Origin of the sequence: Robiginitalea myxolifaciens, assembly GCF_900115205.1 — a bacterium.
In the GTDB taxonomy this organism is placed as follows: Bacteria; Bacteroidota; Bacteroidia; order Flavobacteriales; family Flavobacteriaceae; genus Robiginitalea; species Robiginitalea myxolifaciens.
Genome location: NZ_FOYQ01000002.1, coordinates 55,999 through 171,341, shown reverse-complemented (window position 1 = coordinate 171,341; position 115,343 = coordinate 55,999). Strand labels below are relative to the sequence as shown.

Sequence of the window (115,343 nt, the reverse complement as noted above, 5' to 3'; positions counted from 1 at the left end):
GCTGGACAATATTGATGTAGCTTATGCCAAACAGAAGGGAATACCGGTTATCAATACCCCGGAAGCATCTTCGGAATCCGTAGCTGATTTGGTCTTTGCCCATTTGCTGGGAGGATACCGGTTTTTACACCAGGCCAACCGGGACATGCCCCTCGAAGGGGAATCGCGGTTCAAAACCCTCAAAAAGGCCTACTCCAAAGGCAAAGAACTCAAAGGAAGGACCCTGGGAATTATCGGTTTTGGCCTCATTGGTCAGGCTGTGGCACGCAGGGCATTGGCTTTAGGTATGCAGGTGGTTTACTGTGACCCCAAGCAGGAGCAGGTACGGCTGGAACTTCAGTTTGCAGGCGGACATTCCATCGCGTTTGAACTACAGCACCATTCCCTGGAAGAAGTCCTTGCCGTGGCCGATGTCATTAGCCTGCACACTCCGGCCCAGTCGGGTTATCTCTTGGGGTCAAAGGAATTTAAACTCATGAAGCCAGGAGCCGTGCTGATCAATACGGCGCGCGGTGGTTTGGTAGATGAAGCGGCCTTGCTCGATGCCCTGGATGAAGAAATCCTCGACTTTGCTGCCCTGGATGTTTTTGAACAGGAGCCCGCTCCGGCCGTTCAACTCCTTATGCATCCAAAACTTTCGCTTTCCCCCCACATCGGTGCTGCAACCGAAGAGGCACAGGCCAGAATTGGCCTGGAGCTTGCCGAAAAAACAATTGCACTGTTAAAGTCCTAGACTAAGGGAGTAACCCAACCGCTTAGTACTCGGAAATGTGCCAATTTTTGGTATCTTCCCACCTCACTATAAAACACTAACTATAATGTCTGGATTACTCGATTTATTAAACAGCCCTATGGGGCGCCAAATGATTCAGGGCGTGGCTCAGGAAACTGGTCAGGCCGAAGATAAAACTGCTGATGTCCTGAGTATGGCATTGCCCGTGCTTATGGGAGCCATGAAAAAAAATGTCTCCACTTCCGGAGGCGCAGAAGGCCTGATGAGTGCCTTGAGCAACAAACACAACGGAAGCATTCTGGATGATCTTGGCGGACTCTTTGGAGGTGGTGTCGACGATGCCGTTAAACAAGATGGTGCTGGAATTCTGGGACACGTTTTGGGAGGGCGACAACCCGCAGTAGAAAACGCACTCAGTCAGAAGTCGGGGATGGATCCGGGTTCCATTGCGCAGATCCTCAAAATTGCTGCCCCAATCCTCATGGGATTCCTGGGGCGCCAAAAAGCACAAAGTGGCATTTCTGATGGAAGTGGAATGAACGCATTACTCGGCAGTATGCTTGGCGGGCAACCCCAGGGTAACCAAAGCCTTATTCATTCGCTGATAGATTCCGACGGAGATGGAAGCGTTCTCGACGATGTTGCGGATATGGTCCTTGGAAGCAAGAAAAAACAAGGCGGCCTGGGTGGACTCCTGGGTGGTTTATTCGGAAAATAGTTCGTTCCCTAGCCGATAAGCCCCGTTTACTAATCGGGGCTGTTCACAGCTCACTTTTACGAGGTTTTCCTCCTATTTTTGTAACTTAAAATCAAAAAGTTATGAATGTGGGAAGGTTTGTTGTTGGAATTTTTGGAGTAGTACTATTGCTGGGTTGTGTTGCCAAACAACCGCTTGCAATCGGTGAGGAGGAGCGCTCTGTTTTTGCCGAAAATGAACTGGACAGTGTCCTTATCGCCAATAAGGAATCGGAGTACGAAATCGTAATTATTGAACCTGGTTTTTACAACTGGCTAATCACCATTGCCAGACCGGAAGGATACTATTCTCAGACCTTCCTTGAAAACCGAAATCAGGTATTCGTGACAAATTGGAATAATCGGGTATTACTGCCGGCCCAATACGATTCCCGACTTTATGTGCTGCCTATAGATTACGACCCAAAGGAAGACTACGGCTATGAGGTAAACTACAAGCTGTACAATTATTTCATATACTTTCAGCGGCGCTACAATCAGCGTCTGGGGCCATGGGTTCCCCGGCTCTAATGACTATCTTTGCGCCCTAATTCTTTAGCATGCAAAGATTAAAGGAGCGCTGGGGCATTCATTCTAACTGGCAGATAATAGTCATTCTTATTGTTTTTGCAATTACAGGCTCCTCTTCGGTTTGGGTAGCCCGCCCGGTTTTAGACTGGATTGGACTGGACAGCCTCCGGGAATTGGAGCAATGGTGGGGAAGCTGGTTGTACTGGACGCTGCGCATCTTATTGATTTTCCCCATTTATCAGGTGCTTTTGGTTGCATTTGGGTGGCTTTTTGGCCAATTCCGATTCTTTTGGAACTTTGAAAAAAAAATGCTTCAACGTATGGGGTTAGGCTTCCTATTTCGGGCAAATTAAGATTTCATTAACGTTCTTTGCGCCTTGCATTACCGTTCTTTGTGGCAATCTCAATGGCCTTGTTACGTACCATAGTAGTTAGTTGCCTTGCTTTTGCCCTGTTAGCCCCTTCTGGCTTTAAGGCATATCACGCCCTTGCAGATCACCTGGAGAGCAGCTGTGACGCCCAATGCCAAAGCGATTTATCCACACACCTGCACGAGCGGGAGTTTCACTGTAGCTTTGATCACTTTGTCCTCTCCCCTTTTCAGATAAGTTTTCTGGAATTTACGGCAACCGAACCACTGATTGCCTTTTTCAAGCTTGAGCCCCTTCAAGATAACTCCTATGTGTTCCACCTTCCGGGTGGAAAAATGCTTCGGGCTCCACCTGTATCTTCCTAATGCTATTTAGCCCTTGAAATGGCTGTATTGGGTGTGATCCTGACTTAGGGATCAAAACACACCGCTGCTTTATTTTTTCAATTCCTCGAAAATTATGCGAACCCTCTGGGTGCACCTTTTAGTTCTTCTTAGCGCCAATGTTGTCTCAGCGCAACAGTGCGACCTCGTGCTTTCCGGTAAAGTTTTGGATTTCCACGATCAGTCTCCCTTATCCGGAGCAGTGATCGAGGTTACCGCACGAGATCTCTATGCACAGACCGATCCCCTGGGCAGTTTTACGCTCAAAGGATTGTGTCCCGGTGTCTATGAATTACAAGTTTCCCACCCGGAATGCAGTACAATTTTCCGCGTCGTTGAGATTTCTGAAGATTCTGAAATCAAAATCTCGCTGGAACACCACATTGAGGAATTGGAGGAAGTACTTGTGACCGGGGAATCCGATCCTAATGAAGTGGCATCCCAGGCCGAAGCCGTACTGAATACCGAAACCCTGCGCGAGTTTAGCGGGGCCAGTCTCGGGGACGCATTAAAGCGAATCAGTGGGGTTAATAGCATCAACACCGGATCAAACATCGTAAAACCGGTAATTCAAGGGTTGTATGGATCCCGGGTGATCGTGATGAACAATGAGGTTCGCATGCAGGATATGGAATGGGGAGAAGAACATGCCCCAACCGTTGATATCAATGCTGCGGATCGCGTACGTGTTCTGAAAGGTTCATCTGCCCTGCGATACGGAAGCGATGCTGTGGGAGGAATAATTCTTATGGAAGGATCCCTATTCCCCGCCCGGGACAGTATTTGGGGAGCCACCCAGATTACAGGAAATACCAATGGGCGCGGTGGAACCATCGGTTCTGAAGTTAACCGCACCTGGGATTCCGGGATGTACGCCAGTGTGCAAGGCAGCTATCGCCGCAGTGGCGATCTCGAGGCTCCGGATTACCTGCTTACCAACACAGGTACCCAGCAGCTGGGTCTGAGTCTGGAGGTGGGTAAACGCAGTTTCACCTCCGGATGGAATGTGTATTATTCCTATTTCGATACGGATATCGCTGTTTTGAGATCCTCCCATATCGGCAACGTAGATGACCTGATTCGAAGTATAAATTCAGGGGAGCCTGAGTTTATCGAACCCTTTTCCTATGATCTGGCTGAACCTCGTCAAGAGGTAAACCACCATCTGGGTAAGGCGGAATATTTCCGGCGGATCGAAGGTGTGGGCAAATGGGAAATCCAATACGATTTTCAACGCAATCGCCGGTTCGAATTCGATATCAATCGTTCCTCCTCGGATATAGGGAGACCTGCGATTGACCTAACGCTTACAACCCATACCCTGCAGTCTTTCCTTACCATTGACAAGTTCAGTGGGCGGAAACTGGAGTTTGGGATAAGCGGACGGTATCAGGATAACTTCGCCAATCCGGATACCGGGGTTCGCCGCCTCATCCCGGATTACGATCGTTACGAAGCCGGTGCCTTTGGTGCGCTGGAGTGGGAGCTTTCCCCCTTCTGGGTATTTGATGGGGGTATGCGTTTGGATTTCAGCCGCATCGATGCCCGCAAATTCTATCGTACCAGCCGATGGAATGAACGGGGGTATCAGGAGGATTTCGGGGATATCGTTGTAGAAGATCTGGGCACGCAATTGTTGACCAATCCTGTTTTGGATTATACTACGTTTTCAGTTGCCTCCGGCCTTAGTTGGATCCCGGATACCCAATGGACGGTGGGAGTAAACCTCTCGGCCTCCCAACGGGCTCCGAATCCTGCCGAATTGTTCAGCGACGGTTTGCACCATTCCGCTGCCCGTATTGAATTGGGAGACCTGAGGATCGATAAAGAGACCTCGTATAAGGGAGCTATTACGGCAAATTACAATAGCCAAAAGCTTAGTGCCGAAGTAACCCCTTATTACAACTATATCTCGGATTTTATCCTGTTGGAGCCCGAGGGGGTTGAATTTACCATCAGAGGGGCCTTCCCGGTTTGGAATTACCGGCAAACCAATGCGGCCTTACTTGGCCTGGATGTGAATATAAATTACGAGTGGACGGACATGCTGAGTTCGCAGCACCAGTTTTCCTTAGTCAAAGGCCGGGACCTGGATCAGGACGGCCCGCTGATTAATATTCCGGCGGCCAATACGCGCAACGCCGTGCAGTTAGAATTGGAAGAACTGAATAACCTTCGGTTTGGCCTGGAGAGTCGTTATGTTTTCCGGCAGAATGAGACCCCGGAAAATATCATTGTTTTCTCACCAGAACAAAATCAAGATGTGGAACTGGAAATAAATACGGCACCACCCGCCTACCACCTGATGAATTTTAACGCAGGTTTGGATTTTGAACTTTCAGGCAAAACAACCCTGGCCGTTAACCTACGGGTACAGAACCTGTGGAACACGAGCTATAGGGACTATTTGAATCGATTGCGCTATTTCGCCGACAGCCCGGGACGCAACTGGGTGCTCGATTTACGAATAAATTATTAACGATTATTAAAATGATAAAACCTAATATTTCAACACTTTATAAATCAATTGCTATGTATAACACGAATAACACAAAAACGATGAATTCAGGTAAGATTACCCTTAAACTGTTAGCCTTAATCGCAGTATTCGGATTTTGGTCCTGTAGTGATGACGACGATCCGGCACCCATTGATGAGGAAGAAACGATTACCACGTTAACAGCGGTACTCGCGGAAACTGGCGGGTCCACAATTACCCTCCAATCCCGTGATCTGGACGGAGATGGACCAGACGCTCCTGTAATCACAGTTTCAGGACCGCTTGCAGCGAATACCTCTTATGCAGGTGCGATCACGCTACTCAATGAAACCGAATCTCCAGCAGAGAACATTACCGAGGAAATTGAGGAGGAAGACGATGAGCACCAATTCTTTTTCGCAACCACGGGTAACATAAATAGTGTTACGTACGCAGACCAGGACGATGATGGGAATCCGGTTGGATTATCCTTTGTACTGACTACCGGTGATGCCGGAGCAGCGACCATCACCATCACCCTGCGCCACGAGCCTAAAAAGCCAAACGATGGAACCCTGAGTGATGCTGGAGGAGAAACAGATATTGCCCAGTCCTTTACGCTGGATATTCAGTAAAGAACCATTAGCTTAAAAGAGCCGCCCGATGCGAATCGGGCGGTTTTTTTATGTCTCGGCGGGTAGCCCCCGGTCCTTGCGGATAAAGGTCTGATAGATCCACATTAAGGTGAATGTAGGCACAATGTCCGTCCCGGGTAGCACTTCTTCCACGAAGGTAATAAACGCCCCGGCCTTTCCACTCCTGCCGGGATACATGCGGGTCATGAGCCATGCAGCAAGCGGGGCCCATATCAAATCCAGGGCCGGACCCAATCCGGGAATCAGGTAGCTCAGCATGCCTATCCCATCGAAGAGCAGGCCCAGCAACAATTTGCGATACTTACCTTGAGCTAAAGCCATCAGGAGAGGTCTGAACTAATGAGTTTGAGGAACTCGTTACGGGTTTCGATTTTTTCAAATTGTCCCCGGAAACCTGAGGTTGTCGTCACGGAATTCTGCTTTTGAACCCCGCGCATCATCATACACATGTGGGCTGCTTCTATGACCACAGCCACTCCCTTGGGTTTTAAGGTGGTATTGATGCATTCCAAAATATCATGGGTCAGGCGTTCCTGCACCTGAAGCCGCCTGGAAAAGACATCGACCACCCGGGGAATTTTACTCAAGCCCACGATTTGTCCGTTTGGAATGTAGGCCACATGAGCCTTACCAAAAAAAGGAAGCATGTGATGCTCGCAGAGGGAATACAACTCAATGTCTTTGATGATTACCATTTCGTTGTAATCTTCCTTGAACATTGCCCCCTTAAGAATCTTAACGGCGTCCTGCTGGTATCCCTGTGTCAAGAAAAGCATTGCTTTTGCAGCACGCTCCGGGGTTTTTTCCAGGCCTTCGCGCTCCACATCCTCCCCGATTTCATCCAGAATACGCAAATAACGCTCCTTGATTTCCTGAGTGAGTTCAATATCGTATTCTTCGAGTTGTCGGAATGGGGACATATAGTGGTTTAAGGGATTTGTAATTGCTTAAAGATGCTAAAAATTTCCGTACTTTCCCATCCGCAATTAAGCCTGCATGATTCGCGCTAAAAACATCCACAAAAAATACGGGGAACTCGAAGTACTTAAAGGGGTAGACTTGAATATTTCCAAAGGGGAAATCGTATCCATTGTCGGGGCTTCCGGTGCCGGAAAAACTACCTTATTGCAAATATTGGGAACATTGGATCGCCCAAGTCCGGGATACGATACGGAAATTGTTATCGATGAGCAGTCCATCATAAATATGGGCGAAAAAAAGCTGGCAAAATTCCGAAACGAGCACATCGGCTTTATCTTTCAGTTCCACCAGTTGCTGCCCGAGTTTACTGCCCTGGAAAATGTTTGCATTCCAGCATTTATCAAGGACGTGGACAAAAAGGAAGCAGAAACCCGTGCGGCCGAGTTAATGGCTTTCCTAGGATTGGATCACCGAACTACCCACAAACCCGGAGCCCTTTCGGGCGGAGAGCAACAGCGGGTTGCCGTTGCACGTGCCCTGATGAATCGGCCAGGGGTAGTCCTCGCCGATGAACCCAGTGGCAACCTGGATTCGGCTAGCGCCGACAAACTACATCGCCTCTTCTTTGACCTTCGCGATCAGTATGGTCAAACCTTCGTTATCGTAACGCATAACGAGGAATTAGCCGATATGGCCGATCGCAAACTCACCATGGTAGATGGGCTGATCGTTTCTGGCAATTAATCCGGTTCATGGTCATGTCTTTCGAAGAACTTCGCGAATTCCTCAACGAGAAAGTAACGCAGTACCAGCGACCTGAATTCCTTGAGGAGGATCCCATTCAGATTCCCCATCGGTTTCAGCTCAAGGAAGATATTGAGATAGCTGGGTTACTCACCGCAACAATAGCCTGGGGCAATCGGAAGAGTATTCTCCGCAGTGCGACTGCGATGATGGAGCTCATGGATAATTCCCCTTATCGATTTTGCCTGGAAGCGAGTGAGAAAGAAATCGAAGGGCTCAAGGGATTTGTGCACCGCACTTTTAACGGGGAAGACCTTAGCTGCTTTGTTCTTGCATTACGGGAGATTTACAACCGGCACAACGGTCTCGAAACGCTTTTCACTGCTGGCTTTAATACAAATAATATTGTTTCCGAACCTAAACTACCGCTGGGGCCTGCCGCTTTGGCGATATCCCATGCCCGAAGCATATTTTTTGACTCGGATCATCCCCAAAGATCCGAGAAACACTTCGCAGATCCTATAAGGGGCTCCGCGGCCAAGCGTTTGAACATGTATTTACGCTGGATGGTACGCCCGGCAGATGCAGGGGTGGATTTTGGATTGTGGAAGCAAATTTCTCCCAGCCAGCTTTCCTGCCCGCTCGATGTCCATAGCGGTAATGTTGCCCGTAGCTTGGGCCTATTAAAACGAAAGCAAAACGATGCCCGCGCGGTTTTTGAACTCGACGCAAAACTCAAGCAACTGGATCCCTCAGATCCGGTGCGCTATGATTTTGCCCTCTTTGGACTGGGAGTATACGAGGGGTTTGCCAACAAAGTCAAATAGTTGCAGTTATTGCGCTGTCACAATCCCGTATTCCTGGGGAAGATTCAGGGTTATTTCCCTTCCCCCTTCCTTAATGGACTGGTAAATGGCCTCTACGATAATCATATCGCGTTTGCCCATTTCCCCTGGCGCGCGATTGGGTGTATCATATAAAATGTGGCTGGCAAAATCGTCCATTTGCAATTTTTGCTGGGATTCATGTGGAAATGAAATGGAACCCGAAGACGTTCTGCCCGATAAGGGTCCGTAATTATTGGCCGGTTGCAACTCAAACCAGCCCGAATCGCAAGAGCCATACAATCTATTAGCGGAGGCGTTATGGGAGGTCATCATCTGCCCCACCACCCCGTTTGGAAAAGTAAATTGAGCCGTAATGGTTTCATCGGTATCCCTGAAGTACTCGGGTCGTGTGGAAAACTCCTGAGCCGAGACAGTAAGGGGATTCATCCCACAGGAATAAATACAGCTTTGGATGGAATACACCCCCATATTCATCAAAGCACCCCCACCGGATAGCGATCGGTCCAGTCGCCACTGATTGGGATTCCCCCGTGAGATATAGGCAGCATCTGCGGAAACAAATCGGACTGCACCGAACGTCTTCTCGCGTACGTATTTTTTAATCTCCTGGGTATAGGGTTCAGATTGCAGGCGATATCCCATGCCCAGCTTTACACCAGCCTCCTGACACGCAGCTATTATGGCATCGCATTCGGCTACGTTCATCCCCATAGGTTTTTCACAGATTACGTGCTTGCCTGCCTGAGCCGCCCTAATGGCGAATTCGGCATGCATACTGTTGGGGAGCACCACGTAGACAATAGCTATTGCATCGTCCTGTGCGATCTGATCATAGGTTTCATAGGAATAACAGTGCTCGGGATCCAGGTTGTATTTGGCCTGCCAGGTTCTAGCTTTGGCCGGGGTTCCGGTGACAATTCCCGCCAGATAACAGTGTTCGGTATCCTGCAGTGCCGGCGCCAGTTGGTAGGTACTGTACGATCCCAAGCCCACTAGGGCTACCCCTAATTTTTGATCCGCCGTACCTGCAATCCTGCCGGAACAAGAAAGCGGAAGATGTCCCAGAAGGGCCATCGAAGCAGCGCCGCGGCTAACTTTTTTACTAAAACTTCTGCGTGTAATTCCTCCCATATCTTAAAGATAAGCAAGAATCTAAAGCCAAAGGCTCCATTAAAAAGTGTTATTTTAGGAGAACCCTTAAATGGAACGTAAATCGATTAACACTTCTATGAAAACCAGTAACCAACCCCTCTCCTTTTCCCTGAAATCTCTTTTGAAATCAGCACTCATCTTATTCCTGACCCTTTCCACCGCAGGAATTCAGGCACAGAATCGGAAACTCCCAATCGACACTACTGTTGTCAGCCAGCACAGCGTGACCATAAACGGTCAGGCAATCAACTACACGGCAGAAACCGGGACGCAACCGGTTTGGGACGAAATGGGGGAGCCAATCGCCTCCTTGCACTATACCTATTACACCCGAAATGGTGTTCGGGATCGAGGCTCTCGACCCTTGCTCATTTCGTTTAATGGAGGGCCCGGGTCAGGCTCTGTTTGGATGCACCTGGCTTATACCGGACCCCGTGTGCTGCGAATCGATGATGAAGGCTATCCGGTGCAACCCTATGGCGTAGACGCGAATCCCTTCTCGGTATTGGATGTGACCGATATTGTCTACGTAAATCCTGCCAATACCGGCTATTCCAGAACTATCCCAGAGATGGGTAAAGAAGTGGATCGCGAGAAATTCTTTGGAATCAACGCCGATGTGGAATACCTCTCCGAGTGGCTCAACACCTTTGTGACGCGTCACAATCGCTGGCGCTCCCCCAAATATATCATTGGCGAAAGCTATGGGGGAACACGAGTGATGGGACTTTCCCTGGCCTTACAGAATCGGCAGTGGATGTACCTGAACGGGGTGATTATGGTTTCTCCTGCGGACTATAAGGTTTTCCGGGACGCCGATCCAGTGAGCAGCGCCCTCAACCTTCCATACTTCACAGCGGCTGCCTGGTACCAAAAAGCGCTTTCCCCGGAATTACAACAGAAGGACTTACTGGAAATCCTGCCGGAGTCAGAAGCCTTTACCATAGATGAGCTCCTTCCTGCAATAGCTAAGGGCGGCTTTATTTCCGATTCCAAGCGAAACGCTATTGCCGAACGCATGTCTTACTATTCCGGGCTTTCGGCTAAAGAAATCCTCGACCACAACCTGGATGTTCCCACAGGGTATTTTTGGAAAGCCCTCTTGCGGGACAAGAGTGGATATACCATTGGCCGTCTGGACAGTCGTTATCTGGGCATTGATAAAACCCTTGCCGGAACCAGTCCGGATTACTCCGCAGAACTAACCTCCTGGCTGCACAGTTTTACCCCGGCTATCAATTATTATTTACAGGAGGAACTGGGCTTTAAAACAGACATTAAATACAACATGTTTGGCCCGGTACGTCCCTGGAATGACGATGACGATAATGTCCGGGATAATTTGCGCCAGGCCATGGCCGAAAATCCATATTTAAACGTTTTGATCCAAAGTGGATACTACGACGGAGCCACTACTTATTTCGCTGCCAAATACACCATGTGGCAGGTCGATCCCAGTGGCAAAATGAAGGACCGATTTGAATTCAAAGGCTACAGAAGTGGCCATATGATGTATTTAAGGCGGGAAGATCTCAAAAAAGCCAATGACGATCTGCGCGCCTTTATTCTCAGGACCCAGGCCAAAGGCCAAAGTGCTAAATACTAAACTTATGAAACGAATTATCGCAATCCTCGCACTGGCGTTCCCGTTGATCGCCGCTGCTCAGAACATCCCTGATTCCGAATGGCAGATTAAAACCGCCCTGATGGCGGTGCCCGAAGATTACAGGGATGGCGCTAAAGTCTATGGGTATAATGCCCAGGGGGAATTTGTTACCCTTCGGGAAGGAAGCAATGCCTACATTGCTCTGGCCGACGATCCGAACAACCCGAAATTTTCCACCGCTGCCTACCACAAAGATCTGGAGCCCTTTATGGCACGGGGACGCGAGCTAAAAGCCCAGGGTAAGGGATTTGAAGAAATCTTTAGTACCCGGGAGGAAGAGGTTAAATCAGGAGCCCTGAAAATGCCTGATAAATCTACCTTATGCGTTTTTACCGGGGAAGTTAATGCCGAAACGGGGGAAATCGAAAATCCCTACGTACGCTACGTCTTTTATATGCCCTTTGCTACGGGGGAATCAACAGGGTTACCGACTACCCCTACGCCACCAGGCCATGCCTGGCTCATGGACCCGGGAACACATCGCGCCCATATCATGATTACTCCCCCTAAAAAGAATTGAGAATGGCTGCAACCTATCTGGCTCAGTTTGGATTGAAAAGAATTGCCTGGGCACTGCTTCCTTTTTTGTTTTCAGCACCTAATTCGTTACGTGCGCAGGATTGGCCCGACCTAAGCGCCTTCGCAGCAGCTAACGCAGAAATAGGGGCCCCTAAACCCGGTGAGGATCGCGTGGTTTTCATGGGTAATTCCATCACAATCGGGTGGTTACAGGGAATGCCGGAGTTTTTTTTTGGCAAACCGTATATCAATCGTGGAATAAGCGGGCAAACCACTCCGCAAATGCTCCTTCGCTTTCGACAGGATGTGCTTGCCCTGCAACCCAAGGTGGTCGTAATCCTTGCAGGTACCAATGATATCGCGGGTAATACAGGTCCTATGACCTTGCAACAAATCCTGGACAACTTAAAATCCATGGCCGAAATTGCCCGGGCTAATGGCGTTGAACCTGTACTTTCTTCAGTACTTCCCGCCTATGATTATCCCTGGCGACCAGGCTTGGCGCCCAATGTTAAGATTCCCAAGCTCAATGCCATGATCCGGGAGTATGCGATGGAACATGATATTGTATACCTCGATTATTTCTCGGCGATGGCCGACGATAGAAATGGCCTGGACAAAACCCTGGCATCCGACGAGGTACATCCAACCCCCAAAGGATATCAAATGATGGCTCCTCTGGCCGAAGCTGCTATAGCTAAAGCGCTCAAAAAAGGCTCGCCTTGACCGATACCCCACTGGTTAGTATACTGATCCCCTATAAGAATACTGCTGAATTCCTGCCCGAGTGCCTGGAATCTATTTTACAACAGGGCTATTCCAATTTCGAAATCCTCGCCGTAAATGATAATTCTGCCGATAGCAGTCGTGGAATTATCCAGGAGTTCGCTGCACGCGACCCACGCGTCAAGGATTTGGTATCCCATGGCGAAGGGATTATTCCTGCCCTGAGAACGGCCTTTTCGGTAAGCAAGGGCAAGCTGGTTACCCGAATGGATTCGGATGATATCATGATGCCCGATCGTCTGGGTGCCATGGTTCGGGACTTGCAGCAGTCGGGAAAAGGACATTTGGCTGTAGGTCAGGTGAAGTACTTTTCAGATCGCGGGATTTCCGACGGTTATGCCCGCTATGAAAAATGGTTGAATGGCTTAACGGCAACGGGGACAAATTTCTCGGAGATATACAAGGAATGCGTTATCCCCTCCCCCTGCTGGATGCTTTGGCGTGAGGATTTACTGGCTTGTGAGGCCTTTGAGCCCAACAGGTATCCGGAAGACTACGACCTCTGTTTCCGATTTTATCGGGAAGGACTTATCTGTATTCCTAACGCTGAATGCCTGCACCTTTGGCGGGATTACGATTCGCGTACTTCTCGAAATTCAGAACATTATGCGCAGAACTATTTTCTGGAAATCAAAACGCACTATTTCCTGGAATTGGATCGGGATCCCAATCGGGAATTATTTCTTTGGGGTGCAGGATTTAAAGGAAAGAAGATTGCACGGATTTTACAGCAGCACAGGCAGCCCTTTCAGTGGATTTGTGATAATCCCTTGAAAATAGGTAAGAAGATTTACGGGGTGGAGTTATCTCATTATGAAAGGATTCTTAAGCCTGATACACCTGAAACCCAAGTAAAAACATCGAACGGGTCGAAGACTCCGCAAAGTATCATCAGCGTGGCCAATGAGGAGGCGCAGCGGGAGATTCGCGATTTCCTTCATACCCAGGGCTGGGCTCCGATGAAGAATTATTTCTTTTTCTGTTGATTCATTTCCCGGCATTAGGTATGGCAAAGTGCTATCTTTGCTAAAGCTATGAACTTCGCGAATCCAAATGTTCTCTGGGGCCTGTCCCTGCTCCTGATTCCCATCCTGGTCCATTTATTGCGCCTGCGTCGATTCCGTAAAACGGAATTCACTAATGTGCGTATGCTACAGCAATTGGTGCTGGAGTCTAATAAATCCAGTACGCTAAAAAAATGGTTGCTGCTCTTCACCCGACTGGGACTTCTTGCAGCGCTTGTTCTGGCTTTTGCCCAGCCCTTTCAATCAAATCCGGACGCCACAACCCCCAGGGAAATTCTGATATACCTCGACAACTCCTTTAGTATGCAGGCTCCCGGTCAGTCGGGATCCCTACTGGAAACCACGGTTCAGGAACTCGTTCAAACCCTGCCGGGCACCACCCGGGTAGGATTGATTACGAATTCGAATCGTTATGCTGTGCAACAATTTGAAGAATTGAAAGAGACCCTATTGAGCCTGGATTTCTCTTCGGAAACCCTGGATGCGAACGGCCTGAGTATTCGGGCTGCCAGCGCGTTTAGTGAGACACCTGGATACGCAAAGGAATTCTGGATGCTATCCGATTTTGAGGATTTCAACTTCGCCGATCTCGATACCACAGACCTGGGGAAGATCAGCGCCGTTGGGCTTACTGAAAGCTTTCCTCCCAATCGATCCTTAGATACCGCGTTTATTGCAGCCCAACGGTCCGATTACCTCGAATTGCAAGTTGAGATTTCTGATCTTGGAGACGTTTCCAACAGCGCACTTTCTTTGTATAACCGGGACACGCTTATAGCGAAAAGCGCCCCGGTAATGGACGATCAGGGCAAGGGTATTGCAGTTTTTAGCCTACCAGCCAATGAAGCTATTGAAGGCTCCATACGCCTTACGGACAATGGATTAACCTACGACAACAACCTGTACTTTACCCTGAGCAGTCCTCCGCTTATCCGGGTTTACGGCATTGGAGAAGGTCCCTGGGAGTATTTGACCCGGCTGTATCCCGAAAGCGAATTTCAATTCAGTTATGATGCGCTGGCTGCAGTAGATTACTCGAGGCTTCCAGAACAGCATCTCGTTATCCTCAATGAAGTAAAGACGTTCCCGGAAGCGCTTATACGGGAACTCAGTGAATTCCATACCGGCGGGGGGAATGTCGTAATCATCCCTGCTGTACAGCCAGATGTGGACTCATACAATACCCTGCTCAGAACACTGGGGGGACCGCGTATTACGGGAAGCAACCCGGGCAGCATTCAAATTACTGAAATACGTCAGGGCCACCCCCTGTATCGCAATGTCTTTGAGGGAGCTGTGGAATCCTTCGATTTTCCATCTACACTGGCATCCCTTCAATTAGAGCGTCAGGGGAACATCGCAATAGGCTATCAAAATAGTGCATCGTTCTTGTCGACCTTTGGGGAATTGGCGCTTTTTACCTCGGCCTTAAACCCGGAAAACAGCAACTTTGTGCAATCCCCCCTGATTGTCCCCACCTTTTATAACCTGGCCAAACAAAGCCTTCCTTTCCCGGATTTGTACTTTACCCTGGGGGAACCTGGTGAGTTGGCACTGGATTTTTCATTACCCGAAGACCGTATATTCCGCCTGGAAAGCGATTCCTATGGATTTATCCCCAGGCAAGAGAACCTGGCGCGCAAAACACGCCTCAGTTTTCGGGATGAACCTTTGCAGGATGGGCACTACCGATTAATCGCAGAAGACCAAAATCGAGGGGTGCTGAGTTTCAATTATGCCCGTAAGGAAGGGCGGAAACAACCTGGAGATCTCGAATTTCCTGAGTATATCCAGCGGTATACTGCCTTGGATTCCCTGCTTTCTGAATATCAAAATTCGACCCGAATCAAGGCGCTTTGGAAATGGTTTGTTATTTTTGCTCTGTTATTTGCCCTGACTGAATTGATCCTGCAAAAAACCATCCGATGACCTTATTGATCAAAGGTGCTACCCTGCTGACACCCGGGCAAGCCGATTTGCACGGAAAAAAGCGAGATATTCTTATCGAAGGGGGCAAATTGATCCGCATCGGTTCCCGACTCAATCCCTCCGGAAAGGTAAAGACCATCTCCCTCCCCAACCTCCACGTTTCCCCTGGCTGGTTCGACAGCAGTGTTAGTTTTGGAGAACCCGGATACGAAGAGCGAGAAACCATCGAAAACGGGCTGCGCGTAGCAGCTTTGAGCGGGTTTACCGGCATTGTCCTGAATTCCAATTCCAAGCCCGTTCCGGATACCAGCGGCGACATCGTATTTCTGAAAGATCAGGGACGCAATGCACTCACGGAACTCTTCCCTCTGGGAAGTTTGAGTATGGGGTCTAAAGGAGAAGATCTGGCAGAGCTGCTGGATATGCAAGGGGCCGGAGCTATTGGCTTTAGCGACTACAAGGCACCTATTGAAAATCCCAACCTCCTGAAGCTGGCTTTGCTATACACCCAATCCTTTAAAGGTTTGGTTTATTCCCACCCCCTGGATAACCAGGTAGCCAAAGGCGGGCAGGTACACGAAGGTACTGTAGCAGTACGGCTTGGACTGAAGGGAGTCGCTCCCTTGGCTGAGCACTTGAGGATCGCCCGGGACCTGGACATTCTCGAGTACACCGGAGGAAGCTTGCATATTCCGACAATCTCGAGTGCCGAATCGGTATCCAGGATTGCGGAGGCCAAAAAGAAAGGGCTCGATGTGACTTGCAGCGTAGCCATCTCGCATTTACTATTTACAGAAAAGAATTTGGAGGACTTCGACACCAATTTCAAGACGCAGCCTCCCCTCAGAAGCGAAGCGGACAGAAAAACGCTGATCAAAGGCCTGAAGACAGGGATCATTGATTTCGCTTGTTCGGATCACAGCCCACTTGACATCGAAGAAAAACGATTGGAGTTCGACAGGGCCGCCTTTGGTAGCCTTGGGTTGGAATCAGCTTTTGGTGCCCTGAATAAGCTTCTCGGAGCTGAGGAAAGTACTGCCATCCTTTGTCGCGGCCGAAAGCGGTATGGCTTGCAAGAGGTACAGCTCAATGAGGGTGAAACTGCTAATCTTACTTTATTCAATCCTGAGCCTGAATTTGTCCTGGAATCTGAATCCCTGGAATCTACTTCCAAAAACAGCATGTTTCAGGGGGCAACGCTTAAAGGAAAGGTTTATGGTGTAATCCGCGGAGCAAAATCCAACTTATAGATGTCTACCCCTTCTGAAGCCAAAACGATTGCAATTGTTGCCTACCTGACCATGGTTGGTGCCCTCATTGCCATGAGTATGAATGCTGAACCCAAACATGATTTTGGGCGCTTTCACACCCGACAGGCCTTTGGTCTGCACCTGGGGTTCCTTGGTTTTGCTTTGTTTTTGAGCGTTTGGTTCAATGAATATGCCTGGATTGGCCTGTATGTTGCCTACATCAGCCTTTGGCTGTATGGATTTTCAGGCGCCCTGCAAGGGAAAAAACGGGAAGTTCCACTCGTTGGAGCCGCTTTCCAAAAGTGGTTTGCCTTTATTGGATAGTGATGCAAGCCCGTAATTTAAGCCTTACTCACATTATTCGACCCAATTCAGAAAATCAGGCAAAACCACCTGCTTTGATTATGCTGCATGGCTATGGCAGCAATGAGGAGGACCTCTTCTCATTTGCATCCGAACTCCCCGGGGATCTCTTCATTATCTCGCTTCAGGCACCTTTTACCCTTGAGCCCTTTGGTTACGCCTGGTACGCGATAAACTTTGAGGCAGAAAAGGGGAAATGGAGCGATTTGGAGCAGGCCTCCAAGTCACGGGAACTGATCCGGGAATTTCTTGAAGAGGCTATTGCCGCTTACGACCTGGATGCCACAAGAATCAGTTTGTTGGGGTTTAGTCAGGGGAGTATACTCAGTTACGCGCTGGCACTCTCCTACCCTGAAAAGATTAAGTCCGTAGTTGCCTTAAGCGGTTATATCAATGCGCAGATTCTGGTTGAAGGATATCGGGAAAAAGACCATAGTTCTCTGGAAATTTACGCTTCGCATGGGCAAATGGATATGGTCATTCCCCCGGCGTGGGCACAACAAACGCCTCCCTTTCTGGACGAGTTGGGAATCCCTCACCGCTATGAGGAATATCCGGTTGGCCACGGGGTGTCCCCAGCCAACTTCGAATCCTTCAAGAAGTGGCTACAGGAGCGGTACTAACCAGTATGAAGGTTTATCTGGCGTAAAGCAGATGATCCATGGTGGTGAACTTCACAGTTAAGTCTTCCCCAATTTCATACGCAACAAGCAGTTCCCCCCAATATTTCCCGTCTGAAAAATCGCAGAGGATCCACCGATGATTCAGGACCTTTATTTTGTTGATCTTAAAATCGCCATTCATCCCTTCATAGGGGACCAGCACATTATTTCCTCGTTGCTCATTGGTCTCTAACAGTTTATCCTCAATGTAGCGTTGTGGGTTTTCTAAATCCAGATGCTCCAGATATGCCAGGGCTTCGTCGTTGTTTTCCAGGTTAAAATACTGCATGTCGAGCACTTCGAGCCGTGCCTCCTTGAGCGAATCTTTGTAGGTTTCCACCTGTTCGCTCAAACGGGTGTTCGAAGCATTGGCTTTCTCGAGGGATTTGTTTCCACTTACCGCCAGATAAAGCGCGATCAAGGCAGAAAAGACAAAGAGATATAGAAAGAGATTCTTTTGCATTATGTTTTAAATCAAATAGTTATAGTCAGATTATCATAGGCCAAAGACACGTGATCAGGCAGTTTCTCCTCCACTTCCGCATGGAACCCGAGCAGGTGGCTGATGTGCGTTAAATAGGCTTTCTTCGGTTGGATTTTCTCTATAAATTCAAGCGCCTCCTGCAGGTTAAAATGCGAATGATGTGCTTCTTCGCGCAGGGCATTAATCACAAGAACATCCAGGCCCTTCAATCGGAGCATTTCATCCGGATCCATGGATTTGACATCGGTCAGATAGGCAAAATTTTCCAGGCGGTAGCCAAATACCTGTAAGCGGTTATGCCGGGCCTCAACCGGGATAATGGTCTGCTGGCCAATATGGAACGGCACTCCTTTTTCCACATAGTTAACGGCAACAGAAGGAGCACCCGGATATCGGTCCGCGTCTGAAAATATATAACCAAAGCGCTGCTGGAGCGCCTCAGCAACCCGTTTGTGGGCATAAATAGGAATATCTCCCTGACGGAAGAAAAATGGGCGAATATCGTCTATCCCCGCGGTATGATCGGCGTGTTCATGCGTAAAGAGAATGGCTTCGAGTTTACCGATCGGATTGCGAAGCATTTGTTGGCGGAAATCCGGGCCACAGTCTATAACAATATTCTGATTGTGATCGGTTTGAATGAGGACGGATACACGCAATCGGGAATCTCTGGGATCCTTACTGAGACAAACCGGGTGATTGCTACCGATAACCGGGATACCCTGAGATGTGCCCGTGCCGAGAAATGTGATTTTCAACCGCTAATCCGTTTTACCCAAATTTATAACTTATTTATTACTTGAAATGCCTCATCTTTTTATCTTTGTTTAACGCAAAAGTCCTGATATGCCCGACGTTGAAAAGAATGAGTTCGCCTTTGAGAATGTCCCTTCTATCAAAGCCAAAACCCTTCGAATCAATCTGAATCCTGACATCTACGGGACCTTCGCAGAAATTGGCGCAGGGCAGGAAACCGCCCGCCAATTTTTCCGGGCCGGGGGAGCTTCCGGAACCATTGCCAAGGCCATGAGCGCCTACGACAAGGCCTTCAGTGATGCAATCTACGGGCTGGAGGAAGACGGACGCTATGTTACTCAGAGTCGTCTGAAAAAAATGCTCGCCCACGAGATGCGGCTTATGGAGGAGCGAATTAGCCGGGAACAACACCCGGATCGCTTGTTCTTTTCCTACGCCAACACGGTGGCTACCATTGATTTTTCTAAGCGATACAAGGGGCACGGTTGGGTTGGAATTCGTTTCCAATTAGATCCCAAACAGAAGGAATTCGACGAGATTGTTTTCCATGTGCGCTTCAAACAGAACGAAGCCCGCCTGCAGCAGGAAACCCTTGGGATTGTTGGCGTGAACCTTATTTACGGTGCTTTTTATAAGCACCACAAGCCCCGAAAACTCCTCAAATACCTCTACGACCATATCGATAAGGATACCCTAGAAATTGACATGATTAATTTTTCGGGACCTCATTTTGAACATATCGATAATCGCCTGATTAGCCTGCAGCTGATCAAAAACGACATGACCGATGCGGTGATGTTCGATAAGGATGGGAATAACCTCTTGCCCGCTGCAGTGCTCTATAAAAAGAATATCCTTGCCTTACGCGGAAGTTTCCGTCCGGTGACCAAGGTTAATATGGATATGTTTCAGAAATCCTATGATATATTTATCCGGGAATCTACCGTTGACGAGGAAAATACGATCGTAGTTTTTGAGATTACCCTGGCTAACCTGCGTTCTTCGGGTGAAATCGACGAGCAGGACTTCATGGACCGGGCCGAACTGTTGAGTTCTCTGGGACATACTGTGATGATTTCGAAGTTTTCCGAGTACTATAAACTGGTGGAATATTTTAATAATTACACCAAGAATCGCATCGGTCTGACCATGGGGGTAAACAACCTGGTAGACATATTCGACGAGAAGTACTACCGTCATTTAAGTGGAGGTATCCTGGAAGCCTTTGGTAAACTGTTCTTCAAGGATCTCAAGGTCTATCTCTATCCGATGAAGAATCCGGAAACGGGTCAGATTATGACCAGCAACAACATCAAGGTGCACCCGCGCATGAAGGAATTATATAAGTTCTTCAAATACAATGGGAAGGTCATGGATATAATAGACTACGATACGGATATCCTACACATTTTCTCGCGAGATGTCCTCAAACGCCTGACCAGCGGCGAGGAGGGTTGGGCCGAGATGCTTCCCGAAGGTATTGCCGAGATTATCCAGAAAAAGAAACTTTTCCAGAAGTCCGATAAAGAAAAGGCAGTCCTTAAGTCCGGGAAATAAGGATTGGCCTCAATTCCGGGAAATAAAGACTGCCGTTAAGATTTTCTACAAAAAATGGTAATCCTGGGCGTTACTCAAGGATTTGAGCAGCGTGGTCCTTGGTATTTACCTTCTCAATTACCCGGCTTATAGTGCCGCTTTCGTCGATAATAAAGGTCTTGCGATGGATACCGTCGAATTCCCTGCCCATAAATTTCTTGGGGCCCCAAACGCCAAAAGCCTCAATAACCTCACGATCCTGATCGGCCAGTAGCGGGAACGGAAAGTCATATTTATCCCGAAAATTGGCTTGTTTTTTCTGAGAATCTGCGCTTACTCCCAGTAAGCTGTAACCCGCTGCCTGCAGTTCGGCGTAGTGATCCCTCAAATTACAAGCCTCGGCAGTGCATCCGGGGGTATTAGCACGGGGATAGAAAAATACAACCCATTTCTTACCTTTAAAATCCGAAGCAGAAACAGTGTTTCCATCCTGATCTTTTACTGTAAACTGAGGTGCCGGATCGCCAGCCTGTAATGTCTTCATGTTTTGTTTATTATTTTAGTTTCAAAGTTAAACAAAAAATGACCAAAAAGGAAAAAGCAAACTTTGTCATTCAGACCCTTGAAGAAATTTATCCCAAAGTTCCCATTCCCCTTGAACATACAGATCCATATACCTTACTAATTGCTGTACTGCTTTCCGCCCAGAGTACGGACGTCCGCGTGAACCAGACCACTCCCCTGCTCTTCGATCGCGCCGATAATCCGGCAGCCATGATTCGGCTTAGCGTAGACGAAATCCGCGCCATTATCCGCCCGGTTGGGCTTTCACCCACCAAGGCTAAAGCGATACACAGGCTTTCCGAAATTCTGCTTGAAAAATACCAGGGGGAAGTCCCGCGGGATTTGGAGGCACTGGAGGAACTCCCTGGCGTGGGGCATAAAACCGCCAGCGTTGTGATTTCCCAGGCTTTTGGAATACCGGCTTTTCCGGTCGATACACATATTCATCGGCTTATGTATCGCTGGGGGCTTTCTACGGGAAAGAATGTGGTTCAAACCGAAAAAGATGCCAAAAGACTATTCCCGGAACATTTGTGGAACAAACTGCATCTGCAAATAATCTGGTACGGAAGGGAATATTGCCCGGCACGGGGCTGGGATCTGAGCAAGGATAAGATCACCCAAAAAATAGGTCGCAAAGCAGTTTTGCGGAAGGCTATGAAAAAATAGGTGCCGCTATCCCATAAAAAAACCCCCACATAACTGTGAGGGCTTCAAAGTATTACGGTACCCGGCTTAATTCAATGTTGCTTCAAACCGGAAATTTTTAAAAGATACTACGCTCAGAGACTTGGAGAATGCCAGTAAGAAATCAACCTTTTCCTTACTAACCTTTCTAAATTCGCAGGCACTGGCGTGTTCGGAGTAAATTTTTTCCATGTGCTTAGAGTTCGTTACATAGGTATAACGCAACCCAAATGGAAATATTGCTCAGTGCTTTTTGATCGTATTACTGGCTGGTCAGGACGATCTTATTCTTCTGGATAATTTTGCGAAGGTTAATAAGCGCGTATCGCATGCGTCCCAGCGCAGTGTTGATGCTAACTCCAGTGCATTCTGAGATTTCTTTGAAACTCATATCCTTGTAAATTCTCATGATAAGCACATCGCGCTGATCATCTGGAAGCTCGTCGATAAGGACAGTTAAGTCACTGTCTATCTGCTCTTTAATCAATTGTTTTTCCGCGTTGGGACGGTCATCTCCGATTACGGAAAAGATGTTGAAATCATCGCTGCCTTCGAATTTAGGCATGCGCTTGTTCTTGCGAAAATGATCAATGATCAGGTTGTGGGCAATTCGCATTACCCAGGGAAGGAATTTACCTTCTTCGCTGTAATTGCCTTTTTTCAGGGTTTTGATAACCTTGATAAAAGTGTCTTGAAAAATGTCTTCTGTGGTGTCCCGATCCAGGACTTTGGAATAAATAAAACTTGTGATCCGCTGGTTGTGGCGGTTGATCAGGATTTCCAGGGCTCTTTCGTCCCCGCTGATGTAATCTCTGACCAGAATTGAGTCTTCAATTTGTAGTTCCATTTGGCGGTGCTTTAGGTTGCCTTTGTGCGCCTTAAGCGCGGTTTAGCGTAATACTTTTTGTAACGATGCGTGTGCCTGCGATTCAAACACATCCTAAAAGTAGCCAATGGCCCTACCGTCGTAAAAAGTATGTTGTAAAAGCACGGAATCCTGATGTCAAACGTCAGTTTTGGAATTTATTGTCCAAAATCCCGATAATTTCCAGGATTGCCCCCGAAGTGGCCCGGGGATAAAAATGGGAGGTGTAGGCGCTAACCTACAAAGTGTAAAGAATAAGACTTACGTATCGCAATGCCCTTCATATTCCTTGAAGTGCCGTCCGATTAATTGAGGTTCTGCTCAAATTCCATTCCTCCAATTCGCTCTACTTTATAAGAGCGGGAGAAATCCATTAGGAATCTGATGGTCTCTGGTTTGGCGCTAACTAATTCTTGTTGGCCTTGTGTACAGTAGTAATTGTCTTCCATCGCTTCGGGTTGTATATCAAAATAACGCCAAGCAATGGAATAACTATGTTTTGGTTCGTTCTAGGGCGAAATAATTCGTCTAAAGAAACCGCTTCCCGACCTATGGTATGATTAGTTCGTTAAAACTATTTGATTCTCCTCAATCATCTTACGCAGATTGATCAGGGCATAACGCATGCGCCCCAGGGCCGTATTAATACTGACTCCCGTACTGTCGGCAATTTCCTTGAAGCTCATATCCCGAAACATGCGCATCTGTATAACCACCTGTTGTTCTTCGGGGAGTTCCCGGATCATACTTCCGATATCGCTTTGGATCTGTTCCTGGATCAATTGCTTTTCCGCATTGAGGTTATCGTCCTGCAAAATCGCGAATATCGAATAATCGGGTCCGCTTTCATAACGCGGCATGCGATTGCTTTTGCGATAATGATCAATAACCAGGTTATGTGCAATCCGGATTACCCAGGGCAGGAACTTACCTTCTTCGTTATACTTCCCGCGTTTCAGCGTTCGTATTACCTTAATAAAGGTATCCTGAAAAATATCCTCGGTGATCTCCTTGTCAAAGACTTTGGAGTATATAAAGGAAGAGATGCGTTGATTGTGGCGATTGATTAAGACCTCTAATGAGGCTTCATCGCCATTCATATAATTTCTTACAAGTGTGGAGTCCTCAGCCTGAAGCAATTCCATAACAATTTACTTTTTTGGTGATTCTGAGCCCACCGGGCGACCGGAAAGGATCAGGGATTTGGGTTAATTCAAAAAAGTAATATTGCTATATAGGCCTTGAGTTTAAATACGTTAAAGCTTTCCAAAGATAGAAAAAAAATATTCCCTTCAAAATCCCTTAATAAATTGTCTGGCATGAGTATCGACTGGATTGTATTTAACACCAGCAGCATCGTATCTTTGCACCATGAATGAAATTCCGGCTAGCGCGAAGCGAAAAGAGATCTTGATTAAAGGGGCTCGCCTCCACAATCTCAAGAATATCGATGTCGCCATTCCCAGGAATCAGTTGGTAGTGATAACCGGGATGTCCGGATCGGGTAAATCCTCTTTGGCTTTCGATACCCTCTACGCCGAAGGGCAGCGACGCTACGTGGAGAGCCTTTCCTCCTACGCCCGTCAATTCCTCGGTAAACTCGACAAACCCAAGGTAGACAACATTCAGGGTATCGCCCCGGCGATTGCCATTGAACAGAAGGTAAATTCTACCAATCCGCGTTCAACGGTTGGCACGTCAACAGAAATCTACGATTACCTCAAATTGCTTTATGCCCGCATTGGAAAGACTTACTCGCCGGTTTCGGGGGAAGAAGTCCGAAAGCATACCGTTAGTGATGTGGTAGATGCAGTAAGGGAGTATGAAGAAGGGGAAAAGTTACTCCTGCTGGCGCCGGTGGTGATCCCGGAAGACCGGGAAACCAAAAAGTCTCTGGAGCTGCTTTCCAAACAAGGCTATGCCCGAATAAAGACTCCTCAGGGCGTTCAGCGGATCGAACCCGATATGGAATTGGCCGGCCGGACCTTCGATTTAGTGGTCGACCGGATTGTGGTGCGCCACGATGAGGACTTTTTTAATCGACTGGCCGATGCTGTGGACACTGCCTTTTTTGAAGGTAAGGGAATATGTGCCCTGGAGGAAGTTGGCACGGGCAAAGTCCAGGAATTCAGCAACAAATTTGAGTTAGACGGGATGAGTTTTCCCGAGCCAAATGTGCATTTGTTCAGTTTCAACAACCCTTACGGGGCTTGTCCGAAATGTGAAGGGTATGGGGATGTCATTGGAATCGATCCGGAGTTAGTGGTTCCCGATACCTCGCTCTCTATATATGATAATGCCGTCTTTCCCTGGCGGGGAGAGCGCATGAGTAAATACCGGGATAAACTGGTAAACAATGCTTATAAATTCGATTTCCCCATTCACAAGCCCTGGTTTGAGCTCACTGAAGCGCAAAAAGATCTGGTTTGGGATGGAAACGCATCTTTTACGGGTCTCAGCGCCTTTTTCTCCAAGTTAGAGGAGAAGAGTTATAAGATCCAAAACAGGGTCATGCTTTCGCGTTATCGCGGAAAAACGCGCTGTTCGCAATGTAAAGGACGCCGGTTAAGACCCGAGACGGAATACGTGAAAATCTACGGAAAGTCCATTTCCGACCTGGTAGAATTACCCATTTACGAACTCGCCACCTTCTTCGAAGATCTCGAATTAGGGGAACACGACCTGCATATCGGAAGGCGGCTCCTTACTGAAATCCGGAACCGGGTTGGATACTTACAGAAAGTTGGACTGGGTTATTTGACATTAAACCGGAAATCCAATTCGCTTTCGGGCGGGGAGAGTCAGCGGATCAATCTCTCGACTAGTTTGGGTAGTAGCCTGGTAGGCTCCATGTATATTCTGGACGAGCCCAGTATTGGCTTGCATCCCAGAGATACTGAGAACCTGATCGATGTGCTGAAAGCGCTTCGGGACCTCGGCAACACGGTGATCGTAGTTGAACACGATGAAGATATGATGAAGGCAGCCGATCATATCATCGATATTGGACCGGAGGCCGGGACTCATGGCGGAGAAATCGTTGCGGAAGGCAGCTATTCCGAAATCCTGAAGGCCGATAGCCTTACGGCTCAATATTTAAATTCCAAATTACAAATTCCAATACCCCAGAAGCGGAGAAGTCCTAAGGGGCATATCGACATAATTGGTGCCCGGGAGCACAATCTGAAAAACCTGGACATCCGGATTCCCTTGCAGGCCCTTACGGTAGTCACCGGGATTTCCGGGAGTGGTAAGAGCACCTTGATTGGCCGCATCCTCTACCCTTCCCTGCTAAAGGCGCTCGGTGGTTATGGTGAAAAGCCCGGCCAGTTCAGCCGGCTCGAAGGCGATTTCAAATTCCTCAAGTATGTAGAATTTGTAGACCAGAATCCAATAGGAAGGTCCTCGCGTTCCAACCCGGTAACCTACATCAAAGCCTATGACGAGATCCGAAGCCTGTTCGCAGACCAGAAGTTGAGTAAGGTAAGGGGATACAAGGCCAAACACTTTTCATTTAATGTAGACGGAGGTCGCTGTGATAAGTGCAAAGGGGAAGGCGAAGTTACCGTGGAAATGCAGTTCATGGCCGATGTACACCTGGAATGCGATGTTTGCCGGGGTAAAAGGTTTCAGAAGGAAGTCCTTGAGGTGCGTTATAATGGCGCATCCATCAGTGATATCCTCGAAATGACCCTGGACGATGCCATCGCGTTCTTCCGGAATTCCGGCGCAGAAAAGATCGCACAAAAGCTACAGCCGTTGCAAGATGTTGGCCTGGGTTATGTAACCCTAGGACAATCCTCGTCTACCCTATCGGGTGGAGAAGCCCAGCGAATTAAACTAGCTAGCTTTCTGGGCAAAAGCCATAGTCGCGACAAAGGACTTTTCATCTTTGACGAACCCACTACCGGGCTTCATTTCCACGACATCAAAAAGCTACTCGTCTCTTTTGATGCGCTCATAGACAAAGGACACAGCATCCTGGTCATCGAACACAATCTGGACCTGATAAAATGCGCCGATCACATCATTGATCTGGGGCCTGAAGGAGGCGAAAAAGGGGGTAATTTACTGGCCGCAGGTACACCTGAAGAAATCGTAAAAACTGCAGAATCCATAACCGGTAGCTACCTTAAAGAAAAACTTTAAGACCTTTCGCATACCTGTTAATAATCTGTATTACAGGTAGTTATACTCTTTTAAATATTTTTGGCACGCTAATTGTTTGTATGAGGGCGGAGTTAAATAGTTGACTCCGGAATTTAAAACCTTATACTATGAAAAAGCTCGTACTACTTTTAGCAGCAGTCTTGATGGGAACTGGTAGTTCTATCAAAGCAAGTACTACAGATAAGGTTGTCCCGACAAGGGCTTTTACCTATGGTAATTCCTTTATTTTCGTGGAAAACGGGATCACCTTCTCCGTTTATCCCGATGGTGAATTTGATTTTTACATCGACAATTACGCTGGTGTAAATGCCGGATTAGCCGTTGGACCCGTTGGATTTACCTTTAACTCCGGATTCGACTATAACCCGTATGTACAATACGATGATTACGGTGCTGTAGTCCAGGTAGAAAATGTACCGGTTTGGTACGACTTCTACGGCAGGGTGCGACGCATTGGTGGTATTAACATCTGGTACCGCAATGGTTTGGCCCACAGGATTGGTGGCATGCGTATATTCTATAATCGCGGAGGATTCTATAACTACCATACCGGTTTTATTAATGTATGGAACCGAGGCTACGTATTTCGTCCATTCCACCGATGGTTTGTAAGGCCTGCAGCAGGATTCTGCCTGGTGTATAACCGTCCTTACAGACGCTTTTACAATCCGGTGCGCTATACCTACTACGGTCCTTACCGAAACAATTTCCGCAGAACCTATGCGCGAATTGGAAGGGAGTTCCGTTACCAGGCCCGAAGAGATCGCAACCGAATCTATCGCAACGATCGACGTGTTGTGGCCCGTCAGGGAGATTTCCGATACGAAAGTCGGGGTGCAGCACGACGAACCCCTTCCGTACAGGAACGTGGATTAACGCGAAGCAACCGATCTGTGGTTCAACGAGACGGTAATCGCTCTGCTCAGCGAAGTGCAGTAAGGAATCAGAATGCCCGAGCTAACAGAAGTGCTAACGTAAATCGCAGCCAGGAAGTTCGTGGTAACCGCAACACCGCAGTTCGCAGAAGTAATTCTGTTCGAAGTGCAGATGTTCGAAGAAGTGAAAGCGCCGTGGTTCGGGATCGCCAGCCAGTACGAAAGCAAGAGGTGCGTACAACCCGTAAAACTCCTGCACGTACTACGGTAACCCGATCGACACGAGAAGTAAGCCGGAGTCCTCAGGGACGTACCGTGCAGCGAACCACTAAACAGGTGAGTCGCAGTCCGCAAGGACGAACGGTAAAGAAGGCTAGTACCCAGCGGCAGGTAAGTCCTGCACGACGCAGCTCAACGGTTCGTTCGGACCGGGGCTCAAAAGCCCAGCGATCGAGCAGCGTCCGATCAGGCCGAAGCAGCGGCAGCAGTAAAGCCCGATCCGCTTCGAGCCGAGGAAGATCCAGTCGCTCTGGGAATAAATAAAGATTGTTTTTAGGTTGGTTAGTTGTTGGGGCCCCGGGGCAGATTATCTGTCTCGGGGCCTTCTTTTATAATGGCCTATCGAAACCTGCGCATCCAACTGTCCAGTAGGCCATTGAGTTCAGGACTAAGTCGCAACCGGTAGGAAAGGCCACCAAAAAACAGCGCCATCAATACCGATTTTAACGCAATGCTCAATACCGGATGCATTTCAAAATCCAGGGGTAAAAACAGGACCCAGCACAGCAGCGACAACAGCAACACCTTCAGGTGCCCCCCGACAAATGGGCTAAGTCCGAATTTCTTATAGACAAATACAATCTTGATGGTGTTGTACGCGGTAACCGCCAGGAGGGTGGCAAGCGCGGCTCCCTCAATTCCCATCTCCGGAATTAACCAGGCGTTAAGTCCGATCATCCCCGCTGCCAGTCCTACTCCCATTACCAATAGCTGACGATAATAGACGGAATTATAAAGGATAGCATTATTGATCCCGGAAACAGAATCGTAAACCTTCGCCAGGCCTATGAGCAAGACTACATAAAATCCACCGCGATAGGCTTCAGGTAAAAGTTCATCGAGGGTGTTTATATTCCCAAGGATCAGCAGAAATATCCCCGAAGCCAGTAAAAAGAGGTTTAAGCTGCTCTTTTGGTATAATTCCGACAACGCTTTTGTATCCCCGGAATTGAGATAGGTAGCTGTGAGCGGACTGGTAATCTGTTGCATCGCCCGAAACGGGACAATAATCACTGTAGCAATAAAAACTGCCACAGTGTAATAAGCGACATTTTCAATGGGGATATATTGATTGATCATAAAACGATCGAGTTCCAGGAGCAACACGGAAACAGAGCCCCCGAGTACGATCAAAAGACTGTATCCCAGCAGTTCCCGGCTTTCACTCGGAAACTTGAAGTTTATCTTCAGGGGTTGCAACTTCAGCGCATAAAATGCCATCAAGAGCATCCGGACCAGGTACAACACGATCAGGGCATATAAAAAGAATTCCACCTGTATTATCTCCATCCCTAGAAGAATCAATAAGAGCAAGACACCCAACCGTACAAACACTTCCTTCAAAAACGTTCCAAAAGCGGTCTTTAAGCGCACCCGGCTCCAGGCAAAGAATACCTCGAAATACGCCATGGCCATGGCAATGGCAAAAATGTGCCCCGTATAGTCGGCAACCAGGGTATTTTCCCGGGACATGAAGGCTGCAATCGCTTCATTGGCCAGGTAGCTGAATCCCGCCAAAGGCAAGATGGCGAGGAGCGGTAAAAACAGATTATATGTCAGGAATCCGTTGAGGGTGGATTTATCCTGATACTTACTGAAATACCGGACCAGGGTATTCGGGACACCAAGGGCCAGCAACGGCATGAGCAACGCTGCCGTAGAGAGGATCACACCTACCAGGCCGTAGTAGTCCTCGCTGAGGAAGCGTGTAAAAAGGAACAGGTAATTAATCCCTCCGAGGATAAAGCCCGTATAGGTGAGCACGGTATTAATTGCGGTCTGTCGCTGAACTATTCCCATAGGAGTGACTTTAAATCCCGGGTCAATTTCTTACGGTGGAATTGCTCCGCGCCTGAAGGATCCTGATGGAGTTCTCCCCGGCTATAAGCCTGATACCAATGTACGATCTGCTCGCGGATTTCCGCAGTTTGCCGGTAGGTAAAACCTTTCCCGCAACCGGCCTGGTTCAAGAGGTTAGCCGCCTCCCACTGCTCAGGACCTATAGCCAAAATAGGGCGGGCCGCAGCCATGTATTCGAAAAGTTTACCAGGAACTATCCCCTTGGTTTTTGCGCTGTTTATTTCCAAAAGCAGCAGGATCTGAGCCTGTCGCTGGGCCTCCAGGGCCTCGGCATGGGGCAGGTATTGTTTGTAAACCACATAGGGGTCCAAACCAGCCTGAGATATCGAAGCCTTAACTTCGGGGCTCACAATTCCGGTAAGTTCCAAACGCAGCTCCTCTTCAAATCCGGGAATTTCTGAACACAATTCTGCCAGAACCTCCCATAGCACTTCAGGATTCCTGCCACTGAGCAATGATCCAATATGTGCCAGGGTAAAGAAACCCTTTGGCTGTTTACCGCTCCCCAAATCCCCAGCATACCCGTTGGTTATTACATGTATCGGCCGCTGTGATATGGCCTCGAAATCCGCAGCGGTATGGCCACTGGTTGCGATCACAACATCTGCAGCTTGCAATACTGCTAACTCGAGTTTGGTGTGTAGCCTACGTGCCCGCCTGCCCAGTTGCAAAGTGTCCTGATAGCCTATGGTAGTCCACGGGTCCCTGAAATCTGCAAGCCACCGGATTCCATGCCGGGATTTCAGCGCCTTCCCGATCAGGTGCAGGCTGTGAGGCGGGCCGGTCGTTATAACGGTGTCAATTCCTTCGCCTTCAAGGATTCCCGGCACCTCCTTCAGCGCTTTGGACACCCAAAATTTTCGCGCATCCGGTATAAACAGATTGCCGCGAATCCAAAGCAGTAACCGCTCCAGGAAGCCTGGTCGTTCCCGTTTAATGATGCCCGCGCTTATGCGTTGAGTTCTTTTCTTTCCAAAAAGGGATGCCAACCGATACGGCTCCCAGAATGTAGCGCGGTAAATTTTCAGATTCTCAGGAGCCTCCTGCCCCAGTCCCTTGTCTTGCAAAGGGTAATTCGGCCTTGCCGGAATATACAATACGGGGGAAACACCCAATTCCTGAAGGTATTTCGTGAAGTATAACCAACGCTGGACACCGGGTCCGCCGGCTGGGGGCCAATAATAGGTGATTATCAGTACCTTGTTGCTCCTCTCGGTATCCGCTTCCTTGTCAGTGTTGCGTTTCATAGCGCAGGATTCCTACTGCTCAGCTTTAAGCTTCCCCCGCCTCCATAGCAGGAATTCCCGGCCAATCGCGGTTAAAAATAGCAGTAGTAAAGCTACCGAACCGGCTAATACATATTTACTGCCCTGGGTAATTACCTCAGGCTCAAACCGGAATTCGACCCAGTGTATCCCGGCGGGTACCTCCATGGCGCGCAATGCGTAATTTACCCTGAAATGAGGAACCTTTTCCCCGTCGAGGTAGGCATTCCACCCATTAGGATAATACATTTCCGAGAACACAGCGAGGCCCTCATTATTGTTTTTTAACTGGTAGCGTAAGCGGTTGGGCTGATAGACTTCCAATTCAATTTCGGCCAGGGAATCCAATTCAAATTTCCTTGGTTGGACATCCGGAAAATCGCTTGAATTGAAGATTGCACTTTGCGCCACTGCCAGGGTATCCAAGGCCAGAATAGCAGCATCGGCATCAGGAACAGCCTGTAGTGATCTCACAAACCACGCATTGCCCATGGCGTCCGGATTCATGGAAACCGTAGGCGAACCATTCTCATCGCTTCGGATAAGGTATTTCGTATTGAGCATGCTCAGAACCTGCCGGTTATTGCGATAGATATGATACTGGAAAAGATCCTGCATTCTGCCAGGCTTGGCGGCGTGGTATCCCCCCAGGGATTGATGGAAATAAGAAGTACGCGCGCCATTCGGGCCTTCCTCAATATTGAACACCCGATACACACTACTATCCCGAAGTATTGCCTGATCCGCCGCAGAACGAACAATCGGTGCATTCATACGTCTTTCGGGCACAAAATCGTCGGCATTAATATAGCGACGATCGATACCTACCAGGTCAAAAACTAATAAAGTTCCCAGGGCAATAAGTGCCAGATTCTCCCTGAGCTTACCTTTCAGGTGAAACCACAGTACCCCCGTCGTTAGCAAGGTAAAAAGCATGGACCTCAGGATATCCGCCACATATACCGCTTCGCGGTCGCGGACTATCATCGCTACCAGGTCTTCAGGGTAGTATTGTTTTAGCAGACCATCGCTGGTTCCTTCAAATGAAAATGCTGATTTAAATAGCAACAATACAAGCCCCAGGGCAAGGAATGATCCAGCAGAAATCAACAGGGCTTTTTGCTTACGGCGGTCGGATACATTAGGGGAAAAGAAATGCCAGAGCGCCAAGACGGCAAGAACCGGGGCGCAAAACTCCAGGATCACCTGCGCAGACGAAACCGCCCTGAATTTGTCGTAAAGTGGCACGTAATCGATCATGAGCTGGGTAAACCATCCGAGGTTTTTCCCCCAGGATAGCAGCAAGGAAAGCACAAAACCACCCACGAGCCACCATTTGGGTCTTCCTCTTACCAGAAAGAAGCCCATGACAAAGAGTAACAAGACTATTGCCCCTACATAGGCAGGCCCGGCAACACCCGGCTGCTCTCCCCAGTATAATTGAAGGTTATTTGAGAATTCAAGCGCCTGTGATCGGGGTACGCCCTGATCAATGAGGTATTCATAAGTATGGGAGTCTTCCCCAAGGGATTCGATAGATCCTCCGCCAAACAATCGCGCCGCCCAGATATTCAGCGATTCTGTGATACCGTAGCTGTATTGCGTAATGTAGTCGAAATCCAGACCGGTGGTAGCCTCCTTGGGGTTACCTTCCGGATCCAAAGTTAAGGCCGATGGTCCGCGCGTACTCCAGGCTGCATATTCCTGAGTAGCTAATAGCGCTGTCGCATTGGTAACAACACCGAGTGCCACAGCGAGAATCAGGAGGCCAACAGAAACAAAATAATGCTTTAATACTCCTTTGCGGATCGCATCTATAAGGTAGGCCACTCCCAAAATAACCACCAACAGACCAAAATAATAAGTCATCTGATAGTGGTTGGCCTGAATCTCCAGGGCCATGGCCAGGGCAGTGAGTAAAAAGCCCCAGATATACTTTTTCCTGAAAACCAGGATAATTCCCGCCATAACCATAGGCAAGTAGCCCAGGGCATGGGCTTTGGCGTTATGTCCAGCTCCGAAAATAATTATGAGATAGGCCGAAAAACCAAAGGCAAGAGCGCCGAAAACGGCCATGCGCCAGCCCACCTTCATGCAACACATCAGGATGTAAAAACTGAGGAAATACAAGAAGAGATAATCGGCCGGGCGCGGCAGGAATCGGATCAGGTGATCCAGCTGTTTGATATAGTCATGAGGGTAACGGGCTCCCAGCTGGTAGGTGGGCATTCCCCCGAATGCGCTATTGGTCCAGTAAGGCTCCTCTTTAAATTCCCTGCGGAATTCCTCCTGCTCCTGAGCCATCCCGCGATACTGCACAATGTCGGACTGGTAGAGTGCCTGACCCTGAAGTACCGGGTAAAAATAGGCCAGGGCAGCCAGGGCAAAGAAAGTAAGCACGAAAAAATGCGTGAACAGATGCTTGAATCCAGATTTCATTTCCGGCATAACTTATTCGATCTCTTCAAATTCGATATACTCCCCTACCCGTTTTTTCGAAGTTTTATTCCTTTCGGAAGCCATATCGGGATTGGGTTTTTCAACGGTTACGGAGCCTTCAGGTTGTCGGGGCTCCTGTCGCATCCCGGATCTATTGAAGAATTCCTCGAAGTGTTTCTCAGTACGTCGTACCGCATAGGCGCGTATCCAGGGAAATAACAAGCGACCCAGAAGCACCAGGCCATAATACGCAAGGAGGATAATAAGAATGGTCGTTAAAAACCCCATAAAAAGACTTGTGATATATCAAAAGTACAATTCCCGCGTTGTATAAGCAGTACAAATGTCCTAAAATAATTCCAAAAATGGCAGTCTTCCGAACGATCAGCCTGCGCTTTCGAGCCCTTATAATCGGCAGTGTTTTCGGACTTTTTCCGATGCTGGTAACCTCCCAGTACACCGATGTAATCAATTCCAACCGCCCGGGTAAAGCGCAAAGCGCCTACGCGGTGGGCCGTGGCGTTGTGCAGTTGGAGTCCGGATTATTCTTTGAGCAACAGGATCACGATTTGCTCAATACGGAATCGGGCATCTTTGGGGTCGATGTTGCCCTGAGATACGGGCTGTTATTTGAACCCCTGGAAATTATTTGGGAAGGGATCTACCAGAACCAGTCTATTGATTTTATAAATATCGGACGGTCCGATAACTACACCGATTTCTTCAGAAATCGCGTCGGACTTAAGTATCTGATCTATGACCGATACAAAAATCCGGAGCGCAATAAACCCAATATTCGGAGCTGGCGTGCTAATAATGTCTTTCAATGGAAAAACCTTATCCCTTCTGTTGCGGTTTATGCCGGGGCAAATTTTGTACTGGGGGATAATCCCTTCTATCCCGTAGACGAACCAACGGTATCGCCTCGTGTTATGGTTGCCACTCAAAGCCGACTGAGTCCGCGTTTTGTGCTGGTTACCAATATCGCTTACGACCGGATCGGATCCGATTTTCCCGAATGGAGTTATCTCGTCTCCATATCCCACGCTTTCCGAAATCCCCGATGGAGTATTTTCGCCGAAAACCAGGGGATTCAGAGCGACCGTTACTCCGATGTTTTACTCCGTGGAGGGATTGCCTATCTCTTCAATAAAAACTTCCAGGCCGACCTAAATCTGGGAGCGAGTTTTAAAAATACCCCAAGTCGCATCTTTATAGCCAGCGGGGTATCCTACCGCCTCGATTACCACAAGGACAAATTAATTCCCATCGAGGATCAGGATAAAATTAGCCGCAATGCCATGAAGAAAAGTGGTAGTGGATCCAAAGCAGAACGCAAAGCCCGCCGTAAAGCCGAAAAACGCAATAAGAAACGCTCCAAGGGGAACGAGGAGGAAGAAGACGATTACGATTTCCAGGATTAACGCAAAAGGGTTTTACGCTCTGCCAGAAGTTTCCTAATATTGGAGACTGGCAAGAGCAGACTATGATTCGCATTGAAGAGGCCCGGACAAGACAGGAATTAAAGGCCTTTGTAAAATTTCCTTTCCGGTTATACAAGGATTCTCCCTATTGGGTCCCCCCCATTATTTCAGAAGAACTCGAAAGTCTTTCCTCAGACCACAATCCCGTATTTCAACAAGCCGAAGCCCGGTTTTTCCTTGCCTATCGCGAAAACAAGATTGTAGGAAGAGTTGCTGCCATTGTAAACCGTATTGAAATTGAGCAGCAAGGGCTCTCTAAAATCCGGTTTGGATGGCTCGACTTCGAAGACGATCCGGAAATTTCCAGGGCCCTGATGGAGGCCGTCAGAAGCTATGGTGAAGCGCGAGGCCTCAGCTACATGGAAGGTCCCATGGGGTTTTCTAATTTAGACAAGGTAGGTGTTGTAACCGAAGGCTTCGAGCATATGGGAAGCATGATTACCTGGTACAATTACCCCTATTATGCAACACACCTGAAAAACCTTGGTTTTGCCAAGGAAAAAGAATATATCGAAAGTCGGTTTCCCGCCTCAAATGCAGATCCGGCGAACTTCGTGAGAATTCAGGAAATCATCAGGAAACGCTACGGCCTGAGACCTTTAAATTTTACGAATACGGCAGAGATCATGCCCCTGGCCGACCAGATGTTTGATCTCTTTAACAGCTCCTATTCCTCATTGGCTTCTTTCGTTCCCATAAGTCCCGCACAACGGGAATATTTCAAGAAAAAGTACCTGAGTTTTATAAACCCGGAATACATCAAGTTCATTGTAGACAAGAATGATAAGATAATCGCCTTCGCTATCGTAATGCCTTCCTACTCTACAGCATTGCGGAAAGCCTGGGGCAAGCTATTTCCCTTCGGATTCATCCATTTATTACGGGCTAAGCGCTACAACCGCGACGCTGTATTCTATCTGATCGGAATCCTCCCGGAATACCAGAACAAAGGGGTTACTGCCATAATCTTTAACGAATATTACAAGATATTCCAGCGGAAAAATGTCGAGATGTGCTACCGCACTCCGGAATTGGCCGACAATCTTGCTATCCAAAAGATTTGGAAGAATTTTCAGCCCGAGGTATACAGACGACGAGCTACATTCCGAAAGGAAATAGCGTCCTGAAAATCAGGTAAGTAAAAAAGTAAATTGCTTATTCCCCCATTGCTGCGGCTACTGCAGCAGACAACCGCTTGTAGGTTCCATTTTGCAGACGTTCTCGGATCGCTGAAAAGGCCTCCAGAGTTTCTTCGATATCAGCAGCAGTATGCGTGGCTGTTGGAATCATACGCAGGAGGATCAAGCCCTTAGGTATTACGGGATACACTACAATTGAGCAGAAAATACCGTAATTCTCACGTAAGTCTTTCACCAACGCCATGGCTTCAGGAATACTTCCATTCAGGTACACTGGCGTTACGCAACTCGAGGTAGACCCGATATCAAAACCGCGTTCCTTCAGACCATTTTGAAGCATGTTCACGTTTTCCCAAAGCTTTGCCTTGAGTTCAGGCATGGTGCGCAGCATTTCCAATCGCTTCAGGGCTCCTTTTACATAGACCATTGGCAGGGATTTGGCAAACATCTGAGAACGCAGGTTGTACTTGAGATATTCGATGATTTCAGCGTCGGCCGCCAGGAAGGCGCCGATTCCGGCCATGGACTTCGCAAATGTGGCGAAATAGACATCGATATCGTCCTGTATTCCTTGTTCTTCACCAGCCCCGGCACCAGTCTTGCCGAGTGTTCCGAACCCGTGGGCATCATCGACCAGCAGGCGGAATTTGAATTTATTCTTGAGTGCTACAATTTCCTTGAGCTTACCCTGCTCGCCTCGCATCCCAAAAACACCTTCGGAGATCACCAGGATCCCACCGCCGGTTTGTTCAGCCATTTTGGTAGCGCGTTCGAGGTTTTTCTCCAGCGAAGCAATATCGTTGTGCTTAAACGTAAAGCGTTTTCCCATGTGCAGGCGTACCCCATCGATAATACAGGCGTGGGAATCCACGTCGTAAACAATGATGTCGTCCTTGCTGACCAGGGCGTCAATGGCGGACATAATTCCCTGGTAACCAAAATTCAGGAGGTAGGCAGCTTCCTTGCTGACAAAGGCGGCCAGCTCCTTTTCTAACTGCTCGTGGTAATCGGTATGACCGCTCATCATCCGGGCGCCCATAGGATAAGCCGCACCATGCTCATGAGCCGCATCCCCGTCGACTTTCCTGATCTCCGGCAAATTGGCCAGACCCAGATAGTCATTGATACTCCAGGTAATCACTTCCTTGCCCTGGAATTTCATGCGGTTCGAAATCGGCCCTTCTAATTTTGGGAACACAAAATAGCCTTCGGCCTGACTTGCCCATTTTCCCAAAGGTCCCTTATTCTCTATAATCCGATCAAATAAATCTTTCATGCAGTTTCGCTTGGTTGAAAAAAAATCCAAAAAAACAACCGGCCCGAAGGTCCGGCGATTTAATGGGTTGATTTTGGGGCAAAAGTAAAAAAAAGTAGGCAGGATTCATAATAAATCCCACCACTGGCTTGTAGTGTAAATACGGTAATTAGGCAGGAACTACTTGATCACTTCCACCTGCTGGGTTTCCCCAACATGCTTGCTGTCGTAAAAGCCCTGCTCCTCCATCCAGTGATCGCTGTAGATTTTGCTCATGTAGCGCGATCCGTGGTCCGGGAAGATTACGACGACTTTGCTGTTCTCGTCGAATTCCCCTTCTTCCTGTAATTGGTGAACGGCCTGCATAGCAGCGCCACTGGTATATCCGGAGAAAATACCCTCTGTACGGCCCAATTTACGAGCCATATGAGCACTTTCTTCATCCGTAACCTTGATAAAACGATCAATGGTATCGAAATCGGTAGCATCTGGGATCAGGTTTTTCCCTAGCCCTTCAATACGATACGGATAAATCTCATCACGATCCAGTTCCCTTGTTTCGTGGAATTTCTTTAACACGGAACCGTAAGCATCCACTCCGAGGATTCGGATGTTGGGATTCTGCTCCTTCAGAAAACGGGCAGTACCGGAAATGGTTCCCCCTGTTCCACTACAAGCTACCAAATGCGTGATTTGACCAGCCGTCTGCTCCCAAATTTCGGGACCTGTAGTGCGGTAATGGGCTTCAATATTGAACTTATTGAAGTACTGGTTGATATAAATAGACCCTTCAGTTTCCTGATGCAGGCGCTTTGCTACCTGATAGTAGGAACGGGGATCATCTGCGCTAACGTGTGCCGGACACACATACACCTTTGCTCCCATTGAGCGGAGCATATCGATTTTGTCCTTTGAAGACTTGGAACTAACAGCGAGAATACAGTCGTATCCTTTAACGATACTTACCATAGCCAGGCTAAAACCTGTGTTACCTGAGGTAGTTTCAATAATGGTACTACCCGGTTTGAGCAAACCGCTAGCTTCGGCCTGTTCAATTATGTAATGGGCAATACGGTCTTTGGAGGAATGTCCGGGATTGAAGGCCTCTAACTTTGCAAAAAATTCGCCGGAATACCCGGCGGTCAACTGCTTCAATCGAACCAAGGGGGTTTGGCCAATAAGCTCCAGGATACTGTCGCAGGCCTTAATCTCTTGTTTCATACGTTTGGGTTAGGCATGGCTTTATAATAAACCAAAACTAGGGGCAAAATTAGTATTTTTTTTAAACTAGCCCGTTTTTAAGCAAAAAGAGTCTGGTTTTTCCTACCCAAAAAGATGCCTGATTAAAGCTGTAAGCGGCTCATTCTAAGCCATCCTGTTGGCCAAATCCAGTAAAAAGGCATATTCTATGGCCGTCTCGCGAAGTGCTTCAAAACGCCCGGAGGCTCCGCCGTGCCCGGCATCCATATTGGTGTGAAGGTAAAGCCTGTTGGAATCTGTTTTCAGCTCCCGAAGGCGCGCTACCCACTTGGCGGGCTCCCAGTACTGCACCTGGGAATCGTGCAATCCGGCCAGAACCAACAAATGGGGATATGCCTGTTTCTTTACATTATCGTAAGGAGAATAGCTTTTCATGTAAGCATAATACTCCGGATCGCCAGGGTTGCCCCATTCGTCGTATTCTCCGGTAGTCAGGGGTATGCTTTCGTCCAGCATAGTGGTAACCACGTCCACAAACGGAACTGCTGCTATAACGCCGTGAAACAGCTCAGGGGCCTCATTAACAATTACCCCCATGAGCAAACCTCCCGCTGAACCCCCTGCAGCATAGAGGTTTTCTGGTCGGGTAAATTTTTCAGCGACCAAACAATGCGCACAATCGATAAAGTCGTTAAAGGTATTCCACTTCTGAAGGAGTTTGCCCGATTCATACCAGGGGCGACCCAGGTATTCTCCTCCTCGCACATGGGCAATAGCAAATATGAATCCGCGATCCAGCAGGCTCAATCGAACCGATGAAAAATAGGGATCGGTGGTACTCCCATAAGAACCATAGCCATAAAGCAAGAGCGGGCTGCTGCCGTCCCTGGGGGTATCCTTGTGGTAAACCAGGGAAATCGGAACTTCTGATCCATCCCGCGCCGTTGCCCAAATACGCGTAGATCCGTAATTGTCCGGATCAAATGACGGATCCAGGACCTCCTGTTGTTTCAGTACGGTTTGCTCTTTAGTGTCCATGTTGAACTCCATGATGCGATAAGGCGTTGTCATGGCGTTAAACACATAGCGAAAGGCCCGGGTATTGAATTCCAGGTTAACGTAAGGATAAGCGACGTAAGTCTCTCCCTCCAGGGGGATTTCGTAGGAAGCGGTACCGTCCCAGCGATCGATAAAGATGCGCGTGAGGCCATTGTGACGCTCTGAACGCACCATGTATTCTTTGAAAAGCTCCATATCCTCCAGCAATACGTCTTCCCTGTGAGGTATAACTTCCTCCCAGGCCGAATAGCCCGTGTCGGATTCCGGCGTTTTCATCAATTTAAAATTCGTAGCTCCGTCCTTATTGGTCAGGACATAAAAATGCGCGCCGTAGTGGTAAATCGCATATTCCAGGCCACGCTGCCGGGGTGCAAATACTTTAAATTCGCCCAGGGGGTCATTGGCGTTCAGGATGCGATATTCACTGGTTAGCGTGCTTACCGAGCCTATTACGATGTATTTTCTGGATTTGGTTTTGTATACGTAGGTATTGAACGTCTCATCTTCTTCCTGATAAACCAGTACATCTTTAGCCGGGTCTTCCCCCAAAATATGGCGGTATATGGCATTGGCCCGGAGCGTTACCGGATCTTTACGAACGTAATACAGGGTACGATTATCTGCAGCCCATACCGAGCTACCGGTAGTCCGGTCCATAGTAACCGGCAGCAATTCTCCGGTCTCCAGATTCTTTATTTTCAAGGCATACTCCCGCCGTCCCAAGGTATCCACCCCAAAGGCAGCGAGTTTGTTATCCGGACTAATGGAGATTCCCTTCATATCAAAGAACTCCTCCCCTTCTGCCAGAGCATTGCAATCAAAAAGCAATTCTTCCTCCGCTTCCATTACTTCCTTGCGTCGGGTGTAGACAGGATATTGACCTCCCTTTACAAATCGGGTTACATACCAATAGCCGTTTCGCTTATAGGGTACCGAAGTATCGTCTTCCACTATCCGCCCTTTCATCTCCTCAAATAGCTGCTTCTGGAATTCCTCGGTATGCCCGGTCTGTTTCTTGAAAAATGAATTCTCCTGCTCCAGATAGGAAATCACCTCGGGATTTTCCCGTTCCCGCAACCAGTAATAGGGATCGGAACGCTCATCGCCGTGATTGCGATGTGTAAATTCAATTTGTTTGGCGCGGGGTGCAGACAAGGTTTTGTGGATATTTTGCGGACGCAAAAATAGCCTTTCCCATGGAATAGTAAAGCGAAGGCCTTACCTTTAAGCTAAAATAAAATCGCTTACCGATGTTTGGAGATTTAATGGGAATGATGGGCAAACTCAAAGAAGCCCGCCAGAAAGCTGAGGAGACTAAGAAAAGATTAGACGGTGTGCTGTTGCAGGAGGAAGGTGCCGAAGGCATGTTGAAGGTAGAAGTAACCGCCAACCGCGAAATCCGGGAGATTCAGATCGATAAAGAACTCCTCGGGGACAAGGATGCCCTGGAAGACTACTTACTGCTTACCCTGAACCGGGCCCTTAAAAAAGCTGAGGAAGTACATAATACCGAAATGGCAGCCGTTGCCCGGGAAGGTATGCCAAACATCCCAGGCATGGATCAATTTATGAAGTAGCTATGCTGAAAATTGAAAATAAAGGAGATTCCCACTACTTCTTTGTGGTGCAAAGTGCCCAGGGCAACCCTCTCTTTGAAAGCGAGCCTTTTGAGAATCAGGAAGCCGTCAGGGAAGCCATTACCGCAATAAAGCCGCGGATAAAACATCCGGGCAGTTTTGAAAGACTAACCGACCATGAAGGGCATTTCCGGTTTGCCCTGAAAGATCCGCAGGGGAAAACACTGGGGCGCAGTAAACCTTATGGTTCCGAGGCGGGTATGGAAAATGGGATACGGAATACCCAGGCGGGGATCCTTGACAGTAGCCTCGGCTAATCTAAATTGCAATTGCTGAAAACGTCTCCAGGACGTACTGGTGCATGGCTGCGGTGTAATCCAAATGGGTGACCAGTCGTAACTTCCCCTGGCCCATTCCAATAAGGCGAATTTTTGCGGCATCCATTTTTTGCATAAAGCTTGCCTCACTGAGTAAATCCGTGTTCAACTCAAAGATTACAATATTGGTCGAAACAGGTTCTACCTTTTTGATAAAGGGCAGTGACTCCAGCGAGGCTCCAAGTTCACTGGCCTTCTGGTGATCGGCTACCAGGCGTTCAATATGGTTATCAAGGGCATAAATCCCGGCTGCAGCCAGATATCCGCTTTGTCGCATTCCACCACCCAGAACCTTTCGAATTCTGAGGGCTTCTTCCATATCGGATTTAGATCCGATTAGCAACGATCCAACAGGACATCCCAATCCTTTGCTGAGACACACGCTTAAGGTATCGAACAAGCTCCCAAAGTCCTTAAAGTCTTGTTGTTTAGCGACCGCAGCATTCCAGATACGCGCTCCGTCCAGGTGGTATTTCAATCCGTGTGCATCGCATACCTCACGTATTTCTTGAAGAGCCTTCAGGTCCCAGCAGGCGCCACCCCCTTTATTGGTGGTATTCTCAACGCAAACTAAAGAGGTTCGCGGACTGTGGTAAAAATCAGGGGGATTCACAGCAGCGGCCACCTGGTCGGCTTCCATCATTCCACGGGTACCATCCACGAGTTTACAGGAGACACCACTATTGAAACTGACCCCTCCTCCTTCGTAATTGTATACGTGGGCGTACTTATCGCAAATTAGCTGATCTCCGGGACGGGTGTGCAATTTGATCCCGGTCTGGTTCGCCATGGTTCCGCTTGGAAAAAATAAGGCAGCCTCCTTGCCGAACATTGCAGCGGCCTTAGCTTCAAGTGCGTTGATGGTCGGATCTTCCTTGAAGACATCATCACCGACCTCAGCTTGCATCATGGCTTCCATCATGCCCGGTGTGGGCCGGGTAACCGTATCACTGATCAGGTTTACTTCCATGGGTTGAATTCCTGGTAACTACAGGCTGCACCGGGATCTGTACTTCCGATTGGCGATCCATCCGGAATTTTCGGTACATCGGGCACCTTGTGTAACTCCGGATGTTCCCGGAATGAACGGATGCGGCGGTACAACTCCGCAGCCTGAGCATCTTTGCGGTCAAGCGCCCATTTTCCCAGGGCATCAAGTTGCTCTTGGGCCATTGCATTTACCTGAGGGTGAACCGATTGATTCGCTGCCAGTAACATCAAGTGATGCAATACCCGGAATCGGACCACGCCGGCTATGGCTTCTTCCATAGAATCCGAGGTCTTTGCCGAAAAGGTTTGGTCAAGCAGCTTATCCAGTACTTCTTCCAGGCCGAGTTGCGCTGGGAACATGGCCTTCTGATGTACCAGCCGGGAGGCCCGCTGGGGATGCATCAACAAGCCAAGGGTCATATCTGCTGCGGTTTCGGCGGCCCCAAGGGCATCAAAACTAACCCCAGTACGACCTTTAAAGGATTCCCGGCCTGCACCATATCCAATGGCCCTGGGCGGAAAATATCGCAGGACTTCCTGTGGAATTCGCAGCACCTGTGGATCCAGCGTTGCCAGCACCGATTCCAGTGCCTGAACCTGTTGTTTTTCAGGTAGCAAGTTCCAGGGCTGCGACCCATCGCCTTTAACTGCATAACTATATTCCATTCCACCTACGAGCTTAACAGCTGCCTCGGTCTGATAGCGGTGGAAGAAGTAAAGCGGGACAAATACGTCCTCCAGTACGGAATACGGGGTGCCTTCAGGAACATTGTCTGCGGAAAAATTGGTTATGGCCTGCCTGCGGACCTCCAGAACCCGATTCAATTCTTCGGCAGCCCCAGCACCGTTATCCCATAAATGAGCCTGAGCATTTGCACCCCCCTGGGCACGCGCGTCCTGATCGCTTAGATACCGCAGTCCTTGCTGTGCCGCATCATTGAGGATTTTATTCAGGGCAAGGGATTCATCGGTCCCTTCCGGAAAATCCGAATAGGAGTACGCTACAGATACCTTATCCCATTCCCCGATACCCGTATCATAGGCCTGGGAAAAATCGATTTCTTCATCATTCAGCAGGATCAAGGGATGCGGGTAGTCCATTACCGAAGCACGATCGTTGGTGCTGGCTGCAAAATTGTGTGCAAAACCGAGGGTATGCCCGATTTCATGCGCCGATAGTTGCCGGATTCGCGCCAGGGCTAGTTCCAGCATGGGACCGTGGTTTTCATCGGATTCCGCATAAGGTTTATTGGATAAGACCTGAGCTATCATAAAATCCTGCCGGATACGCAGGCTTCCCAAACTAACATGACCTTTGATAATCTCTCCGGTTCGGGGATCCCGGACACTACTCCCATAACTCCATCCCCTTGTAGAGCGATGCACCCACTGAATTACATTGTAACGGACATCCAAAGGGTCGGCATCATCGGGGAGCATTTTCACCTGGAAGGCATCCTTATAGCCAATAGCCTCAAAGGCTTGATTCCACCAGCGTCCACCTTCCAATAAAGCCGAACGAACCGGCTCCGGGGTTCCATTATCCAGGTAATAAATTATCGGTTCCACGGCTTCACTTACAGCAGCTCCCGGATCCTTCTTTTCAAGGCGATGCCTGGGAACATATCGTTTAATCAACGAGGCCTCTACCGGGGTGGCGTAGTCGTAATACGCAAAGGGGTAGGAACCGCTTCGGGGATCAAAAGCCCGCTGCTGAAATCCAGGTTCCGGCAATTCGATAAATGAATGATGCTGTGCAACCGTTACTGCCCCGGGATCCGGGGTTACCGAACGAATATTCCCCCCTTGCGGAGTTCCTTTAAAGGTCAGCCAAACATCAACTTCAGAATTTTTTGGAAATGCCTTGGTGCGTTCCAGATTAACGGCGCTTCTGGAAGCGTCCAGACTGTAGCTCCCCTGCCCTGTTCGTTTGAGGCGCTGAGAAACGCCGTGCGCGTCCTGCATAAGGTATGGGGTAAGGTCAACTAAATGACTAGCCCCATCGCTCTCGACTATGGGGAAACCAAAGCGAACAGATTTTGCAAAAGCCTGCTCTACCGATTTCTTTTCCAATTCATTGTCGGTAAGTGCACGATAGTCCAGGTTGGGCTGAATCATCAGAATTTTATTACCGATTTTCTTAAAAACCACAACCTGTTCCCCGCCTAATTGGCCGCGATCCAATCCAATGTCGTTACTTCCAATGCCACTGCTAAGCGCATATACATAGAGGAACTCCTGGTTCAGTTTGTCGATTTCAAGGAATAATTTACCGGAATCTTCATCCCAATACATATTAAAATATCCCTCAAACTTCTGGCATTTCTCGACCTTCTCTGAAAATTGGCCTTGTAGCAAAAACGGGAGCCAGATCAGGCTCAGGAGAATTCGGTAGTTTTTCATGCTTTGGTTTTGAGCTAAAGTAGGTAAAATCGAAATTTCTCTCATGCGATCCTGGCAATTTAGTCTGTGCGATTTTAAGAATTTCGATAATTCAGGTAGTCCCTCAGCCCTAAATGGCAAAAAGCGGCTGTCTCCTTTCATTTCTGCTGAATTCCTCGTATTTTCTTTGCTTTCTGACACAGATGGCCAAAAAGCAAAAAGGTATATTTTCCAAGTACGATCGGAACCCCAAGCTGTTCGACGAGCTCTATGATCAACAGGGGGAAGTAAACGATGTCTATAAAAAACTCTTTAAGTTATATGGGCAGCACAGTATCGAAGATTATGCCGAGCTGAACGGTCGCGCCAAAGCCTCATTTTTTAACCAGGGAATAACCTTTCGGGTCTACAGCGATGAGAAGACCAATGAGAAAATATTTCCCTTTGATTTATTTCCCAGGATAATCGGAGCAGACGAATGGGCCGAGCTGGAACGCGGTGTTGTGCAACGCTGCAAGGCCCTGAATGCATTCTTATGGGATCTGTACCACGAACAAAACATCCTCAAGGACGGGGTGGTACCCATGGAATTGGTGGGAAGTTCCGAGAATTTCCTGGAACAGATGGTAGGCTTTGATCCTCCGGGAGGAATCTACAACCATATCTCGGGAACCGACCTGATCAGGCATACCGATGGGAAATTCTATGTTTTGGAAGATAACATCCGATGTCCTTCCGGGGTGAGCTATGTATTGAGTAACCGAACTGCCCTTAAAAGGGCGCTTTTTGGGGTGTTCAACCATTATAATGCCCACACGGTAACCAACTATGCGGAAAACCTGCTGGATCTCCTGGAAACCGTAAAACCAGCCGGTGTAGACAAACCCAACACGGTGGTCCTTACGCCGGGGATGTATAATTCGGCATTTTATGAGCACAGTTACCTGGCCAAGACTATGGGGGTTGAATTGGTAGAGGGCCGGGATTTGTATGTGGAAAATGACTTTGTTTACATGAAAACCATCCATGGCCGGGAACGGGTAGACATTATTTACCGCAGGATTGACGATCAGTTCCTGGACCCGCTGGAATTCAGAAAGGATTCCACCCTTGGCGTACCCGGTTTGTTCGCGGCATATCGCAAGGGCAATGTGACCCTGGCCAATGCCCCCGGAACCGGAGTGGCAGATGATAAGGCGGTTTACACCTATATGCCCGAGATTATTCAATATTATTTTGGCGAGGAAGCTATTCTGCACAATGTCCCAACCTATCATTGCAGCCGGAAGGAAGAATTGGAATACGTTTTAGACAACATTGCCGAGCTGGTGATAAAACCGGTCGATGAAGCCGGGGGTTACGGGATTTCCATAGGCAATACCCTGTCGCCTGAAGAAATAGAAGAAGTGCGGAACACCGTTCGGGCCCATCCCCGAAAATACGTGGCCCAACCGATCATGAGCCTTTCCGTTCATCCCACCTACATCGAAGAAACACAGAGCTTCGAGCAACGCCATGTAGATTTGCGCTCTTTCGCGCTAATGGGGAGCGACCGGGAATTTGTCTTGAAAGGCGGCCTTACCCGGGTAGCGCTGCGCCGGGGAAACCTCATCGTTAACTCCTCCCAGGGTGGTGGTTCTAAAGATACCTGGGTACTCAAAAAATCGAAGAAAAATGCTGGCTAGGGCTGCAGACAACCTCTATTGGATGGGAAGATACATCGAGCGGACCGAACACATGGCCCGGTTCATGAATGTGAATTATTTTTCCAGCCTCGACGCCCCGAATGCCAAATCCCAAAAGCGGAATTTTGTCTTGCGCTCCATACTCTTTATGGCTGGAGATCCTGTCGGTAAAAACGATAAAGTAAATGAGCAGGAGGTGCTCTATAAGGTTGGCCTGGATCAGGATTTCCCTTCATCGGTTTGTAATTCGATCTGTTATGCCCGGGAAAACGCGCATTCGGCAAGGGACTTAATTTCAACAGAACTCTACGAGTCGGTCAATAAGTTTTATCATTTCGCGACCTCCTACCCCAAGGAGCGTTTTGTAAAAACTGGACTGTTTGAGTACACATCCCAGGTTACCGAGCTCACTGCGATTCTTCGCGCAAAAATCCGCGGTACGTTACTCCATGATGAGATCTACGCCATTATTATGATGGGGGTGAACATGGAAAGGGCCTTACAGATTACGCGAATGATAAACGCCAAGTATAATGATGCCCGGCTTGCCCCAGGCAGTTATGGCGATAGGTTTCGCAACAGTTACGAATGGACTACGCTGCTCAAATGTGCCGAATCTTACGATATGATGCGCAGACTGTACAAGAAATCGCCATCGAGCCTGAGCACCCTTGAATTTCTCATTCTGAATCCCCGCTGCCCGAGATCAGTTATGAATGCCCTGAATCAGATTTATCGCCATGTGGTTTCCCTGAATCCCATGAAAATAGACGATAAGGACTCAACGGCCTTCCTCGTTGGCAAAATTCGTTCCGAATACCAGTTTAAATGCATTGAGGATATCGAAGGGGATATCCAGGGATATATCGATCATATCTTTTCCGAGCTCACCGAAATTGGTAGTCGAATGGAGAAGGAATTTTTTCACTATTAGAATGGCCGATTGTTTCCGAATCACCTACAATGCCGAAAATAGCTACGATTATCCGGTAACGGCAGCTACCTGGCAGTTTCTGATCCTTCCCCTCGAAAATGAGAGTCAGCACCACCTGAAATTCGAGTTCAGTAATTCCCTGGGAGCTTACTGGGAGCTGTCCCATTCAGGTTTTGGCTTTAGAACCATCCGGGTGCGAAGCAAAGGACCCGTTTCCCGTATTTCCTTTACTGCCGAAATCAGTCTGATCAAAGAGGTTGTTAACCCCTTCGCTTTCAATCCGGAAATGGTTCCGCCGTTCAATGGTCCTGAACTCAAGCTACAAGACTTTCGCCTCACCTTTGCCCGATATATCCGGCCTACCCACCTGACCACACTTCCTCCGGGATCTGCAGCGCTCTATTCCTGGGATCAGGGGGAAGGCTATCTGGAAAAATTACAAGCCCTCAATACCTGGGTTTACGAATACCTCTATTACACCCCTGGGGTAACTGATGTGGATACCTCCCTGGAAGAAGTGCTGGGCTTAAACAAAGGGGTGTGTCAGGATTTCGCCCATTTATTCATTGCCCTGGCCAGAAACAAAGGAATACCTGCACGGTATGTTTCCGGCTATTTACACCAGGGCAAAGGCTATTTCGGGGACGCTCAAATGCACGCCTGGGCCGAAGCCTGGGTGCCGGGGATCGGCTGGATCGGGTTTGATCCTACCAATAACATCCTGGCAGCTTCTAATCACATAAAAGTGGCCCATGGCAGGGACTACGACGATTGTGCCCCGCTCAAGGGAATTGTATTTGGTGAGGGCGAAAACACCAGCCAGCATGCGGTTGCTGTTCAATCCCAGCAATAGCCTACAAGATTTGCGCGCTAAACCTTGAAAAAGGCGTAATTTTGAGCCGCAATACGAAAACAATTTCCCATTGGAAAGATTCAAATCACTTATGGATCGCCTCGGTGCGTTAAGGAGGTATCTTTGACATAGATGCCAAACGCATCGAAATTCAGACCGAAGAAGAAAAAACCCTGGTCCCTGGCTTTTGGGATGACCCGGTTACTGCACAAGCCTTCATGAAAAGCCTTAAAAGCTTGAAGGGTTGGGTAAAAGAATTCGAAGAAGCTGAAAGTTTACTGGGAGACGCAGAGGTCCTACTGGAGTTTCAGGAGGCTGGAGAAGCCACAGAGGCGGAGGTATTAAAGCCACTGGAAAAAGCGGAATCGGCTATAGAGAAACTCGAGTTCCGAAATATGCTCTCGGACGAAGGAGATGAGATGACCGCCGTCCTGCAGATTACAGCCGGAGCCGGCGGCACGGAAAGCTGTGACTGGGCCTCCATGCTCATGCGCATGTACATCATGTGGGCCGAGAAGAACGGCTATAAAGTAAAGGAGCTGAATTACCAGGATGGAGACGTGGCCGGAATCAAAACCGTAACCCTTGAAATTGAAGGAGATTACGCTTTTGGCTGGTTGAAAGGCGAAAATGGGGTTCACCGCCTGGTGCGCATTTCCCCTTTTGATAGCAATGCCAAAAGACATACCTCTTTTGCTTCGGTTTATGTTTATCCCCTGGTCGATGATAGTATTGAAATCGAAATCAACCCGGCGGATATTGAGATTACCACCGCCCGTTCCAGCGGCGCCGGGGGGCAAAATGTGAACAAAGTCGAAACAAAGGTCCAGTTGGTACACAAACCAACCGGGATTCAGATTTCCTGTTCCGATTCACGATCCCAGCACGATAACCGGGCTACGGCAATGAAAATGCTGAAGTCGCAGCTCTATGAGATTGAATTGCGTAAAAAACAGGAAGCCCGCGACGCGATCGAATCTTCTAAAATGAAAATTGAATGGGGTTCTCAGATCCGGAACTATGTGCTGCATCCCTATAAGATGATCAAAGATGTCCGCACCGGGGAGGAAACCGGTAATGTGGATGCCGTTCTCGATGGCGATTTGGATGCCTTCCTGAAGGCCTATCTCATGATGACCGGACAGGAGAACACATAAACCGTACTGCTGGAATAAACCCCAACCCAATTCACACACCCATGATTCATATTTATCACAACCCCAGATGTCGTAAATCCCGGGAAGCCATGGCCCGGCTTGAAGCCTCTGGCAAGTATTTTGAAGTAATCGAATACCTGAAGAATCCCTTGTCCGAGTCCGATATTAAAGGCCTGCTCGAAAAATTAGCAATCTCCCCACTAGCACTCGTGCGAAAAGGAGAAACAATTTGGAAAGAGCAGTACAAAGGCCGGGAGCTAAATGACGCTGAGATTATCGAAGCTTTAGCAAAACACCCGAAGCTCATTGAACGTCCCATCATTACCCGGGGAAACCAGGCAGTTGTCGCACGTCCGGCGGAACTTATGGACCCAATTTTAAATTAACAATACTTTAACCAACAGGGCTTAAACTATCCCTGAAGGAAACAATCTAACATTCGAAGACATGAAAAACTTTTTCATCTTTTTTGCGCTTTTGATGACAGGCTCACTTGTAGCACAAACCCCAATGGGAAACCGTCGGATTGGCAGGCCTGCTATTCCCCAGGCACAGGGGCCGGTAAGCAAACCGGAACCCAAAACCGCAGAGGAATTGGTAGAAGCCGAGATGCCTGAAATCATTGAAGCGGTGGAATTGGATCCCTTTGAAGCCGCTGTGGTCAGTTCCATTCTCACCCGCTATGTTCAGCAACGTATTGAATTACAGATTCTGGAATTGCCTGCAGACCAAACCCGCGAGGCCCTTGAAAAGATCGAACGCGCCGAACGCGCCGAATTGGAATCCGGATTGCCGCCCGAAAAGTTCGAGGCAATGATTTCACTAAAAGAGAACCGGTACAACACCAAGAAGCTTAAAAAAGAGAAGAAAAGGAAAAAAAAGAAACAGAAACCTGAATAGATTTTATGAAGAACATTTTAGCGCTACTGCTAGTACTAAGCACCTTAAGCACGCTGGCCCAACGTCCCAACAGCGGCCCCAACAACCGACAAGGTGGCAATATAACCCTCACGGGAACTGTACTGGACCAGGAAACAGGCCGCCCCCTCGAATTCGCTACTATCGTTCTTCAAAAAGCCGATGATCCCAGCTCGGTTACCGGGGGGATTACCGATCTCGACGGGAAGTTTGAAGTTGAAGCTCCCCGCGGAACCTACAACATCCGAGTAGAATACATCTCTTACACAACTTACAACCTCGAAAATCAAGCCCTAACCCAGTCCAGGGATCTGGGAAATATTAGCCTGAGCCTTAATGTTGCCCAGCTCGAAGCAGTGGAAGTTGTTGGAGAGCGGACTACGGTCGAGGTCCGACTCGACAAAAAGATCTACAATATTGGAAAAGACCTGACTAATAGCGGGGCAACTATTTCCGACGCCCTTAATAACGTGCCTTCGATCGATGTAGATGTCGAGGGGGCCATTAGCCTGAGGGGGAATGGAAATGTACGTATCCTGATTAACGGCCGTCCTTCGGCCCTGGCCGGATTCGGATCCACAGATGCCTTGCAGCAATTACCTGCTGATGCGATTGAAAAAGTGGAAGTAATTACCAGCCCGTCGGCCCGCTATGATGCCGAAGGGACAGCAGGTATTATCAACATTGTTCTCAAAAAAGAGAAAACCCTGGGATTCAATGGGTCTATCAATAGCTTTATCGGAGATCCGCTCACCGGGGGAACCACGATAAACACCAACCTGCGCAACGACGATTTCAACATATTCAGCACCATAGGATACCGGTATCGGGAAGGTCCGGGAAATGGCTTCTTTGACAACACCTACACTTCAGGCAGTTTTGATCGTATTACTGAGGATCGGGATATTCAGCGGCTCGACCGGGGCTTTAATGCCAATGTTGGCTTGGAGTGGTTCCTCAACGAACAATCGAGCATTACGGGAAGTTTCTTTTTCCGCTCGGGGAACGACAAGGATGTAACCTCGAATAATACCGTACGCTTTGTCGGCACCGATATTGACAGCCGTACCCTCAGGACGGAGTCCGAAAAGGAAGAGGACCAGAGTTACCAGTGGTCCATGAACTACATCAATCGCTTTAATGAAGACGGCCACCAGTTAACGGCAGACCTGCAAATCGGAAGGGATTCAGAAGATGCCGGAGCCGATATCGAAGAGCGAAATACTTTTCCAAACAACAATCTCATTGCCCTTGAGCTGGAGGATCAGCGGGAAGAGCAAAAGGAATTCCTCCTGCAAGCCGATTATGTGCTTCCTCTCGGGGACTCGCAATTCGAAGCCGGATTCCGTGTAGACCTGGAGGAATCGTTTACAGACTACCGCCTGGATTCCCTGAACCAAAGTACAGGCCAGTTCGTAACCAATCAGACCCTGACCAACGAATTCACCTTTAACGAAGATATCTTCGCTACCTACGCCCAGTTCGGTGATAAAATGGGAAAATTCTCTTATCTCCTGGGCTTGCGACTCGAAAACACCCGGCTTCGCGGTCGGTTGGAATCCGAATTCGACCCAAGTGAATTAGAAGAACAACTCGGTGTAGACGTCGATGTAAATTTCACTAAGGACTTCTTAGGGCTGTTCCCTACCGTAAACCTGATCTACGAATTAGGCGAAAATGAGAATGTTACCCTGGGATATAACCGGCGGATCAACCGGCCACGGGGTTGGTTCATTAATCCATTTCCATCCCGGAGTTCCCGAACCAACGTTTTCCAGGGAAATCCGAACCTGAACCCCGCCTTCTCCAACACCTTTGATTTGGGCTATCTCAAACGATGGTCCAAAATAACGCTGAGCTCCTCAATTTACTACCAACGGGAAACCGGCGCTTTTGAAAGGGTTCAGGAGTCTACCGGGCAAACTACTACAGACGGGATAGAAATAATCCGATCCATTCCAATTAACCTGTCTACCAACCAACGTATCGGCGCTGAGGCCAGCTTATTATACAATCCCTCAAGGAAGTTAAGGCTGAATGCGAGTTTTAATTTTTTCCAATTCGATACCGAGGGAGAATTCAACGGGGTAGACTACGGTGCAAAAAATACGAGTTGGTTTGCCCGGATGGGATCTAAAGTTACCCTCCCCTGGGCTATCGAATGGCAAAACAATATTTTCTACCGCGGTCCGAACCAGAATGCCCAGACCGAAACTGAAGGGATTTTCTCAATGACTTCGGCTTTCAGTAAAGATGTTCTCAAAGGGAACGGGACCATTACCTTAAGTATCCGCGATGTTTTCAACTCCAGGAAGCGGCGCTCCTTTACCGAAACGGAGTTCTTTACCTCAGACAGTGAATTTCAATGGCGGGTCCGTCAGAGCCTCCTTTCCTTTGTTTATCGCTTTAACGAGCAAAAGAAACGCGGGGGACGCGGGGGAGATGGAGACTTCGAAGACGAAGGAGGATTTTCGGATTAATACCGGATTCGCGAGGCATCAACGTCTCGGGAAAAGAAGCACAAAAAAAAGCGGCAAATTGCCGCTTTTTTACTTTTTATTTGGGTAGCCTTAAGCCTTACGCGCTTTGCGGGCTTCCCGCTTTTCTTTGAGGAGCTCGCGAATATTCCCGATCAACCAGTAGGGTACTACAAAAGTGAGCAGGAAAATCATTAACCAGAAACCAATGGTTACGATGGTTAAGAAGGCGAGAAATCCAAGATATTGATCAAATTCAAACATGTCCCTGTCGTTTGGAATACAAAGGTAGCGAATCATTACCTTTGATCAAAAGAAATTTCCCATGCAATACCGCATTGAAAAAGACACTATGGGCGAGGTAAAAGTACCCGCCGACAAATACTGGGGAGCGCAAACTGAGCGTTCCCGAAACAACTTTAAAATAGGGCCGGCGGCCTCTATGCCTTTAGAGATCGTCTATGGCTTTGCTCACCTTAAAAAAGCTGCCGCCTACACCAATTGCGAATTGGGAGTGCTTCCGGAATCCAAACGCGACTTAATCGCTGCCGTCTGCGATGAAATCCTCGAGGGGAAGCACGACGATCAGTTCCCACTGGTGATCTGGCAAACCGGTTCTGGCACTCAAAGCAATATGAACGTGAACGAGGTTATCGCCAATCGCGGGCATGAGATTGCCGGCAATACTATAGGCGAAGGGGAAAAGACCCTGCAACCCAATGACGATGTCAATAAATCGCAGTCTTCTAACGACACCTTCCCAACAGGGATGCATATTGCCGCTTACAGCAAAATAACCACTTCCACCCTACCCGGGGTGCGTCAGCTCCGGGATACCTTGAAAGCTAAATCCGAAGCGTTCAAGGATGTGGTGAAAATCGGGCGCACCCACCTTATGGATGCCACCCCGCTTACCCTGGGCCAGGAGTTCTCGGGTTATGTAAGCCAATTGGATCACGGCATTAAAGCGCTGGAAAACACCCTGGATCATTTGTCCGAACTGGCCCTTGGAGGAACCGCCGTCGGAACGGGATTGAATACCCCGGAAGGTTATGCCGAATTAGTGGCTTCCTATATTGCCAAGTTCACCGGGATGCCCTTCAAATCTGCGGCCAATAAATTTGAGGCGCTTGCAGCCCACGATGCTTTGGTAGAAACCCATGGGGCGTTGAAGCAGTTGGCTGTTGCCCTGAACAAAATTGCCAACGACATCCGAATGATGGCATCCGGGCCGCGCTCTGGAATCGGGGAGCTGCTCATTCCCGCCAATGAACCCGGAAGTTCGATTATGCCCGGAAAAGTAAACCCTACCCAATGTGAAGCCCTCACCATGGTCTGTGCCCAGGTTATGGGCAACGATGTAGCCGTTACCGTTGGGGGAACGCAGGGTCATTACGAACTCAACGTTTTTAAACCAGTTATGGCCGCGAATGTTCTGCAATCCGCAACCCTGATTGGGGATGCCTGCAGGAGTTTTGACGAACATTGTGCAAGCGGCATTGAACCCAATTTACCAACCATAGAGAAGCTGGTTCAGAATTCGCTGATGCTGGTTACCGCGCTGAATACCAAAATCGGCTATTACAAGGCTGCGGAAATCGCGAATTCCGCCCACCAGAACGGCACTACCCTCAAGGAAGAAGCTGTCCGTCTGGGCTATGTTACCGCCGAAGAATACGACCAGTGGGTCCGACCCGAAGACATGGTCTAAATAGGTTATTCAGGACCTCCTAAAAGCATAAAAAAAGCCCCTGCATTCCGCAGGGGCTTTACCTCAAATAATGGATAGTGTTTATTTCTATTACTTGAGCTCGAACTTGTTGGTTCCGAGGAGCTTCAGTTTGTCGTCATAGACGTTTACCATGTAGTTTCCATCGGCGAACTCTCCGCTGTAATTACTGATGTAGTCACAAACATCGAGATCCTGGTTCTCATAGTAGAAGTTAGTGGCCTTGGTAAAGGTTACGCTGGCTCCATCTTCCATGGTTTTGGTGTTTCCACCTCCCATTACATTTCCTTGTGGATCGAGAACTTCAATGTAGAATTCACGGTCACCGGCTTCAGCAATAACGTTGTCGGCTACAGTAAAGCAAATCTTCAACTTGTCGGTACGACCGGCACGGGAAGTACTTACCAGTTTACCATTATTACGCTCACGAACGGCATCCACAGAGAATGCGGTGAGGTTCAGTGCAGATCCACGCTCAACGGCATCGGCCAATTGGGTGTTTTGAACAACCAGAGAATCGCTGAAGATAGTCTGCTTCTCAAGCTCTGCGAACGTGCTGTCGCGCTCCATGGCGATCAGGGTGTTGGAAGTCTTCAAAGAATCTACCTGAGCCAGTAATTGCTCACGCTCTTTTTTCAGTACGCTAACCTGACGACGGTAACGGCTAAGGGCAGAGATGTCTGCTTTCATAGCTTTTACAGAATCGATGTATTTTGCGATGTTATCGCGGGCGGCAACCAACTCTTCATTGGTAGCATTGCTTTCCAGGATAGCCTTGTCGTATTCTGATTTGAGGCTGTTGAGATCCTCAACTACCAACTCTTTTTCCTGACGCAGGGCAACTTCGTTTTTCTGCTTTTCCTGATACAGGCTTACGGTATAGATGATGGTTCCCAGGAGAACTACTCCCAACAGACCGGCTATTACCTTTAATCCGTTATTGTTTTTTGTTTCTGCCATGATATTTGAATGTTTATTTTTTTTAGTCTTAAGGGTTTCTTACGGTTTATATACGCAGCTGCCCCCCGATTTAGATTTTTTTGGTTCGGAAAAATGTGAAATATTTTAAGGAGGCCCCTGTTTATCGTACCTTTAAGGGGTATCGCATGGCTGCTTAAAGCCATTGTATTAATCCTTAAAACCCTTAGAATGCTTAAAGATCTCTCCTTGCCCCAATCGCTTTCAGCCACGTTAATTGCACTAATCTTCCTGGCGGCATTGGGCTGTAAAGAAAAAGAAGGGCAGACTTCGGGCGCTGAAAAGGTCGTGGCAGAAGACGCTCAAAGCGGCTCAGAAGCTTCCATGACAAAGGCAGGACCACTTCCAGGCATTACGCCTGTGGCCCACGCCACCGCTGTGCTGGATTGGGAGGGAACAACCATATATGTGGATCCTACCGGTGGCAAAGCGGCCTTCGAGAATTTCCCCTTAGCAGATCTGATCCTGATCACCGATATTCACGGTGACCATTTTAATCTGGAAACCCTGGAGGAATTGGAGACCGCTCAAGCCAAGATTGTAGTACCCCAGGCGGTAGCGGATCAAATGCCCGAGTCGTTTACCCCTCAGCTCGATGTGCTGGACAATGGCGACATGAAAGAACGCTACGGTATAACAGTCGCTGCCATACCCATGTATAATTTACGGGAGGAGGCCCTTGGGTTTCACGAGAAAGGTCGCGGTAACGGTTATGTGCTCGAGCGGGAGGGCCGCAGGGTTTATATTTCGGGAGACACCGAGGATATCCCGGAAATGCGATCCCTTGAGGATATCGATATCGCCCTGGTTTGTATGAACCTTCCCTACACCATGACCGTGGAAAGTGCGGCAGACGCAGTGGTAGCATTTAAGCCAGGCAAGGTCTACCCCTATCACTACCGCGGCAGGCCAGATGTAAGCGATGTTGAACAATTTGCCGCGCTGGTGAAAGCCGGGACGGATGCTGTAGAGGTCGTTCAACTGGATTGGTATCCGGGGGAAGACTACTAAATTTTGTAACAAAACCATTAATTTCTCGTCTACTATAGCGGGACTTCCCGCTATGACTAATCATCTAAAACAATCAGTATGAAATTATCCATCAAGAACCTGGCCCTCGCCACGGTTTCCTTGCTGCTGCTCGCTGCGTGCGCAGATGAGCAGGACGACAAAGGAGGCGGATCTGAGTTTCAGGTTCCTGTCACCTATTACAAGCTGGACAATGGCCTTAAGGTTATCCTGTCCAAAGACACTACCTCGCCAACGGCCATCGTTGCCGTGTATTACAACATTGGCTTCCGTATTGAGCCCAAGGACCGAACTGGTTTTGCCCACCTCTTTGAACATATGATGTTCCAGGGATCCGACAATCTGGGCAAAATGGAGTTTATCAAGCTCGTGCAACAAAACGGGGGAATACTTAATGGTTCCACCCGATTTGATTTCACCAACTACTTTGAAATCGTGCCCTCCCACAAACTGGAAACCATGCTATGGGCAGAAGCAGACCGGATGCGCGGACTAAACATAACCCAGGAAAACCTGACCAATCAGCAAGGGGTTGTGAAGAACGAGGTAAAAGTTAATGTACTCAATCAGCCTTACGGCGGTTTCCCCTGGTTGGATATGCCGCAATACGCCAATGAAAACTGGTACAACGCGCATAACTTCTACGGCGATTTGGAAGACCTGGATGCAGCCAATCTCGAAGATGTGGCCAGCTTCTTTAAAACCTATTACGCCCCGAATAATGCAGCCATTGCCGTTGTGGGTGATTTTGACGAAACCGAAGCAAAAGCCTGGATCGAGCAATACTTCGGGGACATACCGGCTGCAGAGCAACCGCCGCAACCCGATATCTCTGAGCCTCGTCAGGAAGAGCAAAAGGAATTCGTAAAAAACGATTCCCTGGCGAACAAGCCTGCTATAGCCCTGGCGTATCATATGCCCGAGCGCAACAGCGACGAGTATTATGCCATGGGACTGCTGGACCAGATCCTGGTGCAGGGCGACAATAGCCTTTTAGTGCAAAAGCTGGAAAATGAATTGGGCTATACCTCTAACGTAAGTGGAGGAATCAACTACCTGGGGAATATGTTCAACTACAAAGGCCCCATGCTTTGGATGTTCAACCTCACCTATGATAACGAAACTACCCGGGACGATATCGTGACCGCTGTGGATGGGGTTATGGGCGAGCTCAAGGAAAGCCTGACTCAGGAAATGCTCGATCGGGCAATCGTTAAGATACGTTCACAACTCTACGACAACCTGGGTGGAAGTTTTGGATTAGGGCGAGCCGATTTGTTGTGCAGCTTCGCACTATTTGACGATGATCCCGCCCGGATCAATACGCTGGAATCCGAGTTCCGCGAGATTGACCTGGAAACTGTAAAACGAACTATAGACGAATATCTCAGAGTCGGAAACCGCACCATTTTGGTGACCAATCCGTTACTGGCTGAAAACACAACAACAGACTAGTTATGAAAAAGATACTTTTCACATTTGTAGCGGCATTATTGAGTCTGGGATCACTCTCAGCTCAGGAAAAAGAGATGCCCCCTCAGGGAGGGACACCCAAAAACTTCAATCTTCCCGAGAAAGAAGTTATAACCTTCGATAACGGCCTGGAATTAGTCATGATCCCCTACGGATCAATCCCAAAGGCCAGCATCCAGTTCAGCATAAAAACCGGAAACATCAACGAAAGTGCCGAGCAGGTATGGATTTGCGATTTGATGGCTGATCTGATGGAGGAAGGGAGTACCACAATGAGTTCACAGGAAGTGGCCAACGCCATGGCAGGAATGGGAGGAAATCTCAACATTGGAGTTGGGGTACACACCAGTTCGCTGTCTACCTCCGTGCTTTATGAATTTGCGCCGGATGCGATTAAGCTTATGGCCGATGTATTGCGTAACCCTGCCTTTCCCGAAGCGGAACTGGATCGTTTGAAGAGCGATATGAAGCGTAGTTTAGCCGTACAGCTTTCCCGCCCCAGGGCACAGGCCCAACGAGATTTTCTGGCAGCTATTTACCCCGACCATCCCTATGGACGAGTGTATCCGGAAGACGATATGATCGATTCCTATTCGGTAGCCGATATCAAGGCCTTTTATGAGGCGCAATTCGGCGCTAAGCGAACTACTGTTTATGTGGCCGGGAATTTCGATGCCGATGCGGTAAAGGAGGCCGTCGAAATGGCCTTAGGCGACTGGCGCGAAGGTGCGGAAGCCAATTACCCGATTGCTCAGGTAGCTTCCTCCCCGCAGGTAAAGATCATCGACCGTCCCGGGGCACCACAATCCACGATTTTCTATGGGCTGCCGGTTCCGGATCCTTCCGATCCTGATTACCTGGCACTGGATGTAACCAATTCCATTCTCGGAGGTTCTTTTGCCTCGCGCATTACCAGTAATATCCGGGAGGACAAAGGATATACCTACTCTCCTACCAGTATTATGGCCTCTAATTACAAAACGGGATTGTGGTATGAGCGCGCCGATGTGACTACCGAGCACACCGGAGCTTCTTTGGACGAAATCAAGAAGGAAATTACACGTCTCCAGGAAGAGCCACCCTCTGCCGAGGAACTCGAAGGAATCATTAACTACGAGTCCGGGATCTTTGTGCTTCAGAATTCCAGTCCGAATGGAATTATAGGGCAGCTGATCTTTCTCGACACCCATGAACTGGACGAGTCATTCCTGACGAACAAGGTGGCTAATATGCATGCGGTAAGCCCGGAACAGGTTTCTGAACTCACCCGCAAGTATATCCGCCCACAGGATATGTTCCTGATCGTTGTTGGCGATAAGGAAAAGATCGAGGATCAAATTGAGCAAACCCTAGACGTGCCCATTAAGCAATAATAGACGCTCCTGAATATCATTCAGGACAGTAATAAAAAAACCCGGCAAGATTGCCGGGTTTTGTTTTTGAATAAACTGTCTTTCGAGAAGAAGACTCGGGTAAGTTTATGGGAAATCCCAAGCCTAGCGCACCAGCTTTTTGTACTTGATCCGCTTGGGGATCAAATCTCCACCCAAGCGCTTTTTCTTGTTCTCTTCGTAATCGGTAAAGGAGCCTTCAAAGAAATATACCTGGGAGTCTCCTTCAAAGGCCAGAATATGGGTACATACCCGATCCAAAAACCAACGGTCGTGCGAGATGATAACCGCGCAGCCCGCAAAATTGTCCAGACCTTCTTCCAGCGCCCTCAGGGTATTGACGTCCAGGTCATTGGTAGGTTCGTCCAGCAGAAGCACATTGCCTTCTTCCTTCAGGGTCATGGCCAGGTGCAGGCGGTTGCGTTCCCCTCCTGAAAGCATGCTTACTTTCTTATTCTGCTCGCTTCCTGAAAAGTTAAACCGACTTAGGTAAGCACGCGAATTTACCTGCCTTCCTCCCATCATAATCAGATCCTGCCCATCGCTGAAATTCTCCCAAATGGTCTTTTCCGAATCAATATTGCTATGGCGTTGATCCACATAGGCAATCTTGGCGGTATCCCCTACTTCAAAGCTGCCCTTGTCCGGGGTTACCTCCCCCATGATCATTTTAAAAATTGTGGTTTTCCCTGCTCCGTTAGGACCGATGATACCCACGATTCCAGCCTGAGGTAGTTTAAAATTCAGGGATTCATAGAGTAATTTATCCCCAAAGGCCTTGCTCACATCCCTAGCCTCAATGACATTGGTTCCGAGGCGTGGGCCATTTGGAATGTAGATTTCCAGTTTCTCATCCAGTTGTTTCTGGTCCTGGCTGAGGAGCTTGTCGTAGTTGTTCAAACGTGCCTTTTGTTTGGCTTGCCGTCCTTTAGGTGACTGGCGTACCCATTCCAATTCGCGTTCGAGTGTTTTTTGACGCTTTCCAGCCTGTTTTTGCTCCTGGGCCAGACGCTTGGACTTTTGCTCAAGCCATCCCGAATAGTTCCCTTTCCAGGGAATACCTTCCCCGCGGTCCAGTTCAAGGATCCACCCGGCAACATTATCAAGGAAATAGCGGTCGTGGGTAACGGCGATAACCGTACCCTTATAACTAGCCAAATGATGTTCCAGCCAATGGACGGATTCGGCATCAAGGTGGTTGGTAGGCTCATCGAGCAAGAGCACGTCGGGTTCCTGCAATAGCAGTCTGCAGAGGGCCACACGCCTGCGTTCCCCACCGGAGAGTACCCCGATTTTCTGATCCGGTGCTGGTGTCCGAAGCGCATCCATGGCCAGCTCCAACTTGGAATCCAATTCCCAGGCACCCAGCGCATCGATCTGGTCCTGGAGTTTTGCCTGCTTGTCCATGAGTTGCTGCATTTTATCTGCATCCTCATACACCTCAGGCAGGGCAAACATGTCGTTTATCTTGTTGTATTCATCGAGCACGGCAACGGTTTCGGCCACCCCTTCCCGGACAACTTCCAATACGGTTTTTTCATCGTCCAGCTCAGGTTCCTGCTCCAATAGCCCTACTTTATATCCCGGAGAAAAAACAACATCGCCCTGGAAATTATTATCCTTTCCCGTGATGATGCGCAACAAGGTAGATTTACCGGAACCGTTCAGACCGAGAATTCCAATCTTAGCCCCGTAAAAGAAACTCAGATAAATGTCTTTAAGTACCGGGGTATTGGCATTCTTGTAGGTCTTTGTGACCCCGGACATTGAGAATATTACTTTCTTATCATCGGACATCCTACACCCTTCCTTTTAATGCGTTAAATACCCAGGCGATCGCGAAAAAGCCCACCCCTACTGAGGCAAAGCCCCATCCAGCAACATCGGCGTATCGATACGCCCCCAGGCCAATGAGTCCAAGGCCCACAATGATCATGATAAAGGTGGCCCAAGCCAGCACAGTATTCTTATCTTTTAATCCCATAATAGTTAGTTTGGATAGTTGGGCCGGCTATAAAACCGGCCCATTTTAGTTTGGTCAGACCTCAAATATCGTAAAAAATCAATCAAAAGTAATCCCGCATCGCTCCCGTATGGCTTGAAGTAAGCCGTGTAATGCCTTGCTATCCGACCAACTCCAGTCCGGGCTCTGGCGAAGTCCCGCTTTCAGGCAGCGATGGACCTCCCGGATTTCGTAGGTATATCCTTTTCCTTGGGTTGGAATCTCAATGACTTCCCCCTCCCCTTCAAGATCTACCTCAAATCCATCGGTTTCATGCCAGCGCGGGTGAATGTAAATATTGCCGGATTCACAGGAGATTTCCACCTTCATTTCCGACTTGGAACTCAAGCCGCTATACAGCATGGCTATGGCGTCCGGATAGGAAAAAACCATCCCAATTTGCTTCTCTATCCCCGTTTCATGAAAGTGGGCAATCGCTTCAAAACGCTCGGGAGTACCCAGGAGCCAATACGCCAGGAATACCGGATAAATCCCGATGTCCAGTAAAGATCCTCCCGCGAGCGCCGGGTTTAATAACCTCCCTTCCGGATTGCGATCCAGCGCAGGAAAGGCAAAGTCGGCCTTCAGGTATTTGAGTGCGCCCAGTTCCCCGCTGTGCACCTTCTCCACTGCAGCCCGCAAAGCCGGATTAAACCGACTCCAAAGTGCTTCCATCAGGAAAACCCCGGATTTTTCGGCTGCATTGAGCATGCGGTCGATTTCCTGATTATCGATACCCAAAGGTTTTTCACAGAGCACGTGTTTACCGGCCTCCAGGGCCATTATCGTTTGCTCACAATGCAGGGTATGCGGGGTTGCGATGTAGATCACATCTACCTCGGGATCTGCTAGCAATTCCTGATAGGAGGCGTAAAAGTTATCGGCTTCCCATTCTGCCGCGAACGCCTGGGCTTTTTGTGAGCTACGGGAGGCGACCGCCTTTAAGTTGGCCTCTGGCACCAGTGCGAGATCCCTGGCAAAGCTCGCCGCGATATGGCCCAACCCCAGAATTCCCCATTGAATAGTATCTGACATGTTTGAATTTTTACGCGGAATCCTACTTCTAAACCGACTCAGATTCCCTGGAGATATTCCCTAAAAGTAATCATTAAATCCTCGTATCTTTAGCCTATGAACTTGAAGTTTAACAAGAACGAAGACCAGAACAAGCTACTGCTTTCCGACCTTAAAAAACGCCTGGCTCAGGTGCGTAAAGGCGGGGGGGCAAAACGCCTCGAAAAACTCCATAACGAAGGCAAAATGAGTGCCCGGGAACGGGTGGATTACCTGTTGGATTCGCCTGGGGATGCTATCGAAATTGGTGCATTTGCGGGCTATGAAATGTACGAAGAGCACGGAGGATGCCCCTCCGGTGGAGTGGTCACGGTTATCGGGAAAGTAAGTGGAAGGCTGTGTATGGTGGTAGCCAATGATGCCACGGTAAAGGCAGGAGCCTGGTTTCCGATTACGGGCAAAAAGAACCTGCGGGCGCAGGAAATTGCTATGGAAAACCGCTTGCCCATTATTTACCTGGTCGATAGTGCCGGCGTTTATCTGCCGATGCAGGACGAGATATTCCCGGATAAAGAGCATTTTGGTCGCATATTTCGAAACAACGCTCGAATGAGCAGTATGGGAATCCCCCAGATCGCTGCGGTCATGGGAAGTTGCGTGGCTGGTGGCGCCTACCTCCCCATTATGAGCGACGAAGCGCTTATAGTCGATAAAACGGGGAGCATCTTTCTGGCTGGAAGTTATTTAGTCAAAGCAGCCATAGGAGAAGATATCGACAATGAAACCCTTGGGGGAGCTACAACGCACTGCGAAATCAGCGGGGTTACCGATTATAAGGCGGCCGACGACAAAGACGCCCTGAATCGAATCAAAAGCCTGATCGACAAACTGGGAGAACCCGACAGCGCTGGATTTAATCGCAAGAAATCGCAACAACCGGTTAAAGATGTCAATGAAATCTACGGCCTCTTACCGGGCAGCAGGTCTGAACCCTATGACATGGTTGCCCTGATCGAGCGTCTGGTAGACGGAGGGGAATTTGAGCAGTACAAGGAAGGCTTTGGAAAGACAATTCTTTGTGGGTACGCCCGTATCGACGGTTGGGCTGTTGGGATCGTAGCCAATCAACGTCAGGTGGTGAAAACCAAAAAAGGGGAAATGCGCTTTGGTGGGGTAATCTATTCTGATTCTGCCGACAAGGCCACGCGGTTTATCGCCAATTGCAACCAGAAAAAGATACCCCTGGTTTTTTTACAGGACGTTACCGGGTTCATGGTTGGAAGTAAAAGTGAACACGGCGGAATCATAAAGGATGGCGCAAAAATGGTCAACGCGGTGGCTAATTCCGTAGTCCCCAAGTTTACCATTGTTATTGGCAACAGTTACGGCGCCGGGAATTACGCCATGTGCGGAAAAGCCTATGACCCCCGATTGATTGCCGCCTGGCCAAGTGCTGAACTTGCGGTTATGAGTGGAAATTCAGCTGCTAAAGTGCTGCTGCAAATCGAAAAGGCACGACTTAAGAAGCAGGGGGAAACCATCGATGCCGAAAAGGAAAAGGAACTCTTTGAAACGATTAAATCCCGATATGACCAGCAGGTATCTCCCTATTATGCCGCTGCGCGTTTATGGACAGACGCTATCATAGACCCACTGGATACCCGGAAATGGATTTCTACAGGTATTGAAGCGGCTAACCACGCCCCGATCGACCGGGACTTTAATATGGGGGTGCTGCAGGTTTAACGTCCCCGCAGGTTTACGGTGATATTGCCACTTTCCCGGACCCGCCTTAAAACAGGGCGGTCACCGGATCCGATTCTCGTGTAACGCAGGATATCCCCTGGCGAGGCCAGGATTTCATATTGCCCACGGCTGTCGGAAAGTGTTTCTGCGTTAGTATTTAGGTTTTCCACAAGTACCCCGGCCAGACCTCTGGGTCCAAACAAAACCAATCCCCGGACTTTCCGTTGATTCTTTAGCAATTGCCTGCGAACGCGTTTGTTATTGGCGCGCCGTTCATTGTCCGTATAGAAGGTACTCTGACAATAAAAGCCCACCCCCGAAGAACCGATAAGTTCCCAGGCCCCCTGACTGGCATAGCGCCTCAAAGTGCGTCCAAATCGCTCCTCGCTGGCCGGGAGGACCAATAAAATTTCATCACTTCCGAATACCTGAAGGAGTTCCAGGCTAATTATGAAATCGTCCCGAACCCAAATATCAAAGGGTTTCAGGTCTACAATGGCCTCTGCCTCTCCTTTTTTCAAGGTATATAAAATGTTCTCTGAACTCTTGTTCAGGTTCTCCCCTGGAAGGTTTGTAGATCGGTCTATTTCATAAAAATTTATCCGAAAATAAATACTGTCTGCCGGGTTATGGAGCACATTAAAAAAGAAGGTATTTAGTTTTCTAGGGCCTTTGTCTACCCTTACGACAGTGGCTAATTCTGCTCCAAGGGCCAGGCTATCCTTCCAATAAGCCTGTTGGGTGGCCCGATCTATACCCTCCCCGGCCATCTCCTCTACCGCATAGGTAGGCAGGGAGGAAACTATGACTTCCTTAAGGGCAATGGGTGTAGGCTTCAGGGCAATATTCAGGTTGTGGTTCAACTGCAATTCCCCGAATTCATATTCTTCGGGTTGGTACCCCAGACTGGAGATTCTTAGAATATCGCCTGGTTCTGCAACACTCGAAGGGACCCGCAATTCATACATCCCTTCCTCATCGCTAACGGTTCCCAAACTAGCATTCAGAATCCCGATATTCACGAAAGGGATGGGTTCTCCGCTTTGAGCATCCGTTATTTTACCCTTAAAATGATATTGCCCGCTGAGTAATAGCGGGCAATAACATATCAGGAATAGCAAGATGCATTTCCTCATGGCTTTATAAGATTAATTTGAAGTACTTGACTCCCCGGGATTGGTAATGGTCATAAGCTGTTGGTTGCTGCCTTCGACAAATAACTTAAAGGTGCGAACCTGCCGTGTTTCCTGAGGGGTCCCGTAGTTAAAGAAAGTCGTCACCTTCAGATAGGTAGGGGTCAGACTCTTATTTCCGTGGTACTTCACATTGACCTGCCAGGTCCCTGGGGTCTTGGGGTCAATTACATATTCCTCGACATTGTATCCGGCGATTTTCTCGTCGTCGATACGGCCTGGATTATCGGCCAGCGTATGGGACCATACATAAGTTCCGTTTTCAGGGTTTACGAACTGCAGATCAAATTCTGCCTCGCTGTCGTTCCACTCAAAGAGCATACGGGTCGCATCCTGAACATAGTCGTCACGGCTTACCAGGCGCATGTCTGTTCCCAGGCTTTCTCCTTCCTTGGCAAAGAGGTTGTCACTGTCGTGCTGCTGGATGAGCCAGAAATCTGTCGAGCCAATCAGGAAGCCTTCCTGAAGCAGGAATTGATACCTTCCGAACATGGCTGCCGCCTTGGAATACTCCCCGGCGTGCCGGTAGGCGCGTGCCATATCGTAATAGGATTGACTGTACGCAGGTCTGAGGATAAACACCTCTTTGTATACTTCCCGGGCCATTTCGTCCCGACCCTGCTCCTGGTAGAGGTAAGCAAGTGCTTTAAGCGCTACCGGGTTGGAGCGGAATCTTCCGAAGTTATTTTCAATGATTTCGTCTGCGTAGTCCCTATCGCGGCGCACCGTATAAAAGTGCTTGTAGGCATCGAGGAAAAAGTATGGCGAGGAACTGTAGCGCGTGGCATAGTCTTCAAAAGCCATCTTGGCCCCTTGCTCCGTAGTCTCGGATTGCAAAGCTTCCATATAGCTGGGCGCATTGGCGGCAATATCCGTTGGGCTCAGTGCAGCGGGCTTCGCACGCTTGCCCCCCCTATCCGCTACAGAGGGTAAGGTCATGTTGTAGGTATTAATGACAATTACCCCGCCAGCAGCCAATTGTCCATATCGGGTTGTTAAGGAATAGCTACTCAGTATTGCCAATCTCTCTATCATGTTGAGATCAATCCACCAGGGCACTTCGTCAAAAATCTGGCCGTCAACATCAAAGATTGCGGGAGCCTGATTTCCAAGGGAGCCCACTGTTCTTATGATTACTGCGCCACCTTGCGGATCATTACAGTTTCCTATTACCCGAACCCCGGAAAAGCGATTGCGCATATAATCCAAAATGCATATCCCGATTGGGTTTATTCGCTCACCCTCTATAATCCGAACCCTTCCAGGGGCTTTGTCGGCATCGATATATCCAAAGGCTGTGGCGATTATTCGCGGATTGGTGGCATATTGCTGTTCCATTTCCAACTGGCTCTTGAGCTTCCCGGAAACGGTTATTTCGTCCAGCTCCTCATAATCAGGAACCATGGCGAAATTCAAAAACCGGGTTACGTCCTCCACCCGGATTTTCATTTCTTTCATCCCGGTGTAGCTAAACACCAGTACATCACCGGTTTCCGCTTCGATCTCATAGCGACCTTCAGAACTGGTAAAGATCCGTTCACCAGAGCCTTCAACATAGACCGCAACATCGGCCATTGGTTCGGCCCCATCGGTAATTTTCCCTTTGATCAGTCGGGAATCTTGGGCAAGAACAGTAAGCGGAAGACAAAGGAGAATCAGAAGAAAATGTAGCTTTTTCATAACAGTGCGAATTAAAATTAGTCTTGGGGAACCGTTGTAATTTGTTGCAATAATCGTACCAAGGTTTTAACACTTTGCACGTTCATCCGCAACGTCCCATATTAAGATAAGAAAATTCGCTCCTCGTTGCGTGGCTTTAACTTTTCCTTAGCGCTTTGCCGCAATACAGTGTCCCGAACGAGGCATCAGTACTATTCCCCGAGGGTAGACTTGGGGGAAGCAATTAAATGGAGTTCCACCTGCCGGCCATCTATGTACCGGAATCCATTCCTGCCATAGTACCCGGGCTCCTCCAACATAATTCGAATATCCCGGTCCCACTCAGGGATATTTACGGTAGTATTCAATTCAATAGCATAAGCCGTTTGTGGATAGAGACCATAGGAAGTGCCATCCTTGCCTCCTACTCCTTGCTGTGCATCCCACATACCGATGGTCGTACCGGCTGAGTGTCCATAGGTTCCCAGAGGATGGGTGTATATTGCCGGACGCAGCCCTTCCGCCTTTCCATTCGCCAGGGCCGTCAGCAGGATCTCATTGCCAGGCACCCCGGTTTTCATGGCTTCGGTAAGGTGATCCTGTACCCGATTTCCATCCTTCAATGCATCCCGGAGAAATTGCGGTGCCTGGTCTTCACCAGGCTTCAGGACGTACGCCAGTTGCTGACAATCCGTGTTCAGGCGCAGGTAGGTGATTCCAAAATCGCAATGCAGTAAATCCCCGGGGAGAATAACCTCTTGCTCCGGCCGGTCGGAAAAGGAATAGAGATGGCTCTTTAGCGCTACAGCCGTTCGTTGAATATCTACAGTTGGATGGAACCATGTATTGAGTCCCATATCGGTAACCTTTTGGCGCATCCACCATTCGACATCCGTCGTTGTGGTCACTCCTGGCGTAATCACGGCGTCGGAGAAGGCCTCAGCAATGATATTGTGGGTAATCCGGGACAGATGGGCAAAGAGGACCATCTCGCGCTGGGTACGCGTTTCAATCCAGCCCACGGCCAGATCTTCCGCGGAAACGACCCGGTTGCGATACGCTTTGGGTAAATATTCCATAAAAAGCTCGTGGTCGGTATGATCCAGACCATCGGCAATGTTGTGATCTTTGGAGAAGTTCAATCCAATTTTCTGAGGATCCCGTTCGCGGATTAACTCCATAAGTCGTGCCCATTGATCGGGCTGTTTTTCTTTTTCCCAGGAGGAAGTAATGTGCTTCCCGACATTGTAGCGGGCTACTGCAAGTTTGTCGAGGGTGCCGGCTGCTGCATCCCGGTAAAATACGAGCATGGTGCGTCTGCGGGCACTGAGCCAGGTTGCCGGGAGGAAGGTGCGCAGTACCGGGTCTTCGTTATATTCCCTGGAAATTAAGACCCACATATCGATCCCCGTGCGATCCATCAAAGCAGGCAACACAGAATCCAGTCTTTCCCCGAGGAGTTCATCGACCACTTCGGCCCGGGCTCTTTCGTCCAGTACAACCTGGGCCTGGGCGAGGTTCGGGCTGATCAGGATAATTAACAGGGTCAGGAAAAGCAGCTTTTGTATTTTCATTTTTTGAGACTTTCTAGCGTTTTAATTCGGTCTACTTTGCCACTTGGGGTTCGCACAAATTTTGTGCTCAGTAATACCTTGCGGGGCCTTTCATACTCGGAATCCCACTGGACCCCTCCCAGGAGATCCTCCTCAGGTATCGCCAGGGTTTCGCCTTCAGCAACCAGCACCAATTCGTCACCCAATTCCGGGTGTGGCAGTCCCGCCAGGAAATAGGGTTGATCCAGGATTCCGCTTAGCCTGCGTTCCAACTGCTCGGGGTGTAATTTGATTCCTCCTGAATTAATGGCGCGGTCTGCACGGCCCAGCCAAAAGAATTCGCGCTCCGACAATAGGGTTACGAGGTCATTGGTCACCAGGGGAGCCTCCAATCGCGACGGGGCATCGATTACCAGGCATTCCCGGTCATCGAGCGAACAATGAATCCCCTCCAGGGTCCTGAAAGGCGGTAATCCTTCACTATTTTCTCCTGCCGTTTGCCGCGGACTAAGTTGCCTGAGGGCAATATGGCTACTGGTTTCACTCATGCCATAGGTCTCCCAGATTTCAGTACGCCCGTCGGGCAGATCACGCAGTAATTCCTCGGGAACCGGCGCTCCTCCTACTATAACTTTCTTAACCCGGTGTATGTGGGGCAAGCTATTCTTAAGCTGTAAGGGTACCATGGGGACAAAATCCGCAACGCCTTGGTACTGGTCTAATGGACGGGAATCCGGTCGCAATAAGTACAAGTTCCATCCCAGAACCATGGCACGAACCAACATCATCCTCCCCGCTATTGAGGCGCAACTCAAGGGACAAAGGGCAACCGTTTCTGCACTGAGGTCCAGCGCCTGACCCGTTTCCAGGGCAGCGTTGACCATAGCCTGTTTTGTGAGTTGCATTTTTTTAGGGGTTCCTGTAGAACCACTGGTTTGCTGGGGAACAAAATCATGGGCATCGCACCAGTCCAGCAGGAAATTTCCAGCGTCCTTCTGATAGGGCTCGCCTTCCTTTACCAGGCTATAGGCTACCTCGGTTAGATCTTCGTAGCTTAGATTACGGCCATTCAGGCGAAAGGAGGGATGAAATGCTTTTTCCATGGATAATCGCTACTCGTTTTTTTCGTCTGTATTCCTATTTGTTCGTCTGTATTCCTACCTTATTCTTCGGACAAAACTGCTTCTGCTTCCTCCTTACTCAACACCCGCCCAAAGAGCTTCCCCTTCCAGTCGGACCACCCATATTTGCGTGCGAATACCCAAAGAAGTATGGGATAAATCACAAATACGGGAATCAAAAGTTCCCAGTTCAGAACAGGTTGGGAAATATCTTTGTAGATGGAATCTGTTTGGAAAGCCGTCCAATCTGCGGTTACCAAAAGGGCGGTAATCAGATTGTTGGCCGCATGAAAGCCTAGGGCCAGTTCCAGGCCTTCGTCCATTAAGGTAATGATCCCCAGAAAAAACCCGGTTCCAATGTAAAAGACCAGAACCCCATAGCCCAGTTTTTCCACTTCCGGATTCCCCAGGTGCATCAGGCCAAATAAGGTAGAGGTGATTACCAAAGGAACCCAGCGATTTCGTGCCAGTATCCCCAATCCCTGCATCATATGCCCGCGGAATAAATATTCCTCAAAACTGGTTTGCATGGGAATAAGCAGTAAGGCCAAAATGGCCAGCTTTATAAATTCCTGCCAAACGAAATTCCATTGAAAGTCGTCGGGGTTTAACCAGACATCAATAAAGGTTAGAGCCGCCGTAAGTCCTCCCCATACCAAAAAGGCAAAGCCGATGCGGCCCCAGTCTACTTTGTGTCGCGAAGTGGTTAATGAACGAATCGATTGCGGATGAACCAGGCGCGTCCAACCCAGTACAAATAATAAGCCAAAGGCCAAAGGCCCAACAACAAGGACAAAGACGAAATGGGTCCCCCAATCGGCTATCATTTGGGCCATCAGGTCTTCTGTACTCACCGGTGAATAGATAACCGATATATAATTGATAACGATCAGGCCAATAAACAATAGCGGGATTACAAAATACTTCCAGAGACCCAAATTGCCCCGATATCCTTGTTCTATGTACATAGTGTTTTGATTTTTTCCATGTCCCAGGCCACTTCCGGTCTGTAGCGCAGTTCACCAGAACCGGCCAGCAAAGGACTTGTAAAATTGTTTGTAAATAAACTTCCGGTGCCCAGGCCCTGCGGCATGGGGTTCCCGAGTGTGGCGGTCCATTGCGCAATGGCATTCAGGCCAATGTTACTTTCCAAGGCACTGGTAACCCACCAGTCAATTCCCAACTTCCGGGACTCGGAAATCCAATGGGATGCACATTTATACCCACCCACCAAACTGGGTTTCAAGATAATGTATTGCGGTCGAATGGTTGCTAATAATTTGCTTCGCTTCGAGGGATCCTGAATTCCGATCAGTTCTTCGTCAAGCGCTATAGGAAAGGGGGCTTGCTCGCATAATCCAGCCATTGCCTCGACCTGGCCGGCCGCGATGGGTTGCTCGATACTGTGTAATTCAAATGCTGAAAGTTGTTTCAGTTTCTCGATTGCTTCCTCAGGGGAAAAGGCTCCATTGGCATCTACGCGTATCTCGAGGTCTTCCGGGGAAAATTGTTTCCGGATACCCTGAAGTAAATTGAGCTCCGTATCGAATTCAAGGGCACCTATCTTGAGTTTAAGGCAGCGATACCCCTGGTCGAGAAGCGTACCGATTTGTTCGAGCATGAAATCAGAACTACCCATCCATACCAGCCCATTGATCGGGATGGGATTTCCAGAGGTGAATTCGGAATCAAAAAGTATCATAGGATCCCTTGACTCCAGCGATCGAAGCGCCTGTTCCAAACCAAAGCAGATACTGGGCCAGGGGCTTAGCGGATCGGCGAGTTCTTCCAGTAAAACATCAGGGGATTCCCCTTGCTCCAAACGGCTGCAAACCTCCTGTAGCTTTAGTTCATAATCCGGGCGGTCATCTGCACTCAGCCCCCTGAAAAGACCACATTCCCCAAGGCCAAAGGAGTTATCCTGTTCGAGCCGTAAAAAATAGGTGTCCTTGGTATGGAGAATCCCACGGGAGGTCCCGCCAGGCCTTTTAAAATTTAATGTGTATTTGCAGTGGGATGCCTTCATGCAGCATGCTAATTTACGTATATTTTAAGCCATAAATCAGTAAAAATGGCTTCTGAAATCAAAACCATTTGGATTACCGGCGCCTCTTCGGGAATCGGTGCAGCCCTGGCACGTTTGCTGGCCCAAGAAGGGCACCGTCTCGTTCTTTCCGGGAGGAATACCGAAAAACTACAGCGGGTGCAGGGTCAATGTGAATCTGGTGAAAACGTAGCCATCTTGCCCATGGATCTGGGCGCATCGGAAACCATGCCCGCTCTGGCCCAAAAAGCATGGGAACTTTTTGGCGGCATCGACATCCTGATTAACAATGCAGGCATCAGCCAACGTTCGCTGATTTCGGATACGCAAATGGCCGTGTACCGACAATTGATTGAAGTCAATTACCTGGGAACCGTTGCGCTCACCAAGGCGCTCCTCCCCTATTTTCTGGAACGTGGCAAGGGTTCTTTTGTAACTGTAACCAGTCTGATGGGTAAATTTGGATCCCCTCTGAGATCAGGTTATTGCGGGGCCAAGCATGCCCTCCACGGATTTTTTGATGTATTGCGTATGGAACACCAAAAAGATGGGATAGAAGTATGCCTGATTTGTCCTGGTTTTGTTCAAACCGAAATTGCATTTAACGCACTGACAGGAGATGGGACTGCCCAGGATAAGCAGGACAAGGCCACTGAAGCAGGAGTCCCGCCGGAAGAATTTGCAAAACGAATGTGGAAGGCAATCCAAAAAGGCAAATGGGAAGCGTATATCGGAGGCAGGGAGACATCGGGAATCTGGTTAAAGCGTTTCTTTCCGAAACTCCTGCATCGGGTAGTCCTCCGGAGCCAGGTGGTGTAGGCAACTTAATCGTCTGGCCTGTTATTTGAAATTGAACCAGAAGCGTACCCCCTGAGCTGTTTTATCTGTGTTCAGGGTAGATTGCAGTTGGTTTACAAGTCTCTTGATGAGGCGAATTCCCATGGAATTATTGGCGCGCTCCTCGGAATCTTCGGAGAGCCCAACGCCATTGTCGGTATATTCAAAGAATCCCCCTTCACCATTTTTGCGAATGTGTATATAAATCTGCCCCTCCTGTTCCGGATCCGGGAAGGCATATTTAAAGGAATTCGAGACTAATTCGTTGAGGATTAAACCAAATGGAATAGCCCGATCGATATCCAGTTCAACATCTTCGGCATCGATCGTAATGGTAATCCGGTGTCCGCCTTTTTTGAAAACCGACTGTACACTATTGATCAGGCTTTCGATATAGCCCTGCATCTCAATCACGGACAAGTCGTCGTTCTGATAGAGTTTTTGGTGAATCAAGGCCATGGCCTTTACCCGCGTCTTCCCTTCCTCCAGGGCCTCAATGGCCGCACGGCTACGCGTGTTTTTTGTCTGCAGACTTAACAGACTACTCACCATCTGCAGGTTATTCTTAACGCGGTGGTGTATTTCTTTGAGCAGGGAATCTTTTTCTACCAACGCGTCCGAAATGATTTGTTTCTGTTCCGCGATAAGCCTTTGGTTCTTAATACTCTTCATGTAGGCGTACACCATCCCGACGAGTCCCAAAAGCGTAAAGACCAGGGAAATGAATACGAGGTTAATCCGCATATCCTGAGCCTGCAGCTCTGCGCGACCTATTTCCACTTCCTTCTTTAAGGCATCATTTACCAGACGGGAGTCTTCGAGCTCTCCTTCCGCGGTCACCGCAATGAGTTGTTGCTTATTCAGCTCCAGGCTCGACCGGTCCAGGGAATCCTGAATTCTGACGTTTTGCCTGAGGCGATCTACCTCATTCTCAAAATCCCCTACCATATGGTAATAGCTCGAGAGGAGGAGGTTGCGTTTCATGCGCAAGTCGGCATCGTCCGTAAGATGCTGGACTCCGAGGTATTCAACAGCCTTTTCGAGATTGTCTAGTTCCAGGTGAGCTTTTGCAAGGGCAAGAATATTTTCGTCCAGATCCCGATGAACATGCTCTTCCTTCATATCCTCCAGATAGGCGATACTGGTTTCGAGAAATGGCAGTGCTTCCCGGTATTGGGTGAGTTTTACATGGGAACGCCCGATATTCCCATCGATTCTGGCCTCCAGGAGATCGGCTTCGGCCTTTTCACGCTCTGTGCGAACCTCGTTGATATCATTGGAGTAAACACTCAGGTAACCCTGAGCTTTCTTAAAATAAGTAAGGGCTGCAGCTGCCGTATTATCTTTGAGCATGAACTCCCCAATGGTATTGTTGTAGTTGGCCAGCTGAAAAAGATCAGAATTGTCGACATTCTTTTTCTGCTCGGTAATGTAACTGCGTAATGCCTTGCGATAGAGGCCTAAATCGGCATAGATATCGTAGAAGGAAATGTTTTCAACCAGCCCCAAATCCCGCTTCTTCTTACGGATTTCGATTTGCTTGTCTGAGAATTTGAGTTGCCCGTAATTCTGGTCAATAAGGTCCAGTACAATTTGCAGGCTCGTGGTATCCTTCTTGTCTACCTCCAGAAAGAGATCATTGGCAATGGAAACACTCTTGTTGTAATCTCCTAAATCGTAGTACAGGGATGCCTGGATATATCGGTAGATGCGTAAGGCGGTGGTATCCTGCTTTTGGGCCGCGGTGTTAAGATCAACGTTTACCTGATCCAACCAGTCGTAAGGCGATTGCGATGCATAGCGGTCGGCTTCTTTAAGGAAGTAATTTAGCCGCTCCCGGGAATCGGGTAGCTCGCGATAGGTCTGCAGGCTGTTCAACCCTTCGGCAGGCAAATCCTGTCCGTACAGGCTTATCCCGCACAGCGATAGCGTGGCCCATAGCCCGAAGATTTTAAATAATTTCATGAATTTGCCCTACACGCTTTATCCAATATCAAACATAGTATATCCTCGCCGCTTTCCCTATTTATTGTTGTAAAGGCAATTTAATGTGTGGTCAGCGGCCACGGAATAATCATTTGGGTTAAGGATAAAAGAAAAAAGGCTATGCGCATGGCATAGCCTTTCGATCCAACAGTAAGATTTGGGTTCTTTACTATTATAAAGACTTCTCAAAAATAGTAGGGGAATTAAAGCGGTTCTGAATTTTGTTGTAAAGGGGCCGATTCTTGTTGTGAAATCCTTTTTTCAGCGCAAGGGATGCATTTCATCGATAAAATTCACCGTTTATCCCCCCACTAACCGTCTGTCCCAAACTAAAAAGAGCCTTGCCGAATTCCGACAAGACCCTTTTACGAGAACACTATATGAAAATGAAAAAAATTAATCCCTTAATTCGAAGACTAAACTACGGGCACAGCCTGTACTTGCCAACAAATTGTTGTCAACTATCTGAAAAGTGTTGTGAAAACGAAAAAGTCCTGTTTCCTTAGGAATTCATCGCAGAGATGATGAATTCTTTAAAGTCTTTGGAAATAGGGATTAAGGTATTATTAATCATAATATCCTTAGAGTTGATCGCGTCAATATGGTCCACGTTTACAATGTAGGACTTGTGCGCGCGATAAAACTTGTCCTGTGGGAGTTTCTGGAGATAGTCCTTTAAAGGGGAACGCACCAGGAATTTCTTGTCTACAGTATTTACCTCCAAATAGACATTGTCGGCTTTGATAAACATGATGTCCTCGAACTGAATGCGGTAGTACAGATGTTGCTTCTTCACAAAGATGGAGTTCTTCAGGACAGATCCCGATCCAACATCAGCTGTACTGTCAGGTGCTGAAGAACTGGTAGGACGCGGCTTTTCCTTGCTCTGTACAAAATTCGAAAGCGCAATCTCGATAGAAGTGTACAGGTCCTGTTGTTCAAACGGCTTAACCAAATACCCATTTGGCTGAACAGTCTTGGCGTTTTCCACTGTGGCCCGATCCGAGTTTGAGGTCACGAAAATGAATGGGATGTCGTAATTCTCACGAATGTGTTTGCCCAGATCAATCCCGGTTTTATCAGAAGCGAGGATAATATCGATTAACACCAGATCGACCTGTTTGCTGCGAAGGACCTCTTCGGCTTGTTCGTAAACGATTACATTGTCTACAATCTCATAGCCGATTTCTTCCAGCATGGATTGCATGTCATCTGCAATGATTACGTTGTCTTCTACGATCAGTATTTTAATCGGTTGTTCCAAAATCGCTCGGTTTTAGCGGGTTACTTCCCCTCAAATTTATAAAAAAAATCGGTTAACAAGTAGCAGCAGCAGGCCTATAAAAAAGGTGCTCAATGCTACTTTTTTCAGTTCAGGATCCAAATTTTCCGGGCGCCCTGTCCGCATTACTTTCAACAAGTGAATTGCCAATATCACAAAGGGCAGCAAGGGTAAATAGGCGAATATGCTGTCGTTTGAGGCTCCCACATGCAGGATCATAGCCAAAAAGGCAAGGGTAATTAATGCACAGTGATAGAGACGTGCTTTTTGAAACCCGAGCAGTACAGCAAGGGTTCTTTTGCCACTGGTACGATCCGAATTTATATCCCGCATATTATTTAAGTTGAGGACAGCTGCCGAAAGGCAACCAACTGCGACAGCTACCCAAACAACGTCAAGGGCAATTGCACGGGCATACAAAAAGTAGGTGCCCAAAACACTTAATAAACCGAAAAAGAGGAACACAAATAAATCGCCTAGACCACGATAGCCGTAAGCATCAGAACCGACGGTATATTTTATAGAAGCCCAAATGGCAAACAGGCCCAGTAAGGCAAAAACCAGCCAGAGTTGGCTATCTTCTGCGCTAAAGGCACGCAGCAAGGTCCCCAGGGTTAACAAGCCGCTAATCACCGCAGCAATGATAATCCCCCGTTTCATTTCGGCCGGTTGCAAAGCGCCGCTCTGCAGCACACGCTGCGGACCAATCCGGTTTTCATTGTCGGTTCCCTTCACCCCATCCCCATAGTCATTGGCAAAATTTGAAGTGATCTGATAGGCTAATGTGGTCGCAAGAGTAAGTAAGAACAGGAGATTATCCTGGTACCCTGCAGCATACGCCAGGGCGGTCCCGGCCAAGATACCCGCCAGGGAAAGCGGAAGGGTACGCAAACGCGCAGCCCGGATCCAGAGTCCAATTTTTTTCAAGAGCTAGTTGGGATCTTCAATAGCAATTCGCTTACCCTCTTTATAAGAAGCCACAAAGGCATCTTTAAAGCCCATACTCACTAATTCTGTTCTGAATTTCTGGGCTTCTTCCAGGGTTTCAAAATTCCCGAGGGAATAGGAATAAAATGGATTGGTCTTAACAAACAGGGTATTGCTGAGGGATTCCGACGCGAGGTTCAGGTTTTTATCGACGAAGGCCTTTACCTGAACGGAATAAATCTTTTCCTTTTCCAGGAAGTTCTTGGCCAGGTAGAATTCCCGAACCAGACTGAGCTCCTCGTTTTGCTGCCGCAGGTTGTCCATACGGCGCTTAATCACATCCAAACTATCCCAGCTTACATTGACATAATCCATGTCCGAAGTTTGAGGACTGGAAGAAAGACCGAAGGCAAAAGATCCCAGGGCAAGACTTCCGATAAAGAAGATTGCCGTAATTACTCCAAAAATATTTCGTTGGAGCCGGGCACGCTTAAGTTCCCGGTTTTTGAATTTGATCTGATCCAACAAGCGCTCGTTGATGATCTGCGCCTTGTCGATATCCTTGTGCAGCTCCAGAAGATCGTTTTCCTCTATAAATGGCATGGGGAAACCCTTTTGTTAAATTTTGCTAAATGTAACTAAAATGCGCAGTTCCAACAAAATAAAAGGGTGGAAATAGGCGTTGCCGCTGGCTTTTGAATTTTCAGGATCCAGCCTTAATTGAAATCCCGTCTGTCCCGAGCTCAATTTTACCGGCTTTATAGAGAATACCTACCCCGCGTTTAAAGAGTTTTTTACTCATTTGCAGGCTGGCTTTTATCGCTTCCGGATCGGATTTGTCGTGCAGATTAAGCTTTCCACCTGCCGCCTCGAGGGCTTCAAAAATTCGTTCTGCAGCAGGTTCCAATTTTTGGTGACCCAGGGGTTCCAGTACCACATCGATCTTCCCGTCTTTTCTGACCGATTTGATATATGCCTTCCGGCGCGAACCCGGACCAAAGGTTGCATGGACCTGATCTTTGAAAACCAATCCTTTGTGTCGGGAGTTTATTACGACCTCATAGCCGAGATCCGTTTGACGGTAACAGAAAATCTCCACCTCGTCCCGGGATTTGAGCAGGATACCCTCATTGCTCAAGAAGCGTTCCAAGCGGGAGGAACCCGCCAGACGACCTGATTTTGGGTCGAGGTAACAGTATACCGGATAATGCTTGCCGGCAACCATCGGGGTAGCTTGCTCTCTGAAGGGTACCAAAAGATGCTTCTCCAGGCCCCATTCCATAAAGGCCCCGAACTGGTTGGTTTCAGCAACCTGAAGCCATCCGAATTCGTTGCGGCTAATAAGTGGTTCCAGCGTGGTAGCGATGGGGCGTTGTTCGTTGTCCAGATAGCAAAAAACCGTAAGCTTATCCCCCGGCTCACAAGTATCGGGAACATATTTGAGGGGTAGCAGTATTTCATCGGTACCGTCCGACAGGTAGCAACCTACGCGGGTGTCTCGCATGATTTCCAGGGAGCACCACTTTCCCAGTTCTATTTTATCGGATGGATTCAATTGTTTTCTTGCTTAAATGGTTATGTATCTGGTCCCGCTCTGGTCCCGTTCGGGCATAAAAAAACCGTCCCTTATGGAACGGTTCAAAAATAGGTTATTCCGGGGTACTAATTGTACACCGATGTTTTCTTGAAATGCTTGGCAAGCATGTAGTAAACCACCGCACGGTATTTGTTGCGCTCTGAACGCCCGTAGCGATCGATTACGGCGTTGATGCCATCCATTAATGCAGGACTGTCTGAAAGCCCTAATTTGCCCATCAGGAAGTTCTTTTTTACCGTTTCCAGCTCCTTACTGTCAGATCCGGATACTTTGGAAGCATCGGCATTGTAGATTGCAGGGCCCAGACCGATAGCGACTTTTGTCAGCAGATCCATGTCAGCAGACTCCCCGAATTTTTCCTTGATATCGGCAGCGTACTGCTGAATAAGCTCATCTCGTTTACTCATAATAAGATTAGTGTTAATTACTTAAACTATAGTTTGCCCTAAGATAGGAAATCGAAGTAAGCGAGCAAAATTTTGTTGTTCTCCACCCGGGGTGTTCTGATCTCCAAAAGCTGAGGAGTTTGGCTGCTGTTAAAGAAGGTTTTCAGGGCACTGACAAGCCCCTGTTCATCAGAAGCCAAGTGATATTTCAGCCCGTGCAAGGCACAGACTGCCGCGACATCGGTACCGTGGGTGGTCTCAAAGTATTGCTCAAACTGCTCACCTTCCTTGAACCCCGGCAAAATCCGGAAGATCCCTCCTCCCCCATTATTGAGCACCACCATTTTGAAATCAGGGGGTAAATACTTGTTCCAAAGGCCATTGATATCGTAGAAAAAGCTGAGATCCCCACTGATGCATACGGTGGGGGTTGGGGCGTTAATGGCAGCCCCCACTGCGGTTGAAGTACTCCCTTCGATCCCACTAGTCCCCCGATTGCCGAAAACCCGATGTCCGGGCTTGCGGTCGAACAGTTGGGCGTAACGGACCGTAGAGCTGTTGGCCAACTGAATAGTCGCCTGTTCAGGCAGGGCTTCGCTTAGTAAAGCAAAAGCTTTGAAATCCGAGAAGGGTATGGTCTGCAAATAGGCGCTCCTCAGCTTCCGATAATGATCCTTAACGCCATCCCAATAGGTTCGGTAAGCCGGAACAGCATCCACTTTAGCGGCTGCCTTGGGAAGTTCGGTATTATTTCTATGAAAAAGTTCTTCGAAAAAGGCCTGTGGGCTTAGTTTAATATGTTTGGGTTGGGTATAGAAGGTGTCGTTGGCATGGAACGGATCTACATGCCAGTGCGCTGATGGTCGAAAACGTCGCAAGTATTGCTTGATTTTTTTCGAAACGATCATCCCGCCCATGGTGATCAGGAGATCGGGCTGCAGCAATTCCCTGTCCCCTGAGCCAGAATCCTTGAGTTCTATGGGAGCTATGATACTGTCAATACTCGGGAAAAATTCCGGAGCATTCAGGTTGGATAAAGTTTCGGTCAGGACCAAAACCGCCTGGTCGGCTGCCAATTGCCCCTGTATCTCGTCACTTAGACTATCAGGAGGCATGGCCCCGGCAAGTATCATAATTCTGGGGCTCGCGTTCCAGCGCGCTTGCAGCACATCCCATTCCACGACTGTTTCGTTCCCAGCGATGTCAAATTCACCTGTGCTGGACGCTTTAACGGAGCTTTCATTTGAGACGGGAGGAACTGAGGTAAGATCGTATAAAGGCTCTTCAAAAGGAATATTCAGGTGAACGGGTAGCAGCTGATTTTTGGCCACCCCCAGGGCCTGATTAATAAGACTGTAATTTGCCGTTTCAATAGCTTTTTGAAGTTCCTTCAAGCCCTCCCCTTTCGGCAAATCCTGAGCTGGAATGATCCGTGAAGTATCCTCCGGATCCATAATCCAGCGCAACTTCTGGGTCACGTGGGTAGCATCCTGATGTATCTGGGCCTGAAATCCAATATGTTTTTCGAATACGCCTTCCTGCCTGATTGTTTGTCCATCTCCGATGTCAATTTTATAAGGAGGCCGGTCGGCGGAAAGGACGAGCAGCGGGATACGCGAATAATAAGCTTCTGCTACAGCTGGGTAGTAATTTAACAAGGCACTGCCAGAGGTACAGACCAGGGCAGCAGGAAGACCACTTTGCTGGGCCAGACCCATGGCAAAAAAACCAGCGCTTCGTTCATCGACCACGCTGAAGCAGTCAAAATAGGGATCTGAGGTAAAGCCAAGAATTAATGGGGCATTACGGGATCCGGGTGAAATTACGATCTGTCGGATTCCCTGGGCCTTGCACTGAGCAACGACAAGATGAGCAGCTGGAATTGCAGTAAACTTCATTGGAGTACAAAGGTACGAACACCGACCCGCTATTCCATGGAATCTCCCTGCTCTTGTAAGAGGGAAAGCATGGTAGCGCCTTTAGCTACAGTTTCGGACCATTCTGCATCCGGTACAGAACCGGAAACAATACCACCTCCTACGTAAACCAGTGCCCGGTTATTGCGAATCTGGAGACATCGCAAGACCACGTAATAGGAAAAATGCTCCTCCCCATCGAGGCCGCTGGGGCCGGCAAAACCCGTGTAATATTCCCGATCGTAATTCTCCAGCATTTCGATGAGTTCCAAAGCCCTTTCGAGTGGCGTTCCGCAAACAGCAGGTGTAGGATGAAGCTGCCGCAACAATGCACGAGCGGCCGGGGGTTCCAGGCTTGCGGAAAAAGTTGTATTCAGATGCCAGAGGGTGCCAGCGCGCAAGGTATTGCTCTCTTCGGCGATATCCTGGACACCCACTTCCGCGAAGCATTTCCGGATATGGTCATAAACAAGGGCCTGTTCACTGCGTTCCTTGTCGGACCAGACAGGCATCTCTTCCCCGGCAGGTTTGGTTCCTGCAAGTGCCATGGTCCTGGCGTTAAATCCATCGTAATTCAGGAGTGTTTCCGGAGTCGCAGCCGCCCATATACCGACTTGCGGATGATAACAGATAAAGCGAAAACTCTCTGGGTGACTGAGTAGCAATCGTTCTGTAAACTGCAATACATCCAAAGGAAAATCAACAGAAAATCGCCGGGACAACACCACTTTCTGCAGTTGACCATCGAGTATCCGGTCCAGGGCTTGGGCTACCGCATTGCTATAAATTTCACGTGCTGCCGGGTCTTCCGGGATCTCAGTTGCTACCGGGGGAACAGCGGATCCGCTCAATGGGGCGGCATAATAAAAATCGGGGCGGATAAGCACGGCGGGTTCACCCGTACTAAAAGGGGCCAGGTGGAAACCAGAACCGGTCAGTTTTGGGTCTAACACCAGTTCCGTATCCGTTTGGAGCAGGGCGTTGACCGTGTCCTCTCCGGGTTTACAAAAAACCGCGAAAGGAAGTTCATCGGCCTGATGCTCAGCGAGCAATCCCAGTAACTTCTTGAACTTAAGCTTTTTTGGGGAGGGCAATGGTGGTGAGTTTACATTTGGAAATCAGTCGGTTCTCCTGGTCGGTAATCGCGATATCCCATAATTGCAGTGTACGTCCGCGGTGCAGTAGTGATGCACGGGCGCTTACTACTCCCTGGCGTACACTCCGCAGGTGATTTGCCGCTATCTCGACACCCCGGATGGCCACCTCAGAAGCATCAAAGAATACATAGCAGGCCGCACTGGCAACACTTTCTGCAAGGGCAACGGAGGCTCCTCCGTGTAAAATGCCATCCGGCTGATGAACTTTAGGGCCAACCGGCATTTCTGCCGTAAGGTAGTTCTCCCCGACATCTACGAATTTGATTTCGAGGGTTTCCATTAGTGTATTGGCGCACACCTCGTTACAGACTTTTAGAATTTTTTCCCGATATTCTTCCATGCGTTAAAGGTACGGAATTGGGGAGCTTTACCCTAGCGATTTCCGGATTCGTCAGCAGTCCCGGACTCGCCGGAGTAATAGGTTATAGACCGGACTATAATGCTGTTTTCCGGGGTGGTAACCTTGCGCACCCAGTTCCCGATTTTATTGCCGTCCATTTGGTAAATAAACTCCTGTATTACAGGTTCGTCGTCCTTATCCGCTTCCCTCAGGGACTTTTTTACCACAGACTCGGGAAAACCTTCCGAATCATAGGTATAGGTAGTCTGCGATACGGGTTTAAAGCTTTCCTCCTCAATTAGATATTCAAAGTGCGTTTCTTTGAGCGTATTGTTGTCCTGATCGCGCCATGTTTCTACCGCCTTTACGGGCTGACCTCCCTCAAATTCTTTGACCAGTTCCACGGAAATAGTTCCCTGGTTTCCCTTTCTTGAAGAGCTTCTCACCGTTTTGATCATATTTCCGTTACGCGTGTAGGTCGCAGTGAGCTCATCCTTGTATTGGGAATATTCCACCAGGACCTCGTCAGTCCCATCGTAATCGGTCCGCACCTTACGGATTATCTTGCCTTCGGAATCGAAAAAACTTTCCTTCTGCTCCTGATAGCTCTGGTCGTAAGAGAGAATAACCTCGGAAATCGCCGAGCGCGTACTATCGGCCTTGTAAATGTGGGCCATAGAGGTTTGCGCATCAAAACGTCCCTCCCGGTATACCTCATCCCGGCGCTCTGTTAATCTTCCCGCGTCATATTTGTAAATAGTGATGTCGTAATCCTGTTCATTGAAGCGCGTTACCGATCGTGTCAGACGGCCCTCCTCGTCGAACTCAAAGGTCTCTTCCCCGTAGTTGGCTTTGACCACACACGTTTTAACGGGCCCCCTCAATTGAAAATCCTTAAGGGTAAACCGCTCCGGCTCTTGCGCATGTAGCCCTTGCAGGAACAGGAAGGTCAATAAAAGAATTAAACAGGAGGAAAATTGTTTCATACTTCAAAAGTAGTTGATCACCAGCAAAGACTAAGCAAGGAATATGCCAAATAAAAAAGGGCAGAAAAACTTCTGCCCTTTACCCTAACGCATGATTGGCGTTACTATTATTTCACTTCTTCGAAATCTACATCTTCGACATTGTCTCCCTCCGTATTTTCTGAAGTGGATCCTTCTGCCGAGTCAGCGGCACCGGCTTCACCAGCCTGTGCCTCAGCCTGAGCCTTGTACATTTCCTCGGAGGCATTCTTCCACGCCTCGTTGATTTTCTCAAGGGCCGGAGCAATCTGATCCAGATCCTTGCTCTCATAAGCCGTTTTCAACTCACCCAGGGCATCCTCGATCGCCTCCTTTTTATCGGCGGAAAGCTTGTCCCCAAACTCCCCAAGCTGCTTCTCAGTCTGGAAAATCATACTGTCGGCTTCGTTGAGTTTGTCGGCGCGTTCTTTGGCTTCCTTGTCGGCTTCGGCATTAGCCTCCGCTTCCGCTTTCATTCGCTCGATTTCTTCTTCGGTAAGTCCTGAAGAAGCCTCGATGCGGATATCCTGCGTCTTGTTGGTAGCTTTATCCGTCGCTGAAACTTTAATAATTCCGTTGGCGTCGATATCGAAGGTTACCTCGATTTGAGGCATTCCCCTTGGTGCAGGTGGAATTCCATCCAGGTGGAAGCGACCAATGGTCTTGTTATCCGTGGCCATGGAACGTTCTCCCTGAAGCACATGGATTTCTACAGAAGGCTGATTATCGGCCGCTGTTGAGAATACCTGTGATTTCTTGGTAGGAATCGTGGTATTGGCGTCGATGAGCTTGGTGAAAACGCCGCCCATGGTTTCAATACCCAGAGACAGTGGCGTAACATCTAACAGGAGAACATCTTTAACATCACCTGTGAGTACCCCACCCTGTATCGCTGCTCCAACGGCAACTACTTCATCCGGGTTTACTCCTTTGGAAGGTTTCTTCCCGAAAAACTTTTCTACCGCTTCCTGAACTGCAGGGATACGCGTAGATCCTCCAACAAGGATAATCTCGTCGATATCACTCTTTGACAATCCTGCGGTTTTGAGCGCAGCCGCGCATGGTTCAATGGTACGCTTCACCAAATCGGCAATCAATTGCTCGAATTTGGCTCGAGACAACTGACGCACCAAGTGCTTAGGACCACTGGCAGTTGCCGTGATATATGGTAAATTGATTTCTGTCTGACTGGAGGAGGAAAGTTCGATTTTCGCTTTCTCTGCAGCTTCGCGAAGTCTTTGAAGGGCCATAGCATCCTTGCGGAGGTCCATGTCTTCTTCACTCTTGAATTCCTCGGCCAACCAGTCGATGATTTTTTGATCTACATCGTCCCCGCCCAGGTGGGTATCTCCGTCTGTAGAGAGTACTTCGAACACCCCATCTCCAAGTTCGAGAATACTAACGTCATGGGTTCCCCCACCGAAGTCAAAAACCACGATTTTCTGATCGGTATCCTTTTTATCCAAACCGTAAGCCAGGGAGGCCGCGGTAGGTTCATTGATGATACGTTCTACAGTAAGGCCCGCTATCTCACCGGCTTCTTTGGTTGCCTGGCGCTGGGAGTCATTAAAGTAGGCAGGTACCGTAATAACCGCACGGCTCACGCTTTGCCCCAAATAATCCTCGGCAGTTTTTTTCATTTTCTGCAAAATCATTGCAGACAATTCCTGAGGGGTGTATTTGCGACCGTCGATGTCTACCCGCGGGGTATCGTTATCGCCTTTTACCACCTCGTAAGGTACGCGCTCTGCTTCCGTTTTGGATTCGGAATACTTATTCCCCATGAAGCGCTTGATGGAATAAATAGTTTTATGTGGATTGGTTACTGCCTGTCGTTTCGCGGGATCCCCCACTTTAATCTCCCCACCTTCAACAAAGGCAATAACAGAAGGAGTTGTGCGCTTTCCTTCGGCGTTGGGGATTACCACAGGCTCATTCCCCTCCATCACGGAGACGCAGGAGTTTGTAGTACCCAGGTCAATTCCAATAATCTTACTCATTTTATGAATCTTATAATTAGTGATTGCTTTCTAATCTCGCTCTGGATATGTCAAACAATATGCCATTGGTACAAACCTGACATACTGTCACAAAATCAGATGATTTAAATCCCGGATGGAGGTTGTACCTTAGCTGTCAAAGCCAAACCATTAATGAACGAACAGCCCATTGCCAAAGAGGTAGAATGCATTAGTGTATTCGATATGCTCAAGGTAGGTATTGGTCCTTCTAGCTCCCATACTTTGGGCCCCTGGCGTGCAGCTGAGCGCTTTCTCCGCGCCCTGGAATCAGGACCTGGTCTTGAAGCGGTTAAAGAACTCCGGGTATTGATTTACGGGTCGCTTTCTTTAACCGGCAAGGGGCATGCCACCGACGTCGCCATTCTGATGGGATTGAGTGGCGCTGATCCGACTACTTATCCAACGGCTGCCATCCCGGAAGCTATTGCCAAAATCAAGGATCAAAAAAAATTAGCCCTCAAGGGGGAACACACGGTAATATTCGATCCCGTTACCAGTCTCTGTTTTTTAAGGGAATTTTTGCCCTTCCATGCAAATGCCCTAACCTTTAAAGCGCGTCTAAAGAATGGCAGGGAGCTTTCCAAAACCTATTATTCTATAGGAGGTGGTTTCGTAGTGAGTAAGGAGCGGAAAAGGGGAAAGAAAAAAGCCCTGTTATTCCAACAATTTCCCCACCCTGTGGAAACCGGTATCGAATTATTGGAACACTGCAAGCGCGATGGAAAGCAAATCTCTGAGATTGTCTGGGAAAATGAACGATCCCTGCGAAGTGGGGAAGAAATTGAAGCGGGGTTGGATAGGATTTGGGATACCATGCTCAGCTCAATTTACGAAGGCTGTCACGAGCCTGGAATCCTACCCGGGGGGCTCAACGTGAAGCGGCGGGCGCCCGAACTTTATGAGCGTCTGAAAGGCTCAACGTCTTATACCGGGCCTGAAGACTGGCCCAATTCGATCAGAAAGACCACGGTCCAGTTTCGTCAAATTCTCAAATGGGTTAGTTGCTTCGCTATAGCGGTCAACGAAGTAAATGCCAATCTCGGGAGGATTGTAACCGCTCCTACCAACGGAAGCGCCGGGGTTATTCCTGCGGTACTGATGTATTACCTGGTCATTGAAAACCACAAGGCGGGATCCAAAGAAATCCGGCAGTTTCTGTTGGTTGCCGGGGAAATCGGCAGTCTTTTTAAAAAGGGGGCTACAATATCAGCGGCCATGGGAGGATGCCAGGCCGAAATAGGCGTGTCTGCCGCCATGGCTGCGGGAGCACTCACAGAGCTGTTGGGTGGTACTCCTGGCCAGGTACTGGCAGCCGCCGAGATTGCTATGGAACACCATTTGGGACTTACCTGTGACCCCATTGGCGGATTGGTGCAGGTACCCTGTATCGAAAGGAATTCCATGGGGGCCATCAAGGCGATCAATGCAGCTGAACTCGCACTGGAATGCAATCCGGAGACTACTAAAGTACCCTTCGACAAGGTCGTTCGGACCATGTGGGAAACAGCCCGGGATATGAATTCAAAATACAAGGAAACCTCGGAAGGGGGATTGGCTATAGGCGTAAACCTCAGCGATTGCTAATCCTTACACCCTGCCCTTCTGCGCGTATCGGCAAGGGCAATGATGCGCCAGCCTGAACCATCGTGATAGAGTTGAAAGGCATTCACGCCACAGTGGCTGAAATTACCCCCCAGATAGAATTCATATGGCGTCCATGCCGTTGCCATATCCCCGTCGATCGCAATTTGATAATCCAGTAGTTTTTCCTGAAAGCTCAGGGTGTCCGGAATGGAGGCCAGGGATACCAGGAAATTATCCATGGGTTGCGCCCGCATCTGGATCTCCCCTTCCCTGTTCCGACTAATGCTCCGGAGTTGAACGTCATCGGCAAGCATGGCTCTGAGCGTAACGGTGTCCTGTTGGTGGAAGTATTCGAAAAAATCATCAATAGCCTGCCGTACATCGCCTTCGCTATGGGTTTGGCCGTTGATAGTACACAGGGGCAGCAGGAAGAGTAAGAGTAGTGTTTTGTGCATGGGTTTCGTTTTTTGATCTCCCCGGGCCCTTGAACAAAAGCGTAAATTGAGTGAACCCGGTCTGCGACAAATTAAGGAAAATTCTACTGGGAACCGGCCGGGCCAAAAATCCTTATTTTTATCCCTGGCAAAAAAACACGAGATGTCCATAGCGAAGAAAGAGTATAAGCGGGTTACCGTTAAATCCCTGGGAGAAATGAAGCTTCAGGGAGAGAAAATATCCATGCTAACCGCCTATGATTATTCTATGGCCAAGATTGTGGATGCCGCCAACGTCGATGTTATCCTGGTAGGTGATTCCGCAAGTAATACCATGGCTGGTCATGAAACAACCCTCCCGATAACCCTTGACCAGATGATCTATCATGCCAGCTCGGTTATTCGTGCCGTCAATCGGGCATTAGTAGTGGTGGACCTGCCTTTTGGCTCATACCAAAGCGATCCCAAAGAGGCTTTGCGTTCTGCGATCAGAATTATGAAGGAGAGTGGAGCCCATGCCGTAAAGCTGGAAGGCGGGGAAGAAATAAAAGAATCCGTTAAACGAATTCTGCATGCAGGGATTCCCGTAATGGGACACCTCGGACTTACCCCTCAGAGTATCTATAAATTCGGAACGTACACGGTACGTGCAAAAGCCGAGGCGGAAGCCGAGAAACTCATGCGCGATGCCAGATTGCTCGAAAAACTGGGCTGTTTCTCCATAGTTCTTGAAAAAATTCCCGCGGAACTCACAAAGAACGTTTCCAGCAAACTAACCATTCCAACTATCGGAATCGGTGCCGGTGGCGACGCGGATGGCCAGGTACTGGTAATCCATGACCTCCTGGGCATGACCCACGAATTCAACCCGCGATTTTTAAGGCGTTACATGAACCTCTATGAAGACATGGGGGCAGCCATAGGACGCTATGTTGCGGATGTCAAGGCCAAAGACTTTCCCAACGAGCAGGAACAATACTAAGGCGGGGGCCGTCGAAGAACCACGCTATGTCCCGCAGTACTCCGGAAAACCTTCAAGTCCTCTATGAGGATAACCACCTTATCGCCGTTGGAAAACGCGCAGGGGACATCGTGCAGGGCGATAAAACCGGGGATACCCCACTGAGCGAGGTGGTAAAACAGTACATCGCTGTGAAATACAATAAGCCCGGGGCGGTTTTCCTGGGAGTCATCCATAGGATTGACCGGCCTACCAGCGGAATTGTCATTTTCGCCCGTACCTCCAAGGCCCTCAGCAGGATGAATGCATTATTCGCCAGCGGAAAAACCAATAAAACGTACCACGCCATTACGCAGCACGTCCCCGAGGAAGCTTCAGGAACCCTGGAACACTACCTGGAAAGAAACCCGCAAAAGAATAAATCTTTTGCCTACGGCAAACCAGGGGGAAAACGAAAAAAGGCGGTCCTGCACTATCGCATCCTGCGGAAACTGGAACGGCATTATCTATGGGAGATTACCCTGGAAACCGGAAGGCACCATCAAATCCGCGCCCAACTTGCAGCTTTGAAATGCCCGATTCGCGGGGATCTGAAGTACGGGGCTCCCCGGAGCAATCCGGACGGCAGCATCCACCTGCACGCTAAACGCCTTACCTTTACGCATCCCGTAGCTGGTACTGAGGTAGCTATTGAAGCTCCTTATCCGGACGAAGTTCTCTGGTCTGCCTGCACCTAGTGGATCCTTACTTGAATAAACACATAGTACCATGAAATACTTTAGCTACCTCCTCCTGCTTGCCTTCTTGCTTTCCTCCTGCGGCACACCGCGCAGCCTTGATGCGTTCTACAATAAGCATAAAGACGACGATCAGGTTCTGGCCTTCCGGGTACCTCCGATTATGTTTTATGCCTTGCGGGGCATTTCTCCGGAAATGGATTCATTTTTCGGAACAACTACAGATTTGAGGTTCATTCAATTACCAGCCGTCAAAACAGCGGGGCTACAGGACATGAATCAGCAGTTTAATCAACTGACCTCGGGCTCCTTTATTGAGATCTTCAGAAAAAATGATGGCCCCAAGCGCAACGTGGTAGCTATCCGCGAACGCGGTAAAACGGTTCGTGATATTCTGATATTTAACAACTCCGAACTAAAAGGATCTCTTTTGTATATCCAGGGGAATTTTGATCCCGCCAAAGTGCGCACCATGGCCCGAGAAGAAGGGTTTTTGGATTTACAGGATAAGCTGATCCAGAATTACTCCCCGGGACAATCTCAATAGGGCCGGGAAATAACCCATTTCACAAGACTAAATTCCTAACGGGTAAGCGCAAGGGCTTTCTCGCGAATAATTTCCGCCACTGGGCGGCCGTGCAGATGGCTTTCGAGCCAGGAAAGGATATCAAGGTAGAGGAAAGCGCGTTTCTCGTACGGATGATTCTCAAAGGGTTTCAGGCGATCGTAGAGTTCCTGGAAGGCATCTTTGAGCTCATGCGGATAGATCGACCCCATTTTGCGCAGAAATACGATCATTTCCCACTGAACTTCATGGAGATCATTCATTTTCAGGAGGAATTTATACGTGCTTTTAAGCTGCAGTTCCAGGTGGTAATCCATGCCGGCTTCATAATGCGCCACCAGGCTGAGCACCCTGGCAAAACACATGAGGTCTTCCCGTACTTTCAGGTTCTTGTTATTGATGATTTTCTTGAGATACTGAATACAGGATTTATGGTCGCCCACCCCAAAGTACAGACACGCTATCTTATAGTAAAAGAGCATGATATGATGCTCGTCTAAACGGCTTTTGTGTTTGTTTATACCGTACTCCACAATGCGCACCAGCTTCAACCCTTTTTCAAAGGTCCCTTCCAGGAAATGCAAATTCAGTTTATTGGCATTGAGATAGAGAAAACTCAGGGAAGCGACATTGTCGTTTTTCGGAAAATCCCTGGATTCCACCTGGGCTTCAAGCCGCTGCAGGGTGGCTCGGAACTGGGTGCTGTATTTAACAAAGAACAAGGATTCCATCAGGTAATTGTTCCCCTTGAGGAAAAAGACAGGATTGAGATTGATCATCTGCGGATGCTCATAAAACAAATCCACCCACTTACTGGAATACTTATAGGCCGAAAGAAAATCCTGAATCAGGAAAGAATACCAAAGGTGCGCCTTGTACAGCCAGAGCTTCTCGCGAAAGCCCAAATCCTCCAGTCTGAATTCCGGCAAGTGGCTGTCGAAATAATCCATAACCTTGTGGTGATCGCTGTCGTTTCGGACATAACCCACTTTCAGCATCATGCCGTAAAGCTGCAGGCTGAGGTTTGAAAGGGCGCTGGTGATATTATTCAGCTCAGTGAGTTCTCGTGCCTGGGAAGTCAGCTCCCTGGCCCGATCCGGAAGGCTGCGGGTAATGTATTGGCTTTCAATGATCTTTTCGAGCTCAACAACTTCGTAGGCCAGGTTTTTTTCTTCTACTGCAATTGCCTGACCCTTAACTTTTTCGAGGATTTTCAAACTCTGACGATACAACCCTTTCTGATAGAGGATAGAAGCAAAATCCAGTTGTTCTCTGAGCTGAACGCGGATATTCTGGTTTACCGGGTTCAATCGCAAACTGACCAGGATCTGCTTGTACAGGTGTGCCTTTAAGTTGGAAAGCTGTGATTTCTTGACAATACCGCTCTCCAGGATTTGACGCTCGTCATAGCTGCGTAGTTTATCCAATAAATTAAAGAGCGCCAGGAATTTGGCATCGGCATTTACCCCCAATCGGCCAACGTATAATTTGAACTGGCGCTTCTCCGATTTGGAGAGGGATTTGACCAAAGTAAACAAAGCGTCTTTATGGACATTTGTCATCGTAAAAAATACCTATTATATGTCTGTTATTCAAGTGTTTAACTACCTGTTAGAACTCCTCAGCATTGTAAATGCGTGCAGGGTCATCCAAGGGATGCTCCCCTACCCCTTATCTTCGCTTAGATAGACTATACGCATCGACTATGAGCAAAGATAAGGTACAGATTTTTGACACTACGCTACGTGATGGAGAGCAGGTCCCCGGTTGTAAGCTGGATACGGAACAAAAACTCATCATTGCAGAGCGCCTCGATAACCTGGGAGTCGACATTATTGAAGCTGGATTTCCAATATCCAGTCCCGGGGATTTCGCATCGGTTTCAGAAATCGCCAAGATTGTAAAAAACGCTACTGTTTGTGGCCTGACACGAGCCGTTAAAAAGGATATCGAAGTAGCCGCAGAGGCGTTGAAATATGCCAAGAAGCCTCGTATTCACACAGGAATAGGCACATCAGACTCTCATATTCAACACAAATTCAAATCGAATCGGGAGGAAGTTCTCGAACGCGCAGTCCAGGCAGTTTCTTACGCCAAAACCTTTGTGGAAGATGTAGAATTCTATGCGGAGGATGCGGGACGTACCGACAACGAATATCTGGCCCGCGTTTGTGAGGCTGTAGTTGAAGCAGGGGCTACCGTGCTCAATATTCCGGATACTACGGGCTACTGTTTGCCTGAAGAATACGGGGCAAAAATGAAGTACCTCAAAGAAAATGTGAAGGGCATTGAAAAGGCAATCCTATCCTGCCACTGCCACAATGATCTTGGTCTGGCCACGGCTAATTCAATTTCAGGAGTTATCAACGGAGCGCGTCAAATTGAATGTACCATCAATGGTATCGGGGAACGCGCCGGTAATACTTCTCTGGAAGAAGTGGTCATGATCCTGCGCCAGCATCCTTATCTGAATCTGGACACGTCGATCAATAGCCGCCTGCTGTATAGTACCAGCCAAATGGTAAGCCAAAAAATGGGAATGCCCGTGCAACCCAACAAAGCAATTGTGGGATCTAATGCATTTGCCCATAGCTCCGGGATCCACCAGGACGGGGTAATTAAAAATCGGGAGACCTACGAAATCATCGATCCGGAAGAAGTCGGGGTTACGGAGTCGTCAATTGTCCTGACAGCAAGAAGCGGAAGGGCAGCCCTGGCCTATCGGGCGAAGAAAGTAGGGTACGAATTAACCAAAGTCCAATTAGACGAGGTGTATAAAGAATTCCTCAAATTCGCAGATCGTAAAAAAGAGATTGACGATGCGGATATTCACGAAATTGTCAGTTCCGCAGACGTAACTATACAAAGCATAGCCTAATGAAACTTAAAATAGCCTTATTAGCCGGTGATGGTATCGGCCCCGAAGTCGCTGCCCAGGCAGTAACCACACTGCAGGCGGTCGAGGAAACCTTTGGACACGAATTCAGCTTTACAGAGGCTCTGGTTGGAGCTATCGCTATCGACAAACAAGGAGATCCGCTGCCGGATGAAACGCTGGCACTCTGTAAAGAATCCGACGCTGTATTATTTGGGGCTATCGGACACCCGAAATTCGACAATGATCCAACCGCCAAGGTAAGGCCTGAACAAGGCTTGTTGAAACTCCGTAAGGAACTGGGGTTGTTTAGTAATATCAGACCAGTTAAAATCTTCCCTACCCTGATCGAAAAATCCCCGCTTCGGGAGGAACGCATCACGGGTACTGATTTTGTAATCTATCGGGAACTCACCGGAGGTATCTATTTCGGTGAAAAATTCCTGAGTGAAGATGGTACGGTTGCTTCAGATCTCTGTATTTACAGTGAAGAAGAAATCAGCCGGATTGCCCACCTCGCCTTTAAGGCGGCCAAAGGGCGCCGTGGAAAACTCACCCTTGTCGACAAAGCCAATGTTCTGGAATCTTCGCGACTCTGGAGAAAAGTTGTCACCCGCATAGGTGAAAGTTACCCGGAAGTAACCCTGGATTACCTTTTCGTAGATAATGCGGCCATGCAGCTTATCCTGAACCCCTCCCAATTCGATGTGATCCTCACGGAAAATATGTTCGGGGATATCATTTCCGATGAAGGCAGTATCATAGGCGGCTCTATAGGATTACTTCCTTCTGCCTCAGTAGGCGAAGATAGCTCCATGTTTGAACCTATTCATGGGTCCTACCCCCAGGCTACTGGTAAAAACATTGCAAATCCAGTGGCATCAATTCTGTCAGCGGCTATGCTTTTGGACCACTTTGAACTCAAAGAGGAAGCCGAAGCGGTTGTCCGTGCCGTAACCCTTTCGCTGAAGAAAGGAATCGTCACTCCGGATTTGGATCCCAATAGCAAATATGGAACCGATGACGTTGGCCATTATATTGCAAGTAATATTCGCGATTCCGATGATTTCCGCGGCCTGAACCAGGAAAATATCGGATTGGGAAAGTCGACGATCATTTAAGCCGCCCCGCTTTTAATTTCCCTGCTTAACCCTATCTTTGTGCGCTTAAAGTAGCTGCATGAAAATTTCATACAACTGGTTAAAACAATTCCTCGAGATCGAGCGGCCCGTAGCTGAAATCGGTGAAATGCTCACCGACCTTGGCCTGGAGGTAGAAGGAATAAGTACGTTCCAATCTGTGCAGGGAGGCCTGGAGGGAATCGTAGTAGGCCAGGTTGTGGAATGTGAGCAGCACCCTAATGCCGATCGACTGAAGTTGTGTAAGGTGGACGTCGGTAACGAAGAGCCCTTGCAAATTGTATGTGGTGCTCCGAACGTGGCCAAAGGGCAAAAGGCACCTGTAGCCGTTGTCGGCGCTACCCTCTACCCCACCAACGCGGAGCCCTGGAAGGTTAAAAAGGGGAAAATTCGGGGAGAACTCAGCCAGGGTATGCTCTGTGCCGAGGATGAGCTGGGCCTGGGAAGCAGCCATGAAGGAATACTGGTACTGGAAACAGATCGCAAACCGGGTACCCCCTGCGCCGAAATATTCGAAATTGAAACCGATCATGTCTTTGAGATAGGCCTTACACCGAACCGGGCCGATGCCATGAGCCATTTTGGCGTAGCACGCGACCTTAGAGCCGGCCTGAAAAGAAAAGAAATCTCCAAGGAGCTCATTACTCCTTCGCTCAGCAGTTTTGCGGTAGACAGCCGCTCCCTGCGGATCGAAATTGAGGTAGAAAATCCCGCACTGGCTCCCCGATATGCCGGGATTACACTGACCAACCTGATTATTGAAGATTCCCCGCATTGGCTTAAAAACAGGTTACGCGCTATTGGGCTCAACCCGATAAATAATGTTGTCGATGCCACCAATTACGTGATGCACGAATTGGGACAGCCCTTACATGCATTTGATGCAGACCGTATTCACGGGAAGAAGGTACTCGTTAAAACCGTTTCAGCAGGTACAGAATTTATGACGCTGGACGGGGAAATGCGAAAGCTCCACGCCGAAGATCTGATGATTTGCGACGCTGAAAAACCCATGTGCATTGCAGGTGTTTTTGGCGGAATCAATACCGGTGTTACCGAACACACGAAGTCCATCTTTCTGGAAAGTGCCTACTTTGATCCGGTAAGTGTCCGTAAGACAGCAAAACGCCATGGTTTAAATACCGATGCCTCCTTTCGCTTTGAGCGGGGAATCGATATTGAGCTGGTGGAGTACGCCTTACAGCGCGCTGCCATTCTAATCCGCGACTTAGCCGGAGGAGAGATCAGCTCAGACTTAACAGATCTCTATCCGCAGAAATTCCCAGAACGCAATGTTTTCCTTTCCCTTGAAAAAATATATGGCCTCATCGGAGATGAGATCCCGAGGGATACGTTGATCGAGATTATGGCATCCCTGGATATTCAAGTCAAAAGCGTTACCGAATCGGGCTTCGGCTTGCTGATACCTTCTTACCGGGTAGATGTTACCCGGGATGTGGATGTAATCGAAGAAATTCTGCGCGTATACGGTTATAACAATATACCGGATAAAGAAAAAATCACCGCCTCCATTCACCCGGTTGGGCAACAGGAACCCCATCAATTACGGGAAATCCTGACCCAGCGCCTGGCGGCTTTGGGTTGCTATGAAATCCTGGGCAATAGCCTGTGTAGTCCAACGCACAACGAATTACTTGGCAATACAGCCCATAAGCCCGTTGAACTCTTAAATCCTCTGGGTAAGGAGCTTTCCCAGCTGAGACAGGATATGTTGTTCTCCGGCTTGCAGGCACTTGTACATAACATGAACCGTCAACATCCGGACTTAAGGATTTTTGAGTTCGGTAAAATTTATGGCGTGTCCAAGGGGAAACGCTGGGAATCGGAACGTTTAGCGCTTCTTTTAAGTGGAAAAAGTGCGCAATCCGATTGGACGCAAACGTCCCGAGCACTGGGATTCTTCCACCTGAAGTCATTGGTCTTTCAAGTGCTCGAAGGATTAGGGGTAAATCAATGGACGGAAAAGCCGGTTGAAGATAGCCGGTTCTCCGAAAGTCTTGAGGTAGTCTCTGATAAAAAATCCCTGGTGCGTTTTGGCGTGGTTGACAAAAAGTTTACCGCGGCCTTTGACATTGAACAAGAGGTGGTTTATGCCGATATGGATTGGTCTTTATTGGTAGCCATTGCCGCATCGAGGAACTTTACATATCAGCCTATTTCCAAGTTTCCGGAAGTGCGAAGGGATTTTGCGCTTTTACTGGACGATAGTGCCCAATTCAGTGAAGTCCGTGACCTGGCCTTTAGAACCGAAAAGAAACTCCTTCAGGATGTACAGCTTTTCGATGTTTATAAAGGAAAGAACCTTCCCAAAGATCGCAAATCCTACGCGGTGAGTTTTCTGCTTCAGGACCCTGCAAAAACCTTAAAGGATCAGCAGATCGACAAAGTTATGAAACGTCTGCAAACCGCTTTCGAAAAAGAACTGGGGGCGGAATTAAGATAGTTCTAAGGGGCCGGAACAACTACACGATCTATTCGGTGGAATACCAGATTACGACTCGTAGTATCCGCCGCAGTTATTCGTGCTTCATTCCCGGAACAGTCCATTAATACGATATCCGTTCCGATAAGCCTTACTCGTAGTTCTTCACCCTGAATCGTTGTGAGACTGGCGTAGCCTTTACCCCGGGAAAGTGCCTGGAGTATACGCGAAGCCGTAAGTTTTCCGGCGACGATGTGGTAAGCCATCAAAGACCGTAGTTCCTGCTTATTCTCAGGTTGCAGTAGTGCTTTTATTTCTTCTTCTCCTAATTGTTTAAATGCAGCATCAGAGGGAGCAAAAACAGTGAATTGGCCACTATTGCTAAGTATTTCTCGCAACTCGGACAGTTCCAAAACCTTCAATGCGGTAGATAAGCTATCGACTTTTGAATTCGATTGGGCATCGGATCGGGCCATTACAGCCGCCTGCGCCATAGCGTTGGAGCTGATACCAAACAGAGCCAGGAAGAATAGCAAACGTAAAGTTCTCACGGATCGCGGGGGCCGATTTAGTCGATGAATGGTTTGGTTTCGTCGGTAAGATACTTTTTTGGCAGGTTAAGGGCCGTATCTGAGGTGGTCGTTCATCGTAATTAACATTTATTTAACATTTTAAATAAGAATATTCCTATTGCTTTCCCTGGTTCCAGTTATTAATTTTGAAGTGCTAGAAAAGAAAATTATGTTCTCACCCGTTGATCTTGAAAAGAAGTTAGATGCAGCCCGTCGCGGTCGCGATTCCGAAAAAGACCTTTTGGCCCTCCTGGATTCCTTCGCCATTAGCAGTTCGCATTCGGAAGTAACCCAAAATCGATTTAATCTCGATAAACTTGAGGCCAGTCGGATTTATCACCAAAATGATATCCGTAAAATATGCATCGATTACAGGCTGCGTTTCCTGGACTTAAAATATTTCAAACCGGAATTACCAGAGGAAGCTACTGCTGCTATTGCCGAATTGGAAGCTAAGCACGATACCACCCTGGATGCCTTGAAAATTGTGGCTCCTTCCCGCCTCTTTAAGTTGGAAGACAAGGACGATCCGCTCTTATTTGCTCCCCTGGGGAACGGTTATTATTACCTGATTCACCGTTGGGGTAAGGATCTCCACCCACTTCGCAAAGCGCTTGTCTGGCCGTTTCGGAATATTGTAAATCTCACGCTTGTTGTACTGGCTTTTAGCCTACTGGCGACCTTTGGGGTTCCGGAAGGGTTGTTCTCCAAGAAAGGAGGAAGTGCAGAGTTCTGGATTATCTTCTTTTTTATCTTCAAATCCCTGGCAGCCGTTGTAATTTTCTATGGATTTGCACTAGGGAAGAACTTTAATCCTGCTATCTGGAATTCCAAGTATTTCAATGCCTGATGCTACCGGGAGTACGAAAATAGACGCTTCGGTTGGTATAGATCATAAAAGTACTTACCGGTTGGTGTAGATCATTCGCGGGACTGCAGGAAGGTCTAACTGGTCCAAAAATTGAAACTCCGGCTCTAATTTCAGACGTAGCAATCCTCCGTGATTTACACTGGTCGCCCGGGCATAGCCGATAATCAGCAAGCCATTTTCTGAGTCATATCCTACTGCAGTTACGGAACCAACATCGAACTGGAACTCCCGCTGGTCCGGACTCAGGAAATTCTCGACCAAATAAAGAACAAGGGTTCGCCGGTTCGAATCATAAATAGCCGCAATACGCTCTTTAGCAGGTGTCTGAGGATCGTCAAAAAGATAATACAACAAGTTTCCGGAGGGATCACTAAGCGGGCGTTCATAAGTAAATCCAGGTTCCGTGCCGGGTTGATACAGAATATTATCCACCAGGCTCATCGTCGCTGAATTGTAGATCTGATGGGCATCTTCATATCCCAGTAGTAATCGATCCGTACCCAGGGAAGTCAAGAGTTTTCCACCTGTACTCACGGGATGTAATTCCGGAGTTCCGCTTAAATCAGCGTTGAATTCAAGCAAGGCACTTTCAGTCTCCGCTTCCGACAAATAGGCAAGGACAAATAATTTCCCTGAAGAAATATCGAGATCAATGGCCCTTCCCGGAAGTTCTATATCGGTAAAATCCATTCCATCGGCCGAGATACGCCGCACAGTATATCGCGAAGTTATTGAAATCGGATCTTCATCGGCGTAAAGTATATAACTGGCTTGTAAGCTTTGGGCGAATCCGAGAATATCAACAGTACAGGCTTCCAGCCCGGTAAGGATACTATGGGTAGTGCTAGTCTGGGGGGAATAGATGAGTACATCGACCCCACAATTCGCACTTGGCAACAAAATTGCGAAAACAGATTGTTCAACACCACTGAAAAGGGGGGCTGCTGAAGCGTTGACTTCAACCGTGCCCAGGGCTTCGATATCCAGGGCATCAGCCGAAATGTCCTGTAGACTGAAGGTTCCGTTCTCCTCTAGAAAAATACTGTAATTGGTGGCGACACCGGGATCCGGCTGTTTATCTCCGGGCTCATCTCCGGTAGTATCTGAAGAGCAGGAACTAAACAACCACAGCCCGGCCAGAAGGCCTGGCAGGAAGGTTCTCATAGCTAAAAGATTTGGGCTGTCTTTCGCTTAGACCGGTACCTGGTACGCTTTGTTCCGCTGTTCCCGTATCGTAGCGTCTGACATATAATCATCAAACGTCAGATAGCGGTCAATAGTATGCATTGGTGTGAGTTCTACAATTCTATTTGCCACAGTTTGAGCAAATTGGTGGTCATGAGTGGTGAAAATAACCGTCCCTTTGAATTGCTTCAACGAATTGTTAAACGCCGTTATCGATTCCAGGTCGAGGTGGTTGGTAGGTTCATCCAGCATCAGCACGTTCCCCCGCAAGAGCATCATTCGGCTCAGCATGCAACGAACCTTCTCGCCACCGGATAGGACGGAACACTTTTTCAAGGCTTCCTCCCCGCTAAAGAGCATCTTACCCAGAAATCCGCGCAGATACACTTCTTCTTTTTCTTCCTGGGTTTGGACCCATTGCCTGAGCCAATCCACCAGATTGAGGTCATTGTCAAAAAATGTGCTGTTGTCTGCCGGCAAATATGCGGTCTTAGTCGTTACTCCCCAGGAAAATTTTCCTGTTTCGGCTACACGGTTTCCATTTACTATTTCATAAAATGCAGAAGTGGCCCGGGCATCGCGGGAAATCAAAGCTACCTTATCGCCCTTAGCCAGATTGAGCTCTCCTTTTTGAAACAACCACTCCCCTTCTTCGCTTTTGGCGGAGAGGTTCTCTACCTGCAGGATCTGATCCCCGGCTTCGCGTTCCCTTTCAAAAATTATGGCCGGGTACCTGCGGGAGGAAGGTTTGATATCTTCTACCCGTAACTTCTCAAGCATTTTCTTTCGGGAAGTTGCTTGTTTGGATTTAGCCACATTGGCACTAAAACGCTGGATAAATTCCTGCAGCTCCTTGGCTTTCTCCTCAGCCTTACGGTTTTGTTGTGCCCGTTGGCGCGCTGCCAGCTGGCTGCTCTCATACCAAAAGCTGTAATTTCCGCTGTAGAGGTTGAGTTTACCAAAGTCGATGTCAGCGATGTGGGTGCATACTGCATCGAGGAAGTGGCGGTCGTGGGAAACGACGATTACAAGATTCTCGTAGTTTGCCAGGAAATCTTCGAGCCAGCCGATGGTATCGTAATCCAGATCGTTGGTTGGCTCATCCATAACCAGGATATCCGGAGATCCGAATAAAGCCTGGGCAAGGAGAACCCTCACCTTCATCTTGGATTCCATTTCCGACATTGGGGTATAGTGCATGGACTCCGGTATACCGAGGTTAGAGAGCAATGCTGCAGCGTCGCTATCGGCATTCCACCCGTCCATCTCTTCAAATGCTACCTGTAACTCCCCGATGCGCTCGGCCTTGTCATCGTCGTAATCAGCGTAAAGGGCATCGATCTCAGTTTTGATCTCATATAAAGGCTTGTTCCCCATCAATACGGCTTGCAGTACAGGATGATCGTCGTAGGCATTGTGATTCTGCTCCAACACAGACATTCTTTTGCCCGGCTCAATGTGGACATGGCCGGAGGTCGGATCAATAGCCCCGGAAAGAATTTTTAAAAAGGTCGATTTGCCTGCCCCATTTGCTCCGATTACCCCATAGCAATTGCCGGGGTTAAAGGTTACGTTGACCTCATCGAAGAGGACGCGTTTCCCGAACTGAACAGAAAGATTGGATACCGTTAGCATAGCCTTGTTAATTTGCTGCAAAAATACACATATTTGCACGTAGTGAAAGCCTGAAATAGCTGTTAAATTCCACCTAAGATTCAAGGCTTTAGGAGTATTTTAACGGGGCCTTAACAGCAGTAATTTCAGGCATTGGCTAGATTTGTGTCGGACAATGCAGCAGGCATATATGAGATTAAATTACCTGGCCCTGGGACTTCTTTCCGTCTTCTGGGGATGTAAAAATCAGACCAAAGAAGCAACGGCAACGATCCTGGCAGGGGAAATTGTAAACCCTACTTCAGATCAGGTGGTGCTGTTAAAGGGAGAAATTCCTCAAGACACGGCCTACCTCGACGCAGAAAATCGGTTCACTTTCCGCCTCGATAACCTTGAGGACGGTCTTTACGCTTTTAACCACCACCCGGAATATCAGTACGTCTTCCTTCAGCAAGGCGACAGCATGCAGGTTCGGCTCAATACCGTAGCTTTTGACGAATCTCTTGTTTTTTCTGGTCAGGGTGAGCAAATAAACAATTACCTCATCGATTTGTTTCTTCAGGACGAGCGGGAGGAAGAAATCGTGAGACGGGATTTCGTAAAGCTGGAACCAATAGCCTTTGGAGAGAAACTGGATTCCATACGCGACCTCAAAAATCGCGAGTTAGCTGAACTAAATGCCGATGGAGAGCTCAGTCCGGAGGCAAGCGAAATGGCATCTTCCTGCATCAGCTATCAGGATTTTTACTATCGCGAAGGATACCCGTTCTGGCATCGTAGTGTATCCGGAGATAAAATGCTTCATGAACTGCCGGAAGATTTCTACGCCTACCGCAGTGCGGTTAATTACGAGAATGCCAAACTCACCTATCTGCGCCCCTACTATGATTTTATGAAATATCATATTGGCAACATTGCCTTTATGAGTTGTCAGGAAGCCTGCAAGGGAAAACCTATGGAGGTAAGCGATCAGCTGCATTTTAATCGCCATCAGCTCCAGCTTATCGATAGCCTGGTAGCCAAAGGGGACTTGCGGGACAATCTGTTTCGAACTGTGGCGCTGAATTATCTGCTCAAACACGATACCGCGGAGAATTTTAACGTATTCATGGACGAGTTTCATGAGTATTCCCCGAATAATCAACACCTGGCAGAAATTGAAACCCTGCACGGGAATATTCAGCAGCTCCAGCCCGGCGCGGAACTTCCCGCCATAGCGCTAACGGACCATCAGGGGGAAACCGTAATGCTCAATTCCCTGGCTAGTAGTTCTGAGGAATTGATCATCTATTTCTGGTCGGGGCCCCAACTCAATCATCTGGGAAATATCAACAAGAAAATCAGGGAACTCAAAGCAAGTCCAGCCTACAAAAAGCATCGCTTTATTGGGATTTGCCTGAGGACCGATAAGACGAGATGGGAAGAGATCATGCAACAATACTCCATGAATCCTGAAGACCAGTACTGGACTTCCGATTTCGAAGCGGTTGTACAGAAATTACTTGTATATCATCCCTTTAAGAGCCTGTTTGTGGCCGATGGCAAAATCGTTGACGGTTTCGCCAATCTTTCCTACGTAGGGACGAAATAACTCTTTATTCCCTTTCTTTCTAGGAATTGCCCTTTTTATAATCCGCCAGGAATTTTTCCAGGCCAATGTCCGTCAGCGGGTGCTTCAACAGCCCCTCAATAGCAGAGAGTGGGCCGGTCATTACATCCGCTCCTAATTTGGCACATTCAATCACATGCATGGTATGTCGGATGGAAGCAGCAAGTATTTCCGTACCGAAGTCGTAATTGTCATAAATCTCCCTGATTTCAGCAATGAGGTGCAGGCCATCGGTACTGATGTCGTCCAGGCGACCAATAAACGGCGAAACATAACTGGCTCCCGCCTTGGCTGCCAGTAAGGCCTGTCCTGCAGAAAAGACCAGGGTGCAATTCGTGCGAATACCGTTATCACTGAAGTATTTTAACGCCTTAACGCCATCCCTGATCATGGGTACCTTGACCACGATCTGATCGTGCAATTCGGCTAATTCCTCCCCTTCTTTTACCATTTCGTCAAAGGTGGTTGAAATTACTTCTGCACTAACATCCCCGCCATCGACGATTTGGCAGATATCCACGTAGTGTTTGAGAATATTGTTTTTCCCGGTAATCCCTTCTTTGGCCATAAGGGAAGGATTGGTGGTTACCCCGTCAAGAACGCCTAAGGCTTGTGCTTCTGCAATTTGGTCGAGGTTTGCCGTATCGATAAAAAATTTCATAAGGATGTTTTTAGGTTATGCGCCAATGATCCTGGCTTCTCAAAATTACAATTTATAATGATTACGCAGCAAGCGTTCGTACCAGGTGGCGGGGAGCAATCTTTTAAGGACCAGGGAAAACTTTTGCATGGGGCTTCCCACCGCATAATGCACCCTGGGATTTCTGGCCTTAAGTATCTTATGAAGTTTCTTTGCTACTTCCAGCGGGTCGCTCCCTTCGCTGACATGGGCATTCATCAATTCCAGACTTCTTCCGTATTCGGTTGCATAAGGGGAATCCTCGTGCAACGGACTGTGATAACGACCTGAAGCGATATTGGTGGCATAATCCCCTGGAGCCAGGGTCGAAACTTTGACGCCCATCGAACGCACTTCCATACGTATGGCCTCACTGGCAATTTCAAGGGCAGCCTTACTTGCCGAATACATGCCCCGATAAGGTAAACCCATCCAGCCGGCGATGGAGGTGATATTGACGATACGGCCGCCTCCCTGCTTTCGCATTTGAGGGAGTACTGCCTCCATGACCCGAAGCGGACCATGAAAATTCGTTTCCATTGCGTGGAGGCTCTGAGCATGTGGGGTTTCTTCCAAAGGTCCTGTAATACCTACACCTGCATTGTTTACCAGGATATCTATGCGGCCTTCTTGCGAAATAAGTTCCGCAACAGCAGAATCCACAGATTCTTTGGAAGTAACATCCATGCCGAGTAACGGAAAGTTGCGGGGTTCGGGATAACGATCCGGATTTCGGGTAGTTCCGTAAACACGATACCCCAATCGGATCAAATAAAGGGCAGTTGCCTCCCCGAGGCCAGAAGAGCCACCGGTGATCAATACTACTTGTGCTTCTACCATGTTCAGGGAATAAAAAAACGGCAAGCTACCTACATCGCACCGCTACAACCGCGTACCCTTGCTGCGTTCCCGCCCTGGGGGATTAAGCAGGAGCTGGTCGTGTAGGACTTGCCGCGCGCAAATATACGACCTTTTGAATTTGGGGCAATGATTAGTGCTGCGTATTTTAGCACTATGTGGAAAGCGTTTATCTCTTTAGTATTCCCGCTGATGCTGTTGGCCTGCGGGGCGGATTCAAAAAAGCAATTAAGCCTTCGCCTTGGAGAGGGCGAAACTAAATTTACACTGGGGCAAAGCACTAAAGTTCGCCTGGTAGCCCCTGAAGGGTTCAGTCCGGATTCGGTGCATTACATCATGGATGGCAAGACCCTGGAAGTAAATGCCGGAACGGTAGTTCTACAGGCTGGTCGGGGAGGAAACCATAAGCTCACCGCACAGGTCTTTTCCGATGGTGAAGCAACGCCTGTTGAGCTGAAAATTCAATTGCTGGCTCCGAATCCTCCGGAAATATTTACCTATGAAATCCTGAATACCTATCCCCACGATATCGAAGCCTTTACGCAAGGATTGGAATTCAAGGGGGATACACTGTATGAGAGCACAGGGCAACGTGGGCATTCGAGTCTGCGAAAAGTAGATTACAAGTCCGGAAAGGTCCTCACAAAAACCGATTTGGAACCGAAGTATTTCGGAGAAGGACTTACCCTGCTGGACGATTCCCTCTACATGCTTACCTGGCAGAGCAATACCGGATTTATCTACGATCCTGCATCCCTGGAACGCAAATCCAGTTTTTCCTATGGTCAGAGCAAAGAAGGCTGGGGCCTCTGCAATGACGGGCAGCGGATTTATAAAAGCGATGGAAGTGAACGTATATGGATTTTGAACCCCAAGACCATGACCGAAGAAGGGTATATCGAAACGGTTACCAACAAATCGGTTTTCAACAAGGCCAATGAGCTGGAATATGTAGACGGTAAGATATACGCCAATGTCTGGCAAAAACCGAGTATGATGATCATCGATGCAGAAACCGGTATTATCGAAGGCGTGGTAAACTTCTCAGGTTTGCGCGACAAGGTTACCCAACATCCCGAATTGGATGTTTTTAATGGGGTGGCCTATCACGCTGAACGCCAGACCTTTTTCGTGACTGGAAAAAAATGGGATCGGCTTTTCGAGGTTAAAATTGTCCGGAAGTAATGGCGGCATTCGCGCTCGAAAGATCCGTCGAAACTGCAGATCTCGACGCCTTGAACCACATGAATAACGTGCGGTACCTTAGCTGGGTTCAGGATATTGCCCGGGACCATTGGCACAAACTCAGCGATGGACGCTGGGATAAGGACTACATCTGGGTGGTACGCAACCACAACATCAACTATAAGCGTTCTGCCCTGGCCGGAGAACGGCTCCGATTGGAAACCTTTGTCAAAGATGCTAAAGGGCCACTCTCTACTCGAAACGTAAAATTCCTGAGTAGTCAGTCGGGCAAGGTGCTTGCGGAATGTGATACCATTTGGTGCCTTTTGGATAGCAAGACGCAAAAACCTGTGGCCATCCCGGCTGATATGGCAGCTGTGTTATTGTCCTGAGCGCAAAATGGGAGCAAAGGCCTGCTCGTACTTCAGAATACCCCTTACTTGTAGGAATACTCTTATTAAGTCCTTAAAATCAAGCATTTACAACAAAAACCATTGGAAATCTATGGTTTTTCTATAGGTGGTTGTGGCTTTGACTTCATAACTTCATATTGAGAAGTTGTGCCTTGTGGATTTTTCCTATCTGATAATCGATTCTAACGCTGCCAGAAGCCTGCAGATCAGGCACTTTATGGAGGAGTATCAGGAATTGGCTTACCTGGAAGACGCCCGCACGACCAACGAGGGTCTCAATGCTATTCTCAAGTACAAACCAGATCTGGTAATCATGAACCTGGATCAAGAGGCGCAGACACGCTTCGAAATGTGCAGGGAATTACCCCAATACCTCGATAATGCGCCACTGATCATTGGTGTAGCCACAAGCACGGATCACGCCTACCAGGCTGTGAAGCATCAATTCTTTGATTATTGGTTATATCCGTATAATGAATACGATATCCGCAAAACTGTTTTAAAACTCAAAAAACGGTTGCCCAAACCCGAAGCAGCCCCTACCCTGCTTCTGCAATCCTACAAGGACTATCAATATCTGGATACCAGTGAAATCCTCTATCTGCAAGCCGATAATAATACCACCGATTTTATAATGCGGGATGGGAGTCGGATAAGCGCGTACAAAACCCTTAAGACCTTCGAAAATCAGCTTCCCGATAATTTTATACGCGTACATCAGAGTTACATCCTGAATCGAGACTATGTAAGCCGGATCCATTACGGAAAGAATCGGTGTTTCCTCAAACATATTCAAACCGAGCTGCCTTTCTCGCGGGGCTACCGCAACAATGTAGACGCCCTTAAAACCCTGCTCACCCAGCGCGCTTTGCACCGGGATTGAGTTAGTGCTACAATTAAATTCCCGACTTACCGGATTCTATGAAATTCCGGTCAAATACTTCCAGAACGGTACCATCTGCTAAATAGGATAACTGCGGTATATCTACACCGTTTATAGTAGGCATATTTGAGGGAAACCAATTCCAATTTTTTTTAAGAACTCGCATTATGAAAAAAGTTTTAAGCCTATTAGCAATGATCACATTTGTCTTCGCAATGACGGCATGTGAAAATGACGCAGCAGCCGATGAAGAACAACTCTATCAGGCGGTTTGCACCGATTGTACTGATGTAGACGAGGATTCCGTTTGTACAGACTGTACAGATGTTGACGAAGATTCTGTTTGTACCGACTGCACAGACGTGGATGAGGATGATGATAATTAATAACCCTTGAATGCTGTTAATTCCTATATCAAGGATTTAACTCCATAATTAAGATAAACATGAAAGCCTTGCATGATGCAGGGCTTTTCGTTATTTTAATGAAACTATGATCCGAATGAATCTTGGAATAAGGACCATTCTGAGCCTGACGATATCTTTCGTGGTTTTTAGCAGTTGTGAGGAGCAGACTACAACAGCGGAAGGCTCCATAAATTTGCAGGGAGAAGTAGTTCTTAAAAGGATCGATAGCGTACTGGAAAGCAGCCCGGATAAACCTGAAGCAATTGTCCGGTTATTAAAATCTGTGCCTAAAACGGATACCGTTTTTATCGGATATTATGAAGGTTTATTGGACCACCTCAACCCCGTTGGAGATTCCAGTATCTACAGACGAGTTCTATCCGATTGGGAAGAAAATGCGTTGGACAAAAAAGATACCGTTGCCAGGGCAGCGGCCTACAGCGCCTGGTATACGTTATACCGCAGAAACAATGTAATGGATTCGGCGTATTTATCGGCGAATAGTTCCTACACCCTTTCCCTTAAATCCGATGATCCCTTCGCGATTGCCTCCAGTCTTCAAAAGAGGGCTGTTGCTGAATACTATTTACACGATTATTATACGTCCCAGAATACAATTATAACGGCCTTACGTTATCTCGAGAATTTAGATACTGAGGAGGCGAACAAGCGAAAAATATTTTGCTACAATATGCTGGGCACCACAGCAAATGCTTTGAAAAATCACCAACAGGCCATAGACTTCCGCTTAAAGGCCCTGGAATTAATCGAGGATAAGAGCTTTGCCAACCGGAGTTACTACAGCATCCTAAACAACCTTGGCTACTCCGCATATGAAATGCAGGATTACGAACAGGCTATGCAATATTTTCATGGCGTAACGGATTATGATTCCTTGAGAATATTGGAGCCGGCATTGTACGCCCGGAGCTTGGTGAATCTGGGGCTCACCGAATTAGCGAACAACAAAAAAGACTCCATAGAATATCGATATAAACAGGCGCTACAGATTCGGGATTCCTTAAATGCAGAGCGGAGCATGCCGAGGAGTTATTACTTTCTGGCTGAGTATTACTGGGCTGAACAAGACACTGCAAAAGCACTGGAGTACGTGCATTACGCTACCGAAAAGGCTAATGAACTGGGGGAACTGGATGCCTTGCAGGACATCATGATACTGGAAGCTCAAATCGAACCTGAAAAGGCGCCGGCGTTAATGGTGAGCCTGGATAGCTTAAAAGAGCAACTGGCTATAAATGAACGGCAAATCCAGGACAAATTTGCACGTGTACGGTTTAATACCGACGCATATATTGCCGAGAACGAAAACCTAGAGCGAAGACAGTTAATGTATATTGGTATATTGGCTGGGGTATTGCTCTTGGGCACCTCAGTTTTTATCATAATTTCCCAACGCGTACGCAATCAGAAATTGCGGTTCGAAAAAAAGCAACAGGAAACCAATGAAGAGATCTTTAACCTGATGCTGACTCAAAACGAAAAAATAGAGGAGAGTAAGAAAAACGAACAAAAGCGCATTTCTGAAGATCTGCATGATGGGGTTTTGGGGGAAATGAACGGCATTCGCATGGTCCTGCTGGGCCTCAATGAAAAATCGGATGAGGCTTCGCAATCTTTGCGGAAACAAGCGATTACCAAGTTACAAACAGTACAGGAGGAAATACGTACGATTTCGCATCAGTTGAACGATTCGGCTTACGAAAAATTCCATAATTTTATTGTATCCCTGGAGGAGCTGTTGGAAGAGTTTTGTACCGCTGCAGGCCTGGAATACGAGATGCATTTTGATAAAGACTGCGATTGGGATAACCTCCCTGGATTGATTAAAATCAATACCTATCGGATCGTTCAGGAATGTATTCAAAATACCGTTAAACACGCCCAGGCCAGCCGGGTAACCCTTACCCTCGGAGCCTTTGGCAGTTATTGTGAAATACGCATCAAAGATGATGGCGTAGGATTCGAGACCGGCAAGGGAAAGCGGGGTATTGGGCAAAAGAATATCAAATCCCGGGTAAAGAAAATGAATGGCCAATGGGAGATTCATTCCACGCCCGGTCAGGGTACGGAGGTAATCCTGAAAGTCCCTTCTGGAATAACTGAAAATGAGGTCAAATTTGCCCCGGCAGATCGCTAAGCAAGGGCAATTAAAAGAGTAGATGATGGAGCAGTTGAGAATGCTGGCGGTTGATGACCATGAAATGACTACGCTGGGATATAAATTTATCCTGGAGGACACCCAATTCAATGACTTTGAGGTCCAAATGGATATGGCCAAATCCTATGAGGAGGCTGTAGATAAGCTAGAACGCTCCATAAAGACCATCCCCTACGGAATTCTTTTGCTCGATATTCAGCTAAGTGCCAATACCAATTCCGACATAAAGAATAAAACGGGAGAAGATATCGGTATTCTGGCTCGTGAAATCAGCCCGGAAACCCGAATTGTATTTATGTCTTCCTTTAGTGATAATTACCGCATTAACAGCATAATGCAAACGGTTGATCCCGAGGGCTACATGGTGAAATCGGAAATCGACCAGCGGTCTTTGCAGGCTATGGTGGAGACGGTTATGAAAAATCCGCCGTATTACACTCAAAAGGCCCTGGTGGCTATTCGTAAAAAAATGGCTAATTCCATCCCCCTGGACGAAAACGACAAGCAAATTCTCTATCTCCTCTCGGTTGGCACCAAAACCAAGGATATGATAAAGCATATTAGCCTTTCCCTACCGAGTATTGAAAGCCGAAAGCGGCAGATTAAATCGCTTTTTGGCATCGAAAAAGAGAACGATCAGGCCCTGATCACCGAAGCTCGAAATCGTGGCTTTATCTAAGTAACCTCCCCTGCAATCGCCTTATTAACACCCTATTCACCACAAAAACCATAGAAAATCTAAGGGTTTTATATAGTTGACCTTGAAGAATTCCTCCTAGCTTTGATTGATGTCTGTCATATGCTAGAATGAATTCCTATGAACGAGCGTCAGAATTCAGAACAAGTTACACAAGCCCTTATTTCCCAACCCCGGATCGAAGGCCTGCCCGCATTGAAGTGTTTTATTGAGCGTGTTGGCTTCGGGAAACTACAGGTTCAACAATTAGTTGGTCCCTACAATGATATTGGACTGGTCCTTCATCTGGACTCCCCCCTATCCCTGAATCAATTGCTGGAATATTACAACGGTGAAGATTCCACCTGGGGACAGCCGCATCGCGACAGCAAACATGTATTCCTGGAATTAACCCAACATCTGGATCTGATGTCCCTCTCAAATGGTAAGGACACGGATATTGAAGAACTTACAGTGAGTTTTAGCGATTGCCAGTTGGTATTGCAGAAAAGCCACTCCCGCAGTGTTTCGGATATCTGGCAAAATACGTTTAGCCTGCTACGAAAACATTACGACAACCTAAGCCATGAGATCCTTGGTTTCCCCTCGGAAATATTTCCTTCCGTTTACGGGATGAACGAAGATTCGGACCAGGTCGAAAACCTCCCGGATGCCGGTTTCTGGTCGCTCTACTACGAATGCGATGACAGGGCCTGGATTTATGATCTCAAAAGCCGCACCCTACAGGTAGAGGAAGTTCAGTTTTTGAATACTTCCAAATAAGATTCCTCCTTAAGCAAAGAGCGGACGATCTTGCATCAGGGCGTTTACTGCCTTGCGAACAGAAGCGCTTACTGCTTCAGAATCCGGATTTTGAATAATCTGATCGATTAGCTCCACTACGGTTTCCATATCGGCTTCCTTTAGGCCACGTGTGGTAATGGCGGCCGTTCCGAAACGGATACCTGAGGTAACAAATGGGCTCTGCGTGTCAAAAGGAACCATGTTCTTATTGGCGGTAATATCAGCCGCCTCGAGCGCCTTCTCCGCATCCTTCCCCGTAATATTCTTATTGCGTAAGTCTATGAGCATCATGTGGTTATCCGTACCCCCTGAAATCAATTGGTAGTCACGGGCAACGAAGGCAGCGGCCATTGCCTTGGCATTCTTTTGAACCTGGATAATGTAATGCAGGAATTCATCGGTCAGTGCCTCACCAAAAGCCACCGCTTTCGCGGCGATGATATGTTCCAGAGGACCTCCCTGGTTTCCTGGAAACACGGCCAGATCTATCAAGGAGGACATCGATCGCAGATTTCCATTCTTTAGTTTAATGCCGAAGGGGTTCTCAAAATCCTCACCCATCAGGATCATCCCGCCTCGTGGACCCCGAAGGGTTTTATGTGTAGTCGTGGTAACGAAATGACAGTGGGGAATAGGATCATTCAGGATTCCTTTAGCGATCAGCCCGGAAGGATGGGAGACATCGGCCAGCAACAGGGCGCCAACACTATCTGCAATCTCCCGAAAGCGGGCAAAATCCATATCTCTGGAATAGGCCGAAGCCCCGGCAATAATCAAATTAGGCTTCTCCTCACTGGCTATCCGGGCAATCTCATCGTAATCCAGTCTTCCGGTTTCCTTATCTACTCCATAGAACACCGGACGGTACAGTTTCCCGGAGAAGTTTACCGGGGAACCATGGGTGAGGTGTCCTCCATGAGCGAGATCAAACCCGAGAATGGTGTCTCCGGGTTTCAGGCAAGCCTGGTAAACCGCTGCATTAGCCTGGCTTCCCGAATGGGGCTGAACATTAGCGTAGACTGCACCAAACAGCGCCTTAGCACGATCTCTGGCCAGATTCTCCACCTGATCGACTACCTGGCATCCGCCGTAATAACGTTTCCCAGGATATCCTTCGGCGTACTTATTGGTCAACACCGAACCGGAGGCTTCCATTACTTGCGGGCTTGTAAAGTTCTCCGAAGCAATTAACTCCAATCCGTTTATCTGACGCTCTTTTTCCTGTTCAATCAGTTCAAAAATTTCGGTGTCTCGACGCATAGTTCTGCCAACTTTTAAATAAGCGCTAAAAGTACAAATTGGACCTGCTTTAACCTTGGAAAATGATATATTTGAATGGAAATTTATCAAAAGACAATTAACAATCCATATGCCCCTTAAAGCCAACGATCCGCAACGTACCTCCTGGATAGAAGTCCCTGCTAATTCCGATTTTCCAATTCAGAATATTCCCTTCGGCGTTTTTCTTACCCGGGACGATGTGATTACCATCGGAACCCGTATCGGTGACACGGCCATTGACCTGGGCGCCATGCACCAGTTAGGATACTTCAGCGACATTCCTCTGACCGATGATATATTCCTGCAGGACACCTTGAACGACTTTATATCTGACGGTAAAAAAACCTGGAGGCTGGTGCGCAACCGAATCGCAGAAGTCTTCGATGCTACGAATGCTGAGCTTCGCGATAATGAAGGACACCGGAATGTTATCCTTTTTTCCCTGGAGGAAATCGAAATGCAGCTTCCGGTCCAAATCGGGGATTATACCGACTTCTACTCCAGTAAGGAGCACGCAACCAATGTAGGCAGTATGTTCCGGGACCCGGATAAAGCACTGATGCCTAACTGGTTACACCTCCCTGTTGGCTACCATGGCAGGAGTTCTACTATAGTGCCCAGTGGCACAGCAATCCGCCGACCTAAGGGGCAAACGATGCCTCCCGGAGCAGATGCTCCGGTATTCGGGCCGTCAAAACGCGTCGACTTTGAATTGGAGATGGCATTCATTACCACCGATGCCAATAAGATGGGCGAACCGATTCCTATTGGAGAAGCCGAGGATTACATTTTTGGTTTGGTGGTTTTTAATGACTGGAGTGCCCGGGATATCCAAAAATGGGAATATGTACCCCTTGGGCCATTTCTCGCTAAAAACTTTGCCTCTTCAATTTCCCCCTGGATTGTAACCCTGGACGCCCTGGAGCCCTTCCGAACCGAAAGTCCCGCTCAGCATCCGGAACCCCTGCCCTATCTGCAACAGCAGGGAGACAGGAGTTTCGATATTCAACTCGAGGTAGACCTGAAACCCCGAAATGGCGTTGCACAAACCATTTGCCGGTCTAATTTCAAGCATATGTACTGGACCATGGCCCAGCAACTGGCGCACCACACCGTTAATGGCTGTAAGGTCAATAGCGGGGACATGATGGGATCGGGAACCATTTCCGGGAAAACGCCTGATTCCTATGGTTCCATGCTCGAATTGAGCTGGGGTGGTAAAAATCCGATTACCCTGGAAAACGGGGAGTCCCGCTCCTTCCTTGAAGATGGAGATACCGTCGTAATGCGCGGATTCTGTGAGAAAGACGGACGCCGGATTGGTTTTGGAGAAGTCCGTACCGAATTACTTGCTGCCCTGCCTTAAGCATAGCGCAAACTTCTTATTTTCAGCGATTTCGACGAGATTATACGAACTTTAATCGAAATTCGTTCTATTCATGATCGGTTTTGGCATGACCCTTGGAACCTGCTACGTTCAAACCCCAAAAGACAACCATCATGAAAAAGACACTACTCTATGTTTCTATCCTGGCCTTGGCGATCTCCTGTGGAGGGGTCAAGAAGACACAGGAAGCCGTTAATACCGGAAATTACCAACAGGCAATAAACCGTGCGATAAGCAATTTGGCCGATAACAAAACCCGTAAGGGGAATCAGGCTTACGTCCTTCTATTGGAGGAGGCCTACGCCAAATACACCTCGCGTGAACTTCAGGAGATCAATTTCCTCGAGCAAGATGGAAATCCTGCCCACCTGGAATCGATCTATAAGAAGTACGGTGCCCTGAAGGATTTACAAAACAGGATCCGCCCGCTTATGCCGCTTCCGGTATATGAGGAAAACAGACAGGCGCGTTTCCAATTCTCGAACTACGATTCTCAGATTCTTTCGACACGGGACGAACTCTCTGATTATTTGTTCCAGAATGCCCGTAACCTCTTTACCAATGCGAGTAGCAAATACGACTACCGCGAGGCATATGATGATTTTGCCTATCTGGAGGAGATTAATCCAGGGTATGGCAACGTCAAAGAGATCATGGAAGAGGCGCACCGACGCGGACAGGATTTCGTTCGGGTAAAAATGATCAATGATACCCAGCAAATCGTTCCTCAGCGCCTGGAAGAGGAATTACTGAATTTCAATACCTATGGGTTGAACGACCTGTGGACTTCCTACCACACCAATCCGTTGGAAGGTGTGGAATATGACTACGAGATGCAACTGGCCTTCCGGAATATCCAAATATCTCCGGAGCAGGTAAGCGAGCGTCAGGTAGTTAAGGAACGCCAGATTAAAGATGGGAAGCAATTCCTGCTCGACGAAGAAGGTAATGTGGTCAAAGACAGTCTTGGGAACAAGATTGAGGTAGATCGCTTCCGAACGGTACGCTGTAATTTCTATCAGTTTACCCAGCAGAAAATTGCTCAGGTTACAGGAAATGTGGATTTCATTGACTTGAGGACCAAGCAATCTGTAAATACCTATCCACTCAGTAGTGAATTCGTATTTCAGCATGTTTATGCCAACTACGATGGAGATCGCAGGGCGCTGGACAATGATTTGGTAGCATTGCTAGACCTGGCCGCTGTTCCATTCCCTTCGGATGAACAAATGGTCTATGATGCCGGAGAGGACCTGAAAGCCCGACTGAAATCGATTATCGCAGGTCAGCGATTCAGATAATTCAGCTATTCATAAAAACAAAACCCGGCCCCAGCGGCCGGGTTTTTTTTATGCTCTTTATAAGCACAAAGGAAATTTATGTTCCTGCAGCTACAAACTCAATTCGCCTATCGCCGAATGGGAGGCGACGGCTTTTACCTGACCGTTTTCAAAAATGAGTACCTGGGGAGATTCATGGCGTACCCCGCTCTTATCGGCTATCATTGCAGACAAACCTCTAAAACTGATTAAATCCAGATAGTAAAAATCGGCCCCTTCTTCGTTTATCCAAATATTCTCAAAGCGCCTGAGCATCATTGACGAGATCCCACAGCGGGTGCTGTGTTTGAATACAACTTGTGGACGATCCGCGCTATCCTGTAGTAACTGCTCCAATTGTTCCTCCTGATTTAATGGCTTCCAGGGGAATACAGGCTTATCTCCTCTTCCGGATTTGAATAGACTTCCAAGCTTCATAAACTGTCCTTTTGTCTGGTAATTTCCATTGAATTACTGTCAAAATGGCTGCTTTCCGAATTGGAAAGGTATTTGCCATCCTTGGGCAGAACGAAGATACCCATTGAAATGAACATAAATAAATTTACTATAAAATCACAGGAGGCCCTCGGGCAGGCACAAGCCCTTGCCCAGGAGCTCGGACACCAGCAAGTAGAAGCTGAGCACATTTACAAGGCGATTACCCTGGTAGATGAGCACGTCCTTCCCTTCCTCCTGAAAAAACTCAATATTAAGCCGGAGGTTACTGCGCAAATCCTGGATAAGGAATTGGAATCTTTCCCCAAAGTTAGCGGCGGAGAGACTATGTTTTCCCGAGAGGCTGGAAATGCCGTGAACGGTGCGGTGAGTATTGCTACAAAAATGGGAGATGAATACGTTTCCCTGGAGCATCTGCTATTGAGTCTGTTTCAAACCAAGTCCAAAATTTCGCGTATCCTCAAGGATCAGGGAATGAATGAAAAGGATCTAAAACAGGCTATAGCGGAGATGCGTAAAGGTAGCAAGGTAACTTCCCAGGGCGCTGAGGAAACCTATAATTCCCTGGAGAAATACGCCAGAAATTTGAACGATTTAGCCGACAAGGGGAAATTGGATCCCGTAATTGGCCGGGACGAGGAAATCCGGCGAATCCTCCAAATCCTCTCCCGAAGGACTAAGAACAACCCCATGCTTGTGGGGGAGCCCGGAACCGGTAAAACAGCCATTGCCGAGGGCCTGGCCCATAGAATCGTTCAGGGCGATGTCCCCGAAAATCTAAAGGATAAAATTATCTACTCCCTGGATATGGGTGCACTGATC

At 48.3% G+C, this 115,343-nt stretch carries 106 protein-coding genes and 1 other RNA gene (2 of these 107 only partly in view); 57 read left to right on the top strand and 50 right to left on the bottom strand.

Translation table 11 applies throughout. From position 1 onward, the window contains the following. From BM318_RS08870 to BM318_RS08840, 7 genes are all read left to right on the top strand, one after another. A protein-coding gene (locus BM318_RS08870) for a D-2-hydroxyacid dehydrogenase (protein WP_092982268.1) crosses the window boundary here: on the top strand, positions 1–733 show its 3' portion. The gene continues 221 nt to the left of window position 1, outside the view; only the last 733 of its 954 coding nucleotides appear in the window; the start codon falls outside the window, past its left edge; its stop codon occupies positions 731–733. Positions 734–818: 85 nt separating this feature from the next. Beyond that, positions 819–1,451, top strand: coding sequence for a DUF937 domain-containing protein (locus BM318_RS08865; protein ID WP_092982267.1), 633 nt, complete (start codon positions 819–821; stop codon positions 1,449–1,451). A 101-nt stretch (positions 1,452–1,552) separates the two neighbouring features. Beyond that, positions 1,553–1,999, top strand: a complete 447-nt coding sequence (locus BM318_RS08860; RefSeq protein ID WP_092982266.1) for a DUF6146 family protein — start codon at positions 1,553–1,555, stop codon at positions 1,997–1,999. A gap of 29 nt (positions 2,000–2,028) precedes the next feature. Beyond that, positions 2,029–2,352 (top strand): DUF6787 family protein, encoded by a 324-nt coding sequence (locus BM318_RS08855; protein ID WP_092982265.1) that lies wholly within the window; start codon positions 2,029–2,031, stop codon positions 2,350–2,352. A 59-nt stretch (positions 2,353–2,411) separates the two neighbouring features. After that, entirely contained in the window at positions 2,412–2,735 is a 324-nt protein-coding gene (locus tag BM318_RS08850; protein ID WP_143099949.1) for a hypothetical protein, read from the top strand. A 94-nt stretch (positions 2,736–2,829) separates the two neighbouring features. After that, positions 2,830–5,232 carry a TonB-dependent receptor gene (locus tag BM318_RS08845; protein WP_092982263.1) on the top strand — a complete coding sequence of 801 codons (2,403 nt, stop codon included), beginning with the start codon at positions 2,830–2,832 and terminating at the stop codon, positions 5,230–5,232. 53 nt (positions 5,233–5,285) lie between these two features. After that, entirely contained in the window at positions 5,286–5,867 is a 582-nt protein-coding gene (locus BM318_RS08840) for a type 1 periplasmic binding fold superfamily protein (RefSeq protein ID WP_245759793.1), read from the top strand. A gap of 48 nt (positions 5,868–5,915) precedes the next feature. On the opposite strand, the gene BM318_RS08835 is transcribed toward BM318_RS08840, so the two are convergent. Both BM318_RS08835 and folE read right to left on the bottom strand, forming a co-directional pair. Next, positions 5,916–6,209: a hypothetical protein gene (locus tag BM318_RS08835; RefSeq protein ID WP_092982262.1), complete on the bottom strand. Its 294-nt coding sequence runs from the start codon at positions 6,207–6,209 to the stop codon at positions 5,916–5,918. Next, complete coding sequence (folE, locus tag BM318_RS08830) at positions 6,209–6,808, bottom strand: GTP cyclohydrolase I FolE (protein ID WP_092982261.1); 600 nt, start codon at positions 6,806–6,808, stop codon at positions 6,209–6,211. Before folE ends, BM318_RS08835 begins: the two co-directional genes overlap by 1 nt. 76 nt (positions 6,809–6,884) lie before the next feature. On the opposite strand from folE, the gene BM318_RS08825 reads away from it, so the two are divergent. Then, on the top strand, positions 6,885–7,553 hold the full coding sequence (locus tag BM318_RS08825) for an ABC transporter ATP-binding protein (protein ID WP_092982260.1): 669 nt from the start codon (positions 6,885–6,887) through the stop codon (positions 7,551–7,553). Positions 7,554–7,567: 14 nt separating this feature from the next. Next, positions 7,568–8,380, top strand: coding sequence for a TIGR02757 family protein (locus BM318_RS08820; RefSeq protein WP_092982259.1), 813 nt, complete (start codon positions 7,568–7,570; stop codon positions 8,378–8,380). 6 nt (positions 8,381–8,386) lie between these two features. On the opposite strand, the gene BM318_RS08815 is transcribed toward BM318_RS08820, so the two are convergent. Further along, the gene (locus BM318_RS08815) at positions 8,387–9,532 is read right to left on the bottom strand and encodes a Gfo/Idh/MocA family protein (protein ID WP_092982258.1); all 1,146 of its coding nucleotides are present in this window, start codon (positions 9,530–9,532) and stop codon (positions 8,387–8,389) included. 97 nt (positions 9,533–9,629) lie between these two features. Here BM318_RS08815 and BM318_RS08810 point away from each other — a divergent pair, with 97 nt between their 5' ends. From BM318_RS08810 to BM318_RS08775, 8 genes are read left to right on the top strand one after another with little or no spacing between them, the layout of a single operon-like run. Next, positions 9,630–11,159, top strand: a complete 1,530-nt coding sequence (locus BM318_RS08810) for a S10 family peptidase (protein ID WP_092983456.1) — start codon at positions 9,630–9,632, stop codon at positions 11,157–11,159. A 4-nt stretch (positions 11,160–11,163) separates the two neighbouring features. Beyond that, on the top strand, positions 11,164–11,739 hold the full coding sequence (locus BM318_RS08805) for a hypothetical protein (RefSeq protein WP_092983458.1): 576 nt from the start codon (positions 11,164–11,166) through the stop codon (positions 11,737–11,739). Positions 11,740–11,741: 2 nt separating this feature from the next. Beyond that, on the top strand, positions 11,742–12,464 hold the full coding sequence (locus tag BM318_RS08800) for an SGNH/GDSL hydrolase family protein (protein ID WP_092982257.1): 723 nt from the start codon (positions 11,742–11,744) through the stop codon (positions 12,462–12,464). Next, complete coding sequence (locus BM318_RS08795) at positions 12,461–13,510, top strand: glycosyltransferase family 2 protein (protein ID WP_245759792.1); 1,050 nt, start codon at positions 12,461–12,463, stop codon at positions 13,508–13,510. Before BM318_RS08800 ends, BM318_RS08795 begins: the two co-directional genes overlap by 4 nt. A gap of 48 nt (positions 13,511–13,558) precedes the next feature. Then, positions 13,559–15,478: a BatA domain-containing protein gene (locus tag BM318_RS08790; protein WP_092982256.1), complete on the top strand. Its 1,920-nt coding sequence runs from the start codon at positions 13,559–13,561 to the stop codon at positions 15,476–15,478. Further along, the gene (locus BM318_RS08785; RefSeq protein ID WP_092982255.1) at positions 15,475–16,728 is read left to right on the top strand and encodes a dihydroorotase; all 1,254 of its coding nucleotides are present in this window, start codon (positions 15,475–15,477) and stop codon (positions 16,726–16,728) included. The genes BM318_RS08790 and BM318_RS08785 overlap by 4 nt, the downstream gene beginning before the upstream one ends. Further along, complete coding sequence (locus BM318_RS08780; RefSeq protein WP_092982254.1) at positions 16,729–17,052, top strand: hypothetical protein; 324 nt, start codon at positions 16,729–16,731, stop codon at positions 17,050–17,052. A 2-nt stretch (positions 17,053–17,054) separates the two neighbouring features. After that, entirely contained in the window at positions 17,055–17,714 is a 660-nt protein-coding gene (locus BM318_RS08775; protein WP_092982253.1) for an alpha/beta hydrolase, read from the top strand. A gap of 13 nt (positions 17,715–17,727) precedes the next feature. Here BM318_RS08775 and BM318_RS08770 read toward each other — a convergent pair whose 3' ends face one another. Both BM318_RS08770 and BM318_RS08765 read right to left on the bottom strand, forming a co-directional pair. Then, positions 17,728–18,216, bottom strand: a complete 489-nt coding sequence (locus BM318_RS08770) for a hydrolase (RefSeq protein ID WP_092982252.1) — start codon at positions 18,214–18,216, stop codon at positions 17,728–17,730. Between the two features lie 11 nt (positions 18,217–18,227). Beyond that, complete coding sequence (locus BM318_RS08765) at positions 18,228–18,995, bottom strand: MBL fold metallo-hydrolase (RefSeq protein WP_092982251.1); 768 nt, start codon at positions 18,993–18,995, stop codon at positions 18,228–18,230. 88 nt (positions 18,996–19,083) lie between these two features. Here BM318_RS08765 and BM318_RS08760 point away from each other — a divergent pair, with 88 nt between their 5' ends. Further along, positions 19,084–20,550, top strand: a complete 1,467-nt coding sequence (locus tag BM318_RS08760; protein ID WP_092982250.1) for a nicotinate-nucleotide adenylyltransferase — start codon at positions 19,084–19,086, stop codon at positions 20,548–20,550. 70 nt (positions 20,551–20,620) lie between these two features. On the opposite strand, the gene bcp is transcribed toward BM318_RS08760, so the two are convergent. Then, positions 20,621–21,073 (bottom strand): thioredoxin-dependent thiol peroxidase, encoded by a 453-nt coding sequence (bcp, locus tag BM318_RS08755; RefSeq protein ID WP_092982249.1) that lies wholly within the window; start codon positions 21,071–21,073, stop codon positions 20,621–20,623. Positions 21,074–21,111: 38 nt separating this feature from the next. Between bcp and nth the strand changes: the two genes are divergently transcribed. Then, the gene (nth, locus tag BM318_RS08750) at positions 21,112–21,762 is read left to right on the top strand and encodes an endonuclease III (protein ID WP_092983452.1); all 651 of its coding nucleotides are present in this window, start codon (positions 21,112–21,114) and stop codon (positions 21,760–21,762) included. A 280-nt stretch (positions 21,763–22,042) separates the two neighbouring features. Here the strand turns inward: nth and BM318_RS08745 are convergent, their stop codons facing one another. From BM318_RS08745 to BM318_RS08740, 3 genes are all read right to left on the bottom strand, one after another. After that, positions 22,043–22,627, bottom strand: coding sequence for an RNA polymerase sigma factor (locus BM318_RS08745; protein WP_092982248.1), 585 nt, complete (start codon positions 22,625–22,627; stop codon positions 22,043–22,045). A gap of 323 nt (positions 22,628–22,950) precedes the next feature. Beyond that, positions 22,951–23,094 carry a hypothetical protein gene (locus BM318_RS14425; RefSeq protein WP_177218285.1) on the bottom strand — a complete coding sequence of 48 codons (144 nt, stop codon included), beginning with the start codon at positions 23,092–23,094 and terminating at the stop codon, positions 22,951–22,953. Positions 23,095–23,205: 111 nt separating this feature from the next. Continuing rightward, complete coding sequence (locus BM318_RS08740; protein WP_092982247.1) at positions 23,206–23,790, bottom strand: sigma-70 family RNA polymerase sigma factor; 585 nt, start codon at positions 23,788–23,790, stop codon at positions 23,206–23,208. Positions 23,791–24,016: 226 nt separating this feature from the next. Here BM318_RS08740 and uvrA point away from each other — a divergent pair, with 226 nt between their 5' ends. Beyond that, positions 24,017–26,794 carry an excinuclease ABC subunit UvrA gene (uvrA, locus tag BM318_RS08735; protein WP_092982246.1) on the top strand — a complete coding sequence of 926 codons (2,778 nt, stop codon included), beginning with the start codon at positions 24,017–24,019 and terminating at the stop codon, positions 26,792–26,794. 128 nt (positions 26,795–26,922) lie between these two features. After that, a complete protein-coding gene (locus tag BM318_RS08730) occupies positions 26,923–28,233 on the top strand; it encodes a hypothetical protein (RefSeq protein ID WP_092982245.1) in 1,311 nt (436 codons plus the stop codon). Positions 28,234–28,308: 75 nt separating this feature from the next. Here the strand turns inward: BM318_RS08730 and BM318_RS08725 are convergent, their stop codons facing one another. The 4 genes from BM318_RS08725 to BM318_RS08710 are packed head-to-tail and all read right to left on the bottom strand — an operon-like array spanning position 28,309 to position 33,821. Continuing rightward, positions 28,309–29,769, bottom strand: a complete 1,461-nt coding sequence (locus BM318_RS08725; protein ID WP_092982244.1) for an oligosaccharide flippase family protein — start codon at positions 29,767–29,769, stop codon at positions 28,309–28,311. Continuing rightward, on the bottom strand, positions 29,760–31,076 hold the full coding sequence (locus tag BM318_RS08720) for a glycosyltransferase (protein WP_092982243.1): 1,317 nt from the start codon (positions 31,074–31,076) through the stop codon (positions 29,760–29,762). The genes BM318_RS08725 and BM318_RS08720 overlap by 10 nt, the downstream gene beginning before the upstream one ends. 12 nt (positions 31,077–31,088) lie before the next feature. Then, entirely contained in the window at positions 31,089–33,533 is a 2,445-nt protein-coding gene (locus tag BM318_RS08715; RefSeq protein WP_092983450.1) for a glycosyltransferase family protein, read from the bottom strand. 12 nt (positions 33,534–33,545) lie between these two features. After that, on the bottom strand, positions 33,546–33,821 hold the full coding sequence (locus BM318_RS08710) for a DUF4834 family protein (protein ID WP_092982242.1): 276 nt from the start codon (positions 33,819–33,821) through the stop codon (positions 33,546–33,548). A 77-nt stretch (positions 33,822–33,898) separates the two neighbouring features. Here BM318_RS08710 and BM318_RS08705 point away from each other — a divergent pair, with 77 nt between their 5' ends. Continuing rightward, complete coding sequence (locus tag BM318_RS08705; RefSeq protein ID WP_092982241.1) at positions 33,899–34,957, top strand: transporter; 1,059 nt, start codon at positions 33,899–33,901, stop codon at positions 34,955–34,957. Between the two features lie 62 nt (positions 34,958–35,019). Beyond that, entirely contained in the window at positions 35,020–36,144 is a 1,125-nt protein-coding gene (locus tag BM318_RS08700; protein WP_092982240.1) for a GTP cyclohydrolase, read from the top strand. Between the two features lie 28 nt (positions 36,145–36,172). Here the strand turns inward: BM318_RS08700 and BM318_RS08695 are convergent, their stop codons facing one another. The 3 genes from BM318_RS08695 to BM318_RS08685 all read right to left on the bottom strand — a co-directional run bounded on the left by BM318_RS08695 (position 36,173) and on the right by BM318_RS08685 (position 40,825). Next, entirely contained in the window at positions 36,173–37,432 is a 1,260-nt protein-coding gene (locus BM318_RS08695; RefSeq protein ID WP_092982239.1) for a cysteate-C-fatty acyltransferase, read from the bottom strand. Between the two features lie 159 nt (positions 37,433–37,591). Further along, positions 37,592–38,632, bottom strand: a complete 1,041-nt coding sequence (locus BM318_RS08690) for a cysteate synthase (protein ID WP_092982238.1) — start codon at positions 38,630–38,632, stop codon at positions 37,592–37,594. A 144-nt stretch (positions 38,633–38,776) separates the two neighbouring features. Further along, the gene (locus BM318_RS08685) at positions 38,777–40,825 is read right to left on the bottom strand and encodes a S9 family peptidase (protein ID WP_317040353.1); all 2,049 of its coding nucleotides are present in this window, start codon (positions 40,823–40,825) and stop codon (positions 38,777–38,779) included. 95 nt (positions 40,826–40,920) lie between these two features. On the opposite strand from BM318_RS08685, the gene BM318_RS08680 reads away from it, so the two are divergent. Together BM318_RS08680 and BM318_RS08675 are read left to right on the top strand one after the other, a co-directional pair. After that, a complete protein-coding gene (locus BM318_RS08680; protein WP_092982237.1) occupies positions 40,921–41,247 on the top strand; it encodes a YbaB/EbfC family nucleoid-associated protein in 327 nt (108 codons plus the stop codon). 2 nt (positions 41,248–41,249) lie between these two features. Continuing rightward, positions 41,250–41,564 (top strand): YegP family protein, encoded by a 315-nt coding sequence (locus BM318_RS08675; RefSeq protein ID WP_092982236.1) that lies wholly within the window; start codon positions 41,250–41,252, stop codon positions 41,562–41,564. A 1-nt stretch (position 41,565) separates the two neighbouring features. Here BM318_RS08675 and BM318_RS08670 read toward each other — a convergent pair whose 3' ends face one another. Both BM318_RS08670 and BM318_RS08665 read right to left on the bottom strand, forming a co-directional pair. Next, complete coding sequence (locus tag BM318_RS08670; protein WP_092982235.1) at positions 41,566–42,594, bottom strand: threonine aldolase family protein; 1,029 nt, start codon at positions 42,592–42,594, stop codon at positions 41,566–41,568. Next, positions 42,585–45,017 carry a zinc-dependent metalloprotease gene (locus tag BM318_RS08665; protein ID WP_092982234.1) on the bottom strand — a complete coding sequence of 811 codons (2,433 nt, stop codon included), beginning with the start codon at positions 45,015–45,017 and terminating at the stop codon, positions 42,585–42,587. Before BM318_RS08665 ends, BM318_RS08670 begins: the two co-directional genes overlap by 10 nt. A gap of 182 nt (positions 45,018–45,199) precedes the next feature. Between BM318_RS08665 and BM318_RS08660 the strand changes: the two genes are divergently transcribed. The 7 genes from BM318_RS08660 to BM318_RS08630 all read left to right on the top strand — a co-directional run bounded on the left by BM318_RS08660 (position 45,200) and on the right by BM318_RS08630 (position 53,023). Next, positions 45,200–46,681: a circularly permuted type 2 ATP-grasp protein gene (locus tag BM318_RS08660; RefSeq protein WP_092982233.1), complete on the top strand. Its 1,482-nt coding sequence runs from the start codon at positions 45,200–45,202 to the stop codon at positions 46,679–46,681. After that, positions 46,671–47,615, top strand: a complete 945-nt coding sequence (locus tag BM318_RS08655; RefSeq protein ID WP_092982232.1) for an alpha-E domain-containing protein — start codon at positions 46,671–46,673, stop codon at positions 47,613–47,615. The genes BM318_RS08660 and BM318_RS08655 overlap by 11 nt, the downstream gene beginning before the upstream one ends. A 1-nt stretch (position 47,616) precedes the next feature. Next, positions 47,617–48,468 carry a transglutaminase-like domain-containing protein gene (locus BM318_RS08650; RefSeq protein WP_092982231.1) on the top strand — a complete coding sequence of 284 codons (852 nt, stop codon included), beginning with the start codon at positions 47,617–47,619 and terminating at the stop codon, positions 48,466–48,468. Positions 48,469–48,559: 91 nt separating this feature from the next. Next, a protein-coding gene (gene prfB / locus BM318_RS08645; protein ID WP_245759844.1) for a peptide chain release factor 2 occupies positions 48,560–49,625 on the top strand; the annotation gives its coding sequence in 2 pieces (ribosomal slippage) (positions 48,560–48,592 and positions 48,594–49,625; 1,065 coding nt in all). Between the two features lie 41 nt (positions 49,626–49,666). Next, positions 49,667–50,011, top strand: a complete 345-nt coding sequence (gene arsC / locus BM318_RS08640; protein ID WP_092982229.1) for an arsenate reductase (glutaredoxin) — start codon at positions 49,667–49,669, stop codon at positions 50,009–50,011. A 61-nt stretch (positions 50,012–50,072) separates the two neighbouring features. Beyond that, positions 50,073–50,525, top strand: a complete 453-nt coding sequence (locus BM318_RS08635) for a hypothetical protein (protein WP_143099948.1) — start codon at positions 50,073–50,075, stop codon at positions 50,523–50,525. 5 nt (positions 50,526–50,530) lie between these two features. Then, complete coding sequence (locus BM318_RS08630; RefSeq protein ID WP_092982227.1) at positions 50,531–53,023, top strand: TonB-dependent receptor; 2,493 nt, start codon at positions 50,531–50,533, stop codon at positions 53,021–53,023. A gap of 90 nt (positions 53,024–53,113) precedes the next feature. On the opposite strand, the gene BM318_RS08625 is transcribed toward BM318_RS08630, so the two are convergent. Further along, positions 53,114–53,284 (bottom strand): hypothetical protein, encoded by a 171-nt coding sequence (locus BM318_RS08625; protein ID WP_092982226.1) that lies wholly within the window; start codon positions 53,282–53,284, stop codon positions 53,114–53,116. A 61-nt stretch (positions 53,285–53,345) separates the two neighbouring features. Between BM318_RS08625 and fumC the strand changes: the two genes are divergently transcribed. Further along, the gene (fumC, locus tag BM318_RS08620) at positions 53,346–54,731 is read left to right on the top strand and encodes a class II fumarate hydratase (protein WP_092982225.1); all 1,386 of its coding nucleotides are present in this window, start codon (positions 53,346–53,348) and stop codon (positions 54,729–54,731) included. Between the two features lie 90 nt (positions 54,732–54,821). On the opposite strand, the gene BM318_RS08615 is transcribed toward fumC, so the two are convergent. Further along, positions 54,822–55,709, bottom strand: coding sequence for a hypothetical protein (locus BM318_RS08615; protein ID WP_092982224.1), 888 nt, complete (start codon positions 55,707–55,709; stop codon positions 54,822–54,824). Between the two features lie 189 nt (positions 55,710–55,898). On the opposite strand from BM318_RS08615, the gene BM318_RS08610 reads away from it, so the two are divergent. From BM318_RS08610 to BM318_RS08600, 3 genes are all read left to right on the top strand, one after another. Next, a complete protein-coding gene (locus tag BM318_RS08610) occupies positions 55,899–56,738 on the top strand; it encodes an MBL fold metallo-hydrolase (RefSeq protein WP_092982223.1) in 840 nt (279 codons plus the stop codon). 78 nt (positions 56,739–56,816) lie between these two features. Then, entirely contained in the window at positions 56,817–58,211 is a 1,395-nt protein-coding gene (locus BM318_RS08605; RefSeq protein WP_092982222.1) for a M16 family metallopeptidase, read from the top strand. Between the two features lie 2 nt (positions 58,212–58,213). Continuing rightward, complete coding sequence (locus BM318_RS08600) at positions 58,214–59,602, top strand: M16 family metallopeptidase (RefSeq protein WP_092982221.1); 1,389 nt, start codon at positions 58,214–58,216, stop codon at positions 59,600–59,602. Between the two features lie 123 nt (positions 59,603–59,725). Here the strand turns inward: BM318_RS08600 and ettA are convergent, their stop codons facing one another. From ettA to BM318_RS08585, 3 genes are all read right to left on the bottom strand, one after another. After that, positions 59,726–61,417, bottom strand: coding sequence for an energy-dependent translational throttle protein EttA (ettA, locus tag BM318_RS08595; RefSeq protein ID WP_092982220.1), 1,692 nt, complete (start codon positions 61,415–61,417; stop codon positions 59,726–59,728). A gap of 1 nt (position 61,418) precedes the next feature. After that, a complete protein-coding gene (locus tag BM318_RS08590) occupies positions 61,419–61,604 on the bottom strand; it encodes a CAL67264 family membrane protein (RefSeq protein WP_092982219.1) in 186 nt (61 codons plus the stop codon). Between the two features lie 78 nt (positions 61,605–61,682). After that, positions 61,683–62,657, bottom strand: a complete 975-nt coding sequence (locus BM318_RS08585; protein WP_092982218.1) for a Gfo/Idh/MocA family protein — start codon at positions 62,655–62,657, stop codon at positions 61,683–61,685. A 96-nt stretch (positions 62,658–62,753) separates the two neighbouring features. Here BM318_RS08585 and BM318_RS08580 point away from each other — a divergent pair, with 96 nt between their 5' ends. After that, positions 62,754–64,382 carry an acyl-CoA carboxylase subunit beta gene (locus tag BM318_RS08580; RefSeq protein WP_092982217.1) on the top strand — a complete coding sequence of 543 codons (1,629 nt, stop codon included), beginning with the start codon at positions 62,754–62,756 and terminating at the stop codon, positions 64,380–64,382. On the opposite strand, the gene BM318_RS08575 is transcribed toward BM318_RS08580, so the two are convergent. The 6 genes from BM318_RS08575 to BM318_RS08550 form a co-directional block, all read right to left on the bottom strand. Beyond that, positions 64,379–65,518 carry a carboxypeptidase-like regulatory domain-containing protein gene (locus BM318_RS08575; protein ID WP_092982216.1) on the bottom strand — a complete coding sequence of 380 codons (1,140 nt, stop codon included), beginning with the start codon at positions 65,516–65,518 and terminating at the stop codon, positions 64,379–64,381. The genes BM318_RS08580 and BM318_RS08575 overlap by 4 nt on opposite strands. A 12-nt stretch (positions 65,519–65,530) precedes the next feature. Then, on the bottom strand, positions 65,531–67,255 hold the full coding sequence (locus BM318_RS08570) for a carboxypeptidase-like regulatory domain-containing protein (RefSeq protein ID WP_092982215.1): 1,725 nt from the start codon (positions 67,253–67,255) through the stop codon (positions 65,531–65,533). A 191-nt stretch (positions 67,256–67,446) separates the two neighbouring features. Next, positions 67,447–68,808 carry a M24 family metallopeptidase gene (locus tag BM318_RS08565; RefSeq protein ID WP_092982214.1) on the bottom strand — a complete coding sequence of 454 codons (1,362 nt, stop codon included), beginning with the start codon at positions 68,806–68,808 and terminating at the stop codon, positions 67,447–67,449. Then, entirely contained in the window at positions 68,805–69,890 is a 1,086-nt protein-coding gene (locus tag BM318_RS08560; protein WP_092982213.1) for an AMP-binding protein, read from the bottom strand. The genes BM318_RS08565 and BM318_RS08560 overlap by 4 nt, the downstream gene beginning before the upstream one ends. Before the next feature lie 59 nt (positions 69,891–69,949). Then, a complete protein-coding gene (locus BM318_RS08555) occupies positions 69,950–70,876 on the bottom strand; it encodes a CPBP family intramembrane glutamic endopeptidase (RefSeq protein WP_092982212.1) in 927 nt (308 codons plus the stop codon). Beyond that, positions 70,867–71,934, bottom strand: coding sequence for an o-succinylbenzoate synthase (locus BM318_RS08550; protein ID WP_092982211.1), 1,068 nt, complete (start codon positions 71,932–71,934; stop codon positions 70,867–70,869). Before BM318_RS08550 ends, BM318_RS08555 begins: the two co-directional genes overlap by 10 nt. A gap of 45 nt (positions 71,935–71,979) precedes the next feature. Between BM318_RS08550 and BM318_RS08545 the strand changes: the two genes are divergently transcribed. After that, positions 71,980–72,771, top strand: coding sequence for an SDR family oxidoreductase (locus BM318_RS08545; RefSeq protein WP_092982210.1), 792 nt, complete (start codon positions 71,980–71,982; stop codon positions 72,769–72,771). Between the two features lie 21 nt (positions 72,772–72,792). Here BM318_RS08545 and BM318_RS08540 read toward each other — a convergent pair whose 3' ends face one another. The 11 genes from BM318_RS08540 to dnaK form a co-directional block, all read right to left on the bottom strand. Continuing rightward, on the bottom strand, positions 72,793–74,754 hold the full coding sequence (locus BM318_RS08540) for a sensor histidine kinase (protein ID WP_092982209.1): 1,962 nt from the start codon (positions 74,752–74,754) through the stop codon (positions 72,793–72,795). A 523-nt stretch (positions 74,755–75,277) separates the two neighbouring features. Next, positions 75,278–76,039: a LytR/AlgR family response regulator transcription factor gene (locus BM318_RS08535; protein WP_092982208.1), complete on the bottom strand. Its 762-nt coding sequence runs from the start codon at positions 76,037–76,039 to the stop codon at positions 75,278–75,280. Between the two features lie 36 nt (positions 76,040–76,075). Then, a complete protein-coding gene (gene menA / locus BM318_RS08530) occupies positions 76,076–76,984 on the bottom strand; it encodes a 1,4-dihydroxy-2-naphthoate octaprenyltransferase (protein ID WP_092982207.1) in 909 nt (302 codons plus the stop codon). Positions 76,985–76,987: 3 nt separating this feature from the next. Continuing rightward, entirely contained in the window at positions 76,988–77,587 is a 600-nt protein-coding gene (locus tag BM318_RS08525; RefSeq protein WP_092982206.1) for an SPOR domain-containing protein, read from the bottom strand. A 100-nt stretch (positions 77,588–77,687) separates the two neighbouring features. Next, positions 77,688–78,539 (bottom strand): CvfB family protein, encoded by an 852-nt coding sequence (locus BM318_RS08520; protein ID WP_245759791.1) that lies wholly within the window; start codon positions 78,537–78,539, stop codon positions 77,688–77,690. A gap of 107 nt (positions 78,540–78,646) precedes the next feature. Further along, positions 78,647–78,988, bottom strand: a complete 342-nt coding sequence (locus BM318_RS08515) for a DUF2853 family protein (RefSeq protein ID WP_092982205.1) — start codon at positions 78,986–78,988, stop codon at positions 78,647–78,649. A 38-nt stretch (positions 78,989–79,026) separates the two neighbouring features. Continuing rightward, positions 79,027–80,865, bottom strand: a complete 1,839-nt coding sequence (menD, locus tag BM318_RS08510; RefSeq protein ID WP_092982204.1) for a 2-succinyl-5-enolpyruvyl-6-hydroxy-3-cyclohexene-1-carboxylate synthase — start codon at positions 80,863–80,865, stop codon at positions 79,027–79,029. A 29-nt stretch (positions 80,866–80,894) separates the two neighbouring features. Next, complete coding sequence (locus BM318_RS08505) at positions 80,895–81,977, bottom strand: chorismate-binding protein (protein ID WP_092982203.1); 1,083 nt, start codon at positions 81,975–81,977, stop codon at positions 80,895–80,897. Then, a complete protein-coding gene (locus tag BM318_RS08500) occupies positions 81,955–82,380 on the bottom strand; it encodes a PaaI family thioesterase (RefSeq protein WP_092982202.1) in 426 nt (141 codons plus the stop codon). The genes BM318_RS08505 and BM318_RS08500 overlap by 23 nt, the downstream gene beginning before the upstream one ends. Positions 82,381–82,412: 32 nt before the next feature. Continuing rightward, positions 82,413–83,366, bottom strand: coding sequence for a hypothetical protein (locus BM318_RS08495; RefSeq protein WP_092982201.1), 954 nt, complete (start codon positions 83,364–83,366; stop codon positions 82,413–82,415). 107 nt (positions 83,367–83,473) lie between these two features. Continuing rightward, complete coding sequence (gene dnaK / locus BM318_RS08490; RefSeq protein ID WP_092982200.1) at positions 83,474–85,384, bottom strand: molecular chaperone DnaK; 1,911 nt, start codon at positions 85,382–85,384, stop codon at positions 83,474–83,476. Positions 85,385–85,537: 153 nt separating this feature from the next. On the opposite strand from dnaK, the gene BM318_RS08485 reads away from it, so the two are divergent. Beyond that, positions 85,538–86,989 carry an L-serine ammonia-lyase gene (locus BM318_RS08485; protein WP_245759790.1) on the top strand — a complete coding sequence of 484 codons (1,452 nt, stop codon included), beginning with the start codon at positions 85,538–85,540 and terminating at the stop codon, positions 86,987–86,989. On the opposite strand, the gene BM318_RS08480 is transcribed toward BM318_RS08485, so the two are convergent. Continuing rightward, positions 86,986–87,444 carry a 3-methyl-2-oxobutanoate hydroxymethyltransferase gene (locus BM318_RS08480; protein ID WP_092982199.1) on the bottom strand — a complete coding sequence of 153 codons (459 nt, stop codon included), beginning with the start codon at positions 87,442–87,444 and terminating at the stop codon, positions 86,986–86,988. The genes BM318_RS08485 and BM318_RS08480 overlap by 4 nt on opposite strands. A gap of 142 nt (positions 87,445–87,586) precedes the next feature. On the opposite strand from BM318_RS08480, the gene panB reads away from it, so the two are divergent. Genes panB through BM318_RS08465 form a run of 3 tightly spaced genes read left to right on the top strand, consistent with a single transcriptional unit; the run spans position 87,587 to position 89,668 of the window. Next, on the top strand, positions 87,587–88,405 hold the full coding sequence (gene panB / locus BM318_RS08475) for a 3-methyl-2-oxobutanoate hydroxymethyltransferase (protein ID WP_092983443.1): 819 nt from the start codon (positions 87,587–87,589) through the stop codon (positions 88,403–88,405). Positions 88,406–88,431: 26 nt separating this feature from the next. Beyond that, the gene (locus BM318_RS08470; protein ID WP_092982198.1) at positions 88,432–89,121 is read left to right on the top strand and encodes an RluA family pseudouridine synthase; all 690 of its coding nucleotides are present in this window, start codon (positions 88,432–88,434) and stop codon (positions 89,119–89,121) included. A gap of 31 nt (positions 89,122–89,152) precedes the next feature. Then, positions 89,153–89,668, top strand: a complete 516-nt coding sequence (locus BM318_RS08465; RefSeq protein ID WP_092982197.1) for a DUF4252 domain-containing protein — start codon at positions 89,153–89,155, stop codon at positions 89,666–89,668. Between the two features lie 35 nt (positions 89,669–89,703). Here the strand turns inward: BM318_RS08465 and BM318_RS08460 are convergent, their stop codons facing one another. After that, complete coding sequence (locus tag BM318_RS08460; protein WP_092982196.1) at positions 89,704–91,248, bottom strand: hypothetical protein; 1,545 nt, start codon at positions 91,246–91,248, stop codon at positions 89,704–89,706. Between the two features lie 143 nt (positions 91,249–91,391). Here BM318_RS08460 and BM318_RS08455 point away from each other — a divergent pair, with 143 nt between their 5' ends. Genes BM318_RS08455 through pheT form a run of 3 tightly spaced genes read left to right on the top strand, consistent with a single transcriptional unit; the run spans position 91,392 to position 96,164 of the window. Then, entirely contained in the window at positions 91,392–92,564 is a 1,173-nt protein-coding gene (locus BM318_RS08455; protein WP_092982195.1) for a 2-isopropylmalate synthase, read from the top strand. Beyond that, complete coding sequence (gene leuB / locus BM318_RS08450) at positions 92,564–93,682, top strand: 3-isopropylmalate dehydrogenase (RefSeq protein ID WP_092982194.1); 1,119 nt, start codon at positions 92,564–92,566, stop codon at positions 93,680–93,682. Before BM318_RS08455 ends, leuB begins: the two co-directional genes overlap by 1 nt. 58 nt (positions 93,683–93,740) lie before the next feature. Continuing rightward, positions 93,741–96,164, top strand: a complete 2,424-nt coding sequence (gene pheT, locus BM318_RS08445; RefSeq protein WP_092982193.1) for a phenylalanine--tRNA ligase subunit beta — start codon at positions 93,741–93,743, stop codon at positions 96,162–96,164. Positions 96,165–96,166: 2 nt separating this feature from the next. Here the strand turns inward: pheT and BM318_RS08440 are convergent, their stop codons facing one another. Further along, the gene (locus BM318_RS08440; protein WP_245759789.1) at positions 96,167–96,694 is read right to left on the bottom strand and encodes a fasciclin domain-containing protein; all 528 of its coding nucleotides are present in this window, start codon (positions 96,692–96,694) and stop codon (positions 96,167–96,169) included. 190 nt (positions 96,695–96,884) lie between these two features. On the opposite strand from BM318_RS08440, the gene BM318_RS08435 reads away from it, so the two are divergent. After that, complete coding sequence (locus BM318_RS08435) at positions 96,885–97,565, top strand: hypothetical protein (RefSeq protein WP_092983440.1); 681 nt, start codon at positions 96,885–96,887, stop codon at positions 97,563–97,565. A gap of 54 nt (positions 97,566–97,619) precedes the next feature. Here BM318_RS08435 and BM318_RS08430 read toward each other — a convergent pair whose 3' ends face one another. Continuing rightward, on the bottom strand, positions 97,620–98,750 hold the full coding sequence (locus tag BM318_RS08430; protein WP_092982192.1) for a hypothetical protein: 1,131 nt from the start codon (positions 98,748–98,750) through the stop codon (positions 97,620–97,622). Positions 98,751–98,777: 27 nt separating this feature from the next. Continuing rightward, positions 98,778–100,406: an ABC-F family ATP-binding cassette domain-containing protein gene (locus BM318_RS08425; RefSeq protein WP_092982191.1), complete on the bottom strand. Its 1,629-nt coding sequence runs from the start codon at positions 100,404–100,406 to the stop codon at positions 98,778–98,780. A 169-nt stretch (positions 100,407–100,575) separates the two neighbouring features. On the opposite strand from BM318_RS08425, the gene BM318_RS08420 reads away from it, so the two are divergent. Then, a complete protein-coding gene (locus tag BM318_RS08420; protein WP_143099946.1) occupies positions 100,576–101,976 on the top strand; it encodes a transaldolase in 1,401 nt (466 codons plus the stop codon). A gap of 19 nt (positions 101,977–101,995) precedes the next feature. Here BM318_RS08420 and fsa read toward each other — a convergent pair whose 3' ends face one another. From fsa to ffs, 3 genes are all read right to left on the bottom strand, one after another. Continuing rightward, the gene (gene fsa / locus BM318_RS08415; RefSeq protein ID WP_092982189.1) at positions 101,996–102,655 is read right to left on the bottom strand and encodes a fructose-6-phosphate aldolase; all 660 of its coding nucleotides are present in this window, start codon (positions 102,653–102,655) and stop codon (positions 101,996–101,998) included. Between the two features lie 45 nt (positions 102,656–102,700). Beyond that, complete coding sequence (locus tag BM318_RS08410) at positions 102,701–103,513, bottom strand: SDR family oxidoreductase (protein WP_092982188.1); 813 nt, start codon at positions 103,511–103,513, stop codon at positions 102,701–102,703. Between the two features lie 15 nt (positions 103,514–103,528). Then, an RNA gene (ffs, locus tag BM318_RS08405) (signal recognition particle sRNA small type) lies at positions 103,529–103,627 on the bottom strand. A gap of 60 nt (positions 103,628–103,687) precedes the next feature. On the opposite strand from ffs, the gene BM318_RS08400 reads away from it, so the two are divergent. The 7 genes from BM318_RS08400 to BM318_RS08370 all read left to right on the top strand — a co-directional run bounded on the left by BM318_RS08400 (position 103,688) and on the right by BM318_RS08370 (position 110,057). Continuing rightward, the gene (locus BM318_RS08400; protein ID WP_092982187.1) at positions 103,688–104,716 is read left to right on the top strand and encodes a glutaminyl-peptide cyclotransferase; all 1,029 of its coding nucleotides are present in this window, start codon (positions 103,688–103,690) and stop codon (positions 104,714–104,716) included. Then, the gene (locus BM318_RS08395) at positions 104,716–105,108 is read left to right on the top strand and encodes an acyl-CoA thioesterase (protein WP_092982186.1); all 393 of its coding nucleotides are present in this window, start codon (positions 104,716–104,718) and stop codon (positions 105,106–105,108) included. Before BM318_RS08400 ends, BM318_RS08395 begins: the two co-directional genes overlap by 1 nt. 175 nt (positions 105,109–105,283) lie before the next feature. Continuing rightward, positions 105,284–106,012 carry a LytR/AlgR family response regulator transcription factor gene (locus BM318_RS08390; RefSeq protein ID WP_092982185.1) on the top strand — a complete coding sequence of 243 codons (729 nt, stop codon included), beginning with the start codon at positions 105,284–105,286 and terminating at the stop codon, positions 106,010–106,012. A 194-nt stretch (positions 106,013–106,206) separates the two neighbouring features. Next, a complete protein-coding gene (locus tag BM318_RS08385; RefSeq protein WP_143099945.1) occupies positions 106,207–106,398 on the top strand; it encodes a hypothetical protein in 192 nt (63 codons plus the stop codon). Positions 106,399–106,513: 115 nt separating this feature from the next. Further along, on the top strand, positions 106,514–108,577 hold the full coding sequence (locus BM318_RS08380; protein WP_177218284.1) for a tetratricopeptide repeat-containing sensor histidine kinase: 2,064 nt from the start codon (positions 106,514–106,516) through the stop codon (positions 108,575–108,577). 25 nt (positions 108,578–108,602) lie between these two features. Continuing rightward, a complete protein-coding gene (locus BM318_RS08375; RefSeq protein ID WP_092983438.1) occupies positions 108,603–109,277 on the top strand; it encodes a response regulator in 675 nt (224 codons plus the stop codon). 138 nt (positions 109,278–109,415) lie between these two features. Then, positions 109,416–110,057 (top strand): hypothetical protein, encoded by a 642-nt coding sequence (locus BM318_RS08370; protein ID WP_092982182.1) that lies wholly within the window; start codon positions 109,416–109,418, stop codon positions 110,055–110,057. A 9-nt stretch (positions 110,058–110,066) separates the two neighbouring features. Here the strand turns inward: BM318_RS08370 and glyA are convergent, their stop codons facing one another. Further along, positions 110,067–111,338, bottom strand: coding sequence for a serine hydroxymethyltransferase (gene glyA / locus BM318_RS08365; RefSeq protein WP_092982181.1), 1,272 nt, complete (start codon positions 111,336–111,338; stop codon positions 110,067–110,069). A gap of 109 nt (positions 111,339–111,447) precedes the next feature. Between glyA and fahA the strand changes: the two genes are divergently transcribed. Continuing rightward, positions 111,448–112,725, top strand: coding sequence for a fumarylacetoacetase (fahA, locus tag BM318_RS08360; RefSeq protein ID WP_092982180.1), 1,278 nt, complete (start codon positions 111,448–111,450; stop codon positions 112,723–112,725). Between the two features lie 134 nt (positions 112,726–112,859). Continuing rightward, a complete protein-coding gene (locus BM318_RS08355) occupies positions 112,860–114,047 on the top strand; it encodes a hypothetical protein (protein ID WP_092983436.1) in 1,188 nt (395 codons plus the stop codon). 90 nt (positions 114,048–114,137) lie between these two features. On the opposite strand, the gene ytxJ is transcribed toward BM318_RS08355, so the two are convergent. Next, positions 114,138–114,503: a bacillithiol system redox-active protein YtxJ gene (gene ytxJ / locus BM318_RS08350; protein ID WP_092982179.1), complete on the bottom strand. Its 366-nt coding sequence runs from the start codon at positions 114,501–114,503 to the stop codon at positions 114,138–114,140. Between the two features lie 108 nt (positions 114,504–114,611). Between ytxJ and clpB the strand changes: the two genes are divergently transcribed. Continuing rightward, a protein-coding gene (clpB, locus tag BM318_RS08345; RefSeq protein WP_092982178.1) for an ATP-dependent chaperone ClpB crosses the window boundary here: on the top strand, positions 114,612–115,343 show its beginning. Its footprint extends 1,866 nt past the window's final position; 732 of the gene's 2,598 nt are visible here — the first part of the coding sequence; it begins with the start codon at positions 114,612–114,614; its stop codon lies off the right edge, out of view.

Excerpts from the sequence above, each read along its gene's own strand:
- BM318_RS08630 (WP_092982227.1), top strand. The coding sequence starts at position 50,531 with ATGAAGAACATTTTAGCGCTACTGCTAGTACTAAGCACCTTAAGCACG.
- BM318_RS08580 (WP_092982217.1), top strand. The coding sequence starts at position 62,754 with ATGAACTTGAAGTTTAACAAGAACGAAGACCAGAACAAGCTACTGCTT.
- BM318_RS08565 (WP_092982214.1), bottom strand. The coding sequence starts at position 68,808 with ATGAAAATACAAAAGCTGCTTTTCCTGACCCTGTTAATTATCCTGATC.
- BM318_RS08690 (WP_092982238.1), bottom strand. The coding sequence starts at position 38,632 with ATGAAACAAGAGATTAAGGCCTGCGACAGTATCCTGGAGCTTATTGGC.
- BM318_RS08775 (WP_092982253.1), top strand. The coding sequence starts at position 17,055 with ATGCAAGCCCGTAATTTAAGCCTTACTCACATTATTCGACCCAATTCA.
- BM318_RS08570 (WP_092982215.1), bottom strand. The coding sequence starts at position 67,255 with ATGAAAAAGCTACATTTTCTTCTGATTCTCCTTTGTCTTCCGCTTACT.
- BM318_RS08585 (WP_092982218.1), bottom strand. The coding sequence starts at position 62,657 with ATGTCAGATACTATTCAATGGGGAATTCTGGGGTTGGGCCATATCGCG.
- pheT (WP_092982193.1), top strand. The coding sequence starts at position 93,741 with ATGAAAATTTCATACAACTGGTTAAAACAATTCCTCGAGATCGAGCGG.
- BM318_RS08615 (WP_092982224.1), bottom strand. The coding sequence starts at position 55,709 with ATGGCAGAAACAAAAAACAATAACGGATTAAAGGTAATAGCCGGTCTG.
- panB (WP_092983443.1), top strand. The coding sequence starts at position 87,587 with ATGTCCATAGCGAAGAAAGAGTATAAGCGGGTTACCGTTAAATCCCTG.
- BM318_RS08430 (WP_092982192.1), bottom strand. The coding sequence starts at position 98,750 with ATGAGAACCTTCCTGCCAGGCCTTCTGGCCGGGCTGTGGTTGTTTAGT.
- BM318_RS08480 (WP_092982199.1), bottom strand. The coding sequence starts at position 87,444 with ATGCACAAAACACTACTCTTACTCTTCCTGCTGCCCCTGTGTACTATC.
- BM318_RS08395 (WP_092982186.1), top strand. The coding sequence starts at position 104,716 with ATGGCGGCATTCGCGCTCGAAAGATCCGTCGAAACTGCAGATCTCGAC.
- BM318_RS08865 (WP_092982267.1), top strand. The coding sequence starts at position 819 with ATGTCTGGATTACTCGATTTATTAAACAGCCCTATGGGGCGCCAAATG.
- BM318_RS08370 (WP_092982182.1), top strand. The coding sequence starts at position 109,416 with ATGAACGAGCGTCAGAATTCAGAACAAGTTACACAAGCCCTTATTTCC.
- menD (WP_092982204.1), bottom strand. The coding sequence starts at position 80,865 with ATGAAGTTTACTGCAATTCCAGCTGCTCATCTTGTCGTTGCTCAGTGC.
- fsa (WP_092982189.1), bottom strand. The coding sequence starts at position 102,655 with ATGAAATTTTTTATCGATACGGCAAACCTCGACCAAATTGCAGAAGCA.
- BM318_RS08555 (WP_092982212.1), bottom strand. The coding sequence starts at position 70,876 with ATGTACATAGAACAAGGATATCGGGGCAATTTGGGTCTCTGGAAGTAT.
- BM318_RS08705 (WP_092982241.1), top strand. The coding sequence starts at position 33,899 with ATGGCAGTCTTCCGAACGATCAGCCTGCGCTTTCGAGCCCTTATAATC.
- BM318_RS08600 (WP_092982221.1), top strand. The coding sequence starts at position 58,214 with ATGAAAAAGATACTTTTCACATTTGTAGCGGCATTATTGAGTCTGGGA.
- BM318_RS08845 (WP_092982263.1), top strand. The coding sequence starts at position 2,830 with ATGCGAACCCTCTGGGTGCACCTTTTAGTTCTTCTTAGCGCCAATGTT.
- BM318_RS08785 (WP_092982255.1), top strand. The coding sequence starts at position 15,475 with ATGACCTTATTGATCAAAGGTGCTACCCTGCTGACACCCGGGCAAGCC.
- BM318_RS08780 (WP_092982254.1), top strand. The coding sequence starts at position 16,729 with ATGTCTACCCCTTCTGAAGCCAAAACGATTGCAATTGTTGCCTACCTG.
- BM318_RS08700 (WP_092982240.1), top strand. The coding sequence starts at position 35,020 with ATGATTCGCATTGAAGAGGCCCGGACAAGACAGGAATTAAAGGCCTTT.
- BM318_RS14425 (WP_177218285.1), bottom strand. The coding sequence starts at position 23,094 with ATGGAAGACAATTACTACTGTACACAAGGCCAACAAGAATTAGTTAGC.
- BM318_RS08500 (WP_092982202.1), bottom strand. The coding sequence starts at position 82,380 with ATGGAAGAATATCGGGAAAAAATTCTAAAAGTCTGTAACGAGGTGTGC.
- BM318_RS08770 (WP_092982252.1), bottom strand. The coding sequence starts at position 18,216 with ATGCAAAAGAATCTCTTTCTATATCTCTTTGTCTTTTCTGCCTTGATC.
- BM318_RS08610 (WP_092982223.1), top strand. The coding sequence starts at position 55,899 with ATGCTTAAAGATCTCTCCTTGCCCCAATCGCTTTCAGCCACGTTAATT.
- BM318_RS08680 (WP_092982237.1), top strand. The coding sequence starts at position 40,921 with ATGTTTGGAGATTTAATGGGAATGATGGGCAAACTCAAAGAAGCCCGC.
- BM318_RS08540 (WP_092982209.1), bottom strand. The coding sequence starts at position 74,754 with ATGAAATTATTTAAAATCTTCGGGCTATGGGCCACGCTATCGCTGTGC.
- BM318_RS08855 (WP_092982265.1), top strand. The coding sequence starts at position 2,029 with ATGCAAAGATTAAAGGAGCGCTGGGGCATTCATTCTAACTGGCAGATA.
- BM318_RS08435 (WP_092983440.1), top strand. The coding sequence starts at position 96,885 with ATGTTCTCACCCGTTGATCTTGAAAAGAAGTTAGATGCAGCCCGTCGC.
- BM318_RS08400 (WP_092982187.1), top strand. The coding sequence starts at position 103,688 with ATGTGGAAAGCGTTTATCTCTTTAGTATTCCCGCTGATGCTGTTGGCC.
- fumC (WP_092982225.1), top strand. The coding sequence starts at position 53,346 with ATGCAATACCGCATTGAAAAAGACACTATGGGCGAGGTAAAAGTACCC.
- BM318_RS08635 (WP_143099948.1), top strand. The coding sequence starts at position 50,073 with ATGAAAAACTTTTTCATCTTTTTTGCGCTTTTGATGACAGGCTCACTT.
- BM318_RS08425 (WP_092982191.1), bottom strand. The coding sequence starts at position 100,406 with ATGCTAACGGTATCCAATCTTTCTGTTCAGTTCGGGAAACGCGTCCTC.
- BM318_RS08660 (WP_092982233.1), top strand. The coding sequence starts at position 45,200 with ATGGCCAAAAAGCAAAAAGGTATATTTTCCAAGTACGATCGGAACCCC.
- BM318_RS08745 (WP_092982248.1), bottom strand. The coding sequence starts at position 22,627 with ATGGAACTACAAATTGAAGACTCAATTCTGGTCAGAGATTACATCAGC.
- BM318_RS08590 (WP_092982219.1), bottom strand. The coding sequence starts at position 61,604 with ATGGGATTAAAAGATAAGAATACTGTGCTGGCTTGGGCCACCTTTATC.
- BM318_RS08790 (WP_092982256.1), top strand. The coding sequence starts at position 13,559 with ATGAACTTCGCGAATCCAAATGTTCTCTGGGGCCTGTCCCTGCTCCTG.
- BM318_RS08455 (WP_092982195.1), top strand. The coding sequence starts at position 91,392 with ATGAGCAAAGATAAGGTACAGATTTTTGACACTACGCTACGTGATGGA.
- ettA (WP_092982220.1), bottom strand. The coding sequence starts at position 61,417 with ATGTCCGATGATAAGAAAGTAATATTCTCAATGTCCGGGGTCACAAAG.
- BM318_RS08665 (WP_092982234.1), bottom strand. The coding sequence starts at position 45,017 with ATGAAAAACTACCGAATTCTCCTGAGCCTGATCTGGCTCCCGTTTTTG.
- BM318_RS08695 (WP_092982239.1), bottom strand. The coding sequence starts at position 37,432 with ATGAAAGATTTATTTGATCGGATTATAGAGAATAAGGGACCTTTGGGA.
- BM318_RS08860 (WP_092982266.1), top strand. The coding sequence starts at position 1,553 with ATGAATGTGGGAAGGTTTGTTGTTGGAATTTTTGGAGTAGTACTATTG.
- BM318_RS08525 (WP_092982206.1), bottom strand. The coding sequence starts at position 77,587 with ATGCCATTTATAGAGGAAAACGATCTTCTGGAGCTGCACAAGGATATC.
- BM318_RS08605 (WP_092982222.1), top strand. The coding sequence starts at position 56,817 with ATGAAATTATCCATCAAGAACCTGGCCCTCGCCACGGTTTCCTTGCTG.
- BM318_RS08835 (WP_092982262.1), bottom strand. The coding sequence starts at position 6,209 with ATGGCTTTAGCTCAAGGTAAGTATCGCAAATTGTTGCTGGGCCTGCTC.
- BM318_RS08715 (WP_092983450.1), bottom strand. The coding sequence starts at position 33,533 with ATGAAATCTGGATTCAAGCATCTGTTCACGCATTTTTTCGTGCTTACT.
- BM318_RS08545 (WP_092982210.1), top strand. The coding sequence starts at position 71,980 with ATGGCTTCTGAAATCAAAACCATTTGGATTACCGGCGCCTCTTCGGGA.
- dnaK (WP_092982200.1), bottom strand. The coding sequence starts at position 85,384 with ATGAGTAAGATTATTGGAATTGACCTGGGTACTACAAACTCCTGCGTC.
- BM318_RS08495 (WP_092982201.1), bottom strand. The coding sequence starts at position 83,366 with ATGAAACAATTTTCCTCCTGTTTAATTCTTTTATTGACCTTCCTGTTC.
- BM318_RS08650 (WP_092982231.1), top strand. The coding sequence starts at position 47,617 with ATGGCCGATTGTTTCCGAATCACCTACAATGCCGAAAATAGCTACGAT.
- BM318_RS08710 (WP_092982242.1), bottom strand. The coding sequence starts at position 33,821 with ATGGGGTTTTTAACGACCATTCTTATTATCCTCCTTGCGTATTATGGC.
- BM318_RS08560 (WP_092982213.1), bottom strand. The coding sequence starts at position 69,890 with ATGGAAAAAGCATTTCATCCCTCCTTTCGCCTGAATGGCCGTAATCTA.
- leuB (WP_092982194.1), top strand. The coding sequence starts at position 92,564 with ATGAAACTTAAAATAGCCTTATTAGCCGGTGATGGTATCGGCCCCGAA.
- BM318_RS08575 (WP_092982216.1), bottom strand. The coding sequence starts at position 65,518 with ATGAGGAAATGCATCTTGCTATTCCTGATATGTTATTGCCCGCTATTA.
- BM318_RS08625 (WP_092982226.1), bottom strand. The coding sequence starts at position 53,284 with ATGTTTGAATTTGATCAATATCTTGGATTTCTCGCCTTCTTAACCATC.
- BM318_RS08410 (WP_092982188.1), bottom strand. The coding sequence starts at position 103,513 with ATGGTAGAAGCACAAGTAGTATTGATCACCGGTGGCTCTTCTGGCCTC.
- BM318_RS08815 (WP_092982258.1), bottom strand. The coding sequence starts at position 9,532 with ATGGGAGGAATTACACGCAGAAGTTTTAGTAAAAAAGTTAGCCGCGGC.
- BM318_RS08805 (WP_092983458.1), top strand. The coding sequence starts at position 11,164 with ATGAAACGAATTATCGCAATCCTCGCACTGGCGTTCCCGTTGATCGCC.
- BM318_RS08670 (WP_092982235.1), bottom strand. The coding sequence starts at position 42,594 with ATGGAAGTAAACCTGATCAGTGATACGGTTACCCGGCCCACACCGGGC.
- folE (WP_092982261.1), bottom strand. The coding sequence starts at position 6,808 with ATGTCCCCATTCCGACAACTCGAAGAATACGATATTGAACTCACTCAG.
- BM318_RS08515 (WP_092982205.1), bottom strand. The coding sequence starts at position 78,988 with ATGAGTAAACGAGATGAGCTTATTCAGCAGTACGCTGCCGATATCAAG.
- BM318_RS08355 (WP_092983436.1), top strand. The coding sequence starts at position 112,860 with ATGAAAAAGACACTACTCTATGTTTCTATCCTGGCCTTGGCGATCTCC.
- BM318_RS08375 (WP_092983438.1), top strand. The coding sequence starts at position 108,603 with ATGGAGCAGTTGAGAATGCTGGCGGTTGATGACCATGAAATGACTACG.
- BM318_RS08655 (WP_092982232.1), top strand. The coding sequence starts at position 46,671 with ATGCTGGCTAGGGCTGCAGACAACCTCTATTGGATGGGAAGATACATC.
- BM318_RS08550 (WP_092982211.1), bottom strand. The coding sequence starts at position 71,934 with ATGAAGGCATCCCACTGCAAATACACATTAAATTTTAAAAGGCCTGGC.
- arsC (WP_092982229.1), top strand. The coding sequence starts at position 49,667 with ATGATTCATATTTATCACAACCCCAGATGTCGTAAATCCCGGGAAGCC.
- uvrA (WP_092982246.1), top strand. The coding sequence starts at position 24,017 with ATGAATGAAATTCCGGCTAGCGCGAAGCGAAAAGAGATCTTGATTAAA.
- BM318_RS08820 (WP_092982259.1), top strand. The coding sequence starts at position 7,568 with ATGTCTTTCGAAGAACTTCGCGAATTCCTCAACGAGAAAGTAACGCAG.
- nth (WP_092983452.1), top strand. The coding sequence starts at position 21,112 with ATGACCAAAAAGGAAAAAGCAAACTTTGTCATTCAGACCCTTGAAGAA.
- BM318_RS08840 (WP_245759793.1), top strand. The coding sequence starts at position 5,286 with ATGTATAACACGAATAACACAAAAACGATGAATTCAGGTAAGATTACC.
- BM318_RS08740 (WP_092982247.1), bottom strand. The coding sequence starts at position 23,790 with ATGGAATTGCTTCAGGCTGAGGACTCCACACTTGTAAGAAATTATATG.
- BM318_RS08385 (WP_143099945.1), top strand. The coding sequence starts at position 106,207 with ATGATCACATTTGTCTTCGCAATGACGGCATGTGAAAATGACGCAGCA.
- BM318_RS08725 (WP_092982244.1), bottom strand. The coding sequence starts at position 29,769 with ATGGGAATAGTTCAGCGACAGACCGCAATTAATACCGTGCTCACCTAT.
- BM318_RS08810 (WP_092983456.1), top strand. The coding sequence starts at position 9,630 with ATGAAAACCAGTAACCAACCCCTCTCCTTTTCCCTGAAATCTCTTTTG.
- BM318_RS08675 (WP_092982236.1), top strand. The coding sequence starts at position 41,250 with ATGCTGAAAATTGAAAATAAAGGAGATTCCCACTACTTCTTTGTGGTG.
- fahA (WP_092982180.1), top strand. The coding sequence starts at position 111,448 with ATGCCCCTTAAAGCCAACGATCCGCAACGTACCTCCTGGATAGAAGTC.
- BM318_RS08485 (WP_245759790.1), top strand. The coding sequence starts at position 85,538 with ATGAACGAACAGCCCATTGCCAAAGAGGTAGAATGCATTAGTGTATTC.
- bcp (WP_092982249.1), bottom strand. The coding sequence starts at position 21,073 with ATGAAGACATTACAGGCTGGCGATCCGGCACCTCAGTTTACAGTAAAA.
- BM318_RS08460 (WP_092982196.1), bottom strand. The coding sequence starts at position 91,248 with ATGACAAATGTCCATAAAGACGCTTTGTTTACTTTGGTCAAATCCCTC.
- BM318_RS08380 (WP_177218284.1), top strand. The coding sequence starts at position 106,514 with ATGAATCTTGGAATAAGGACCATTCTGAGCCTGACGATATCTTTCGTG.
- BM318_RS08420 (WP_143099946.1), top strand. The coding sequence starts at position 100,576 with ATGAGATTAAATTACCTGGCCCTGGGACTTCTTTCCGTCTTCTGGGGA.
- glyA (WP_092982181.1), bottom strand. The coding sequence starts at position 111,338 with ATGCGTCGAGACACCGAAATTTTTGAACTGATTGAACAGGAAAAAGAG.
- BM318_RS08720 (WP_092982243.1), bottom strand. The coding sequence starts at position 31,076 with ATGAAACGCAACACTGACAAGGAAGCGGATACCGAGAGGAGCAACAAG.
- BM318_RS08465 (WP_092982197.1), top strand. The coding sequence starts at position 89,153 with ATGAAATACTTTAGCTACCTCCTCCTGCTTGCCTTCTTGCTTTCCTCC.
- BM318_RS08730 (WP_092982245.1), top strand. The coding sequence starts at position 26,923 with ATGAAAAAGCTCGTACTACTTTTAGCAGCAGTCTTGATGGGAACTGGT.
- BM318_RS08825 (WP_092982260.1), top strand. The coding sequence starts at position 6,885 with ATGATTCGCGCTAAAAACATCCACAAAAAATACGGGGAACTCGAAGTA.
- BM318_RS08760 (WP_092982250.1), top strand. The coding sequence starts at position 19,084 with ATGCCCGACGTTGAAAAGAATGAGTTCGCCTTTGAGAATGTCCCTTCT.
- BM318_RS08470 (WP_092982198.1), top strand. The coding sequence starts at position 88,432 with ATGTCCCGCAGTACTCCGGAAAACCTTCAAGTCCTCTATGAGGATAAC.
- BM318_RS08800 (WP_092982257.1), top strand. The coding sequence starts at position 11,742 with ATGGCTGCAACCTATCTGGCTCAGTTTGGATTGAAAAGAATTGCCTGG.
- ytxJ (WP_092982179.1), bottom strand. The coding sequence starts at position 114,503 with ATGAAGCTTGGAAGTCTATTCAAATCCGGAAGAGGAGATAAGCCTGTA.